Annotated in this window: 103 protein-coding genes and 3 pseudogenes (2 of these 106 only partly in view); 49 read left to right on the plus strand and 57 right to left on the minus strand. The window is 69.5% G+C overall.

Going from position 1 to position 113,500, the window contains the following annotated elements; translation table 11 throughout:
• Positions 1-481 carry the 3' portion of a VOC family protein gene (locus tag AMK34_RS01690; RefSeq protein ID WP_073842439.1) on the plus strand. The gene continues 122 nt to the left of window position 1, outside the view, so the window shows 481 of its 603 coding nt (coding positions 123-603); the start codon falls outside the window, past its left edge; its stop codon occupies positions 479-481.
• Between the two features lie 22 nt (positions 482-503).
• Here AMK34_RS01690 and AMK34_RS43890 read toward each other — a convergent pair whose 3' ends face one another.
• The 3 genes and pseudogenes from AMK34_RS43890 to AMK34_RS01705 all read right to left on the minus strand — a co-directional run bounded on the left by AMK34_RS43890 (position 504) and on the right by AMK34_RS01705 (position 1,729).
• Positions 504-740, minus strand: coding sequence for a hypothetical protein (locus AMK34_RS43890; protein ID WP_073842440.1), 237 nt, complete (start codon positions 738-740; stop codon positions 504-506).
• A gap of 1 nt (position 741) precedes the next feature.
• A pseudogene (locus AMK34_RS01700) lies at positions 742-915 on the minus strand (FAD-dependent oxidoreductase); the annotation flags it as partial.
• Positions 916-919: 4 nt separating this feature from the next.
• Positions 920-1,729: an alpha/beta fold hydrolase gene (locus AMK34_RS01705; RefSeq protein ID WP_073842442.1), complete on the minus strand. Its 810-nt coding sequence runs from the start codon at positions 1,727-1,729 to the stop codon at positions 920-922.
• Positions 1,730-1,806: 77 nt separating this feature from the next.
• On the opposite strand from AMK34_RS01705, the gene AMK34_RS01710 reads away from it, so the two are divergent.
• Positions 1,807-2,673 (plus strand): AraC family transcriptional regulator, encoded by an 867-nt coding sequence (locus AMK34_RS01710; protein ID WP_073842443.1) that lies wholly within the window; start codon positions 1,807-1,809, stop codon positions 2,671-2,673.
• A 27-nt stretch (positions 2,674-2,700) separates the two neighbouring features.
• Here the strand turns inward: AMK34_RS01710 and AMK34_RS01715 are convergent, their stop codons facing one another.
• Positions 2,701-3,696, minus strand: a complete 996-nt coding sequence (locus AMK34_RS01715; protein WP_073842444.1) for a hypothetical protein — start codon at positions 3,694-3,696, stop codon at positions 2,701-2,703.
• Between the two features lie 103 nt (positions 3,697-3,799).
• Positions 3,800-4,357 carry a CGNR zinc finger domain-containing protein gene (locus tag AMK34_RS01720; RefSeq protein WP_073842445.1) on the minus strand — a complete coding sequence of 186 codons (558 nt, stop codon included), beginning with the start codon at positions 4,355-4,357 and terminating at the stop codon, positions 3,800-3,802.
• 64 nt (positions 4,358-4,421) lie between these two features.
• On the opposite strand from AMK34_RS01720, the gene AMK34_RS01725 reads away from it, so the two are divergent.
• From AMK34_RS01725 to AMK34_RS01750, 6 genes are all read left to right on the plus strand, one after another.
• Complete coding sequence (locus AMK34_RS01725; protein ID WP_073842446.1) at positions 4,422-5,060, plus strand: haloacid dehalogenase type II; 639 nt, start codon at positions 4,422-4,424, stop codon at positions 5,058-5,060.
• Between the two features lie 72 nt (positions 5,061-5,132).
• The gene (locus AMK34_RS01730; RefSeq protein WP_073842447.1) at positions 5,133-5,630 is read left to right on the plus strand and encodes a hypothetical protein; all 498 of its coding nucleotides are present in this window, start codon (positions 5,133-5,135) and stop codon (positions 5,628-5,630) included.
• Positions 5,630-7,003 carry a hypothetical protein gene (locus AMK34_RS01735; protein ID WP_241832661.1) on the plus strand — a complete coding sequence of 458 codons (1,374 nt, stop codon included), beginning with the start codon at positions 5,630-5,632 and terminating at the stop codon, positions 7,001-7,003. The genes AMK34_RS01730 and AMK34_RS01735 overlap by 1 nt, the downstream gene beginning before the upstream one ends.
• A complete protein-coding gene (locus AMK34_RS01740; protein ID WP_073842449.1) occupies positions 7,000-8,370 on the plus strand; it encodes a VWA domain-containing protein in 1,371 nt (456 codons plus the stop codon). Before AMK34_RS01735 ends, AMK34_RS01740 begins: the two co-directional genes overlap by 4 nt.
• A gap of 19 nt (positions 8,371-8,389) precedes the next feature.
• Positions 8,390-9,502: an ATP-binding protein gene (locus tag AMK34_RS01745; RefSeq protein WP_038514683.1), complete on the plus strand. Its 1,113-nt coding sequence runs from the start codon at positions 8,390-8,392 to the stop codon at positions 9,500-9,502.
• Entirely contained in the window at positions 9,499-12,270 is a 2,772-nt protein-coding gene (locus AMK34_RS01750; RefSeq protein WP_073842450.1) for a DUF5682 family protein, read from the plus strand. Before AMK34_RS01745 ends, AMK34_RS01750 begins: the two co-directional genes overlap by 4 nt.
• Positions 12,271-12,312: 42 nt before the next feature.
• On the opposite strand, the gene AMK34_RS01755 is transcribed toward AMK34_RS01750, so the two are convergent.
• Positions 12,313-13,779, minus strand: a complete 1,467-nt coding sequence (locus tag AMK34_RS01755; protein WP_073842451.1) for a carotenoid oxygenase family protein — start codon at positions 13,777-13,779, stop codon at positions 12,313-12,315.
• Positions 13,780-13,862: 83 nt separating this feature from the next.
• Between AMK34_RS01755 and AMK34_RS01760 the strand changes: the two genes are divergently transcribed.
• A complete protein-coding gene (locus tag AMK34_RS01760; protein ID WP_073842452.1) occupies positions 13,863-14,582 on the plus strand; it encodes a TetR/AcrR family transcriptional regulator in 720 nt (239 codons plus the stop codon).
• On the opposite strand, the gene AMK34_RS01765 is transcribed toward AMK34_RS01760, so the two are convergent.
• On the minus strand, positions 14,566-15,171 hold the full coding sequence (locus AMK34_RS01765) for a TetR/AcrR family transcriptional regulator (protein WP_073842453.1): 606 nt from the start codon (positions 15,169-15,171) through the stop codon (positions 14,566-14,568). The genes AMK34_RS01760 and AMK34_RS01765 overlap by 17 nt on opposite strands.
• Before the next feature lie 90 nt (positions 15,172-15,261).
• Here AMK34_RS01765 and AMK34_RS01770 point away from each other — a divergent pair, with 90 nt between their 5' ends.
• Positions 15,262-16,143, plus strand: a complete 882-nt coding sequence (locus AMK34_RS01770; RefSeq protein ID WP_073842454.1) for an alpha/beta fold hydrolase — start codon at positions 15,262-15,264, stop codon at positions 16,141-16,143.
• Here AMK34_RS01770 and AMK34_RS42165 read toward each other — a convergent pair.
• The gene (locus AMK34_RS42165) at positions 16,088-17,242 is read right to left on the minus strand and encodes a hypothetical protein (protein WP_198941619.1); all 1,155 of its coding nucleotides are present in this window, start codon (positions 17,240-17,242) and stop codon (positions 16,088-16,090) included. The two genes, AMK34_RS01770 and AMK34_RS42165, sit on opposite strands and share 56 nt — an antisense overlap.
• A gap of 85 nt (positions 17,243-17,327) precedes the next feature.
• Positions 17,328-17,960 carry a TIGR03086 family metal-binding protein gene (locus AMK34_RS01785; protein ID WP_073844503.1) on the minus strand — a complete coding sequence of 211 codons (633 nt, stop codon included), beginning with the start codon at positions 17,958-17,960 and terminating at the stop codon, positions 17,328-17,330.
• 70 nt (positions 17,961-18,030) lie between these two features.
• Between AMK34_RS01785 and AMK34_RS01790 the strand changes: the two genes are divergently transcribed.
• On the plus strand, positions 18,031-18,459 hold the full coding sequence (locus AMK34_RS01790) for a MarR family winged helix-turn-helix transcriptional regulator (RefSeq protein WP_073842457.1): 429 nt from the start codon (positions 18,031-18,033) through the stop codon (positions 18,457-18,459).
• A gap of 1 nt (position 18,460) precedes the next feature.
• Here AMK34_RS01790 and AMK34_RS01795 read toward each other — a convergent pair whose 3' ends face one another.
• Together AMK34_RS01795 and AMK34_RS01800 are read right to left on the minus strand one after the other, a co-directional pair.
• Entirely contained in the window at positions 18,461-18,970 is a 510-nt protein-coding gene (locus AMK34_RS01795) for a hypothetical protein (protein ID WP_198941620.1), read from the minus strand.
• Positions 18,971-19,121: 151 nt separating this feature from the next.
• On the minus strand, positions 19,122-19,739 hold the full coding sequence (locus AMK34_RS01800; protein WP_073842458.1) for a hypothetical protein: 618 nt from the start codon (positions 19,737-19,739) through the stop codon (positions 19,122-19,124).
• 86 nt (positions 19,740-19,825) lie between these two features.
• Between AMK34_RS01800 and AMK34_RS01805 the strand changes: the two genes are divergently transcribed.
• Positions 19,826-22,822 (plus strand): DEAD/DEAH box helicase, encoded by a 2,997-nt coding sequence (locus AMK34_RS01805; RefSeq protein ID WP_073842459.1) that lies wholly within the window; start codon positions 19,826-19,828, stop codon positions 22,820-22,822.
• Positions 22,815-23,519, plus strand: coding sequence for an SWIM zinc finger family protein (locus AMK34_RS01810; protein WP_038514656.1), 705 nt, complete (start codon positions 22,815-22,817; stop codon positions 23,517-23,519). The genes AMK34_RS01805 and AMK34_RS01810 overlap by 8 nt, the downstream gene beginning before the upstream one ends.
• On the opposite strand, the gene AMK34_RS01815 is transcribed toward AMK34_RS01810, so the two are convergent.
• On the minus strand, positions 23,507-24,505 hold the full coding sequence (locus AMK34_RS01815; protein WP_073842461.1) for an enoyl-CoA hydratase/isomerase family protein: 999 nt from the start codon (positions 24,503-24,505) through the stop codon (positions 23,507-23,509). The genes AMK34_RS01810 and AMK34_RS01815 overlap by 13 nt on opposite strands.
• An 84-nt stretch (positions 24,506-24,589) precedes the next feature.
• Here AMK34_RS01815 and AMK34_RS01820 point away from each other — a divergent pair, with 84 nt between their 5' ends.
• A complete protein-coding gene (locus AMK34_RS01820) occupies positions 24,590-26,245 on the plus strand; it encodes a DUF885 domain-containing protein (protein ID WP_073842463.1) in 1,656 nt (551 codons plus the stop codon).
• 21 nt (positions 26,246-26,266) lie between these two features.
• Here the strand turns inward: AMK34_RS01820 and AMK34_RS01825 are convergent, their stop codons facing one another.
• From AMK34_RS01825 to AMK34_RS01835, 3 genes are all read right to left on the minus strand, one after another.
• Positions 26,267-28,720, minus strand: coding sequence for a LamG-like jellyroll fold domain-containing protein (locus AMK34_RS01825; RefSeq protein ID WP_073842465.1), 2,454 nt, complete (start codon positions 28,718-28,720; stop codon positions 26,267-26,269).
• A 275-nt stretch (positions 28,721-28,995) separates the two neighbouring features.
• Entirely contained in the window at positions 28,996-29,517 is a 522-nt protein-coding gene (locus tag AMK34_RS01830) for an HAD domain-containing protein (protein WP_073842466.1), read from the minus strand.
• Positions 29,518-29,528: 11 nt separating this feature from the next.
• On the minus strand, positions 29,529-30,602 hold the full coding sequence (locus tag AMK34_RS01835; protein WP_073842469.1) for a DUF6670 family protein: 1,074 nt from the start codon (positions 30,600-30,602) through the stop codon (positions 29,529-29,531).
• Between the two features lie 63 nt (positions 30,603-30,665).
• Between AMK34_RS01835 and AMK34_RS01840 the strand changes: the two genes are divergently transcribed.
• A complete protein-coding gene (locus AMK34_RS01840) occupies positions 30,666-32,249 on the plus strand; it encodes an FAD-binding oxidoreductase (RefSeq protein WP_073842471.1) in 1,584 nt (527 codons plus the stop codon).
• Here AMK34_RS01840 and AMK34_RS01845 read toward each other — a convergent pair.
• A complete protein-coding gene (locus AMK34_RS01845; RefSeq protein ID WP_073842473.1) occupies positions 32,224-33,147 on the minus strand; it encodes a LysR family transcriptional regulator in 924 nt (307 codons plus the stop codon). The genes AMK34_RS01840 and AMK34_RS01845 overlap by 26 nt on opposite strands.
• Before the next feature lie 121 nt (positions 33,148-33,268).
• On the opposite strand from AMK34_RS01845, the gene AMK34_RS01850 reads away from it, so the two are divergent.
• Together AMK34_RS01850 and AMK34_RS01855 are read left to right on the plus strand one after the other, a co-directional pair.
• Positions 33,269-34,651 (plus strand): M20 family metallopeptidase, encoded by a 1,383-nt coding sequence (locus AMK34_RS01850; protein WP_073842475.1) that lies wholly within the window; start codon positions 33,269-33,271, stop codon positions 34,649-34,651.
• Positions 34,648-35,925 (plus strand): MFS transporter, encoded by a 1,278-nt coding sequence (locus AMK34_RS01855; RefSeq protein WP_073842477.1) that lies wholly within the window; start codon positions 34,648-34,650, stop codon positions 35,923-35,925. Before AMK34_RS01850 ends, AMK34_RS01855 begins: the two co-directional genes overlap by 4 nt.
• A gap of 134 nt (positions 35,926-36,059) precedes the next feature.
• Here the strand turns inward: AMK34_RS01855 and AMK34_RS01860 are convergent, their stop codons facing one another.
• The 4 genes from AMK34_RS01860 to AMK34_RS01875 form a co-directional block, all read right to left on the minus strand.
• Positions 36,060-37,304 (minus strand): HNH endonuclease signature motif containing protein, encoded by a 1,245-nt coding sequence (locus tag AMK34_RS01860; protein ID WP_073842479.1) that lies wholly within the window; start codon positions 37,302-37,304, stop codon positions 36,060-36,062.
• 515 nt (positions 37,305-37,819) lie between these two features.
• Positions 37,820-38,551 carry a tyrosine-protein phosphatase gene (locus AMK34_RS01865; protein WP_073844507.1) on the minus strand — a complete coding sequence of 244 codons (732 nt, stop codon included), beginning with the start codon at positions 38,549-38,551 and terminating at the stop codon, positions 37,820-37,822.
• A 14-nt stretch (positions 38,552-38,565) separates the two neighbouring features.
• On the minus strand, positions 38,566-40,149 hold the full coding sequence (locus tag AMK34_RS01870; RefSeq protein WP_073842481.1) for an AMP-binding protein: 1,584 nt from the start codon (positions 40,147-40,149) through the stop codon (positions 38,566-38,568).
• Positions 40,150-40,229: 80 nt separating this feature from the next.
• Positions 40,230-40,790, minus strand: coding sequence for a TetR/AcrR family transcriptional regulator (locus AMK34_RS01875; RefSeq protein WP_073842483.1), 561 nt, complete (start codon positions 40,788-40,790; stop codon positions 40,230-40,232).
• A gap of 126 nt (positions 40,791-40,916) precedes the next feature.
• On the opposite strand from AMK34_RS01875, the gene AMK34_RS01880 reads away from it, so the two are divergent.
• The 3 genes from AMK34_RS01880 (at position 40,917) to AMK34_RS01890 (ending at position 43,396) form a co-directional block, all read left to right on the plus strand.
• Positions 40,917-41,621, plus strand: a complete 705-nt coding sequence (locus tag AMK34_RS01880; protein WP_073842485.1) for an alpha/beta fold hydrolase — start codon at positions 40,917-40,919, stop codon at positions 41,619-41,621.
• Positions 41,622-41,698: 77 nt separating this feature from the next.
• Positions 41,699-42,343 (plus strand): flavodoxin family protein, encoded by a 645-nt coding sequence (locus AMK34_RS01885; protein ID WP_073842487.1) that lies wholly within the window; start codon positions 41,699-41,701, stop codon positions 42,341-42,343.
• Positions 42,344-43,396, plus strand: coding sequence for a LacI family DNA-binding transcriptional regulator (locus tag AMK34_RS01890; protein WP_073842489.1), 1,053 nt, complete (start codon positions 42,344-42,346; stop codon positions 43,394-43,396).
• Here AMK34_RS01890 and AMK34_RS01895 read toward each other — a convergent pair.
• From AMK34_RS01895 to AMK34_RS01940, 10 genes and pseudogenes are all read right to left on the minus strand, one after another.
• The gene (locus AMK34_RS01895) at positions 43,363-44,601 is read right to left on the minus strand and encodes a cytochrome P450 (RefSeq protein WP_073842491.1); all 1,239 of its coding nucleotides are present in this window, start codon (positions 44,599-44,601) and stop codon (positions 43,363-43,365) included. The genes AMK34_RS01890 and AMK34_RS01895 overlap by 34 nt on opposite strands.
• A gap of 59 nt (positions 44,602-44,660) precedes the next feature.
• Positions 44,661-45,962: a protein kinase domain-containing protein gene (locus tag AMK34_RS01900; protein WP_073842493.1), complete on the minus strand. Its 1,302-nt coding sequence runs from the start codon at positions 45,960-45,962 to the stop codon at positions 44,661-44,663.
• 17 nt (positions 45,963-45,979) lie between these two features.
• Positions 45,980-46,612, minus strand: a complete 633-nt coding sequence (locus tag AMK34_RS01905) for an SGNH/GDSL hydrolase family protein (RefSeq protein ID WP_073842495.1) — start codon at positions 46,610-46,612, stop codon at positions 45,980-45,982.
• The gene (locus AMK34_RS01910; RefSeq protein WP_174492035.1) at positions 46,609-47,370 is read right to left on the minus strand and encodes a sugar phosphate isomerase/epimerase family protein; all 762 of its coding nucleotides are present in this window, start codon (positions 47,368-47,370) and stop codon (positions 46,609-46,611) included. Before AMK34_RS01910 ends, AMK34_RS01905 begins: the two co-directional genes overlap by 4 nt.
• Positions 47,367-48,404 (minus strand): LacI family DNA-binding transcriptional regulator, encoded by a 1,038-nt coding sequence (locus AMK34_RS01915; RefSeq protein WP_038514604.1) that lies wholly within the window; start codon positions 48,402-48,404, stop codon positions 47,367-47,369. Before AMK34_RS01915 ends, AMK34_RS01910 begins: the two co-directional genes overlap by 4 nt.
• An 83-nt stretch (positions 48,405-48,487) precedes the next feature.
• Positions 48,488-49,930 carry a polysaccharide lyase 6 family protein gene (locus tag AMK34_RS01920; RefSeq protein WP_073842497.1) on the minus strand — a complete coding sequence of 481 codons (1,443 nt, stop codon included), beginning with the start codon at positions 49,928-49,930 and terminating at the stop codon, positions 48,488-48,490.
• Between the two features lie 13 nt (positions 49,931-49,943).
• A pseudogene (locus tag AMK34_RS01925) lies at positions 49,944-51,248 on the minus strand (alpha-L-fucosidase); the annotation flags it as partial.
• A 25-nt stretch (positions 51,249-51,273) separates the two neighbouring features.
• Positions 51,274-52,140: a carbohydrate ABC transporter permease gene (locus AMK34_RS01930; protein WP_037336802.1), complete on the minus strand. Its 867-nt coding sequence runs from the start codon at positions 52,138-52,140 to the stop codon at positions 51,274-51,276.
• Positions 52,137-53,093: a carbohydrate ABC transporter permease gene (locus AMK34_RS01935; protein WP_037336805.1), complete on the minus strand. Its 957-nt coding sequence runs from the start codon at positions 53,091-53,093 to the stop codon at positions 52,137-52,139. Before AMK34_RS01935 ends, AMK34_RS01930 begins: the two co-directional genes overlap by 4 nt.
• Positions 53,090-54,418, minus strand: a complete 1,329-nt coding sequence (locus AMK34_RS01940; RefSeq protein ID WP_073842501.1) for a sugar ABC transporter substrate-binding protein — start codon at positions 54,416-54,418, stop codon at positions 53,090-53,092. Before AMK34_RS01940 ends, AMK34_RS01935 begins: the two co-directional genes overlap by 4 nt.
• Before the next feature lie 182 nt (positions 54,419-54,600).
• Between AMK34_RS01940 and AMK34_RS01945 the strand changes: the two genes are divergently transcribed.
• Genes AMK34_RS01945 through AMK34_RS01955 form a run of 3 tightly spaced genes read left to right on the plus strand, consistent with a single transcriptional unit; the run spans position 54,601 to position 57,299 of the window.
• Positions 54,601-55,608 (plus strand): hydroxyacid dehydrogenase, encoded by a 1,008-nt coding sequence (locus AMK34_RS01945; protein WP_073842503.1) that lies wholly within the window; start codon positions 54,601-54,603, stop codon positions 55,606-55,608.
• On the plus strand, positions 55,608-56,252 hold the full coding sequence (locus AMK34_RS01950) for an alpha/beta fold hydrolase (protein WP_073842505.1): 645 nt from the start codon (positions 55,608-55,610) through the stop codon (positions 56,250-56,252). Before AMK34_RS01945 ends, AMK34_RS01950 begins: the two co-directional genes overlap by 1 nt.
• A gap of 27 nt (positions 56,253-56,279) precedes the next feature.
• Complete coding sequence (locus AMK34_RS01955; RefSeq protein ID WP_073842507.1) at positions 56,280-57,299, plus strand: hypothetical protein; 1,020 nt, start codon at positions 56,280-56,282, stop codon at positions 57,297-57,299.
• A gap of 4 nt (positions 57,300-57,303) precedes the next feature.
• On the opposite strand, the gene AMK34_RS01960 is transcribed toward AMK34_RS01955, so the two are convergent.
• On the minus strand, positions 57,304-58,443 hold the full coding sequence (locus AMK34_RS01960; protein ID WP_073842509.1) for an epoxide hydrolase family protein: 1,140 nt from the start codon (positions 58,441-58,443) through the stop codon (positions 57,304-57,306).
• A gap of 77 nt (positions 58,444-58,520) precedes the next feature.
• On the opposite strand from AMK34_RS01960, the gene AMK34_RS01965 reads away from it, so the two are divergent.
• Positions 58,521-59,084, plus strand: a complete 564-nt coding sequence (locus AMK34_RS01965) for a CGNR zinc finger domain-containing protein (protein WP_038514582.1) — start codon at positions 58,521-58,523, stop codon at positions 59,082-59,084.
• 550 nt (positions 59,085-59,634) lie between these two features.
• Here the strand turns inward: AMK34_RS01965 and AMK34_RS01970 are convergent.
• Positions 59,635-60,726 carry an aldo/keto reductase gene (locus AMK34_RS01970; RefSeq protein ID WP_073842511.1) on the minus strand — a complete coding sequence of 364 codons (1,092 nt, stop codon included), beginning with the start codon at positions 60,724-60,726 and terminating at the stop codon, positions 59,635-59,637.
• 41 nt (positions 60,727-60,767) lie between these two features.
• Positions 60,768-61,232 (minus strand): DUF6130 family protein, encoded by a 465-nt coding sequence (locus tag AMK34_RS01975; protein ID WP_228694538.1) that lies wholly within the window; start codon positions 61,230-61,232, stop codon positions 60,768-60,770.
• A gap of 157 nt (positions 61,233-61,389) precedes the next feature.
• Between AMK34_RS01975 and AMK34_RS01980 the strand changes: the two genes are divergently transcribed.
• Positions 61,390-61,635 (plus strand): hypothetical protein, encoded by a 246-nt coding sequence (locus AMK34_RS01980; protein WP_073842513.1) that lies wholly within the window; start codon positions 61,390-61,392, stop codon positions 61,633-61,635.
• Between the two features lie 83 nt (positions 61,636-61,718).
• On the opposite strand, the gene AMK34_RS01985 is transcribed toward AMK34_RS01980, so the two are convergent.
• Positions 61,719-62,483: a S1 family peptidase gene (locus AMK34_RS01985; RefSeq protein ID WP_073842515.1), complete on the minus strand. Its 765-nt coding sequence runs from the start codon at positions 62,481-62,483 to the stop codon at positions 61,719-61,721.
• A 95-nt stretch (positions 62,484-62,578) separates the two neighbouring features.
• Here AMK34_RS01985 and AMK34_RS01990 point away from each other — a divergent pair, with 95 nt between their 5' ends.
• Complete coding sequence (locus tag AMK34_RS01990; RefSeq protein WP_143202319.1) at positions 62,579-63,685, plus strand: LysR family transcriptional regulator; 1,107 nt, start codon at positions 62,579-62,581, stop codon at positions 63,683-63,685.
• On the opposite strand, the gene AMK34_RS01995 is transcribed toward AMK34_RS01990, so the two are convergent.
• The 4 genes from AMK34_RS01995 to AMK34_RS02010 all read right to left on the minus strand — a co-directional run bounded on the left by AMK34_RS01995 (position 63,566) and on the right by AMK34_RS02010 (position 68,439).
• On the minus strand, positions 63,566-64,522 hold the full coding sequence (locus tag AMK34_RS01995; protein WP_241832662.1) for a LysR family transcriptional regulator: 957 nt from the start codon (positions 64,520-64,522) through the stop codon (positions 63,566-63,568). The two genes, AMK34_RS01990 and AMK34_RS01995, sit on opposite strands and share 120 nt — an antisense overlap.
• 41 nt (positions 64,523-64,563) lie before the next feature.
• The gene (locus AMK34_RS02000; RefSeq protein WP_228694536.1) at positions 64,564-65,205 is read right to left on the minus strand and encodes a sigma-70 family RNA polymerase sigma factor; all 642 of its coding nucleotides are present in this window, start codon (positions 65,203-65,205) and stop codon (positions 64,564-64,566) included.
• Complete coding sequence (locus tag AMK34_RS02005) at positions 65,190-66,527, minus strand: alpha-lytic protease prodomain-containing protein (RefSeq protein ID WP_073842518.1); 1,338 nt, start codon at positions 66,525-66,527, stop codon at positions 65,190-65,192. Before AMK34_RS02005 ends, AMK34_RS02000 begins: the two co-directional genes overlap by 16 nt.
• A gap of 340 nt (positions 66,528-66,867) precedes the next feature.
• A complete protein-coding gene (locus AMK34_RS02010; protein ID WP_073842519.1) occupies positions 66,868-68,439 on the minus strand; it encodes a tannase/feruloyl esterase family alpha/beta hydrolase in 1,572 nt (523 codons plus the stop codon).
• Between the two features lie 131 nt (positions 68,440-68,570).
• On the opposite strand from AMK34_RS02010, the gene AMK34_RS02015 reads away from it, so the two are divergent.
• On the plus strand, positions 68,571-71,261 hold the full coding sequence (locus AMK34_RS02015; protein ID WP_073842521.1) for a helix-turn-helix transcriptional regulator: 2,691 nt from the start codon (positions 68,571-68,573) through the stop codon (positions 71,259-71,261).
• A gap of 62 nt (positions 71,262-71,323) precedes the next feature.
• Here the strand turns inward: AMK34_RS02015 and AMK34_RS02020 are convergent, their stop codons facing one another.
• Positions 71,324-71,755 (minus strand): organic hydroperoxide resistance protein, encoded by a 432-nt coding sequence (locus AMK34_RS02020; RefSeq protein WP_037336829.1) that lies wholly within the window; start codon positions 71,753-71,755, stop codon positions 71,324-71,326.
• Positions 71,756-71,893: 138 nt separating this feature from the next.
• On the opposite strand from AMK34_RS02020, the gene AMK34_RS02025 reads away from it, so the two are divergent.
• A complete protein-coding gene (locus tag AMK34_RS02025; RefSeq protein WP_073842522.1) occupies positions 71,894-73,444 on the plus strand; it encodes a BTAD domain-containing putative transcriptional regulator in 1,551 nt (516 codons plus the stop codon).
• Here AMK34_RS02025 and AMK34_RS02030 read toward each other — a convergent pair whose 3' ends face one another.
• The 6 genes from AMK34_RS02030 to AMK34_RS02060 form a co-directional block, all read right to left on the minus strand.
• Positions 73,445-75,043: a glycoside hydrolase family 13 protein gene (locus tag AMK34_RS02030; protein ID WP_073842524.1), complete on the minus strand. Its 1,599-nt coding sequence runs from the start codon at positions 75,041-75,043 to the stop codon at positions 73,445-73,447.
• 45 nt (positions 75,044-75,088) lie between these two features.
• On the minus strand, positions 75,089-75,958 hold the full coding sequence (locus AMK34_RS02035) for a carbohydrate ABC transporter permease (protein WP_037336837.1): 870 nt from the start codon (positions 75,956-75,958) through the stop codon (positions 75,089-75,091).
• Positions 75,955-76,929, minus strand: coding sequence for a carbohydrate ABC transporter permease (locus AMK34_RS02040; protein WP_073842526.1), 975 nt, complete (start codon positions 76,927-76,929; stop codon positions 75,955-75,957). Before AMK34_RS02040 ends, AMK34_RS02035 begins: the two co-directional genes overlap by 4 nt.
• Complete coding sequence (locus AMK34_RS02045) at positions 76,907-78,280, minus strand: ABC transporter substrate-binding protein (protein WP_073842528.1); 1,374 nt, start codon at positions 78,278-78,280, stop codon at positions 76,907-76,909. The genes AMK34_RS02040 and AMK34_RS02045 overlap by 23 nt, the downstream gene beginning before the upstream one ends.
• Positions 78,281-78,682: 402 nt before the next feature.
• A complete protein-coding gene (locus AMK34_RS02055) occupies positions 78,683-79,687 on the minus strand; it encodes a LacI family DNA-binding transcriptional regulator (protein WP_038514546.1) in 1,005 nt (334 codons plus the stop codon).
• Positions 79,688-79,719: 32 nt separating this feature from the next.
• Positions 79,720-80,916 (minus strand): MFS transporter, encoded by a 1,197-nt coding sequence (locus AMK34_RS02060; RefSeq protein WP_083649716.1) that lies wholly within the window; start codon positions 80,914-80,916, stop codon positions 79,720-79,722.
• A 106-nt stretch (positions 80,917-81,022) separates the two neighbouring features.
• Here AMK34_RS02060 and AMK34_RS02065 point away from each other — a divergent pair, with 106 nt between their 5' ends.
• On the plus strand, positions 81,023-81,514 hold the full coding sequence (locus AMK34_RS02065) for a hypothetical protein (RefSeq protein ID WP_073842534.1): 492 nt from the start codon (positions 81,023-81,025) through the stop codon (positions 81,512-81,514).
• A gap of 289 nt (positions 81,515-81,803) precedes the next feature.
• Positions 81,804-83,192, plus strand: a complete 1,389-nt coding sequence (locus AMK34_RS02070) for a PepSY-associated TM helix domain-containing protein (RefSeq protein ID WP_073842536.1) — start codon at positions 81,804-81,806, stop codon at positions 83,190-83,192.
• On the opposite strand, the gene AMK34_RS02075 is transcribed toward AMK34_RS02070, so the two are convergent.
• Entirely contained in the window at positions 83,182-84,078 is an 897-nt protein-coding gene (locus tag AMK34_RS02075) for an SDR family NAD(P)-dependent oxidoreductase (protein WP_073842538.1), read from the minus strand. The two genes, AMK34_RS02070 and AMK34_RS02075, sit on opposite strands and share 11 nt — an antisense overlap.
• Before the next feature lie 78 nt (positions 84,079-84,156).
• On the opposite strand from AMK34_RS02075, the gene AMK34_RS02080 reads away from it, so the two are divergent.
• Positions 84,157-84,732 (plus strand): TetR/AcrR family transcriptional regulator, encoded by a 576-nt coding sequence (locus AMK34_RS02080; protein WP_073842540.1) that lies wholly within the window; start codon positions 84,157-84,159, stop codon positions 84,730-84,732.
• On the opposite strand, the gene AMK34_RS02085 is transcribed toward AMK34_RS02080, so the two are convergent.
• Both AMK34_RS02085 and AMK34_RS02090 read right to left on the minus strand, forming a co-directional pair.
• Entirely contained in the window at positions 84,630-85,994 is a 1,365-nt protein-coding gene (locus AMK34_RS02085) for an MFS transporter (protein WP_073842542.1), read from the minus strand. The two genes, AMK34_RS02080 and AMK34_RS02085, sit on opposite strands and share 103 nt — an antisense overlap.
• Before the next feature lie 122 nt (positions 85,995-86,116).
• Positions 86,117-86,758 (minus strand): TetR/AcrR family transcriptional regulator, encoded by a 642-nt coding sequence (locus AMK34_RS02090; protein WP_016333863.1) that lies wholly within the window; start codon positions 86,756-86,758, stop codon positions 86,117-86,119.
• A gap of 112 nt (positions 86,759-86,870) precedes the next feature.
• Here AMK34_RS02090 and AMK34_RS02095 point away from each other — a divergent pair, with 112 nt between their 5' ends.
• Genes AMK34_RS02095 through AMK34_RS02110 form a run of 4 tightly spaced genes read left to right on the plus strand, consistent with a single transcriptional unit; the run spans position 86,871 to position 91,296 of the window.
• Complete coding sequence (locus AMK34_RS02095; protein WP_038514527.1) at positions 86,871-87,719, plus strand: shikimate dehydrogenase; 849 nt, start codon at positions 86,871-86,873, stop codon at positions 87,717-87,719.
• On the plus strand, positions 87,709-89,478 hold the full coding sequence (locus AMK34_RS02100) for a bifunctional sugar phosphate isomerase/epimerase/4-hydroxyphenylpyruvate dioxygenase family protein (protein ID WP_073842544.1): 1,770 nt from the start codon (positions 87,709-87,711) through the stop codon (positions 89,476-89,478). Before AMK34_RS02095 ends, AMK34_RS02100 begins: the two co-directional genes overlap by 11 nt.
• A gap of 4 nt (positions 89,479-89,482) precedes the next feature.
• Complete coding sequence (locus AMK34_RS02105) at positions 89,483-90,133, plus strand: helix-turn-helix domain-containing protein (RefSeq protein ID WP_073842546.1); 651 nt, start codon at positions 89,483-89,485, stop codon at positions 90,131-90,133.
• 14 nt (positions 90,134-90,147) lie between these two features.
• Positions 90,148-91,296 carry a cytochrome P450 gene (locus AMK34_RS02110; RefSeq protein ID WP_073842549.1) on the plus strand — a complete coding sequence of 383 codons (1,149 nt, stop codon included), beginning with the start codon at positions 90,148-90,150 and terminating at the stop codon, positions 91,294-91,296.
• Here AMK34_RS02110 and AMK34_RS02115 read toward each other — a convergent pair.
• A complete protein-coding gene (locus AMK34_RS02115) occupies positions 91,219-91,728 on the minus strand; it encodes a hypothetical protein (protein WP_038514518.1) in 510 nt (169 codons plus the stop codon). The two genes, AMK34_RS02110 and AMK34_RS02115, sit on opposite strands and share 78 nt — an antisense overlap.
• 104 nt (positions 91,729-91,832) lie before the next feature.
• Between AMK34_RS02115 and AMK34_RS02120 the strand changes: the two genes are divergently transcribed.
• The gene (locus AMK34_RS02120; RefSeq protein WP_073842551.1) at positions 91,833-92,408 is read left to right on the plus strand and encodes a TetR/AcrR family transcriptional regulator; all 576 of its coding nucleotides are present in this window, start codon (positions 91,833-91,835) and stop codon (positions 92,406-92,408) included.
• A 305-nt stretch (positions 92,409-92,713) separates the two neighbouring features.
• Here AMK34_RS02120 and AMK34_RS02125 read toward each other — a convergent pair whose 3' ends face one another.
• From AMK34_RS02125 to AMK34_RS02140, 4 genes are all read right to left on the minus strand, one after another.
• Positions 92,714-93,160 carry a hypothetical protein gene (locus tag AMK34_RS02125; RefSeq protein ID WP_073842553.1) on the minus strand — a complete coding sequence of 149 codons (447 nt, stop codon included), beginning with the start codon at positions 93,158-93,160 and terminating at the stop codon, positions 92,714-92,716.
• 84 nt (positions 93,161-93,244) lie between these two features.
• Positions 93,245-94,420, minus strand: coding sequence for a 4-hydroxybenzoate 3-monooxygenase (locus AMK34_RS02130; RefSeq protein ID WP_038514510.1), 1,176 nt, complete (start codon positions 94,418-94,420; stop codon positions 93,245-93,247).
• Positions 94,421-94,452: 32 nt separating this feature from the next.
• The gene (locus AMK34_RS02135; RefSeq protein WP_073842555.1) at positions 94,453-95,223 is read right to left on the minus strand and encodes an IclR family transcriptional regulator; all 771 of its coding nucleotides are present in this window, start codon (positions 95,221-95,223) and stop codon (positions 94,453-94,455) included.
• A 12-nt stretch (positions 95,224-95,235) separates the two neighbouring features.
• Positions 95,236-96,474, minus strand: coding sequence for an ArsB/NhaD family transporter (locus AMK34_RS02140; RefSeq protein WP_083649717.1), 1,239 nt, complete (start codon positions 96,472-96,474; stop codon positions 95,236-95,238).
• Positions 96,475-96,545: 71 nt separating this feature from the next.
• Between AMK34_RS02140 and AMK34_RS02145 the strand changes: the two genes are divergently transcribed.
• Complete coding sequence (locus AMK34_RS02145) at positions 96,546-97,769, plus strand: FAD-binding protein (RefSeq protein WP_073842559.1); 1,224 nt, start codon at positions 96,546-96,548, stop codon at positions 97,767-97,769.
• Here AMK34_RS02145 and AMK34_RS02150 read toward each other — a convergent pair.
• The gene (locus tag AMK34_RS02150) at positions 97,766-98,116 is read right to left on the minus strand and encodes a hypothetical protein (RefSeq protein ID WP_073844509.1); all 351 of its coding nucleotides are present in this window, start codon (positions 98,114-98,116) and stop codon (positions 97,766-97,768) included. The two genes, AMK34_RS02145 and AMK34_RS02150, sit on opposite strands and share 4 nt — an antisense overlap.
• A 111-nt stretch (positions 98,117-98,227) precedes the next feature.
• Here AMK34_RS02150 and AMK34_RS02155 point away from each other — a divergent pair, with 111 nt between their 5' ends.
• Positions 98,228-99,406, plus strand: a complete 1,179-nt coding sequence (locus AMK34_RS02155) for an aminotransferase-like domain-containing protein (protein ID WP_241832663.1) — start codon at positions 98,228-98,230, stop codon at positions 99,404-99,406.
• A gap of 216 nt (positions 99,407-99,622) precedes the next feature.
• On the opposite strand, the gene AMK34_RS02160 is transcribed toward AMK34_RS02155, so the two are convergent.
• On the minus strand, positions 99,623-100,327 hold the full coding sequence (locus AMK34_RS02160; protein WP_073842563.1) for a FadR/GntR family transcriptional regulator: 705 nt from the start codon (positions 100,325-100,327) through the stop codon (positions 99,623-99,625).
• Positions 100,328-100,472: 145 nt separating this feature from the next.
• Between AMK34_RS02160 and AMK34_RS02165 the strand changes: the two genes are divergently transcribed.
• The 4 genes and pseudogenes from AMK34_RS02165 (at position 100,473) to AMK34_RS02180 (ending at position 105,259) form a co-directional block, all read left to right on the plus strand.
• Positions 100,473-101,750: an SLC13 family permease gene (locus AMK34_RS02165; RefSeq protein WP_073842565.1), complete on the plus strand. Its 1,278-nt coding sequence runs from the start codon at positions 100,473-100,475 to the stop codon at positions 101,748-101,750.
• Between the two features lie 11 nt (positions 101,751-101,761).
• Positions 101,762-103,177: an acyl-CoA synthetase gene (locus AMK34_RS02170; protein WP_073842567.1), complete on the plus strand. Its 1,416-nt coding sequence runs from the start codon at positions 101,762-101,764 to the stop codon at positions 103,175-103,177.
• Positions 103,170-104,427, plus strand: a pseudogene (locus tag AMK34_RS43895) (carboxyl transferase domain-containing protein). The gene AMK34_RS02170 and the pseudogene AMK34_RS43895 overlap by 8 nt, the downstream one beginning before the upstream one ends.
• 10 nt (positions 104,428-104,437) lie before the next feature.
• Positions 104,438-105,259: an SGNH/GDSL hydrolase family protein gene (locus AMK34_RS02180; protein ID WP_073842569.1), complete on the plus strand. Its 822-nt coding sequence runs from the start codon at positions 104,438-104,440 to the stop codon at positions 105,257-105,259.
• Here the strand turns inward: AMK34_RS02180 and AMK34_RS02185 are convergent.
• The gene (locus tag AMK34_RS02185; protein ID WP_073844511.1) at positions 105,240-106,172 is read right to left on the minus strand and encodes a helix-turn-helix domain-containing protein; all 933 of its coding nucleotides are present in this window, start codon (positions 106,170-106,172) and stop codon (positions 105,240-105,242) included. The two genes, AMK34_RS02180 and AMK34_RS02185, sit on opposite strands and share 20 nt — an antisense overlap.
• 99 nt (positions 106,173-106,271) lie before the next feature.
• Between AMK34_RS02185 and AMK34_RS02190 the strand changes: the two genes are divergently transcribed.
• Positions 106,272-107,273, plus strand: a complete 1,002-nt coding sequence (locus AMK34_RS02190) for a saccharopine dehydrogenase family protein (RefSeq protein ID WP_073842571.1) — start codon at positions 106,272-106,274, stop codon at positions 107,271-107,273.
• On the opposite strand, the gene AMK34_RS02195 is transcribed toward AMK34_RS02190, so the two are convergent.
• Positions 107,263-107,763 (minus strand): D-alanyl-D-alanine carboxypeptidase, encoded by a 501-nt coding sequence (locus tag AMK34_RS02195; protein WP_073844513.1) that lies wholly within the window; start codon positions 107,761-107,763, stop codon positions 107,263-107,265. The genes AMK34_RS02190 and AMK34_RS02195 overlap by 11 nt on opposite strands.
• Before the next feature lie 154 nt (positions 107,764-107,917).
• On the opposite strand from AMK34_RS02195, the gene AMK34_RS02200 reads away from it, so the two are divergent.
• From AMK34_RS02200 to AMK34_RS02225, 6 genes are all read left to right on the plus strand, one after another.
• On the plus strand, positions 107,918-108,652 hold the full coding sequence (locus AMK34_RS02200; protein WP_038514478.1) for a response regulator transcription factor: 735 nt from the start codon (positions 107,918-107,920) through the stop codon (positions 108,650-108,652).
• On the plus strand, positions 108,649-110,055 hold the full coding sequence (locus AMK34_RS02205; RefSeq protein ID WP_073842573.1) for an ATP-binding protein: 1,407 nt from the start codon (positions 108,649-108,651) through the stop codon (positions 110,053-110,055). Before AMK34_RS02200 ends, AMK34_RS02205 begins: the two co-directional genes overlap by 4 nt.
• Positions 110,052-110,513, plus strand: a complete 462-nt coding sequence (locus tag AMK34_RS02210) for a GerMN domain-containing protein (RefSeq protein ID WP_038514473.1) — start codon at positions 110,052-110,054, stop codon at positions 110,511-110,513. The genes AMK34_RS02205 and AMK34_RS02210 overlap by 4 nt, the downstream gene beginning before the upstream one ends.
• 228 nt (positions 110,514-110,741) lie before the next feature.
• The gene (dhbA, locus tag AMK34_RS02215; RefSeq protein ID WP_073842575.1) at positions 110,742-111,491 is read left to right on the plus strand and encodes a 2,3-dihydro-2,3-dihydroxybenzoate dehydrogenase; all 750 of its coding nucleotides are present in this window, start codon (positions 110,742-110,744) and stop codon (positions 111,489-111,491) included.
• 130 nt (positions 111,492-111,621) lie between these two features.
• Positions 111,622-112,815, plus strand: coding sequence for an isochorismate synthase (locus tag AMK34_RS02220; RefSeq protein WP_073842577.1), 1,194 nt, complete (start codon positions 111,622-111,624; stop codon positions 112,813-112,815).
• A protein-coding gene (locus AMK34_RS02225; RefSeq protein ID WP_073842579.1) for a (2,3-dihydroxybenzoyl)adenylate synthase crosses the window boundary here: on the plus strand, positions 112,812-113,500 show its 5' end (the start). Its footprint extends 934 nt past the window's final position; the window shows 689 of its 1,623 coding nt (coding positions 1-689); the start codon lies at positions 112,812-112,814; its stop codon lies beyond the right edge, outside the window. Before AMK34_RS02220 ends, AMK34_RS02225 begins: the two co-directional genes overlap by 4 nt.

Genomic DNA, 113,500 nt, shown 5'->3' on the forward strand with positions numbered 1-113,500 from the left:
CGCGATTGTTCCTCTCGCACCGCCGGTGTATCTGGAGCTCGTCACCGTGACGGATGCCGATGCGAGTAAGGCCGCGGCGCGTTTGGCGGCCGTCACCGCGGCAGGAGACCGCCTGTTCACCTGGGCGGTCGAGCCGGACGATCTCGATGCCCGTGCAGCAGGTTTGGAGGTCGAGCCGGTGAGCGGCGGTGGAGACACCGGGCGGTGGCGTTTGCTTGGCGAGGTGGAACAGAGTCGGCCGTTCTTCATCGAATACGACGTCACGCGCGCCGGGCGCGTGGCGGGATGGCAACGCGCTTATGCGGAGGCGGCGCATGACTGTGCGCCCGGCCGAGTGACGTACCTCGAAGTCGGCGGCGATGAGTCCGATGCGCGCGGGTGGGTGGGCGAGGTCGATGTGCCGCTGCACCTGGTCGGCGGTGAGCCACGCCTTGCGGCCGTGGGGATCGCCACCGCCCGAGGGGAGATTGTGGTGTGCTGACGCGGCTGCTTCCGGTCATCTGTCATGGTGCTCTATGGCTCGTGGCACGAAGATCCAGCAGATAGGCGTCCTGCCGTTCACCGTATGGCAGAGACGCCACCTGTGAAATCCCGGCCATGTTGGCGATGCGGACCGGATCTACCGGATTTCGCTCGTTGTGGCGACGCATCCAGACGATGACGCCAAGGAGTTCCCTGGTTCGCCAGAACGACCTGGCACCGGCCAGCAACGCTCGAGGGTCACCGATTCCGGTTCGCACGTACGCCCATCTTCTCCGAGATGTTCATCGCGGGCCGGTACAGATCGACCGCGTGCCCGCCGGTCTTGCGCAGAGCCGGCGCGCGCTCGACGACGGTGACGGAGAAGCCGTGCCGGGTGAGCCAGTACGCCAGCACCGGGCCGGCGGCGCTGGCGCCGGAGATGAGAATCCGCATGCACTTAACCGGCCCGCGGGGCGTGGTTCGCCGTGAAGGCCAAGAGGGGCCTGGCGGTACGCGGCGGATCCTCGAGGTTGGGCGAATGGCCGACACCGGGCAGCATCTCGACTGTCGCGCCGGGAACAGCGCGGTAGTCGCCGGCGGATGACGGGCGCCACCTGCGGTCCTCCTCGCCGAAGAGCACCAGCAGCGGTTTGCCGAGCGGCGCCAGCCGTTCCGGGAGCGACCGCTCGTCCAGGTACGCGCGGATCGCCTGCGATATCGCGCCGAACACGGCGAAGTCGATGTCGCGGAACTGGTCCACATAAGATCGGGGGATCTCGAAGCCGGGGCGGAATCCGTCGCTCATGGCCTTGCGGATCTGATCGTCGGTCAGATCCGCCCACGACGCCGCCCGGATGGGGACCTCCTTCGCGATATAGGCGGCCATGCCGGGGCCGGTGTTGATGAACACCAGCGCGGTCACCAGATCGGGCCGTTGCTCGGCGAGGGCGGTGGCGACCGCCCCACCACTGGAGTGGCCGACGACGACCACCTGTTCGACGCCGAGCCCGTCCAGTACCGCGCCGACCCGGCGTGCCTGGTCCGGGACCGCATAGCTCTCACCGTCCGGTTTGGCCGACTGGCCGCACCCGAGCAGATCGATCCGGATGACGTGATGGGATCCGGTCAACAGTGGAACCATCGGCTCCCACGAGCGGGCCGACGCGGCGGTCCCGTGGATGAGCAGGAGCGCTGGGGCGCCACGCGGGCCGTCCTGGCACACGTGGATCTCGCCGCCGTCCAGGGCCTTGCCGTTGGAAACAGTCATGCATGCACTGTCACCGCCGGTGCGCGCCGCAGGCTTGGACAAATGTTCCGCGCGGCCGGTGTGCGTAGCATGGCGGAATGGGGTCCGGCCTGTCCGAACGGGACGACGCGGTGTTGTGGGACATCACCTGCCCGAACCGGCCCAGCAGTGTGCCCGGGGTCGCCATGGCCGGGTTCGGTGACCGCGGCATCACCCCGCCCGGCCTCCGGTTGATTCCGCACCCGACCGTCACCCTGGTTCTGGTGTTCGGCGGCACGATCGCCGTGGAGGATGCCGCCGGGCGTCGGCAGCAGGGCAGTTTCGCCACCGGGCTCGGGTTCGGCGACGCCCTCCGCGGACTGCAGGCGGATGCCTTCGAAGCCCTGCAGGTGCGCCTGTCACCGGTGGTCGCACACGCGGTTCTGGGTACCACCGACCTGGGCGATGCCGTGGTGACTCTCGACGACCTGTTCGGCCGGGAGGCAGCACGGATCAGCGACCGACTGGGCGAACTTTCCTCGTGGGAGGACCGCTTCACGTTGACCGACGCGTGGCTCGCCCGTCGCTGTGCGGCGACGCCGCGGGTCGACCCGGAGGTGGCCTGGGCCTGGCGTCGAATCGGCGCCGGCCGTGGCACCGTCCGGATCGAACGCCTGGCGACCGAACTCGGCTGGAGCCGCAAACGTCTATGGTCCCGGTTCCAGTCACAGATCGGCTTGCCGCCCAAGCGTGCCGCGAAGCTTGTCCGCTTCGACCACGCTGTCCATCGCCTGGTCGCGGGGCAGGGTGCGGCCGGAGTCGCGGCTGACGGCGGCTACACCGACCAGTCCCACCTGCACCGGGACGTCGTGGCATTCACCGGTCTGACCCCCGCCACAGTGGTCGACGAACCCTTTCTCGCAGTCGACGACATCGCATGGGGCTGGCCACGACCGCGGAACTTTCGCGGCCGGCGAGGCCCATGACGGGTGGCGCCACGTGGGGAGTCCGAATCATGCGGGACAGCTGTGGTGGAAGGTCATAAGCGTGGAGCCGATGGACGCGATGACGCCGTCGTCGGTGATCACCGGCCTGCCGAAGCCACCGGAGTCCCCACTGGTGACGAGGGTGTGCGTGAGGACTCCGCTTTCCCAGACTCCGAGCGCGTAACCGTTGTCGGCGGTCCGGTAGGTTCCGGTCGTCCGGGTCCCGGAATCGATGGCGGGTTCGGCGGCCCAAGTGTCAAGCCGGCGGACGACCGTGCCGGTCAAGTCCCATTCGGTGGTCACGAATTGCTCATTCTCGTACGTCTCGCCCGCGATTCGGCCGTTGCGGAACGCGGTGACGTATTCGGTGCCCAAGGCGAGCTTGGTCATCGTCCCGTCCGGATAGCGCACGAAGAAGTCGGTCTCGGAGGCGCTCGCGCGGATCAGGATGCGGCCCTGCTCGTCGATCTCGACCGGGCTGACGTAGCCGTAGACACTGGGATCGGGATTGATCGTCAGCACCGTGCCAGGCGAGGCGGCCGGCCAGATCGTCAGGTCGAAGGTGTCACCGAGGCCGAGCGCGGTCCCGACGACGTCACCGGCGTCGTTGACGGCGAGTGCTCGTGCCGTCCGGTGGCCGGGCGGTATCGGAAGAGCGGTGAACCGGCCGTTCCGATAGACCACCGCGTCGGCTTCGCGGCTGTTGGCATAGGTCATTCCGACCACGGTGCCCGTGGAGTTGATGTCGGTCGGTTCGGTTTTCCTGCCGAACGCCCGGCCAAGGTCTTCGGCCACACCGTCGTGCCAGCGGATCGTGCCGCCGAAGGAACTGCTGCCTGCGAACCATCCGCCATTCGCGGCGGTGGAGACGTATGCCTGGGAGTGTCCTGCGGGTAGCGGAAGCGTGGCCTGTGTCCACGTGCAGTCACCGGCCTCGTACGCCCCGGCGGTGCCCGACGCGACCGTGAACATCGGAGCCAAAGCCACTATGGCGGCCAGGAAAGCCTTCTGGATGCGGTTCATGGTTTCCCCTCGTTCAGTCTCACCTGGAGCACGCTCGCGAGGTTCTTCAGGTTGCCTGCCGACAGCCGCACCCAGCGCGATCTCGCTGCCTTTGTCGTACGGCTCAAGCGTCGTGAACGGACGCCTTACGCGCCCGGTGATTCGCCACGTTGACGCGGTTCCCGCAGAGTCCTGGCATGCAATAGCGCCGCCGTCCGGGACGCGTCGTGTCGATGAAGACACCTTGGCAAGTCGGCGCGCCACAGGCGCGGAACCGTGCCACGTCGAGGGACTGGACGACGCCGAGTATCCCGACACCGCAGATCAAGGAAAGCGCGTCGGCGACGGTCGCGCCCTGCCGGAGCGAAACGGTCCATCGAGCGCGTCCTGAGGTGGCATCGAGGGAGACCTCACCGATCGACGAGGTGAGCGCGGTAGCGCCGGTGACGAGGCGGTCCCGGGTCGGATGGTCGATCAGATCGCGCACTGTGGCGCGCAGCCGGTGAACGGTGCGCAGGTCACTGGGCCGCGTGTTCACGGGGATCGAGTGCAGCTCAGCGAAGGCGGCAAGAGAGTCCAGGTCGGGCAGCTTGTCTTCGCCGTGCCACACCTCAGGCGCCGTGTTGACCAGATCGGTCGCGACGCCCGCCGCCCGGACGTAATCGTCTAACGCTACTTGCATCCCTTACCGACCTCTCGTACGTTCGCGGTTAACCGACACTTTAACCCTTACCGGGAGGTTCACTGTGGAGATCGACGCGTTGGTGTTCGACATCCTCGGCACGCTCGTCGACGAGCCGGCCGGGATCCGTGCGGCCGTCCGGGACGCCGCGCCGGATGCCGACGCCGACGAGCTGGTCAGGCTGTGGCAGAGCCACGTCGAGACCGAGCAGCGGCGCATCGTGGCGGGGGAGCGGCCGTACGCCCCGAGCGACGTTCTCGACCGCGAAGCAGCTCAGGCCGCCACGAAGACGGACGTGGTGCCGAAGCTGTCGCCGTGGCCCGACTCCGTCGAAGGACTGGCGAAGCTCGCTGAGCATCACACGCTGATCGGACTCTCGAACGCCAGCCGGACGAGCCTCCTCCGGATCAACGCCCACGCCGGCCTCCGGTGGCATCAAGCGCTCTCCGCCGAGGACGCGCAGACCTACAAGCCCGACCCGGCGGTCTACGAACTGGCCGTCGACCTGGCCGAAACGAAGCCGGAGCGGCTGCTGATGGTCGCCACCCACGCGTGGGACCTGAGGGGAGCGCAGAGCATCGGTCTCCGGACCGCCTACGTCGCCAGGCCCGTCGGTGACCCGCCGTCCGAGACGGACCGGTTCGACTTCCATGCCGACGGCCTCGCCGATCTGGCCGCTCAGCTCGCAAAACTCCGGATGTGATCAAAACTGTCGGTGCCTCCCGCTAGGTTCATCCCAGTCCCCACCGAGGCACCCCCGCAAGGAGAAGATGCGTTGTCAGACTGGGAAAGAGCGAGCACGGCCCGGGTGTTGCCACCCGCCCGCCCGCGCAAACTCGCGAAGGTCCCGTTCGTCGAACTGGCCGACGGACGGGTGCAGGGCGTGGTGTCCAGCGGATCGGACATCGGGCGTGTGTACGTGTCGTCGGTCTCGGCGAGCACGTACGAATTCTCCTGTAGTACCAACAACAACCGGCCGTGTGGTGGGGCGCGGGGGATGTTCTGCAACCACATTCTCGCCCTGGTCAACGAATCCACCCTTCAATACGGAGCCGAGCGGGTGGCGCGATACCTGCGCGTCGAGGTTCCCGAGCCGACGGCGCAGGCCATTTCGCAGACCATGAGCGCGACACGGCCGTCGCAAGGTGACAGCACCGCCGCGGCTTCGGTGTTCAGCCAATTCTTGCGGCACTTGGCATACCTCGAATTCGAAGTGTCCACGGCTCCGGTGCCGGAGCTTCAGTGGTTCCCGTCGACCAGGGCGGTGGTCTGATGCGCGTCGATCTGCTCACCGATCCCATCGCCGGCCTCGACGAGGCATTGGCGGTCGTCGACGCTTTCGACGATGTGCTCGTCGCCGGGTTGCTTCGTCCTCAGAAAGTCGCCGGTCTGACCGAGCTCGCCGATGCCGTCGCCGGGTCGCCGTTGGCGGCGCGCGTCGCGGAGGCCGCCGAGAAGACCGCGGCCGGTGCGGCAGGGGAGGAACACTTCGTTTCCCTTGCGGCGGCGAGGATCGCGGTGTTCGGCTCCGTGCACGACGCGGTCTTCTCGCGCCTTGTCGAAGCGACTGGCCGACCGCAGGACGAGGACCCGACCCGGCAGGTTTCCGAGACGGAGTCGCCGAATCTCCTCGCGGCCGCTCGGTCCTGGCTCGCCGATCTGGCCCGAGCGGGCTGGCAGGGTATCGACCACGACCTCATCTCGGGCTCGGCGCAGGTGATTTCGGCGCTGCTCGCCGAACCGAGCCTGCGACGGCTGGCCGTCCTGCTCGACGGTTTCGCGGCCGAGCTCGCGGCGTCGTGCCCTGGTGCGGCGTTGGATCGTGTCCCCGTCCGGCGCTGGGGCGACCTGTGGTCGCGCGCGATGGTTCTGACCTTGCCCGGGGCGGCGCCGGAGGTCGGCACGGTCACCGGCCGCTTGCTGCCGCTCGGCGTCGACCTGCTGGAACACTCGACGGCCGCGCAGGCCCAGGTCCACGCCGTGGTCGAACCCGAAGACGGCACGGCTCCCCGTCTCGTGCGCGCGAACGTGACAGTGCCCAAGCCGGACACGATCATCGGCGCCGGGATCTGGCAGTTGCTGCGCCCGCATCTCTCCCTGCTCACGGCGATCAGCGAGGGCCGCTCCATGGACCTCACCGGCATGCCGGTCACCGCCGAGGGCGACCTGCTCTGGCAGGACGAGCACGCCCGCCTCGGTGAGCCCGCGGACGCGTTTTCGACGGCGCGCGTCGTTCTACCGAAGGCCGTCACGCCGATGGTCGCGCCCTTGGACCGGCATCCGGTGCGGATCGCCGTCCCTGTGTTCCTCGAGGGTTACGACGTCGAGGGCGACGAGGACGACGTGACGTTCACCTTCGCCGGGAATCGGCTCTTCGTCGAGACGGACCGCATCCCAGCGGCCGGTCCGCTGACGCCGAAGGCGGTCGCGAGTTCCAGCGCGTGCCTCGGCCTGATCCGGTGGGACGGCGGATTCCGCCTCCAGCCGCTCGCCGTCGAGACCACCGTGCGCAAGAAGACCACCGCCGTGCACGCCGGAGCCTGGGCCGGCGGCACCACGGACAAGGCCGGGGTGAAAGCCGAGAAGGGGGCCACCGACGCCGCGGCCGTGCTGCGCGAGCGTGCCGGAAGGCTGTTGCGGAAATGACCGAACCCGAGGACAACCGCCGCCAGGTTCTGTATTGGCGGCTACTCGCCCGGCTCTTCGACACCGAGGAGCAGGCCGCGCTCGAATCGGCGAGCGTGGCCGTCGTCGAGGACATCGGCTTGCCGTCGGCGCTGCTGGATCCGAACGTCGCGGTCGACTCGGTCGTCCAGCGTCATCCGGAGCTGACCGCCGAGTTCGACGGGCTGATGGTCCCCGAAGCCGAGGACAGCCGGGACAAGGCGGCCGAGGTGCGGCGCGCGGCGCTCGTGTCGAAGGTGCTGCTCAACGTCTTCGCTCAGCCGCCGCACACGGTGACCGCCAGCCGACTGTCCTGCTGGCAGTCCGACGCGGGCTGGCTCGAGCGCGCGCTGGGCTGCCGTCCGGGCGAACTGCGCGGCGGTCGTCCCGGTGGCGCCCCGACCGGGCTCGGCGGCACCGGAGGGGGCGGCACACCCGATCTGAGCACCCTGCTCCCGGCGATCGGCCCGGACCTCGGCGACATCGAGGCGGACCTCGTCAAACGGATGCATCTGCGCGAGGTCCTCGCCGATCCCGCGCTCGCGGCGAAGCTGAGCCCGAGTATGTCCCTCATCGAACAGTTGTTGCGGGACAAGGACAATCTGTCGGGAGTGGCGTTGGCCAACGCCAAGTCGCTCATCCGGCGTTACGTCGACGAGATCGCGGAGGTCCTGCGGACCCAGGTCGAGAAGGCCTCGACGGGCAAGGTGGATCGGTCGGTCCCGCCGAAGCGCGTGTTCCGCAACCTCGACCTCGATCGCACCATCTGGAAGAACCTCACCAACTGGAGCCCGGAAGAGGAACGGCTCTACGTCGATCGCCTGTACTACAAGCAGACCGCGAAGAAGACCACGCCACAGCGGCTCATCGCGGTCGTCGACCAGTCCGGTTCCATGGTGGACTCGATGGTCAACTGCGCCGTGCTGGCCTCGATCTTCGCCGGATTGCCCAAAGTGGACGTTCACCTGATCGCCTACGACACACAGGCGCTCGACCTCACCCCGTGGGTCCACGATCCCTTCGAAACGCTGCTGCGCACGAATCTGGGCGGCGGCAACGACGGCATGGTCGCGATGGGGCTGACCCAGCCGAAGATCGCCGAGCCCGCGAACACCGTGGTGGTGTGGATCTCCGACTTCTACGAGACCCGCGTCGAGCAGCTCTTCGAGAGCATGGCCGCGATCCACCGGTCCGGAGCGAAGTTCATCCCGGTCGGTTCGGTCACCAGCGCCGGACGGGGCAGCGTCAATCCCTGGTTCCGCGAGCGCTTCAAGGATCTCGGCACGCCCGTGATCTCCGGCCACATCACCAAACTCGTTCACGAACTCAAGACTTTCCTCACCTCCTGAACTCCCCGAAAGGCAAGACATGTCCGACCTGTTGCGCGCCCCCGCCGAGATCAAGTACGCCGAAGAGCTGGACTGGCTGGAATCCGTCGACGACAACCCCAAACCGTTCGCCTGGCGTCTGTCCCCGAAGATGCTGCGCCTGTTCATCCTGGGTTCCGAGCGGGCCGACGGCCTCGACCGTGAGATCTCGCAGAAATGGTTCGGCGACCGGAGCATCGTGGAGCGGGCCATCGTCACGCTCGCCTCGGACCGCGGGCTCCTGCTGATCGGGGACCCGGGCACCGGCAAGAGCTGGCTCGCCGAGCTGCTGGCCGCCGCGATCTCCCGCAACTCCACCCTCGTCGTGCAGGGGACCGCCGGCACCACCGAGGACCACATCAAGTACTCGTGGAACGTCTCGATGGTCATCGCGAAGGGCCAGTCCCGCGAGTCGATGATCCCGTCGCCGATCATGACGGCGATGGAGGCGGGCTCGATCGGCCGGTTCGAGGAGCTGACCCGGTCCACCAGCGACGTGCAGGACGCGCTGATCTCGATCCTGTCGGAGAAGTACATCTCGGTGCCGGAGCTGGACAGCGACGGCATCGTCTTCGCCAAACCCGGCTTCTCCGTGATCGCCACCGCCAACAGCCGCGACCGCGGCGTCAACGACCTGTCGTCCGCGCTCAAGCGCCGCTTCAACTTCGTCCGCATTCCCGTGGTGACGAACAAGAAGAGCGAGGCGGAGATCGTCCGCTTCCGCACCGAGGAACTGCTGCGCCGCCACCAGATCGAGCTGGACGTGCCGCCGACGCTGCTCGACGTGCTGCTCCGCAGCTTCGGCGACCTTCGCGCCGCGGCGGCGTCGGCGGGCAGCGACGACGAGAAGCTGGAGTCGGCGTTGTCCACGGCCGAGCAGATCGGCGTGCTCGAAGACGCGGTGCTGCACAGCAACTTCTTCGGCGAACGCGAGCTGACCGCCCGCACACTGGCCTCCTCGCTGGTCGGTTCGCTCGCCCGTCGTGAACCGGAGGATCTGGCGATCCTCAACAAGTACCTGCACGGTGTCGTCGAGCCGCGCAGCAAGGACGAGGGCGGGGACTGGCCGGAGTTCCTCGACGGCGGCCGCGACGCGATCGCCACCCTCTCGTGAGCGGCGCCTTCGAGGCGTTGCGCGGCCAGTTGCAGGAGGCCGCGGCCGCCTTCGCCGACGGGCCCGGCGCACTGGAGGGCATCCTGCTCGGGCTCGTCGACGACGTCGACCGCGCGGTGCGGGAGCCGCTGGAGATCTTCCCGGTCTGCCACCATTCCCCGGCTTCGGCCGTCGCGATGGCACGGCGGTTGCGGGAGAAGCAGCCGAAGGTCGTCTACCTCGAACTGTGCGAGGACATGGCGCCGTTGCTGACCGAGCTGCGCAACTGCCGTCTTCCCGTAGCGGTGCAGGCGTTCGCGACGGAGGTCAAGGGATTCCCCGCGGAGTGGGCACCCTTGTCCGTGGTCGCGCCGATCACCGAGGCTTCGGCGGAATACCAGGCGATCGCGTACGCCCTCGACACCCCGGGCGTCGAACTCGTCCTCGTCGACCGGTCAGCGGACCATGTCTTCCAATGGAACGAACGTGAGCCTGAGCCGTCCGCCGACCCGGACGCGCCGCCCGTCGAGGAGGAGGCCGCGCTGCACGGTGACGCGGTCGGCGTCGAGATCGGTGACCTGCGGCCGCGGTTCGCCGAACTCGAGGAACACCTGCTGCGGCACGGGCGGGTGCGGCACTGGTCGGAGTGGTGGCATCAGTACGTCGAGCTGCCGCTCGGTGACAGCGACCACGACACCTATCGCCAGGTCATGTTCCTGATCGGCAGCCTGTTCCGTCGTCTCGCGCCGGGGGACACCCGGCACGTTCGGGTCGACGAAGACCGCGAGCGCTACATGTGGACCCGTATGCGCGAGCACCTCGCCGCGTCGGGGGCAGACCCGGCGGAGTGCCTCTACATCTGCGGCGCCTTCCACGCGGCCAGCCGGGTCGCGGAGTTCGGCGTCGAAGGTACGGACGGGTTCGTGATCAGCCCGCGCAGCGAGAGCACCTGGCAGTACGGGCTGATCCCGTCGAGCCACGCCTCGATCGAGGCGCAGTTCGGGCTGGCCGGGGGATCGGTGTCGATCGCCGCGACCGAGTGGGCCAAGAACCTCAAGCGCACCAAGGTGAAGCAGTTCCAGCTGGAAGGGCAGGTGGGCGGGCCGAAGCGGAAGAAAGCCGCGGAGCTGCCCGCGCCGACGCCGGACCCGGTGGCAGTGGACCCATCGGACCAGCTTTCCGGCTTCCTGCAACGACCTCCGGTACTCGACCGGCTGGATGAGGCGGAGCTGCTGGGCTGGTCGGTCGAGATCGTGCGGGCCGCGCGCCGGAACGGATACCTGGCCTCGACGGCCGATGCCATCGCGGTCTTCGAGACCTCGATCCTGCTGGCGGGCGTGCGTGACCGGGCCAAACCGACACCGTACGACTTCCAGGACGCGGCGGTCACCTGTATCGAGAAGGACGTCGTGCCCGGCAGGCGCGACGTGCGCCGCCTCGTCGAGATCATGATGGGCGGCGACCGGATCGGCCAGGTCGGGTACGACGCGTTGCCACCCTTGGCGCGCGACGTGCACGACAGGCTGGAGCCGCTGGACCTCAAGCTGCAGCAACGAGGTGTGCAGCGGGCGCTGCTCGACATCGCGTCGAGGCCGGAGCTGGAACCCTGCTCCGATCTGCTGTGGATGCTGCGCTACCTGATGCCGCGCGGTGCGGCGAGGCCGATCATGGGCGAGCGGCGGCTCGGCGAGCGGCCGATCCAGGAATCGTGGGATCTGGCGCTGGGCACCCACCAGCGGGCCCTCATCGAGCTGGGCTACGAGGGGGTCAGTGTCGAGCAGGTGCTGGAGCAACGGCTTCGGCGTGCTGCCTACCACCCGCAGGCCACCGCCGCGAAGGTGCTCGGAGCGGTCGAAGACGCGACGCTCTACCTGCGTAGTGCCCGGCTCGCAGGAGAGCTGGGGACGCGTGCTCTGGAGGTGCTGGCCACCGAACGCACCGTCGACGGCGCTCCGGAAGTGTTGCGGCGGGTGCGGAGGCTGCTCGCGCACTACCGGACCAGCGAGCCGGTGCTGCCTCGGTGGATCGAGGAGTTCGTCAGGACGGGGTACGCGCACTACTGCACCCTGCTCCCGGCGGCCTTCGCCGACGAGGAAGCCGGTGTAGAGCAGGTCGCCGCGATGCTGGGCTTCCTGTTCAGCATGGAGTCGCTCGCCTTGTCGCTGGGGTGCGACCGCACGCAGCTGGAGCTGGCGATCGTCGGATCGCATCCGCAGGAGCCGTCGAAGGTGGCGTTGCTGTGGGCCGCGCAGGTGCAGCTCGGTCGACTCTCCCGCGCGGAGCTGCGGGAGCGGTGCGCCGAGCTGCTGGCGAACCCGATGGTGCTGCCCGCTTATCCGCGCTACCTGAGCGGGTTCGTGCACGCGTTGGAGCCGGCGCCCGGGCTGGCCGACTTCGTCGTCGAGGCGGTGTCGAACGCCTTCGCCGAGCTTCCGGACCGGTTGCTGTTGCCATGGTTGCCGACGTTGATCACCACCCTGCGGTCCAGGGGCGCCGAGCTGGTGCCGCTGCTCGTGAGGGAAGCCAGCCGCATCTTCCCGGGACGGCTCACGGCGCTCGATGAATGGGTTCCGCCCTGGAAGGACCAGCCGGAACCCGTCGCGGTGGCCAGGAAGGCCAAGAGTGGCGGCCTCGCGCTGCTGGCGGCGCATCCGGCGGCGTGTGACGCGGTGGCGGGTCTGCTGGGCTGCGACGAGCCGTGGGGGAGCACCGCACCCACCGGTTTGGCGTTGCTCGAGCGGTATCCGGACTCCGCCGCCGCGTTGGAGGAGGTGCTCACAGGAGTGTGAACAGAGGGGCTGTCGCCGGGTTCCCGGCGACAGCCCGATCGATCAGTCGGCGACCCAGCTTCCGTGGAAGCCCAGCGGTACCGGCCTGGGCAGATGGATACGTGCCAAGGGCTTCGCGGTGAAGTCCTGCGCCGCGAGGATCACCAGGTCCGACGCGTTGCGGTCGGGATTGTTGACGTAGGCGAGGGCATAGCCGTCGTCCTCGGCCTTGCCGCGGGAGGACGGCACGAACACCGCTTCGCTCGCGTCGGCACCCCGGCCGAAACGGTGCACCTCAGAGCGCCCGTTCCGCAGGTCGTGCTTGATCAGCGCGTTGCCGAAGGAGCCGGACGGCTTGTCCAGGTAGACGTCGAACAATTCGCCGGGGGAGGCCGAGTAGCCATACCGGTGCCGTCGCGACACCAGGCTTTCGTTGACCCGCGGGAACTCCTGCGGCCGGTCGTCGAGAACGCGGCGCCGGACCCGCCCCTGCGCGAGATCGATCGTCCAGCGTTCCAGCACCGGCGGGCCCGACGCCGACGGACCACCGAAGCCCTGCTTGCCTGCCACCTCGAACGGAGCGGGCATCGTGGTCAGGTCGACCACCACCGTGGAGCCCTGCTCGTAGGCGTTGAGCGTATGGGAGTAGAACACCGGATCCACCCCGAACCAGCGGACCGGGCCACCGTCGCGTTTCATCACCCCGACCCGGGCCGGGTGATCCGTGTTCCACTTGTAGGGCACGACCTTGCCCGGCTGCGGATCGAAGGTGACCGGTACGTCGAAGACGACCACGTAGTTCTCGGTGAGCCCGAAGTCGTGCATCATCGGGCTGTCGGTGACCGGGATGCGGGTGGTCCGCACCACGCGGCCGGTCCGGTCGACCATGAGATGCCGCACGTGGTCCCAGGTCGGGTGATAGGTCACCGCGTGCAGCTCGTCGGCACGGGCGTCGAACTTGGTGTGCGCGGTGTAGGAGCCCTCCAGTGAACCGCTGAAATCGAACGGCCCCAACGTGTTCAGCTCGCCGTCGAGTTCGTACGGCGGGGCGCCCGACTCCTGGAGGGCGAGGATGCGGCCGTGATGGGCCATCACGTGCGTATTCGGCGCGAAGTCCTCGGCGGGGACCGGCCACGGGTACCGCTCGCCGAGCTTCGCCGCGACCCCGGACGAACGGACCCAGCGGTTGCGGTACCACTCGGCCTTGCCGTCGCGCAGCCGGACGCCGTGCACCATGCCCTCACCCAGCATCCAGTGGTGCGCGCGCGGATCCTCGAGACCGAGAACGTTCGGCCCGGTGCGCAGGTATCGCCCGCAAAGATCGCTCGGAATGCGGCCGGTGACCGGCAGGCCGAACGCGGTCACCTCCTCCGTGACCGGCGCGAACGCGCCTTCGAGGAACGGGTAGCGCGGTTTCGCCGGAGCTTGCGCGGCGAAAGCGGATCCGCTGCTCCCGAAGCTCGCGGCGGCTCCACCGATGGCGAGCGCGGCCGCGCCGCGGAGCACGTTCCGCCTGGTCGGTTCGGTCATGGTCGATCCCCCGGTTCGTGACGTAACTGTGTATGCCATGAACAGTGTATGCCTTTACCGGTTTTGAGTGCAACAATGCCCCGATGGACGACGTCAAGATCGAGTTGCTGCCGCCGGGTACGGCGCTGGCCTGGGGACATGCCCCGGCGCCCCGGCGCGGGCCGAAACCGGGATACAGCCTCGAGCAGATCGTCGACGCGGCCATCGCGCAGGCCGACGCGGAGGGCTATGCGGCGCTGTCCATGCCTTCGATCGCCAAACGGCTCGGCGTCACCGCGAACGCGCTTTACCGGTATCTGAGCTCCAAAGAGGAACTGCTCGTCCTCGTGGCCGAAGCGGCCTGGGGGCCGCCGCCGGAACCGTCGTCCGGCGATTGGCGCGTCGCGGTCACCGCCTGGGCCCGCGCGCTCCTCGAACGTTGCCGGCGTCATCCGTGGCTGATCGACCTGCCGGTGCGGAGTGCGCCCAGTACGCCGAATCTCCTGGGGTGGCTGGAAAACTTCCTTGAGGGGATGGCGGATTCAGGGCTGAACGCCCAGGATGTCACGGGCTGCGCGGTATTGGTCGACGGATGGGTTCGCAGCACCGCGTCGTTGCTTCGGGACGTGAACGCGAGCCCGCCTGATCAGGTCCGGGCTCTGGGCTCGTTTCTGGGGCCGCGGCTCGAAGCGCGGGGCTATCTGCGCGTCGCCGCCGTGATTTCCGGTGAGGCGTACGGCGAAGAAGGCATCGAGGAAGCGGACATCGAGTTCGGTCTCAGCCGCATCCTGGACGGTATCGAGGCGCTCATCGAGCGCCGCTGAACACCCCGTCCAGCCGGTAGTCGACGATCTCCGACGCGCGCTCGGCCGTGTAGGCGTCGACCATGATCGCCGTGACGAGGCCGGCGGACATCGTCGCGAGGGAGTCCGCCTCGAGCCGGGGATCGAGGCGCGCGGAAACGTCGCCTTTCTCCTGGGCCGCCCGGAGCAGTTCGGTGATCGCGTGGACCAGGTGGGGCAGAAGCGGTTCCTGGTCGGGATCCTGGCTGCCGCGCGTGACGTCGACGGCGAAATACGCGATCTGGACGGCGGAAAGCATGCGGGCGCGGTCGCCGTCCGGCAGCACCGCGGTCAGGTAGGCGCGCACGATGGTGCGCTCGTCGCCGGTCTTCATCGCCTCGCCGATGGTCTTCCCGGCGTGCTCCGCGGTCAGCTCGACGATCCGCTGCCAGGAGAAGCGCAGCATCTCCTCCTTGGTCGGGAAGTAGTACTGGACCAGGTTCATCGAGATGCCCGCCTCCGCGGCCACCGCACGCAGCGTGACCGCCTGCAGGCCTTGGGCGGCGGCGATCCGGAAGAGCGCCTCCGCGATCTCGCGCCTGCGCTCTTGGTGGTCCACACGTTTCGGCACGCGGTCACTCTGCCATGCCGGTGAGGGTTGGCCGGAATGGCCACCCGCTGTTATGGTGCAAGTGCACCATAAAAACTCGGAGGAGGTCCGATGCTGGGGGAGTTCACCGACAAGAAGGCCGAAGAGCGCTTCTTCGCCGTCTACGACGAAATTCTGCGGAAGTGGCCGGTTCCCGCCGTGGAACTGGACATCGAAACGAGATTCGGCCCGACGCGGGTCCGTGGTTGCGGGCCGGCGGACGGCCCGCCGATCGTGCTGCTTTCCGGCGGGATGGGCACGTCGCTGTCCTGGTATCCGCATATCGCCGAACTCGCCGTCCGGCACCGGGTCTACGCCGTCGACTCCCTCGGCGAGCCCGGGCGGTCGATCCAGACCGCGCCGATCGAGTCCACGGAAGACTGCGCGGACTGGCTCACCGAGGTCGTCGAAGGCGTTCTCGCGGAAACGGCCCACGAAAAGGTCTATCTCGTCGGTGTTTCGCGAGGCGGCTGGCTGGCGCTGAACCTCGCGACGCGGTCCACCGCCCGGATCGCGGGTGTCGTCGCCATCGAAGCGGCTGGGTTCGGCGTGATCGGCCGGAGCTTCATCTGGTGGAGCCTGCGCGAGATCTTCCGCTGGTTCCTGCCCAGGTGGCTCCTGCGGCTGGTGGCGTCGGGTGATCCGGACGTGCGGCACACCGTGCGGCCCCTGCTCTTCGCCGCGCTCAAGTACAAGCAGCAGCTCCCTGAAATGCACCTGTTCAGCGACGCCGAGCTGGCGGCGATCGACGTGCCCACCCGGATCGTCGTCGGCGAACGCAGCGTCATCCACGACGCTCGCGCGGTGGCGGTCCGGCTCGCCTCACTGAACCCGCATATCGAGGTCGAGGTCGTGCCCAAGACCACTCATGGGTTGTCGCTGGAGAAGCCCGACCTCGTCACCGCCCGGATCCTCGAGGCGGCGCGGGAGCCTCACGTCGATGTGAGGGAGTGACCCGAGGTCCGTGTTCTGCGGGCTGGCCTGGGATTCGGTCGCGATACGGCAGCGGATCCTCGGTGATCGCGTTCCAGGTGCGGAGATTGGCGGGCTTCCGCCAGCGGTCAGCGGTCTCGGCCACCTGATCGTGGATGTAGAGGGCATGGCTGCACGTTTCGTGCCAAGCGCTGACGAGTTGATCGCGAGTTCTCAGGCCGCGGAAGAGCTCCGCGTGGAGTTCGAGGACGCAGTAGAGCGAATGACGGGCGGCTGCCACGCCTGGGTTGTCAGTCGCGCCGAGCCGGTCTGGTGGCACTCCTCCACAGACTGGGCAATCGCAGGTCCAGAGATGGGCGATGTCGGGTGTGTCGGCGAAGATCTCCTCGCAGGTCTCGAGTCGGTGGTAGCTGAGAAGGCGCGTCACGAACGCTGACAATCCGATCGGACGTCGCGGGCCGCGGGCTGTGACGGGATAGAGATGGCGAAGCGCGCCGATCGTGCCGACTGCCGCGGCGTGGGCGCCGTGGCAGAGTGCGCCGATCGCGGAGACGTCGGATCGCAACAAGAGGACGGGCGCTGTCGAAGCGGCCAAAAGCTGGAGCAGCCCCTTGAGGAGGTACTGGCGTCCGAATGGATCGGCTTCGTGTTCGAGTACGAGTGCGACTGGCACGCCGTAACGGTTGATCTCCCGTGATAGCGCCGCGCAGATCGCTGCTGTGGCGAACCATCGTGTGGACATGGGGAGTACCGCGACGGTGGGTGTGGGCTCCCTGCTCGCCGCTTGGAGGATCGCCTTCAGTCCCGTCCAATTACGAGGCGCCAGGTAGCCGGAGTCGGTCAGGGGAATCAAACCGAGGTCGCGTTGGCGGCGGATCCAGGCGGGGTGGGTGCCCCGGCCCGCACTGATCCTGCGCCTGCCCGAATACCGGTCGGCGTCGCAGAGGATCGGGCCGTTGAACCCCCGGTCCCGGAGTCGCCGGACGGTGTTCTCGGGCGAGGCACCGGTCAGGACGAGACCCGCGCCGGTCTGCTCGGCGATGTCGAGGATCGACACCACTGCGGCCGACCGGCATTGGATCAACAGCCGGCCACGGAACGCGTCCAGCGAATGGTCCATCCTCTGACGGTGAACCACGTCCCGTCGCGTGTCACCGGCAGTCACACCGATGCCGGTCGACATCGAGCTGTCGGAGCAGCGAGGTTCACGCAGAGCGCGGCGTGAGGTTCCTGTGGGGGACCACCTCGTCCGGCCAACATGGGGAACGGCCGAGCAGGGCGACGATCGTGTCCAGATCGGACTGCCCCGTCGCCTCGACGGCCGGTGCGAACGCCGCGCCCGGCATGGTCCGGCTCTTCCCGTTCGGGATCGCCTCGGCGAACCGCAGCCCGGCGTCGAGGACCTCTCGCTGGAACGTGATCGGCAGGCCGAGGGTCTTGGCCACGTCCCACGAATGCACCAGGTAGTCCACGAAATGGAAGCCGAGGGCCTGCTCCGCGGTGAAGGTGACTTCGGTGGAGAACTCGGGAAGGGCGAATTTCCGCTCGGCGAGATCGTGGGGGACGAAGGCGTTCAGTACGCGGTTCACCGACGCGCGGTAGGTGCCGACGGGGTCGTCGCCCAGCGGGAGCAGCCGCCAATGGTCGAGGTGGCTCTCGCCTTCGGCCGCGGCGGCGAAGCCGTGGTGCTGGGTGGCCATATGCGCCAGCAGGCCGTGCAGGGTCCAGGCATTGCACGGGGTCGGTTTGGCCAGGTCCGCCGGGGTGATCTTGGTGACGAGGTCGAGGCTGGCCCGGGTCACGACGGCGTCGAGCATGCGCAATTCATCGATAGGCATGTGCATATCATCTACATATGCATACGAGTTCGTCAACCGGTTCCCGAACTTCGGTCGGTATGGTCTGCGCATGGCGGAGCAGGGGAGGCCGGATCTCGCGGCGATGCTCGGCGGGCTGATGCGACGGCTGATGAACGCCGAGACGCCGGTGCTGGCCGAGCACGGGTTGACCATGTGGGGCTACGTGGTGCTGAGCGCCCTCGACGACGGGCCCGTCCGCACGCAGGCCGCGCTCGCCAAGGCGATCGGCGCGGATAAGACCCGGATCATCGGCACCCTCGACGCCCTCCAGGAGGACGGGCTGATCACCCGCGAGCCGGATCCGAAGGACCGCCGGGTCCGGCTGCTCGGGATCACCGAGGCGGGCCGCGCGTCGCGGCGGTCGGCCCAAGCCCGGATTCAGGAGCAGGAGGAACGGTTGCTCGGCCAGCTGTCGGCTGCCGACCGCAAGGCGTTCCTCAAGGCCGCGCGCGTGCTTTCCGAGGCGCAGTGGCCGTGAGTCAGCCGTCGGCCAGTGCCCGGAACGACTCGAGAAACGCCGGATCGTAGTCCTCGTCGACGTGGTTCACGTTCCACAAGCCCGAGTCGCGGACCTTGTCGCTGAGTGCGTGGTGGCCGAGCCAAGCAGAGCTCGGCCGGTCCGGGCCTCCACGAAGGTTCGAGAGCAGCGCGATGCTGTTCCGTTCGATGGCGCCACGCAGGCTGGTGCCGTCGGGGCCGGTGGGCACCGCCAGCCAGCGGAACGGCATCCGGCCGATGTGGTCGCTGACCTCGCGTTCGATCGCGGACTCGGCGGCAGCCCATTCCGGGAGCCGTCGCGCTCCGGTCCACGCGTCCAGCAAGGGCCCGGGCGGATGGTCGCGCCTGATCAGCGCCGTCCCGACATGACGGCGGAAGATCGACGCGCGGTGGTTCCCGCCGCCCTTGAGGGTGCCGCGATGTTGCGCCAGGCGCTGCCACAACCTCGTCCTGCTGGTGACGGCGAGTCCGTGGGTGCCGACCCGAACCACCCTCGGAGCGCCGTCGGCGCGCAGTTCGCCGTCCTCGAAGAAGAAGTAGACGCCATGAGTCGGCCAGCCGTCCCGGCCGGTCGCCCCGAACAGCCGACGTGGGGAACCAGCCGTCCGAGCAGCCGGTAGAACTCGGCGAGATCCCCTTCCCTCATCCGAGTTCCTCCACGACCATGCCCGCCGGATAGTCCGACGGCGACCGGCGCCACCACGCGCTGAAAGCCTGCGCCAGCCGCCGTGGCACCTCGACCTGCGCCCCGCCACCGTGGAACTCGATCGTGACCAGCAAGGCCTCGATGTCCCAAGGGATCCGCCGGGCCAGTTTCGCGTAATCGGCGCTGGCGGAGACGAAAGTGACCGCTTTCGTCGCGCCGATCCGGCGCGCTTCCCCCAGAACGGCGTCTTCGAGCACACCCGGCGGCCAGTCGCTGAGCCGCAGCTTCCGGTCGTAGTAGGAGATCGGCTCGTCGGCGCGCAGGATCCCGTAGCCGCCGCTGAGGATCAGCGTCCGCCCGTTCTCGGCGGCCTCGCCCAGCGCGGCGCCGACGTTCCGGTAGAAGTTCCCGCTGTAGCGCAGCCACGCGGGCCGCAAACCTCCGCCTTCGACCTTGGACCTCGCCAAGATCTCGGCTCGTGCGCGAAGCATCGGGTCCGGCCAGGCCGTCCCGGTTGCGTCGGCTTGCCCGCCTCGGTTCTTGGCCTTGGAAGGGCCGAGAACGGTCAGTGCCTCGCGCGGGTCGATCGCGTCGAGAACGTCGGCTGCCTCCATCGAAGGGATCCTATCGGCGACTCGCTGACCGGCCGCTGATCGGTGCCGGGCATGCTGGAGGGACCAGAGGCGCGGAGAGGGGGAACATGTCGCCATTCGTCGTGCACGGCCTGTGGTCCCGTGGCCGCGGGATCGTGCTGTGGGGTGAGCACGGCGATCGCCCGGCCACGACGTCGATGCGGCCGTCGAGCGTGGCCCGGCCGCATCCGTTCGCCGCCTCGGTCGCGGATCTGACCGCCCTGCATCCCGGCAAGCCGGCGACGGCCGTGCTGCTGTTGCCCTCGCGGCGCGGCGGCCCGATCGCGTCGCCCGAGCTGGGCGCGCGGGGCCGCCCGCAGCCGGAACCGACGCTGGAACCCTGGTCGGTGCCGGCACTCCTGATCGACCCCTCGGAGCTGGAGGACCTGGCCGAGACGGTCGGTTACGGCACGTCGGTCCGTCATCTCCGTGCCGTCGTCCGGCTGGCGGACGACCTGGTCCGCCGCGGCCGGGTGCTGCCGACGCTCGTGCGGAACGAGATCGTGGCGCGGGCGCGCTGGCGGCCGGTGGCCCGGGGCGGGGACGCGGTCGCGGTCCGCGCGCTGATCGCGGCCACCCCTCCGGTCGGCCGGGCCGAACATCCCGGGCCGGATCCGGCGGCGCTCGTCACCGACGCGCTGCACACCCTGGTCGACGCGGCGGTCCGCGACCGTCTCGCGGCCGCCGGGCATGCCACGGAAAGCGATGGGCGCGAAGGCCCGTTCGGGTCGTGGCTCCACGCGCTGAAGAGTGCCGACGACCGGGTCGGCCAGTCGCCGGGGCGCATGGGGATCGTCGCCGAGGGCATCGCCGCCTGGGACGCGATCGGCGACACGGACCTCACCGAGGGCACCGTCTGCGTCCGGCTCGACGAGGTTCCGACGCTGCACGGTCCTGCCGACGATCCGGACGACCAGACCGGCGACGGGACCAAGTGGCAGCTGCGCTTCCTCCTGCGTTCCGCGGCCGACCCCAGTCTCCTGCTCCCCGCCGAGGACGTCTGGTCCGGCAAGGCCGGCGCGAAGTTCACCGACCCCGAAGGTCTCTTCACCGCCGAGCTGGAGCGCGCCGCCGGGGTCCTGCCGCTGCTCGGGCCCGCGGTCGAGGCCGAGAAGCCGGGCGTCTACGACCTCACCGTCGCCGAAACCGTGGAGTTCCTCGACGGCGGCGCGGAACAGCTGGTCGCGGCCGGCTTCGACGTCCAGCTCCCGGCGAGCTGGGGTGGCAGGCGGAAGCTCGCGCTCAAGCTGTCCGTCCGCGGCGCGCCCGTCGACCAGGCCGCCGTGCACCGGCTCGGGCGGCATCAGCTCGCCTCCTACCGCTGGGCGCTCGCCGTCGGGGAGGATGCGCTGACCGACGAGGAACTCGCCGGGCTCGCCGCCGCGAAGTCGTCGTTGGTGCGGCTGCGCGGCCGGTGGGTGAGCGTGGACCCCGAACTGCTGCGCGCGGGCCTCGAGTACCTCCGCCGCGATCCGGACCGCGAGAAGCCGCCGCTGCCCACCCCGGCGGACCTCCTCGCCCTGCTCCACGGCGGTTTCGAAGCGCCGCTGCCGGTCACCGAAGTCAGTACCGACGGCTGGATCGACGATTTCCTCGCCGGCCGGGTCCAGCGCACCGTCGAACCGGTCGAGCCGCCGCCGACCTTCGTGGCGACGCTGCGGCCCTATCAGAGCCGCGGTGTCGCCTGGCTTTCGTTCATGACGTCGATCGGGCTCGGGGCCTGCCTCGCCGACGACATGGGGCTGGGCAAGACCGTCCAGCTGCTCGCTCTCGAAGCGATCGAGAGAGCGCAAGGCGACACACGGCCGACACTGCTGGTCTGTCCGATGTCGCTGCTCGGGACGTGGCAACGGGAAGCCGCCAAGTTCGCCCCGGAGTTGCGGGTCCACCTCCATCACGGCGCCGACCGTGGCCGCGTGCGGACCGAGGGCGTGGATCTCGTCGTCACCACCTACTCGACCGCCGCCCGCGACGCCGACGAACTCGCGGCCACCCGCTGGCACCGGCTCGTGCTCGACGAGGCGCAGGCGGTCAAGAACCAGAACACCGGACCCGCGCAGGCCTTGCGCCGGATCCCCGCCGGGCATCGGGTCGCCCTGACCGGGACGCCGGTGGAGAACCGGCTCGCCGACCTGTGGTCGCTTTCGGATCTGCTCAACCCGGGCGTCCTCGGTGGCAGGCAAGAGTTCCGTGAGCGGTTCGAGGTGCCGATCGAGCGACGGGGAGACCTCGCGGCCGCCACCGAGCTGCGCCGCCTGACCCGGCCGTTCTTGTTGCGGCGCCTCAAAACCGACCCCACCGTCCTCGCGGACCTGCCCGAGAAGATCGAGATCCTGCAGGAATACCGCCTCACCCGCGAACAGGTGACGTTGTACCGCGCGACCGTGGACGAGATGATGACGAAGATCGCCGACAGCGCCGGGGTCAAACGGCGCGGCAACATCCTCGCCGCGATCACCAAGCTCAAGCAGATCTGCAACCATCCCGCGCATCTGCTGCACGACGGTTCGCCGATCGGGCACCGCTCCGGCAAGGTCAACCGGCTCGAAGAACTCCTGGCGGAGATCCTGGATTCGGGCGACCGCGCGCTGTGCTTCACCCAGTTCGCCGAGTTCGGACACCTGCTCGTCCCGCATCTGTCGCACCGGCTGAACGTGAAGATCGCCTTCCTGCACGGCGGGCTGTCCCAGCGGCGCCGCGATTCGATCGTCGAGCACTTCCAGTCGGGCGAGGGTCCGTCGATCCTGCTCGCGTCGCTGAAGACCGGGGGAGCGGGACTGACCCTCACCGCCGCCACCCACGTCCTGCATCTCGACCGGTGGTGGAATCCGGCGGTCGAAGAGCAGGCCACCGACCGCGCCTTCCGCATCGGCCAGCGGCGCAGCGTCCAGGTGCGGAAGTTCGTCTGCCCCGGGACCATCGAGGAACGGATAGACGACGTCATCACCAAGAAGGAGGCGCTGGCCGATCTCGTCGTCACCGACGGGGAGGACTGGCTCACCGAGCTGTCCACCGATTCGCTGCGCGAGGTCTTCACGCTCGGCCGGGAGGCGGCCGATGACTGACGGATTCCGCCGGGCGCTCGACGAGCTGGGTGTCCACAAAGGACTGGTGCCGCCCTGCACGGTCGACACGCTCACGCTGGGGCCGGGGGCCGCAGTCGCCAGGGTGCGGGTGACCAGGCAACGGTTCTACGAGGTCCGTATCGGCCTGCCGGCGTTCGGCAAACAGGTGTGGACGGCGGTCGTCGCCGCCGTCGTCGCGGACGAGCCCACGAGGACCGCCCTGCTCGACGGACGGGTCCCGGACGGCATCGATCGCTTCTTCGCCGCCGAGCAGGTGCCGCTGTTCCCCGAGGCGGCGTGGGAACTGTCGCTGGACTGCACGTGTCCCGGCACCCGTGTCCCGTGCGATCACCTCGTCGCGGGCCTGATCGCCCTCGAAGCGGACGCGGACCCGTTCGCGATCTTCACGCTTCGAGGGCGCGATCGCGCGACACTGCTCGAAGAGATCGGACGGCAGGCGGGCGCGCGCGTGACGGGCCCGGCCGCGGATGACGGGACACCCGGGCTCGACGAGGTGATGGACGACTTCTTCGGCTGGGGCCCGGCCGGGGACGTCACGAACCGGCGACGGCCGCCTGCCGGGGATCCCCTGGGACTGCTCGACGAGGTCCCGCCGCTCAAGGCCACAGTGGACGGAACCTCGGTCACCGCCCTGCTGCGGCCGCTCTACCGGGCGATCACCGGTCAGGAGAAGTAGGCGTCGACGATCCTGTCGTCCACTTCGGACAGAGTGGCGGGGGACCACTTCGGAGCGCGGTCCTTGTCGATGATCTGCGCTCGGATGCCTTCGGCGAATTCGGCGGTTGAGAGTGCGTGGGCCGAGATCCGGTATTCCTGTGCCAGCACGGTTTCCAGATCGGGCATCGCCGCCGCCGACCGGAGTGCCCGCAGGGTCACCTTCAGGGCGGTCGGTGACTTCGCCTCGATCTCCTTGGCGGCGGTGGCCGCCGCGTCACCCGCGGTGTGGAGCCGGGCCAGGATCTCTTCGACGGTGTCCGCCGCGTAGCAGTGGTCGATCCAGGCGGCGTCCCCGGCCAGCGCGCTCGGCGGCGCCGGTTCGGCGATCAGTGCCAGCGCGTCGTCCGTGGGACGCGACGTGAGCGCGTCGAGCAGGTCCGGGATCCGTTCGCTGGACACGAAATGGTCGGCGAGTCCACAGTGGATCGCGTCGGGCCCGGAGATCGCCCCGGCGGTGAGCGCGATGTGCGTCCCGAGCTCGCCGGGAGTCCGCGACAACAGATACGTGCCGCCGACGTCCGGGACGAAACCGATACCGGTCTCGGGCATGCCGACGCGCGAGCGCTCGGTGACGATCCGGTGGCTGCCGTGCGCGGAGACGCCGACTCCGCCGCCCATCACCAGCCCGTCCATGAGGGCGAGATACGGCTTGGGGTAGCGCGAGATCAGGAGGTTGAGGCGGTATTCGTCGGCCCAGAACGGCAACGACGCGGTGCCGCCGGCGCGCGCGTCCTCGTAGATGGCGCGGATGTCGCCGCCGGCGCAGAGCCCGCGATCGCCCGCGCCGTCGATCAGCACGGCACGGACACCCGGATCGGCACGCCACGTTTCGAGGTGGTCGAGCATGGCCAGGACCATGCCGTGGTTCAGCGAGTTCAGCGCACGCGGCCGGTTCAGCGTGATCCGGCCGATTCCGCTCTCGACGAGGAACTGGACGTCATTCACCAAGCCACCCTAAAAGTAGGAAGTCCTACTATGTGGAGGTTGTGGTGTACGCCTCAGCGCACGCGATTCTGGTAGTCATCGGTCATGAGCGATGAGCCCACCGCGGCGGAATTGGCGGACGAACTCCTCGACGTCCTCGCGACCGAGCTTCCCTTGATGGCGACGTTCGACAACGTCCCCGGGCACGACCACGAATTGCGGGACGTTTCGAAGGCGGGGGACGATCGGCTGCGGGAGCGGGCCGTCCGGATCGCCGGGCTCGCCGCCCGGTCCACCGATCCGGATCGGATCACCCTCGGAGTCATCGCCCATCACACGGAATCGCTCCTGACCAGGCTGGATTCGCGGCTGACGGAATTCGTCCTCGCCGATCCGATGGCGGCCGAGGGGATCGGGGTGCTGGCGTGGCTTCCGCAGCTGGAGCCGTCGGGGGAGCAGGCGGAGGAGGACTATCTGGCCAGGCTGGCGGTGTTCCCGGAGTTCTTCGCGGCACTGGCCGAACGCCATCGTGCCGGGATCGCGGCCGGCCGGACCCCGGTGGAACGCGCGGTACGCAACGCCGTCGACTACCTCGACCGGGTCCTGGCCGCCGAACGCCACCCGTTGCTCGTCCCGCCGCTGACCGGCGACCGCGTCGCGCGACGGGAGCGGCTGTTCGCCGAGCGGGTGCGGCCGGCGCTCGTCGCCTACCGCGAGATGCTCGCCCGGGAGATCGCCGGACACGGCCGCCCCGACGACCGGCCGGGTCTCTGCTGGCTGGATGGCGGCAAGGAGAGCTACGCCGGCCTGGTCAAGACGCACACCACCACCGGGATCTCACCGGAGGAACTGCACGAGACCGGTCTCGAACTCGGCCGGGCGCTGGACGAGGAGTACCGGCGGCTCGGCGCGGCCGTCTTCGGCGAGGACGATCCCGTCGCGGTCCGGCGGCGGATGCGCACCGATCCGTCGCTGCGCTGGCGGGACGCGGACGAGATGATCACGACCGCGACGGAAGCGGTCGCGCGGGCCGCGGCCGCCGCGCCCGGCTGGTTCCGGCGGATTCCGTCGGCGGAATGCGTCGTGCGTGCCGTGCCGGAAGCCGACGGGCCCTCCGCCACGCAGGCGTACTACATGCCGCCGTCGGCGGACGGCAGCCGTCCCGGCGTCTACTCCACCAACACCTACCGGGTGACCGAACGGTTCCGGTTCATCGCCGAGTCGGTCGCCTTCCACGAAGCCGTTCCAGGGCACCATTTCCAGGCCGGTGTGTCCTACGAACTCGAGGAAGTGCCTCGGCTGCGCAGGCTCGTCCCGCTCTCGGCGTTCGACGAGGGCTGGGCGCTCTACACCGAACGGCTCGCCGACGAGATGGGGCTGTACTCCGACGACGTGATGCGGCTCGGCATGGTGGCCGAGGATTCCTTGCGCGCCGCGCGGCTCGTCGTCGACACCGGACTGCACGCGCTGGGCTGGAGCAGGCAGCGATGCGTGGATTACCTCGCCGAACACTGCGTGCTCAGCGATGTCGAGGTGCAATCGGAGACCGACCGCTATATCGAATGGCCCGGTCAGGCGCTGTCGTACATGACGGGCAGGCTGGAGATCCAGCGGATGCGCGCCTTCGCCGAGGAACAACTTGGCGAGACGTTCGACATCCGCGACTTCCACGACGTCGTCCTGAAGAACGGGCAAGTGCCGTTGCCCGTGCTCGGCGACATCGTGCGGGAATGGGTGACGGACACGCGGCGCCGGGAGTGACCCGGCGCCGCGTGTTCGGGCTCAGTCGCGCTTCGCGAGCGTCGCGACCTCGGCGTCGGACAGCGGCCGGTCGTAGAGCCGGACGTCGTCCACCGCGCCGCGCAGGAAGTCGACCTGCTGACCGCCGTACTGGCCGCGGCCGATCACCGTGTGCCCGGTGCTCGGGGCGGCCGAGCAGGCGTTCTGCGAGGCGACCTTCGTGCCGTCGACGTACAGCGACAACGTGCCCGCCTTGGCGTCGCGAACGCCAGTCAGGTGGTACCAGCGGCCGACTTCCGGCTTCTCCGGCGACAGGGCGCGGAGGCCGACGAAGCTCATCGCCCACCGCTGGTCCTGCCCGGAATACTGCAGGAAGAAGGCGCTGTCGCGGCCGGTGTCCTGGCTGACGACGGTCTGGAACGCGCCACTCGCCTCATCCAGCTTCGCCCACGCCGAAACCGAGTAGCTGCCCGCCGTATTGACGAGGTTCGCCCCGGTGTCGGCCTGCCCGTTGCCGGCGAAGGCCAGCGCGCCGCCTTCGACGCCGCCCGCCCACTGCGCGTTGGTCAGCGTGGCGTGCGCGGTGCCGACGGAGTCCTTGGCGCTGGAACCGGTGCCCTCGTCGAACTTGTAGGCGTGCACGCCGTCGATCCCCGGAGTGCCGGGGCCGGGGTCGGGAGCGCCTGAGCCGCTGCCGTCGGCGTTGCGGATGATCGCCTGGTTGACCGCGCGCACCTGCGCGAAGTCCATCTTCTTCACCTGCCTGTCGTAGGTGAAGAAGCCGTTGACCTCGTGCTCGACGTCGGTGATCTGCGTGTAGATCGAGCCGCTGATGCCGCAGCTCTGCGCGGACGCGAGCACGTCGCGCTGGTTCTGGACGTAGCGGCTGTTCAGGGTCGCCTGGTCCTTCACCATTTCGTAGGCGTGGCCTTCGCCGAACCACATGTGGTCCTGGACTTCGAGGCCGTAGCCGCCGTGCTCGCCGTCGATCGAGATCCGCTTGGCGTCGGGCATCGGCTTCGCGGGGCCAGGGTAGGAATGCCAGTCGAGGACGTCGCCCTTGCCCGAGTCGCCGAGCGAATCGCAGCAGTTGACCCCGCTGTGCGCGTTGACCAGCCGCGTCGGGTCCTGGGCCTTGACGCTCTCGGCGACCTGCCCGGTCTCCTCGCGCGACCACTCCGCCCAGCCCTCGTTGAACGGCACGTAGCCGACGATCGAGGTCCAGTTCTTCTTCTGGTCGACCAGTTCCTTCAGTTCTGCCTTGAACTGCCGTTGAGCGTCGACGGGCGGGCGGCCGCCGGTGCGCATCGACGGCATGTCCTGCCAGACGAGCAGACCGAGCTTGTCGGCGTGGTGGTACCAGCGGTCGGGTTCGGTCTTGATGTGCTTGCGGACCGTGTTGAAGCCGAGGACCTTGTGCTGTTCGAGGTCGAAGCGCAGCGCCTGGTCGGTCGGCGCGGTGTAGATGCCGTCCGGCCAGTAACCCTGGTCCAAAGTGGACTGCAGGAAGAGGATCTTGCCGTTGAGGGTGAACCGGAGTTTGCCGTCGGCGCCCTTCGCGGTGCCGAATTCCCGCATGCCGAAGTAGGACGACACCTTGTCCACGGTGCGGCGGCCGTCCTTCAGTTCGACGTCGAGGTCGTAGAGGAACGGCGAATCCGGCGACCAGAGTTTCGCCTGGGGCACCGGCAGCGAGATCGTGCCGGCCGCGGACGCCTTGCTGCGGCTGACCACCTTCCGGCCGTCGCGGACCACGGCCTCGACCGTCAGCCCGGAGTTCCCGCCGGTGTCGACGGTGAGCTTGAGCGTGGAGGATTTGAGATCGGGGACCATGCCGAGCGTGCCGACGTGCTTGGCCGCGACCGGTTCCATCCACACCGTCTGCCAGATGCCCGACGCGCCTTCGTAGAAGATCCCGCGGTCGGGGACCCGGCGTTGTTTGCCGACGGGCTGCCAGGTGGCGTCGGTACGATCCTCGACGCCGACGATGATCTCCTGCTCTCCCTTGGGTTTCAGCGCCGAGGTGACGTCCGCGGAGAACGCGCCGTAACCGCCCTGGTGCGCGGCGACCTCCTTGCCGTTGACGTAGACCTTCGCCTTGTAATCGACCGCGCCGAAGTTGATCCGGAGAGTGTTGTCCTTGCCGACGTTCCAGTTCCGGGGCACGGTGAACGTGCGCCGGTACCACATGAAGTCCTCGTGCCGCTGGATCCCGGACAGTGCCGATTCGGTGGGGTAGGGGACCAGGATCTTCTCGGCGAGCTTCTCGCCGAAGGGCGGGACCTCGCCGGGTGCGGCGCCGGCGAACTCCCAGACCCCGTTCAGGTTCTGCCAGTTCTCGCGCACCAGTTGCGGCCGCGGGTACTCGGGCAACGCGTTGGTGGGCGAAACCTGGTTCGTCCACGGGGTGGTCAGGCGTGGCTTGCCCATCTTCCAGCCGCTCTCCGCGGCCGTCGCGGCCCCCGGCGTCGACGCCAGGGCGGTGAGGGCGACCACCGCGGCGGTCAGGGATTTCCGGAAGCGTCTCCGGGGGCGTTGTGGTGACAACGTTGGCAACATCTGCTCGACACCCTTCTCCGGGGGCGGCCGCCTCGGCGGAGGTACGCCTCCCGCTGGACCTGTGCAGGCGTGAAACCACGACCCCGTGGCCGGTGGGAACCGGTGTGAGCCGGGCCACGGCTGGCCGTCAGGATGTTTTTACATCGTTGATACAACGTTGTAAAGCGTCGAAGGCGTCGAATCGGTCGTGGGCGGAGGAGCTGTCCGGTGTGTCAGGAGCGACGGGATTCCCGCAGCCACGCGTCGAGTTCGCGGTAGTCGTCGCCGGTCAGGCCGCGCTGAGGATCCACGCGGTGAAGCAGTGCCCGACCGGCGTGCAGGCCGGACACCCGGTCGCGATCGACGTCGGAAATCTCGTCGTCGATCCAGGCGAACGGGCGGCCCCGGGCATGGTCCAGGAGCGGGCGGGTCTTCCAGTGCAGGCCGATACGGGCGTCGAACTCGTCGCTGTCGGAGGGTTCCGGCCAGTCCACGACCGGCAGGCGGGGCAGGCCGAGCCGGGGAGAGAGCGAGTCGTTGGCGTCCTGCAGCCAGGTCGTGGCCCAGACGAGTTCGCCGGGAAGGGCTCGCAGCTTCGACCCGTGCGAAGGGTCGAGCCGGCCGAGGAGCGGGTTCTCGTCATGCCTCGGCGACGGTGCGAACGACCGGTAGTGGGACGGCTCGAGACCGAACGGGATGAGCGGGCCATCGACGTCGAGGTAGATCAGGGGGAGTGTCTTGGGAGCGGCCGTCACGAGGACGCACGTTAGCGGTCTTCGCAGTCCACCCACTCGAAATACCCGGTCCCCGAAACCGCCCGCCTCCTGAACGCGCCCTCGAACGAGTACGCGCCCACGTAACCGCGCCCATGCCCGTAGCGCAGCGGCGTGTCCACGGTCCCGTCGAGCACGGCGACCTCCTCGTCGCCGTCCCGCACGGTCCAGCGGAATGCTCGCGGAACACGCATCGCGCGTCCCTGCGGGTCGATCTCGGGCTCCTCGCGGGGAGTCACTTCGACCGAGACGTCCTGGAACACCGTCGCCGAACCGCCCAGAGTGCGCAGGTGCGCCAGCCGGCAGGCGGTCGCGCCCGCCGCGCGGACGTCGGTGAGCAGCAGCTGGGTGCGCTCGTCGAGGTTGATCACGTGGTAGGTGAAGAAATCGACCGGCAGCTTCCAGCGTGGCGACACCGGGTTGCGGAAGAGTGCTTGCGGCGTAACGCATCGCGCGTATTCGACGGTGCAGAGACCATCGACTTCGACACGCCCGGCTCCGTCGGTGACGGTCCCGCGATAGGTCGCCAGCAGGCTGAGATGGTCGTAGATCGGCGTCCGCACGAAGTACGAGACCTGCGGCGTCGTGGTGATCGCGAGATCCGCGCCGAAGCCGCCGTAATCCGCGCGCAGGCGGTACTCCGGATGGTCCGCCTCGATGACCAGATCCTCGCCCCAGGCAAGACGTGACCCGTCGGCGGCGAACCGGCAATCCGTCCGGGTGTCGTAGGCGCGGTAATGATGGTGTCCCGGCGCGGCGGTCGAGGACAGGACCGTGGCGGTGCGGCGGGCGTCCGGCCGGGCGAGGTAGTCGTTGTCGAAGCACACCGTGCCGGTGGCGCCGATGAAGGTCATGGTGTTGAGGTAGCGCAACGGCGCTGGCAGCCGCGGCACGAAGACGCCGTAGTGCGTCCACGCCCAGGTCCGTGAATCCACGTGCGGCCGCAGGAGTCCGGGGCGGCTGAACGGGCGCCGTGATCCCTCGATGCGGTGATCCAGCCGGGGCAGGATCCGGTCGACCAGAACGGGGGCGGCTTTCCGCAGCAGCCCGGCGGTGCGGTGCTCCATGCGTTGACACGGTAACTGACCGATGAGTAACTTACTAGAGAGTCAGATCGAACGGAGGCGACGATGCCGGCCGAGGAGCGTTCGTGGTGGGGCTGGGGCACCACCGACGGCGAACTGTCCAAGGAAGAGTCCGACGCGCTGGTCGCCCGCACCTCGGGTGTGCTGCCCGGCCACGACTTCACCGACCACGCGCCGCCGGACCCCGCGGATCTCGACCTCCCGGCGCCGAGGATCCGGCCGCCCGCGACGCTCGCCGCGTTGTGCAATGACGGAGCGGTCGACCGGTTGTCCCACGCACGCGGCAAGGCGTTCCGCGACGTCGTCCGCAATCTGCTCGGGCGGCTCGACCACGTCCCGGATCTGGTCGCCCGCCCGCGTACGGAACAGGACGTCGTCGACCTCCTGGACTGGTGCACGGCCTCCGGGATCCCGCTGATTCCTTACGGTGGCGGCAGTTCCGTGGTCGGCGGGGTCGAACCGCGGTTCGACGGCCCCGCGGTCTCGATGGATCTGGCCGGTCTCGGCGAGGTGCTCGAAGTGGACACGGTCAGCCGCGCGGCGCGGATCCAGGCCGGGATCTTCGGACCGGCGCTGGAAGACCGGCTTCGCCCGTTGGGGCTGACCCTGCGGCATTTCCCGCAGTCGTTCGCCCATTCCACGCTCGGCGGCTGGCTCGCCACCCGCGCGGGCGGGCATTTCGCCACCCTCGCCACGCATATCGACGATCTCACCGAATCGCTGCGCGTCGTCACACCCGCCGGGATCAGCGAATCGCGGCGCCTGCCCGGATCGGGCGCCGGCCCCTCGCCGGACCGGATGTTCCTCGGCTCCGAGGGGACGCTCGGCGTGATCACCGAAGCCTGGATGCGCCTGCAGGACCGTCCGGTCTGGCAGGTGACCGCGTCCGTCACCTTCGAACGGCAAGAAGACGCCGTCGCCGCCACCCGCGCGATCGCGCAGTCCGGGTTGTACCCGTCGAACTGCCGTCTGCTCGACCCGGCGGAGGCGTTCATCAACGCGGGCGCGAGTGTGGGCGGCGGCCTCCTGCTGGTCGCGTTCGAATCCGCCGATCACCCGGTCGACACCTGGCTCGACCGTGCGCTCGAACTGACCGCGGGTCACGGCGGTGTCGTGAAAGCCCGGCGCAGCAAGGATTCCGCCGGGCAGGACAGCGCATCGGCCTGGCGGTCCTCTTTCTTGCGGATGCCCTATCAACGCGACGCGCTGGCCCGCCGCTCGCTGATCGTGGAGACCTTCGAAACCGCGTGCACGTGGGACGGCTTCCCGGAGTTCCACGACGTGATCACCTCGGCGGCCCGCGCCGCGATCGACGAGGTGTGCGGCGGCGCGGGTGTCGTCACGTGCCGATTCAGCCACGTGTACCCCGACGGCCCAGCGCCTTACTACGGGATCTACGCCGCCGGGCGCTGGGGGAGCACGGTCGCCCAGTGGGACGAGATCAAGACCGCCGTCTCCGAGGCGATCGCGAGCCACGGCGGCACGATCACCCATCACCACGCCGTCGGCCGCGATCACCGGCCCTGGTACGACCGGCAGCGTCCCGACCCCTTCGCCGCCGCGATCACCGCCGCCAAGACGGCGCTCGACCCGGCGGGAATCCTCAATCCGGGAGTGCTGATCGGCTGACCGGAGGGCGGACGAACGACGTCAGCAGCGTGGTGAACCGCATGGCGGCCAAGGACAACGTCCGCCCCGCCATGGTTTGCACCTGGGCTTCGCGTTTGCGGAACACGGCGTTGTCGAGCAGCACGTAGGCGACCCCTTCGGTGGCCGCGTCCTGCTCGATGTCACCCAGCCCGCCGACCAGGGCGATCCCGCCGCCGCAGCGGACGAACTCGTACTTCGGGCTCAGTTCGTTGCACTCCAGCACCGGATGCGCCGTGAGATCCTCGATCCGCGCGGCGATGTCGAACAGGTCGCGCAGGCTCTGCCCCGGCGCCGGCAGCGCGAGCGGATGCTCGCACAGTTCGGCGAGCCCGACGGCGTCACGGCTGGTCAGCGGATGATCGAGCGGGACGATCGCGTAGACCGGGACCACGACGGCACTCTCGACGCGCACGCCGTGCTGAGGCCCGGTCGCGAACGTGACGGCGACGTCGGCCGCGCCTTCGAGGACGCGGCGCGTCGCCTCGTCCCTGGTCACCACGTCGATGTGGAACGAGACGGCGTGATCGCGCCGGAACGCGGCGATGGCCTGCGGGACCACGCGGCGTGCGAACCCCTCGGAACAGGCGACCGTCAGGGACCGGGCGTGCAGCCCGCGGCCGGTGCGGAGCTCGTCGACGAGAACGGCGGATTCGGCCTCGCTGCGCCGGACGTGGTCCAGCAGCCGGGTCCCGGCCTCGGTCGGCACCATGCCCCGCGGATGCCGGACGAAAAGCGGAACCCCGATGCCCGCTTCGAGTTTGGCGATCTGACGGCTGATGGCCGAGGGGGCCACCGTCAGTTCCGTCGCCGCCTCGGATACCGAACCGGTGCGGGCGACTTCGAGGAAGTACGTCAGCGCGATCGGCAGTAGTCGCATCAGGGGCTCCACAGGTTTGCCGCAATGAGAACGCGGAGCACGGTAAACGGCAATGGTCAGGGTACGCAAACCGACTTACGCTCCTCTGCGACACTCGACGAGCGAATCGGGAGACAACGCGGTGATCCCAGCGGAACTGGTCACGAAGGCCCACGAGCACGTCGACTCCGGCGCGTTCTTCGACGAGCTCGCCGAGCTCGTCCGATATCCGACGGTGAGCGACCATCCGAGCGGCCGCGTTGCCATCAAGGCATACCTGGACGAGGTGCTGACCCCGGCGCTGACCGCGCTCGGCTGCTCCGTGGAGACTTACCCGAACCCCGACCCGGACGGCGGCCCGTTCCTGATCGGCACCCGTATCGAGCGCCCGGAGCTGCCGACCCTCTTGTGCTACGGCCACGCCGACGTCGTCGACGGGCACGAAGGCCGGTGGAGCGAGGGCCGGGACCCGTGGACGCTGACCGCCGACGGCGAGCGCTGGTACGGCCGCGGCTCGGCGGACAACAAGGGACAGCACCTGGTCAACCTGACGGCGCTCAGGCTCCTCCTTGCCGAAACGGGCTCGCTCGGTTTCAACCTCAAGTTCCTGTTCGAGACCGGGGAGGAGATCGGCTCGCCCGGGCTCGACGAGTTCGTCGAGGCGAACCGGGAGGCGCTGAGCGCCGACGTCCTCATCGCGTCCGACGGTCCGCGCCTGGACGCGGCGACGCCGACGCTGTTCCTCGGTGCGCGGGGCAGCGTCCGGATCGCGCTCGACGTCGATCTCCGGCCTGACGCCTACCATTCGGGGAACTGGGGTGGTGTCCTGCGTAATCCGGCCACCACCCTCGCCGGGGCGATCGCCTCTCTCGTCGACGGGCACGGCCGCGTCCAAGTGCCGGAACTCCTGCCGCCCGAGCTCCCGGACAGCGTCCGTGCGGCGCTCGCCGGCCTCGAGATCGGGAACAAGCCGGGCGATCCGGCGCTGGACGACGGCTGGGGCGACACCGGCCTGACCGCGGCCGAGCGGCTGTACGGCTGGAACACGCTCGAAGTCCTTTCGCTCGGTGCGGCCGACATCGACCGCCCGGTCAACGCGATCCCTGGCCGCGCCCGGGCGATGCTGCAACTGCGCTACGTCGCGGGGACCGACGTCGACGGCGTGGGCGAGGCGATCACGAAACATCTTGCCGCGAACGGGTTTTCGATGGTCGACGTGACCGCGGAGGGCAGCTTCGTCGCCAGCCGCACGCCTGTCGACGACCCGTGGGTCGGCTGGGCGAAGAGCGTGCTCGACGAGGTTTCCGAGCAGCGGACGGCGATCCTGCCGAGCTTCGGCGGGGGATTGCCGAACCATGTGTTCACCGACCTGCTCGGCCTCCCGACGTTGTGGCTGCCGCACTCCTATCCCGGGTGCCTGCAGCACGCGCCCGACGAACACCTGCTCGCGCCGATCGCCCGGGAAGGGCTCGTCCTCGCCACGGCGCTGTTCCACGTGCTCGGACGGCGCGGGGAGGAGGCATGACGACCGACCAGACGGTGGCCAAGCCCCGTACGCCGTCGTCGACGCGGCGTGCGATCGCCGCGGCGACCATCGGCAACGCGCTCGAATGGTTCGACCTCGGCGTGTACGCGCTGATGGCGGCCTACATCGGCAAGACCTTCTTCCCCGGCGGGAACGCCGCCGTGCAGCTCGTCCAGGCGTACGCCGTCTTCGGCATCACGTTCCTCGTGCGCCCGCTCGGCGGCCTGGTGCTCGGCGCCTACGCCGACCGGTTCGGCCGCAAGAAGGCACTGGTACTGACCATCTGGCTGATGGTCATCGGGACGTTCCTGCTCGCGGTGATGCCGGGGTACGCGACGATCGGTTTCCTCGCGCCGGTCGGCGTGATCGTCGCGCGGCTGATCCAGGGATTCGCCGCGGGCGGGGAATTCGGGGCGGCCACGTCGTTCCTGATCGAACAGGACGATCGCCGCAAGGGTTTCCTCGGTAGCTTCCAGTTCGCCAGCCAGGGTTTCGCGACGCTGATGTCCGCCGGGTTCGCCGCCGGGCTGACCGCTTCGCTCAGCGCCGACGCGATGACGTCGTGGGGCTGGCGGATCCCGTTCGTCTTCGGGCTGCTCGTCGGCCCGGTCGGCTACTACATCCGGCGTCACGTCGACGAACCCGAAGCCGCTCAAGGGAAACAGCCGACGTCGACGCCGGTCCGGACGCTGTTCCGGTTCCAGTGGGGCGGTCTGCTGATCGCCGGGGGAGCGCTGGTCGTCTCGACCTCGCTGAACTTCATCCTGCAGTCGCTGCCGACGTTCGCGATCAAGAACCTCGGCCTGGACGACTCGCTGTCGTTCGTCGCTCTGATGATCACCGCGGCCATCCTGACCGTCGTGACGCCGATCGTCGGACTGCTCACCGACCGGCACGGCCGCATCCGGATCATGATCGGGGCGGCGGCGGTGATCGGGGCCGGCGTCGTGCCGCTGTACCTGTGGGTCACCACCTCGCCGTCGTTCCTGACCCTCACGGTGACGATGACGATCCTGGGACTGTTGAAGGCGACCTACTTCGGCGCACTTCCTTCGGTGATGGCCGACGTCTTCCCGGCCCACACCAGGGCGACAGGGCTTTCGTTCGCCTACAACGCCACCGTCGGGATCTTCGGCGGATTCACGCCGACCATCGCGACCGCGATGATCGCGGCCACCGGATCGCCGGTTTCGCCCGGTTATTACCTTTTGGCGACCGCGTCGCTCAGTATTGTCGCGCTGGTCGCGGCGAATCGACGGCGCGGGATCCGGTGAATTCCGGCGCGTGCTGGGGTCCTGTCGGGGTGGGCGCCTTTCCTCTCGGCGTGACAGAACGAGGCTATGGCTTCGCGCGGTGTCCGGGCATGCCGAGGGGCCCGTCGCCTGGTGGTCGGCGGGCTTCCTCGGGTTCAGCGGTGGTTGTGGCGGGGTGTTTGGAGCGGGTCGAGGTATTGCGGTGGGATGAATTCGGGTCGTCCGTTGGTGATGTGGACTGTCCAGCCGGATTGGCCGTGGATGACCATGTGGTGGTAGCGGCAGAGCAGGCAGAGGTTGTTGAGGTCGGTGTCGCCGAGCTGTCCCCACGGGAGGATGTGGTGGGCTTCGCAGTGTTTGGGTCTTCGTCGGCAGCCGGGGAATGCGCATCCGTGGTCGCGCAGGTTCAAGGCGCGTCGTTGGGCGGGGGTGACGCTGCGGGCGGCGCGGCCGATGTCGAGGGGTTCGCTTTCGGTGCCGAGGAGGGCGGGGATGATTTTGGCGTCGCAGGCCAGCATGCGGGCGTGCCGGGCGGTGATCTGCGCGACCCCGTCCACGCAGGCCGCCCCCAGCCCCGAGGTCAGTGTGTCCAGCGGGATGGTGACCACGACGGTGGTGCGGTCTCCGGAGAGGGTGGGGGCTTTGTCGTTGGTCATCGCGTAATGGATCGCGTCGAACAGTGCGTCCCCGTTGCGCTCGCCCGGGGTGCGCGGATCACGGTTGCCGTCTTCGTCGACGGGTCTTCGCTGTCCCCAGGTTTCGAACAGGGCGTTGGCGCGGGCCCCGAACTCGGGGTCGAGGAGGCCGTTGAGCCGCCACCACCCGTCGTCACGCTTGTGCAGATGCACCTCGCGCGACGGGGGTTTCAGGTCTTCGTCTTTGGGTTCGTTGCCGTCGGGGTCGAGATGGGCCAAGAGGTCGGCGCCGACGTTGGTGATCTCCTGCGGCCCGGCGTGGCGGGCCAGGGTGACCAGGATCTGCTCGGCGCCGGTCCGGTCATCGGCCGAGGCGTCGGCCGGGATCTTCTTCAGCACCGCGAGGATCGGATCCAGCTGCTGATGCCCCAGGTCGCCCTCCGCCGCCGCGGCTCCGGCGATCGGCGCGAAAGCAGGGGCGGGGGTGCCGTCGAGGTTCCGGCTCTCGTTCACCGCCAACGCCCGGGCCACGGTGTCACGGGCCTCGTTCGGGCTGACCCGCGCGGTCTCAGCGAACCAACCCGCGGTCGAGCCGTGGCCGAACAGTTCCATCGGGCCGCGGGATTCGATCTCGACCAGGAACTGCCCGACCTCCGCCAACGCCTGCCGTGCCACCGACAACCGCTCCACCACACCGTGCGCGAGCTCCCGCGCACCGGCACGCCACAACTCCTGCGGCGGTTCGAGGATTCGTTGTCCGGACACCCCACAAGAATATCGCACATCGAACAAGTGTGCGAATGTGAAATAGATTCTCTAAAATCGTTCTAATTTGTGGATTATAGTTGGCATCTGCGGGAGATAATCTTTGCAGCCGCCGCGGAATCTTGACCGTCTGCTCGTCCGAGAAGGCTGTCGTGATCGACCAATCCAGGCCAGATCCGAACACCTCGCTGGCGTCCAATGCCGCCCGAAGCCGACGCCCGTCTTCCAATAGATCCGCCACACTCCTGAAGCCCATCGCCACTGCGAGCTCTTCAGTGCAGCTCGCGGGCCGCCCCACTCGGCCATTCCCCGACGCAGCACTTCGCGCTCGTCGTCGGGCAACTCGACTTACACCAACTCTTCACTGGCCACCGACGAATCATGGCCCGTGCGGTCAAGAACCGACCGTCGAGGGCCTGTGACGGGGCTGCGCCCCGCCGACAGGTAGCGACATGCACCGCAAGATGTGGCCCCAGCGGCCATAGACGATGTCCACCTGGCGCCTGTTGTCACAATTAGTCGTAGCGTGATTCCAGAAGTCTCTTGCGAATGCCGTCGAGGTCGGTATTGCTGACACCGCCGGCGAGGAGATATCGCTCGACGTCGAGGCCCTCGAGGGTGCTCAGGACGGCGGCTTGAGTCGTCGTGCCGCGGTCGGCGAGGGCGGACTGGATGATCGGTCCTTGGTCCTCGGCGCCCATCAGGGTGAACAAGGGTTTCAGGGCCTCGGTGGACAGGTCGTAATCCGCTGCGATGGCCTCCGGGCGGACGTCGGCCAGCGCCAGCAGCAGGAGGGTGATCAGGCCGGTGCGGTCTCGGCCCGCGCCACAGTGGAACAGGACACCGCCGGGTCCGCACTGGGCGAGCGCGGTGATGACGGCCGCGCATCGGCTGGCTTTCCGTTCGAGGAAGGGACGGTAGTAGAGCGGGCTTCCGTTGAGTCGTTCCTTGTCGATGTGGTGCCAGAACTCGGTGTCCTCGATGTCGTCGAGGGGTACTTCGATGCGGTCGAAGCCGTTCGGGGACTTTGTCGTCGCCGGCCGGATCTCGTCGGCGTTGCGCAGATCGACAATGGTCCGGAGACCGGATTGTCGTGCCTGGGACCAACCTTCGTCGGTGACGAAACGAAGATCGGCCGCCCTGAAGAAGGCGCCGTAGCGAGTCGCACGGCCCGACCTGGTCGGCAAGCCGCCAAGATCTCTGGTGTTGTAGAAGCCTTCCCAGGTCACTGCTCTGCTCGTGTTCATGGCGTGAGCGTGGATCACAATTCCCGCAACAGATACCGCTGAAGCTTCCCGCTCGCATTACGCGGCAACTCCTCGATGAACCGCACGCGCCGCGGGTACTTGTACGGCGCCGCGGTCGCCTTCGCATGGTCTTGCAGGGCCCGGACCAGATCGGCACCCGGCTCGATACCGGGCCGCGGGACGACGAACGCCGTGACGACCGAACCGCGATCCGGGTCCGGTGTGCCGATCACGGCGCATTCGTCCACGTCCGGATGGGTCAGCAGGACCTCTTCGACCTCCGGGGCGGCGATGTTGTAGCCCGACGAGATGATCATGTCGTCGCTGCGCGCGACGAACCTGAAGTAGCCGTCGGCGTCGCGCACGTAAGTGTCGCCGGTGAAGTTCCAGCCGTCACGGACGTAGTCCCGCTGGCGCGGGTCTTCGAGGTAGCGGCAGCCGGTGGGGCCGCGTACCGCCAGGAACCCGGGTGTGCCGTCCGGTACGGGCGAACCGTCGATGTCGAGAACGGCCGCCTGGTAGCCGGGTACGACCTTGCCGGTCGCGCCTGGGCGCGCGTCGTCGTCGGCGGCGGAGATGAACACGTGCAGCATTTCCGTGCTGCCGAGCCCGTCGATGAGCGGCCGCCCGACGATCTCCCGGTACTGCTCGGCCACGGGAGCGGGAAGGGATTCGCCCGCGGAGACGGCTCGCCGCACTCCGGCCAGCAGCCGGCCGTCGCCGGCGTTCAGGATCGCGCGGTACGCGGTCGGAGCGGTGAAGAGGACCGTGACCCTCTTCTCGGCGACGATGGCGGCGAGTTCCGCCGGAGTGGCGCGTTCGACGAGCAACGTCGCCGCCCCGGCGCGCAAGGGAAAGACCAGCAGGCCGCCGAGGCCGAAGGTGAACGCCAGCGGTGGTGTGCCACAGAAGAGATCGTCGGACGTCGGGCGCACGACATGCTGCGAGAACGTGTCGGCGATCGCGAGCAGATCGCGATGGAAATGCATCGTCGCCTTCGGGGAGCCCGTCGTGCCGGACGTGAACGCCAGCAGGGCGACGTCGTCGGCCGCGGTCGGGACGTCGGCGAACGTCGCCGGATGCGGTTCCGCACGGGCGGCGAGTTCCGTCCCGTACGCCACGACGGGCAGATCGGGCGGGAGTTCGTCCAAGAGGCGCTCGTCGCAGACGGCGAGCGCGGGCTTCGCGCGGGCGACGATCTTGTCGAGTTCGGTCCGCCGCAGCATCGGCATGGTCGTGACGGCCACCGCGCCCGCCTTGAGCACGGCGAGCCACACCGTCGCGAGCCACGGCGTGTTGGTACCCCGCAGCAGTACGCGATCGCCGGGGACCACACCGAATTCGGTGACCAGGACGTGGGCGACACGGTTGGCGCGGGCCAGGACTTCGCCGTATGTCCACGTTTCCGTGGGGGAGAGCAGACAGGGCCGGCCCGGGCCGAACCGTGCGACGGTGTCGTCGAGCAGTGCGGTCGCGGCGTTCAGCCGGTCGGGATAACGGAGTTCCGGCAGGGCGAAGACGAACTCCGGCCACTGATCGGCGGGAGGCAGCCGGTCGCGGCAGAACGGGTCGACATGCGCGCTGGGAGAAAGCCTCATCGTCGCCGCTCCTCGGTCCGGCCGTGCCCCCTCCCGCGAAGGTAGCACTTGTTACGACCGTCGAGAAGACGCGATGAAGCTCAGTCCACGACGTCGGCCACGGCCCGCGCCAGGGTGGCCCGCACGGTCTCGGGGTCGTCGAGGTTCCCGCCGTGCAGCGCGCCGTCGCGGAGGAGGACGAGGGTGCGGGCGGCGTGGTCGGGGTCGGCATGACCCTCCTCGCGCGCCAGGCCGCGGAGCACGCCGAAGAACCAGTTCCGGTGGTCGTCGATGACCTGCCGCACCTGATGTGCGGGATCGGGGTATTCGGCGGCGGCGTTGAGGAACTGGCAACCGCGGAAGTCGTCGTCGAGCGTCCGGTCGCCGATGATGCCCAGTGCGGCGAGCAGTGCTTCGCGGGCGGGCTTCCCTTGCGTCGCCGCGCCGACACCCGCGCGGATCCGTTCGCTGGTGGTGCTCAGGTAGGCGGCGACGAGGTCGTCCTTGGTGGGGTAGTGGCGGTAGAACGTCGCCCTGGTCACGGCCGCTTCGGAGACCAGGCGCTCCACGCCGACGGCATGGATGCCCTCGGCGTAGAAGAGCCGCGACGCTGTCTCGAGCAGCCGGATCTTCGGGTGTACGTCCCGGTCGACAGTCGGCATCTTTCAACTCTAGAGAAAGAACGGTCATTCCACCAGGTCGCCTTCGTCACGTTGCGGAAGGCATCCGGGGGCAGCATGGTTGAGGCAGAAAGACCGATCATTCTCCCTGGCTCTGAAGGAGCAGCAATGAGCAACCAGAAGCCCACCATCGTCCTGGTCCACGGTGCTTTCGCCGACTCGTCCAGCTGGAACGGCGTCGTCCCGAAGCTGCGTGAGCAGGGCTATCGAGTGCTGGCGGCGTCGAACCCGCTGCGCGGGATCGAGTCCGACGGGGACTACGTCGCCGACGTCGTCAACGGTGTGGACGGCCCCGTGGTGCTGGCCGGGCACTCCTACGGCGGCGTCGTGATCAGCCGCGCGGCCACCACCGCGCCGAACGTCAAGGCGCTCGTCTACATCGCCGCCTTCCAGCCGGAGGCGGGGGAGAGCGTGTTCGAGCTGTCCGGCCGGTTCGAGGGCGGCAAGCTCGGCCCGGACACCACGAACGTCCTGGCTTCCCAGGGTGAGTTGTCGATCAAGCCCGAGAACTTCTCGGACGTGTTCGCGGCCGACGTCCCCACGGAGATCGCCGACGTCATGGCGGTCACCCAGCGCCCGGTCACCGAGCGCGCGCTCGGCACCCCGTTCGACGGCGAGCCGGCGTGGAAGAACCTGCCGTCGTGGGCGCTGATCGCCGAGCAGGACCACGCGATCCCCGCCGCCGCGCAGGCGTTCATGTCCGACCGTGCCGGTTCGGAGGTCACCAGGGTCGACGCTTCGCACGCCGTCTCGGTCTCGCGGCCGGACGTCGTCGCGGAGGTCATCCTCGCGGCGGCCGCCAAGGTCGCCTGACCTCGGTCGCTTGACAGGTGAAACCCTCCCCGGAGAGACTGCAAAAGCGTTTTTGCAGTCTCTCCGGGGAGAACCACGTGAAGGTCTTGGTGCTCGATTCGAGCCCGCGTCGTGAAGGCAACTCCTGGGCTCTCGCGCAGGCTTTGGGCAAAGGAGCGGAGGAAGCCGGGCACACGGTCGACTTCGCCCGGCTCTCCGATTCCGTCGAGTCGCCGCTGGGGGACTGCCGCGACTGCCGGCTGAGCGACCGGTCCTGCGGCATCGGGGACGGTTACGAGCGCCTGCTGTTCGATCGTGTGCTCCCGGCGGACGCGATCGTGTACGCGACACCGCTGCATTGGTACGGCATGACCGGACGACTCAAATCCTTCTTCGACCGGCTTTTCTGTTACACCTCGGGCAGTTCGCCGCATACCGCCGACGTCGTGCCGGGGTTGATGGGCAAACGTGCCGCGGTACTGATCTCCTGCGAGGAGAGCTATCGCGGCGCGACACTCGGCCTCGAGGCCCAGTTCCAGGAACTCACCCGGTACCTGCGCCAGGACCTCGCCGGGATCGTGGTCGGCGTCGGCAACAGCCGGGGTGAGGTGGAGCGCGATCCCGCCCGGCCGTTGGCGGCGGCGGAGGACCTCGGTCGTAGGCTGGGCGACGCCCACGTCACCGACTATCGGCTGGACACCGACCGGCCGAACCGCGTCTGGGGACCGCCCGTGGAGGCCTGAGTGTCGCCGACCATCCGTGACGTCGCCGCCGCCGCGGGGGTCTCGATCACCACTGTGTCCCACGTGCTCAGCGGGCAGGGACGGATCTCCGAGCAGACCCGGCAGCGCGTCGCGCGGGCGGCGGCCGACCTCGGCTATCAGGCGAGTGTGCACGCGCAGCAGCTGGTCACCCGGCGCAGCCGCACCCTGGCGATCCAGCTCGCGAACTCGGTCGACGCGAGCAGTGCCTGCGCGCTCGTGCCCAATTCGGATTACTTCCTCGAAGTGCTCAACGGGGCGGCCGAAGCCGCGTCGAAACGGTCGTACGGCTTGCTTTTGGCTCCGACGGACGCCGACCTCGACCGGCTGAACGCCTTCGCCGTCGACGGCGCGATCCTGGTGGATCCCCGCGGGGACGAGCCCTTCTTCGCGTCCGGCTGGTGCCGTGACCGCCCACTGGTGACCGTCGGACGGCCGATGGCGGCGCCGTGCCCGGTGCCGGTCGTCGTCGACAACGACCTGGTCGCGGCCGCCCGGAAGATGCTGGATCACTTGGCGGACAACGGTTACGAGCGGCCGGCGATGATCACCACCGACACCCGCCGGTCGTACGCGGCGGATCTGGTGGCGGGCTACACCGGCTGGATGCGGGACCGGGGGCGGGAGCCGGTGGTGGCCGAGATCGACGAGCCGCCGACCACCGAAGGAACGGCGGAGGCGTTGGGCAGGCTGCTCGACCGGCGGATCGGTCCGGACGCCGTCTTCACGACGTCGGAGAACCTCGCCCTCGGGGTGCTGCACGAGGCCCGCCGCCGACGGCTCGCGATCCCCGGCGAGCTCGGGATCTGCAGCGCGGTCGACAGTGGTTCGCTCCGGCTCGTTTCGCCGCAGGTGACCGGGATGTTCGTGCATCCGCGTGAGGTGGGTGGCCGCGCGGCCACGGCGTTGATGGACCTCGTCGAGGGAACGGGGCCCGGCGGCGAGCCGCGCCGGATCGAAGTTCCGGTGCGGCTCAACGCGCGGGCATCGACCGACCGGGCTCACCAGGTGACGGGCAGCTCCCGCACGGTGTAGAAGACCGCGTTCTCGTCGAACTTCAGCTCTTCCAACGGGATGGCTGATTTCAGCGTCGGGATGCGGCGGAAGAGAGTGCCGTAGACGACCTGGAGTTCCACCCTGGCCAGTGGCGCGCCGAGGCACACATGCCTGCCGTGGCCGAAGGCGACGTGATGGCGGGCCTCGCGCCGCACGTCGACGGAATCCGGATCCGGGAAGGCGGCCGGGTCCCGGTTGGCCGTGCTCTTCACCGCGACGATGCCCTCGCCCGCGCGGACGAGCCTGCCGCCGATCTCCAGATCCTCCCGCGCGACGCGACGCGCTTCGGTGTGGGTGATGGAGAGGTAGCGCAGGAGTTCCTCCACCGCGCCGGCCACCCGCGCGGGATCGCCGTCCCGGACGAGGTCGAGCTGATCCGGGTTCGCCAGGAGTGCGGCCGTGCCCAAGGCGATCATGCTCGCGGTGGTGTCGTGTCCGGCCACCAGGAGGAGCTGGCCCAAGGTGGCGATCTCGCGCGGGGTCATCGCGCCGGTCCTGAACTGCTCGACGGCCAGCGTGCTGAGCAGGTCCTCGCCGGGCTCGGCGTTCTTGCGGACCACCAGCTGTTCCAGGTAGCCGTTCAGATCCTCACTGGCGGCCACGGCCTTCCCTGGATCGGGCTCATCCATGACGAGCGTGTGCGCCACGCCCTGGAAGAAACCGCGGTCGGCGTAGGGCACGCCGAGCAGCTCGCAGATCACCTGAGTGGGGACCGGCAACGCGAACGCCGCCACCAGATCCACCGGCTGGGGACCGTCGAGCATCCCGTCGATGAGGTCGTCGACGATCCGCTGGATCCGGGGCCGCAGGGCCGCCATCTTCTCGATCGTGAATTCCGGGCTCAGCAGCCGTCGTTGGACGGTGTGTTCCGGTGCGTCCATCTGCATCAACGTCTTCATCGTCGTGTCGCGTGCCTTGCTCACCGCGTTGGTGTGCGGGAAGGCGGGACAGGTGGCGTCGACACTGACCCGAGGATCGGCCAAGACCGTCCGCACGTCCTCGTATCGGGTGATCAGCCACGGTGTGCCGCCATCCCAGAGCTTGACGCGCGACACCGGGTCTTCTTCGGCCCGTCGCGTCAGTTCCGGTGCCGGGTCGAAGGGGCGGTCTTCCGCGCGCGCCATGGGAAATCGCCGGTATTCCACGGGTTCTCCTTGCTGTCGAGTACTTCGCGCTCGCAGCATGCCGGTGCGGGAGACCCCGGTAATCGGACAAATCAGACGTGAAGTGCGTCACATTTCGGTCAGGAACTCCGGCACACCGCGACCGGCGCGTCCCCGCCGTCGTCCTCGGTGGTCGCGATGAAGCCGAACGTGGTCGTCCCGCCGGCGGGAAGCACCGCGTTCCAGTCCACTTCGGACACTCGCACCCGGTCGCCGTCCTGCGCCAGGGAACCGTTCCACAGATTGGCGATGCGGGTTCCGGGTGGCAGCGTCCAGCTGACCTCCCAGCCGGTGAGCCGGGTGTCCTGGGAGTTGCGCACCGACACGCGGATCTCCGAGCCGCCGGGCCAGCGGTTGGCGATCTCGTAACGCGCTTCGCACACCGGTTTCGCGGCCGGCGGGGACGGCGCCGCCACCGGGGCGACGGCGTCGGGTGGGTCACCGTCGAACAGCAGGATCCCCGCCAGGACACCACCCGCCACCACGACACCGCCCGCGACGGCGAGCGGCAAACGCGACCGGCGGGCGGGCGCGGGAAGCCGTTTGGTGCCTGCCAGGATCGCCGGACGGCCGTCGGCGACGGCCGTGAGCATCCGTTCGGCCTCGGCCATGTCGGGCCGCTCCGCGGGATCGCGCCGGAGCATGCGCAGCAGGACGTCCGTGAGCGGGCCGGTGGTGCGCGGAGCGACGATCTCACCGCGGGCGACCCGTTTGAGGAGCGCGATCTGGTTGGCATCGGTGCCGAACGGCGGCGCGCCCTCCAGCACGGTGTAGAGCGTCGAGCCGAGTGAGAACACGTCCGACGGATAGCCGGGCTCTTCACCGTCGGCGACTTCGGGCGAGAGGTACGCGGGAGTGCCGACGACGAGCCCGCCGCCGGTCATGGTCCCTTCGCCGGTGGCGTGGGACAGGCCGAAATCGGCGATCTTCGCGTTCCCGTCGCCGGTGATCAGGATGTTGTTGGGCGTGACGTCGCGGTGCAGGATCCCGTCCTCGTGCGCGGCGGCCAGCGCCGAGGCGATCCGCGCGCCGAGTTCCGCCACCCGGCCGGCGGGGAGCGGACCGTCGTCCGCGAGGAGGTCCGTCAGTGGCCGCGACGGCAGGTATTCCATGACCAGGAACGGGGTTCCGTCCTGTTCCACGACGTCGTACACGGTGACGGCGTGCGGATGCTTGAGCCGTGCGGCGACCCTGGCCTCCCGCATCGCGCGCACGATCGACCGGAACGGCGCACCGTCCGGCGAGGAGTCCGGCAGCATCTGCTTGAGCGCCACCGTGCGGTCGAGCCGCTCGTCCCGCGCCCGCCACACCACGCCCATCGAGCCCCGGCCGACCTCGCGTTCCAGCCGGTAACGTCCGGCAATGACGGCATCCCGGTTCACGGACGCAACTGTATCCGCTAGGGGAGCCGTGCCTCCTGGACCGGCGCCCCGGCGGCCGCGAGCCAGGCTTCGGCGAGCAGGCGATGTCCCAGCGGGCTGGGGTGGACGCCGTCCGGGGCCAGCGTCGCCGCCCCGTGCTCGGCGGCCGCGCGCGGCATGAACAGATCCGCACGGATCAGCCGCGCGCCGAACTCGGTCGCCACGTCGATCGCGGTTTCGATGCGGGGCGCGAGATCAGCGACCCACTCCTGCTGCTCAGGCTCCACCGGCAGCAGGAACGGTGTGATCACGTACAACTCGGCCGGGAGATGCTGCCGCGCGCCGGCCAGGAGCCGGGAGTAGGCGGCGCGGAACTTCTCGATCGGGCTCGGCAGGCCGCGGTCGAACGTCCGCCAGGTGTCGTTGATGCCGATCTTCACCGTCAGCACCGTGGGACGCGCGGCGAGGACGTCGGCGGTCCACCGGGCTTCGAGATCGTAGATCCGGTTGCCGTTGATCCCGCGGTTGAGCACCTCCGGCCCGTCGCCGAGGAGGTCCGCGATCTGCCGGACGTAGCCCTTTCCGAGCGACGCGGGATCGGTGCGGTCGCGGCTGGAATCGGTGATGGAGTCGCCGGCGAACAGCAGGCGGTCGGCCTCGGTGAACCTCACGCGCCCGCCTCGATCAGCTTCCGCAGCGAGTCGGCCTCGCCGGGGATCAGGTCCGGGTCGTTGTCCGGGACGAATTCCAGCAACGCGTCGAGCGGTCGCCCCGCCTTGGCGAGCAGGCCGAAGGCCCGTGTCCAGAGCTCCGTCCGGAAGGTCAGCGGATGCCGCTCGTTGCTGGGCCACCACGAGAACACGTGCACCGCGCGTACCTGGTCGAGTACCAGTTCCAGCCCCGCCAGCGCCTGCTCGTCCGGTAGATCCTGCGGCGGTTGCCAGTAGGTGCCGAGATTGTCGCGACCCACCTCTTCGAGCAGCCGCACGGTCGATTCGGCGGTGTCGGTCAGCGTCCCGCCGTGGAACTCCAGCGCGACTTCGAGACCGTGTTCGTTCGCGACGTCGGCGGCCTCGCGGAGCCCGGCGACGATCTGCTCGCGCTCGTAGGAGTCGACGTCCTCGGAGCCCGCTTTCCCCGCCCACACCCGGATCCGCGAGGCACCGAGCCGGACCGCGGTGGCGGCGATCTCGCCGAACTTCCCGGCCTCCATCGGGGTCGCGCGGAAGTAGGAACCGTAGGAGTCGCAGGTCAGCCCGTGCCGTGCCATGGCCTCGAACGCGCGCTCGGCCGCCCAGTCGTCACCGGGGCGCACATGGACGTCGGCGCCCCATTCGATCACCTGCAGTCCCGCCTTCTCGGCGCGACAGGCGACCTCGTCGGCGTCCAGCCGTCGCAGCGTCACCGAACACAGTCCCGGGCGGATCATTTTCCCTCCAACGGTTGAGTGCTTTCCCGCAGCACGACCTCGCCGGTGATCGGCTTGACACGGGGACCGTCCGCGCGGTGGTCGAGGATGAAGTCGAGGGCCTGTTCGCCCATGCGCTCGATCGGCACGCGCACAGTGGACAGCGACGGCCTTATGTCCCGCAACGTAATAATGTCGTCGAATCCGGCGATCGCGATCTGCGCGGGCACCTGCAGTCCGCGGTCGCGGCAGGCGGCCATCGCGCCGACGGCCATCACGTCGTTGACCGCGAACACGCAGCCGCGGAAGCCGTTCTCGATCGCCCGCACCATCGCCGCGTAGCCGCCGTCGCGGGTGAAGTCCGCGCGCAGCACGTGGTTCTCGGGCAAGGGGACGCCTTGCCGGGCGAGGCCGTCACGGAAACCCAGCACCCGGTCCCGGGAGGTCAGCAGGCCGGACGGCCCGGCGAGGACGAGGAAGTCGCGGTGCCCGAGCAGGGCGAGTCGTTCGGCCAGGTCCGCCGCTCCCGCGCGGTTCTCCAGCATGACCGTGTCGAAGGGGAGCTTCCGCTGCCCGATCACCACGACCTGGCCGTCGGCGGCCTCGAACGCCTTGAGCTCCTTGGTCAGATTCCGTTGCAGGGCACTGTCTTCGTTGCGCGACCCGGCGAGGATGACCGCTCGCGCCCGCTGCCCGCGCAGCGTCGTGACGTACTCGAGTTCCTTCTCCGGATGGTTCTCGGTGCTCGCGATGGTGACCGTCAGCCCGTGCCGGGCGGCCACGCGCATCACGCCGGACGCGATCGAGGAGAAGTACGGGTCGACGATGTCGTGCACCAGCAGCCCGACGACGTTGCCGCGACCGCGGGCCATCGCCTGCGCGGGCACGTTCGCCGTGTACTGCAGGCGTTCCGCGGCCCGCAGCACCGATTCGCGCAGGGTGCCGCTGACCTGTCTGGTCCCGCCGTTGAGCGCCCTCGACGCCGTCGCGAGCGACACTCCGGCCTCGCGGGCGACGTCGGCCAGGGTGGCCGAACCCGCGGCACGCTGCGCCATGGTTCCTCCTCGGTGGTGCGGTGGGGCTCACGCCGGCGTGGGCTGACGCCGGCGTGAGCCCGGCTCTGATGTCGACCGCCTCGCTACGGAGCGGCGGGGCCGACGTCCGCGGTGGTGAGCGGCCGGTTGGCGATGGCGGCCGTCGAGTACTCGTCGGCGCCGACGTCACGCAGGCTGCCGCGGGCCTGACCGTCGATGTCCAGCGTGACCGGCGCGGTCGAGAGGGTCGCCGCGTCGATCGCCGGGCTGCCCGCGGCGAGCCGCGAGACGCCGTCGGTGCCCTGCACGAGCTTCGGGTCGACCCGGCGGAAGGTGCCCGCCGGGATGTTGCCGTCCCCGCCCGAACCCCACAGGATGTTGCCGGACCAGGTGAAGTTGCCCGTGGTGCTCATCGCGACCAGGTCGCCGCTGCCGCTGACGAAGAGGTTGTCGGAGATCGTGCAGTCGCGCGGTTCGATCGTCCGTTTGGTCTCGCCGGCGAGTGTGCCGCCGTTGTTCAGCAGCGTGTTGTGCGCGATGAGCACGCGGTCCGCCGCGTCGTTGCCACGCCGTGATTCCTTCGATTCACCCGGGAAGTGGTCACGGACGGAGCCACTGCCGACGACCAGTGCGGTGCTGGACACCCCGGCGACGTAGTTGTTGAGGATCTTGTGGTCGTTGCCGTAGATCCGGATGCCTTCCTTGCCGCCGAGGATGAAGTTGGATTCGACGACGGTCTTGTTGCCGTGGCGCAGCACGATGCCGCCGAGGCTGTTCCGGATGGTGTTGTTGCGGATGAAGTTGCCCGACGACTTGACCGAGATCGCCTCCGGGTCGCCGTTCGCGCGTTCGAACAGGTTGTACTCCACCGTGGCACCGGCCGTGCTCAGCGCGCGCGGGCTGACGCCGAGCCGGATCGGCTCGCCGCCGTTGTCGCCGGAGAAGGTGTGGTCGGAGAAGTAGTTCCGCACGACGTGGACGCCGGTCGCCATCTTGTCGTCGTCCGCGCCCTCGATGCAGAGCATGACACCGAGCGTCGTCTTGTGGTGGAAGTGGTTGCGGTCGATCTTGCTGTAGTCGGCGCGGACCATCACCCAGTGCAGGTCCGGGAGGTCGGCGAACTGGAGATCGTTGCGGGTCAGGCGGATCCGGGAGCAGTTCGCCGGGATCTCCAGCGTGGTGCTCTGCCGGAAATTGAACCCGCTGAGCGTGACGCCGGTGGAGTCGTCGAAGACGAAGCTCTGCTCGCCGTTGAACGTCACCCCGCCGCGGGTCTGGGCGACGATGGTGATCGGCTGGTCCTTCGTGCCGCGCCTGCCCTTGATGCTGATCGGTTTGCCCGTCGGCACGGTGTACGCGCCGTCGTTCACCGTGATGACGGTGCCGGGGACCGCCTGGTTGATCGCGTTCTGCAGTTCGGTCAGCGAACCGACGTTCAGGGCGCAGAGCCGCTTCGGCTTGGCCGACGCCGTGCCCGCGGTGACCCAGGGGACGGTGATCAGCGCGGCGCCGAGGGTGGCGCCGCTGAGGAACCTTCTGCGATCCATGATGCCTCCGTGCTCAATCGGTGGGGCGGGTTTCGGCGGCGGGGCTTTCCGTGCTCAGGAACAGTTCGATCACCGGGACCGGGGTGTCCGGTTTCCGGATGGGGAGTTTCAGGGTGAGCGTGCCTTCCGGCTGCCCGCCCATCTGGGTGTTCTGCGCGGTCTGCCCGGGATCCGTGTGCACCTGCCGGATTTCCGAGGCGTCGTCGAGCAATTGGGCGTAACGCACCCGCCCGGCGAGCCCGGGCAGGTGGACGTGGTTCATCGGCCAGCTGAACAGGTGCAGGTACAGCCGGTTCCCGCGCTGGGTGTAGCGGCCGTCGGCGGGCGCGGTGAACTCCGAGGGACCGCAGCCGCGGATGGAGCGTTCGTGCCGGTCCATCCAGCGGCCGAGCTCGGCGAGCACCTCGTGCGCGCGGGGGTCGATCTCGCCCCGGCCGTTCGGGCCGACGTTGAGCAGCAGGTTGCCGTCCTTGGACACGCCGTCGACCAGCATCCGGATGAGCAGCTCGGGGCTCTTGTAGTCGAGGTTGTCGCGGTCGTAACCCCAGCTGCCGTTCAGCGTCTGGCACGCCTCCCACACCACGGGGACACCGTCGCGGGTCATCGGGCCGGACGGCTGGTACTGCTCCGGGGTGATGAAGTCGCCGGGGATCCCGGTGCGGTCGTTGACCAGGATGCCGGGCTGCAGTTCGCGGACCAGCGCGAGCAGGCCGGGGGAGTCCCAGTCGTCAGGCCCCTTGCCGCCCCACCATTCCTTGCGGCCCTTGTAGGAGAAATCGAAGAACAGGTAGTCGATCGTGCCGAAGCGGGTGAGCAGTTCGCGCACCTGACCGTGGAGATAGAGCCGGTACTCGGCGATGTCGGCGTACTGGTGCGCCGCGATGTACTCCGCGTCGTCACGGCGGGGATGGGTGCCGTCGACGGGGAAAGCCGGGTGGTGCCAGTCGATCAGCGAGTGATAGAAGCCGACCTTCAGGCCTTCCTCACGGCACGCGTCGACGAACGGGCCGAGCAGATCCTTGCCGTACGGCGTGTTCGTCACCTTGAAGTCGGTGAGGTCGCTGTCCCACAGGCAGAAACCGTCGTGGTGCTTGGTGGTCAGCACGACGTAGGTCATGCCCGCGGCCTTCGCGGCCCGCGCCCAGGACCGCGGGTCGTACTTGTCCGGCTCGAAGTGGTCGAAGTAGACCCGGTACTGCTCGTCGGTCAGCTTCTCGTGGTTCTGCACCCATTCGTGCCGGGCGGCCAGCGAATACAGTCCCCAGTGGACGAACATCCCGAACCGGTCGTGGGTGAACCAGGCGGTGGAACTCACTTCAGGATCGCTCCTTGCAGATGGTGGGTCAGCCCTTGAGCGCGCCCGAGGCGAGGCCGCGGACGAACGAACGCTGGAAGAACAGGAACGCGGCGACCGAGGGGAGCAGCGCCAGCAGCGACGCCGCCATGATCACGCCGGGGGTGACGGTCGGGTCGATCCGCAGTGTCCGCAGGGCCAGCGGCAGGGTGTAGGTCGAAGCGTCGGTCGACACCAGCAACGGCAGCAGGTACTGGTCCCAGATCATGGTGAAGCCGAAGACGCCGATCACGCCGAGCGCGGGCTTGCACATCGGAAGGATGATCTGCGCGAAGATCCGCAGATCACCGGCGCCGTCGATCCGCGCGGCCTCTTCGAGTTCGCGGGGGACGTCCTTCATGAACTCGGTCATCACCAGGATCGAGAACGCCCACGCGCCCAGCGGCACGATCATCCCGGCGAGGCTGCCGATCAGATTGAGGTGCACCACGGGCAGATCCGAGAGGATCAGCGAGAGCGGGATCGCGAGGATCTCCTCCGGCAGCATCAGCGTCGCCAGGATCGCGACCAGCACGAAGGTCATGAACCGGAACTTCTTGCGCGCCAACGCGTAACCGGCCAGGACCGAGATGACGACCTGCAGCAGGAGACCGAAGCCGACCACCAGGAACGAGTTGAGCAGGTACATCCCGACGCCCTGGTCGAACGCGATGCCGAAGTTCTCCAGGGTGGGGCTCGACGGGATGACGCTCAGCGCCGTCGGGTCGGAGACGTCGTTGAACGCGCTGACCAGCAGCGCCAGCAGCGGCCCGGCGAACACCAGGAGCAGCAGGGCGTACAGGACGAACTTCAGGATCCGTCCGCCCGGCGATTTGACGGCGTCGAGGCCGAGCGCCGAATCGTTGGCCGCGGTCATGCGTCTCGCCTCCGTCGGAGCACCTGGACGAACAGGGTGAGCACGAGCGTCGCGAGGAACAGCAGGACCGCGCCCGCCGCACCGACGCCCAGCCGGTTCTGTTCCAGGCCGAGTTTGTAGATCAGGGTCATCGCCACCTCGGTCGAGCCGTTCGGCCCGCCGTTGGTCAGCAGGAACACCTCGGTGAACACCCGCAGGCCGCGGATCGCCGCGAGGACGAACAGGATCGAGAACACCGACCGCAGGCCCGGCAGCGTCACGTGGACGATCTTGCGCCAGCGCGAGGCGCCGTCCACAGTGGCCGCTTCGTAGAGGCCGCGGTCGATACCCGCCAAACCGGCGAGGAAGATCATCATGTCGTACGGAGCGCCGCGCCAGATCCCGGTGATGATCACCGAGATCATCGACGAATCGGGATCGTTGATGAATCCCGACGGGCCAAGGCCGACCAGGCCGAGGATGGAGTTCAGCATCCCGTCCTCGGTCGGGTGGTACATGATCCGCCAGAGCTCGGCGACCACCGCGATCGGCACGACCACCGGGAGGAAGGCCGCCGACCGCAGGAACTTCAGCCGCTTGCTCTGGCCCTCCATCAGCAGGGCGAGCGCGAGACCGATGATCATCGACCCCGCGGTCTGCCCGACCGCGATCACGACGGTGTGCCAGATCGCGGAGTGGAACGCCTCGTCACCGAGGACGGTGCTGTAGTTCTGCCCGCCGACCCACTGGTTGCCCAGATACGGCTGGACGTCCTGGAAGGACATCGTCACCGCGGTGATCATCGGGATGAACTTGAAGTACACGAACAGGATGAGGGCGGGGGCCAGGAACAGCCACGGCGTCCACCACTTCCCGTCGCGGTCGCTGCGCCTGCGGGCCTTCGGCGCGGGCGTCCGCTTCACGGCGGGACGGTCCGCGCCGACGGCCGCCGGCTTGGCGTGATCTACGGTCATGAGGCGCTGATCCCCTGTTGCTGCAAGGTCGCGGTGAGCTTGGTGTCGAGTTTGGACAGTTCCGCCTTGAGATCGAGCTTGCAGTCGGCGACGAGCGCGCTGATCGTGTCGGCGGTGTCCTGGCGGACCGGCGTCCAGTTCGGGATGGACGGCGCGTAGTGGCCGGACTTCGCGTAGATCTCGGCGTAGGTCTTCCACCGCGGGTCGGAGCGGACCTGGGTGATGTCGACGTTCTTGTTCACCGGGAGCTGCACGATGAAGGCCGACTCGCCTTCCATGCCGATCTTCTGGCCGTCGGCCGAGATCGCGAAGTCACCGAACGCGTCCTGGCCGGCCTGGTTCGGCGAACCGGCCATCATGAAGATCGACAGGCCCTCGGCGAGGACGTCGGCGTTCTTGGCGCCCTTCGGCATCGGGACGACCTCGTACTTGTCCTTGCCGAGCGACTTGTCGAAGCGCGGCAGCAGGTACGGGCCGACGACGTACATCCCGGCCTTGCCCGCTTCGAAGGTCTCGTTGGTCGCCGGGGTCGGCATGGTGACCGAACCGGGCTGGATCACGTTGTCCTTGCAGCCGAGGTCGCGGAACCACTGCACCGCGGCCACGGATTCGGGGGTGCTCATCGCCGGCTTGTACTTGCCGCCACCGGTTTCGGTGATGAAGTCGCCGCCCGCGGCCCACAGGAAGTTCGAGAAGTACCAGGAGGCGTAACCCCGCTTGGTCGACAGCGTCGCGTTCAGGCCCGCGGTGTCGTTCTTCCCGTTGCCGTCGGGGTCGCCGGTGGTGAAGGCCTTGGCGAGGTCCGCCAGTTCGGCCCAGCTCTGCGGGACGCCCTTGCCGAGCTTCTCGCGCCAGTCCTTGCGGATCAGCAGTGCCGAAGCCTGCGCGCTGTAGGGCAGGCCGTACAGCTTGCCGTCCGGGGTCTGGTTGGACTTCAGCGCCTGCTCGGTGAGCTCCGACGCGTGCTTGATCTTGCCCTGTTCGATCTCACGCACGAGACCCTGGCTCTTCAGTGTGCCGACCTGGGTGACGTCGTTCATCACGATGTCCGGCAGGTCGCGCTGGGCGGCGCGCTGGGCGAGCTTCGTCTCGAAGTCGTCGAAGATCGCGGTGACCTGCACCTTGAATCCCGTGGCCTTCTCGAAGGCTTCCGCGAGCCGCTTGGTGGCCTGTTCGCCGGCGCCGCCGGGGGTCGTCCGGGTCCACAGTTCCAACGGCGCCTTGGTGTCCTGCGCGACGTTCGTTCCGGCGGGGCCTGCCGAGCAGCCCGAAAGGACCAGCGCTGAGACAGTGAGTCCCACGCCGATCCACCGCGATTTCCGCATCGCTTCTCCTGTTCACTGTGGACCACGCTGTCTACCTCGGAGGGGACGGTAAGCGCTTTCCCGGTCTCCGGTCAATGGTCCGATCATTACGAATTTCAATCGCCCGTGTTTGCCTCTGCGCGGGACTCGCCGTGCGTGGACCGGCTCAAGCATCCGATGTATGGTCGCCGCCGGAGGTAGGGATGACCGAGCAGCAACACCGGCCGACGGCACTTCTCGTGATGGAGGAACGCCGCCGCGGCGACGTATACCCCGAGGCCGTGGTGAAGGAGATCGAAACGCTGGTGGACCTGCGTGAGCCGCTCACCCGAGAGCGGCTGGCGGAGGACCCGTCGGCACTGGAAGGCGTCGAGATCCTGCTGTCCGGCTGGGGTGCCCCGGTGCTGGACTCCGTCCTTTTGGGACACGCGCGGGACCTGCGGGCCGTGCTCGTCGCGGCCGGCTCGGTCCGGCCGCTGACCACGCCCGAGTTCTGGGCGCGCGAGCTGCCGATCGTGTCCGCCGCGGCCGCGAACGCCGTCCCGGTCGCCGAGTTCACCCTGGCCCAGGTCCTCTTAGGACTCAAGCAGGTGCACCGCATCTCCCGCGAGATCCGGGAGCGGCGCGCCTATCCGCCGGATCCGCGGGTCGCGGGCGCCTACCGATCCCGCGTCGGCCTGCTGGGCCTCGGCGAGATCGGTGCTCTCGTCGCGTCGCATTTGCGCGGTTTCGACGTGGAAGTGCTCGCGAGCGACCCCGTCGTCGACCCGGCGACCGCCGAAGGCCTCGGCGTGCGGCTGGTGGGCCTGGAAGAACTGTTCGCCACGTGTCCCGTGGTGAGCCTGCACGCGCCGCTGCTCCCGGAGACCGAAGGCCTGGTCGACGGTGAGCTGGTCGCCAGGATGGGTATCGGCGCGACCCTGATCAACACCGCCCGCGGCGCCGTCGTCAACGAGCCGTCGGTCGTCCCTGTGCTGGCCGAACGTCCCGATCTCACCGCGATCCTCGACGTCACCTGGCCCGAACCGCCGGAGCCGGACTCGCCGCTGTACACGTTGCCGAACGTGGTGCTCACCCCGCATCTGGCAGGCGCGCTGGGCGCCGAGCGTGCCCGGATGGGCGAACTCGTGGCCGGTGAGCTGCGGCGGTTCGTCCTCGGGGAGCCGCTGCGGCATGCCGTCGCGCCGGACCGGGCGCATCTGCGCGCCTGATGCTCGCCTTCCGGGAGACCGGCCCGTCCGGTGGGGTGCCCGTCGTCTTGCTGCATGCCCTTGGCAGCAATACGGGCACTTGGGACGATTTCGCCGGTCGCCTGGCTCGTCGTGTCGTGGCCGTCGACCTGCTGGGGCACGGCGACAGCGCCCACGTCGAGAACTACTCGCTCGACGCGATGGCCGACGGCGTCGCCGAGCTCCTCGGGGACGAAGCGGACCTGGTCGGCCATTCGATGGGCGGCCGGGTCGCCGTGCTGCTCGCCCAGAGGCTGCCCGGGCGCGTGCGGCGGCTGGTCGTCGAGGACACCCCGCCGCCTCCGCTGGAGGCTCTGGAGCCGTTGGCTCCCGCACAGGAGCCGTTCGAGCCGTTGCCGTTCGATTGGCGGCTGATCGATCCGATCATGGCCGAACTCCGCAGGCCCGACCCCGCGTGGTGGGAGCGGCTCGGCGCGATCACGGCGCCGACCCTGCTGATCAGCGGCGGGCCGTCCAGCCATGTCGGCCGTGAGCCGCTGGAACGGATGTGCGGGCTGATCCCGGACTGCCGCCTGGCGATCATCGAGGACGCGGGGCATCGGGTGCACGGCAGCAGGCCGGAGGAGTTCGCGGCGGTGGCGGGGGAGTTCCTCGGCCCGGCGTAATCTGGACATCTGCCTGGGGAGGGTGCGGTGGTCGTGTTCAGTTGTGCGGGCTGCGCCGCCGAACTGACCGTGCCGGTCTCGCCGGTCGCTCTCCCGGTGCACGCGCACAACCGTTACGGGCACGCCCTTCTGCCGCCGCTCATGCGGGCGGGGAGCTACGCCGTCGACCCCGAGCCGTTCGGTCCGCCGTGGCGACCGTGGAACGAGGCCGAAGCCGAAGCTCGAAGTCTGTTCGCGCCCGTCGGCCTGCTTTCGCACGGGCCCGCCGGATCGATCGTGGTCGCGCCGGGGGACACTCGCGGGACCGTGCTGATCCCGGAACGATGCGACGGCTACTGCTACGGCGTGGACGGGCGGGACGGCCCCAATCTCGCTTGCGCCCGGTGCGGGCTGGAAGTGGGGAGCCGGATCGACGACTGCTCGCGCTGGCAGGAGGTGCGGCTCCTCCCGTACTCCGTGCGGTTCGAACCGGCGGGAGAACCTCCTGCCGACGACTGGACCGTCGAAGGAGTACCGCCGGTCGAACCCTCAGGGGCGTGGAACCCGTATTGGGAGGCGGCCGTCGGTGACGCGCTGGCCCGTCTGTTCGCGGTTTCCGGCGGCGGGACGATCGCAGTGCAGGACGGCCTGGTCGCCGACGTCTTCGGCCCGGCTCTCGCCCTGCCTTCGTCCAGCTCACCGCATCGGGCTCTGGCGCTCGCGGGCCCTGGAGAGCCGGATGCCGACGACATCGCGCTCGTGCCGCGGCACCCGGTGACCGGACGGCCGTGGGCGCATTCGGGCGCCACCGACGTCGTCCCGCTGGCGGCCGAGGTGTGGACGTGGCTGGCTTTCGGTCAGGACCCGGTGACCGCCCCGGCTTCCGGAGTCATGCCGGTGGGTGTTCTCCGGGACGACCCGCTGCCGAAGCATCCGAGCGGGCCCTTCTCGCCCGCACGGGACGTCTTCCTGCACACGCTGGCGCGGCTTCCAGCCGTTCGGCAGCCGTGGCTGAGGGCGATCTACGACCGGGTGATGGCGGGCGGCCCCGTCTCGAGGGTCGTATAACGACCTATACCGCTTGCCGTACGGCCGCGAGGCCCTCCTGCAGATCCTTGACGAAATACCCGGGGACCTCCAGCGAAGGGAAATGCCCGCCTGCTTCGGGCGACCTCCAGCTGACGATCCGCCGGTACCGCTCCTGCGCCCAGGGGCGCGGATACTTCTCGATGTCGCGGGGATAGACGGTGATCGCCGCCGGGACGTCGACGCGGAGTTCGGGATCGAGGGAGTTGTGGCTTTCGTAGTAGATGCGGGCCGATGACGCGCCGGTCCGGGTCAGCCAGTACAGGGTGACGTCGTCGAGGATGCGGTCCCGGGAGATCGTCTCGAACGGGCTGTCCTCGGTGTCCGACCATTCCGCGAACTTGTCGAGGATCCAGGCGAGCAGGCCCACCGGTGAGTCGACGAGCGAGTAGCCGATGGTCTGCGGGCGGGTCGCCTGCTGCTTGGCATAGGCGGCGCGGTGATGCCAGAAGTCGTGGGTTTCCTCGGTCCACTCGCGCTCGGCCGGGGTCAGCCCCTCCGTCGTCAGCCCGGGCGGTCCCTCCGCGAACGTCGTGTGGATGCCGAGAACGTGTTCCGGGAACCTGCCGCCGAGGACCGTGGTGATGTTGCCGCCCCAGTCGCCGCCGTGGGCCGCGAACCTGTCGTAGCCGAGCCTGCCCATCAGTTCGACCCAGGCGGCTGCGATCTTTTCGGTTCCCCAGCCGGTGGTGGCCGGTTTGTCGCTGTAGCCGAAGCCCGGCAGCGACGGGACCACGACGTGGAACGCCGGTGTGTCCGGGTCCGCCGGTTCGGCCAGTTCGTCCACCACATCGACGAACTCGGCGATGCTGCCCGGCCAGCCGTGCGTCAGGACCAGGGGAGTGGCGTCCGCGCGGGTGGACCGGCGGTGCAGGAAGTGGATCCCCAGGCCGTCGATGGTCGTGCGGAACTGGCCGATCCGGTCGAGGCGCTTTTCGAACCGCCGCCAGTCGTATCCGGTGCGCCAGTAGTCCACGACCTCGATCAGATCGGCGAGCGGAACGCCCTGGCCCCAGCGGGGGACCGTCTCGGCTTCCGGTAGCCGCGCCGCGGCCAGTCGCGCACGCAGATCGTCGAGGTCGGCGTCGGTCGCGTGGGCTTCGAAGGCTTGCACTTCGCTGGTCATGGGACCTCCTCTTCGGAACCGGCTAAGACGGTTCTAACAGTTCGCCCCGGCCGGGCGCAACCGGCTAAGGTGGTTCCATGCGTTCCGGCTTTCCCGACTTCCGCCTCGGCAGCGTGCTGGCGACCAGCTTCACGGCGACTCTGACGGAGCGTCGTGGTGAGGCCGTGGAGCGCATTCCCACACCGCAGCGGCTCGTGGACTGGCTGGCCGTGAGCGGCCTGGCCGTGGAGTCCTGCACCGCGGCCCAGCTCGACCTCGCCCGGGAGCTGAGGGAAGCGATCCACGCCGCCGCGACGGCGACCGCGACTCGGGAAGCCCTGCCTGCCGGCGCCGTCCAGGTCATCAACGACCGCAGTGTCCAGGGGCGGGCCGCGGCCGTCCTGACGCCCGACGGGGAACGGCGATGGCGGGTCGCCGACGTGGAAGACGCCCTGAGTGTGATCGCCGCCGACGCGATCAGCATCATCTCGGGCGAACGGGACGGGAAGATGGCCTTGTGCGCGTCGCCTACGTGTATGGCTGCCTTCTTCGACACCAGTCAGAGCCGCACGCGTAGGTGGTGCGACATGAACACGTGCGGGAATCGGCAGAAGAAGGCGCGGTTTCAGGCGAATCAGCGGAAGAACTCTGGGGGTTCTTGAGCGGGTTTGGGGGCGCGTTGCCGGGAAATGGCGACGGGCTCACTTGGGCGGCGGCGTTGTTGGGGCAGCCCGTGACATAGCCGGCCGGTGCGTTGCCGGGACACGGCGACCGTTGGACGGCAGCGGTGGCGTGGGCCGGTTGCGTGGCTTGCCTGGCTGGTCTGTTGCCGGAAAACGGCGACAGACCAGCCAGGCGGCAGTCCTGTTGGGCGGCCCGCGACGCGCTGCCCTGAAACGGTAATCGTTCTTACCCTGGCGATGGTGTGGAGTTGCCTGTGAGGCTAGCCCCGCCCAGTCTGTTGCCGGTAAACGGCGACGGACTCGCGTGCCCGGGACTTCGCTACGTGCTGCTTTGGGCAGTTGCCGGAAAACGGCAACCGGTCGGACGGCTGCGGTCGTACATGGCTGGCCCCGCCCAGCCCGTTGCCGAGAAACGGCGACACCCTCACGCGAGGTCGGCTCGCGACCCGGGCCGTCCCGGCGCGTCGCCAGAAAACGGCGACGGGCTGATCACATGACGCTGAGTCCATAGCCGCAAACCGGCAACAGCTCACCAGTTCCGCACCCCAGGCGCATACCCCGCAGGCTTGTCCCCGACCTTCACCCCAGGCGACACCACCCAATTCTGATACTCGGCCGTGAACATCCGATACACCGACTCCGGCGGGACAGCGCTCGCCGCGTCGAGGAGCGCCCGCAAATCCGGCGGCAGTTCGAAGTCCAGCGCCGCCATGCTCTTGCCCAGCTGCTCCGCACTGCTCGCCCCGACGATCGCGGCCGCGACACCCGGCTGCGTCGCGACCCAGTTGATCGCGACCTGCGCCATCGTGACACCGAGTTCGTCAGCGACCTTCTTCAGCGGCTTCAGCAACGCCCAGTCCCGGTCCGTCCACGACTTCCCGGGGTTCCCCGGATCGCTCAGCCTGCCTTCGCCGGTCGGCGTCTCGCCGGTCGGCCGGTACTTGCCGGTGAGGAATCCGCCTGCCAACGGGCTCCACGCGGTGACGCCGAGACCGAGATGTTGCCCCATCGGCACGTGTTCCGTCTCGATGGTCCGCTCGACGAGCGAGTAGGGCAGCTGAAGGTTGACGACCGGGGTCAGCGCGTTCGCCTCGGCGAAACTCTGCGCTCGGGCGGCGTACCAAGCGGGCACGTCGGAAAGCCCGGCATAGCGGATCTTTCCCGCGCGCACCAGGTCGTCGAACGTGCGCATCACCTCTTCGACCGGGGTGACGCGGTCCCAGGTGTGCAGCAGGAACAGGTCGACGTGGTCGGTGCCCAGCCGTCGCAACGACGCTTCGAGTGCCCTGATCAGATGTTTGCGGCCGTTGCCGCCGGCGTTCGGGTCGCCGGGGTCGACACTGTTGGTGTACTTGGTGGTGAGCACGACCCGGTCGCGCACCTTCGCCTCGGCGATGAGGCGGCCGAGGATGGTCTCGCTTTCGCCCGCGGTGTAGAAGTCCGCGGTGTCGACGAAGTTCCCGCCCGCGTCGAGATACTCGCGGAAGATCGGGCGGACCTCGTCCTCGGTTTTTCCGTATGCGGCATGGAAACCGCCGGTGCCGAAGTTCATCGTGCCGAGCGCGATCCGGCTGACGCGCAGTCCGGAGCGGCCGAGCAGGTAGTACTGATCGAGTGCCATGGGGAACTCCAGGGTTTCAGGGGCGCTTGAAGACAGGCGTCTCAGTGGTGTCCACTGTGGACGGGAACGACGAAGTTCACCGTCTTCTCGTCGAGGATCTTGTGCGTCGGATCGGCGAGACCGATCCACACCTTGTGCGGCCCCGCCGGCAGTGACTGGATGATCAGCGGTTCGCCGCTGCCGTCCGCCCAGTGCCAAGCGGCGTCGTCGACGGTCACGTGGATGTGGCCGATCCGCGGCGAAACGTCCAGCGCGGCCGGGCCGTAGACCGGCACGATCCGGAGGTTTTCCGCCCGGTACCGCAGCACGACCAGCCCCATCGCCAGCTGTTCGGGCAAGGGCGCGTCCACGACCAGCGAAGGCGGCGGTTGCGAAGGCAGCGGCACGACGGGAGCGGGCGACCAGCCGGCGGCCGCGCCAGGAGGTGCGGGCGCAGCCGGGGGAGCGCCGCACGCGGCGGTGAGCAGAACGGCGGTGGCGAGGGCGAGTTTCCCCAAGACGGGCATGAACTCAAGCTAGGACCGGCCTGCGGACCGCGGCGCCCGTCGGACGACGTCATCGGTGTACGTCACCGTGACACTTTCCGGTGATCGGCAAGTGAACCGGCCGGATCCGGGGAATACGCGGGACATCGACCCGCCAGGGGAAGAAAAGGAGAGAACGATGAAGTCTCGAATCGCCGCTGCGGCGGCCGCTGTCACGTTCTTGGTCTCCGCGGGCGCCGTCACCGCCTCGCCCGCCGCCGCGGACCCGGTGCCCGGCAGCCCGAATCAGTTCTACGCGTCGTGCGCGGTCGACCTCCTGGGCGTCCCGGTGGGTTGCCTGGAAACCGACGAGGTGCACGCGACGCATATCTGTCAGTACGTCGTCACGGCGTTCGGCCTGGGTCTCGACTGCATCCAGCGCTGAACGGGAACCGGGCGGGCGTCCCTGCGACGCGCCCGCCCGGCTCCCCTTCCCGGTGCGGTTCACCGGTCACCGCACCGCGAAGGTCACACCCCGGTGACGGAGGCGATCCATTGCCGATGAGCGACGACATCGGTGTAGATCGTGTCGCCGGTACCGCACGACGGGCTGTTGTGCCCCGCGCGGCTCGTCGCGCCGGCCAGTGCGCCCTGGACGACCAGTGGTCCGCCGGAGTCGCCGTAGCAGGCGGTTTGGTAGTTCGTGCTGTAGACGCACAGTTCCGAGGACCCCTGGATGCCCTGGCAGCGGCTGTCCGGATCGATGCGGGTGTTCAGCTGCTTCAGGTTCGCGGGCGGCCTAGGTTCGCAGCCACGCTGTGGGCAGGTCTGGCCCCAGCCGTACAACGTGACCCCGGTCCCGGCCTCCGGCGAGCTGTCGGCGATCCGGATCGGCGCGTTCTGCACCGGCTGCGAGAGCCGAACCAGCGCGATGTCGTACGGTCCGGCCTGCCCGCTGTAGTACGGATGCTTGATCATGCGCGACGCCGAGGTCAGGACACCGCCGTACTGCCAGGTCTTCGAGCCGATGCGCAGCTGGAGCGTCTGCTGCGGGATGCAGTGCGCCGCCGTCACGACCCACTGCGACGCGATCAGCGAACCACCGCAGCCGTGACTGCCGTTGACCTGGAGCGACGCGATCCACGGGAAGTCGCCGGACGCCTGTCCGCCGCCGACGATGGCCGGGCCGATCTCCGCCGGTTCCCGGGCTGCCACCGGCGACGACACGGCCAGTGCCGCCATGCCCGCGACCAGCGGGATCAGTGCGGCGCGCAGCAGGGTACGCAGTCTCATAAGGAGTCCTCCTCGACGTTGAAGGGGATGTGCGGGAATCACCTTCGCCGTGCCGGGGCTTCCCGAGAACTCCCGGCTTTGTATAGCGTTCGTCTATGGAACTCGGGTTCCGGCAGATGCGGGTGGTCCGCGCCATCGCCGAAACGGGGACGCTGTCCGCCGCGGCGGCCGCCCTCGGCCTGACCCAGCCCACCGTCACCGACAGCCTGCGCCGGGCGGAGCGGGTCGCGGACGGTCCGCTCTTCCACCGGGACCGGCGCGGCGCACGGATCACCCCGCTCGGCGAACTGGTCCTCGCGCACGCCCGCACCGTGCTCGACGAGCTCGACCGGCTCGAATCCGCTTTGGACAGAAAGCGGTACGGCACGTTGCCCGATCCGGTCCGGATCTGCGGGATTCCCGGGCAGCTGGTGGGGAATCTGGCGGTGGCGGTGCCGCGTGTGCTGTCCACCGGAGCGGAGGTGCGCGGCGCGCTGAGCGTGACGGCGGCGCTGGACCTGCTCGCCGACCACCGGCTCGAACTGCTCGTCGTCGTCGACTTCCCCGGCCATGTCCATGATCCGCCACCGGAGGTCGCGCGGGCGACGGTCGCGGTGGAGCCGTTGTTCGTGGCCGTCGCCGAACATCACCCGCTGGCGGGCAGTGCCGAGATCGCGCTGGGGGAGCTGGCCGGCGAACGCTGGTTGAGCGTCGCCGACACCGCGGACCTCTCCGACACGGAATTCACCGGATACCTGGGCGACGTGTGCCGGGCCGCGGGGTTCACCCCGGAGATCCGGACGTTGCCGCCGAGTGTCTGCGCGCAGTTGTGCGAACTGGGTGAAGCGGTCCTGCCCATGGTGCCCGCCGCCCGCCGCAGGAGCGGGATCGAGGTCGTCCCGTTGCGCGGGAACCCGTTGCGCATGACCACCCGGTTGTACTGGAACGAGCGAGGGCCGTTGGTCGGGGACGCCGTCCGTGCGCTGTGGGAAGAACTCGTGCGGGCGCAGCGCACCGTCATGGAGGCCCCGGAACGATACCGGACCTGGCTCGCCGACAATCCACAGTGGACGACCACTGTGGATTCCTTCGAGGAAGCACGCTCAGGTGCCGAGCCAGCCGGGATTGGCCGCCGCCCACTCGGGAAGGCGGTGCCGGATCGCGGCCAGCTCGGTGACCGCGTGCACCAATCCACTTCGGACGGCCTGGACGTCGACCGGTGAACCTTCACGCCACAGCAGAAGATGCCGCGTCCTCAGCGGAACACCCCGCAGGGCCAGCACGGAGCCGGGCATCGTGGAACCGGAGTCGAGGGACTGGGCCAGCGCCACCGCGCGAGGATCACGCCGGACGGTCTGCCGCAGCACCATCGGTTCCAGCTCCTGCACGGTGATCGCGCCGAGCCCCGCCCGGGCGCACTGATCGGTCAGGTGATCGTGGAACTCGTCGTCCCCGCCCGCGACCGCGAGCCAGGTCGAGCCGTCGAGTTCCGCCAACGACACCTCACCGCGTCCGGCGACGGGATGGTCCGGGGACACGATCACGAACACCGGCTCCGTCCCGACGGGAAGCATGTGGACACCGCCGGGCGGGACGATCTCCTGCCCTGGATGGTCCACGTACAGCGCCAGTTCCACCGTGCCGTCGAGAAGTGCGGAGAACAATGCCTTCCGGCTGGTCACCGCCAGCAGTTCGACCGGGCGGCCGGGCGCGGCCGCGGCGACCACGCCGCTCAACGTCTCGGCGAAGACCGTCGGGAGCGCCCCGATCCGGAGCAGCCCTTCCGACGGCGCGGTGTGGAACCGGCGGATCGCCAGTTCGAGGTCGTCCGCCGCGGCCAGCACGCGCCGCGCGTGGTTCAGCAGCACCTCACCCAGCGCGGTGGGCCGCACGCCGTGCCGGTCGCGTTCGAAGACCGTCCGTTCCAGCGCCCTCTCGACCCGATGCAACTGCGCGCTCAGCGCGGGCTGGGAAAGCCCGAGCGAGGTGGCGGCCTTCGCGATGCTGCCGGCCGACGCGATCGCGTCGAGGAGGCGCAGATGTCGGACATCGATTTCCACCGGCCAAGTATGGCCGTCCCCGGGACCGATGAGGGGGCTGATCACAGGTCGTCCTCGCTGATGATCGTGCGGAGTTTGTGCAGGGCGCGATGCTGGTTGACCCGGACCAGACCGGGGCTCACCCGAAGCACCGCCCCCGTTTCGGGCGACGTCATCCCGACCGTGATCCGCAACCGGAGGATCTCCTGCTGGATACCGGGAAGGGTGCTCATCAGCCGCCTCAACCGGTCGTGGCCGTCGGCGGCGATGGCCAGCCGCTCGGGTTCGTCGGTCTCGGGTGTCGCGCGTTCGGGCGGATCGGGGGTGGGTTCCGATCGGTCCCGGGCGCGCCGCCGGAAGGCAGCGGCGACCTTCCGGGCGGCGATCCCGAGGACGGCGGCGAGGAAGGAGCCGCCGGTCGTCTTCGCGGTGGGCAGCGCGGTGAGCACGGCGAGGCAGGTCTCCTGCGCGACGTCCTCGGCGGCGATCTCCCGCGCGTCCGTCCCGTCCATCCTGTTCCGGCAGTAGTCCGCGACCACCGGCTGGACGATGCTCATGAGCTCGTTCGTCGCCGCGGGGTCACCGCGGCGGGCGCGAGGGACGAGGGATTCGAGATCCGCCGCCCGCGCGTCGTCGTCAAGGGGAGGAGCCGCCCCCGGCGAGGTCGGGTCGCCGGGGGCGGTCCAGGTCAGGCGAGTTCCCAAAGCGCGGGCACGTTCGGCGGTTCCCAGCCGGGCAAGGAGGTGTGCGGCTGGATGACCCGGTAGTTGCTGCCGCCGTAGCTGGCGGTCGCGCCGGAGCCGTAGTACGTGTACGGCGCCCAGGTGCCGCCCGGCGGGTTCGACGTCGTCGGGCTGGTCGGGGTGGTGGGCGTGGTGGTGGTGCTGGACGGCGGGTTGCCGGTGACCATCAGCCGCAGGTTGTAGACGCTCAGGATCTCCGAGATCGGCTGGAAGTAGATGGTGCCGCCGGAGGTGCAGTTGCCGGAGCCACCGGAGGTGACGCCCTGCGCCTGGTCGCCGGTGATCCACGAACCGCCGGAGTCGCCGGGCTCGGCGCAGACGTTGGTCCGGGTCAGGCCGGTGATGGTGCCCTCGGGGTAGGTGACCGAGGTGTTCTTCTGCAGGATGGTGCCGCAGTGCCAGCCCGTGGTGGAGCCGGAACGGCAGACCGAGGAGTTGACCGCGGCCTCGGTCGAACCCGCCACCGGCACGGTGCCCGGGTAGCGGTTCACCAGCGCGCGCGGGGTGTTGCCGGCGTCGGCGCGGACCCAGGCGTAGTCGTTGCCGGGGAAGCTGGAGCCGGCGACGGTCCCGCTCGGGTTCGAGGTGCGGGTGCCGGTGGTGCCGCAGTGTCCGGCGGTGACGAAGCCGCCCTCGACCGGGAAGCCGATGGAGCAGCGGCCCGAGCCGAAGGTGTAGGCGTTGCCGCCGATGATGTCGATCAGTGCCCGCGGCTTCTCGGCGCTGGCCTCGATCCGGACCACATCGGACGGAACACCGGACTCGGCGGCCCACGACTTCGCGGCGGCCTCGCCACCGGCGTTGGCGAGCACGACGATCGAGTTGGTGGTGACGTCGGTGTACCAGCCGGGCACGGTCTTCGGTGCCTTGGTGGACTTCGCGTCCAGCCGCAGTTTCGCGGCGTCGAGGTCGGAGGCGCTGCGAGCGACCGTCTTCGGCGTCGCGCCCGCGGCACGCACCAGGTCGGCCTGGGCGGCGTCGGTGACGGCCACGGTGAGCGTGGTCCCGGTGGAGTCCAGCCACGATCCGGCGTACGACGTGCCGAGCTGCTTCTTCAGCGTGTTGTCGGCGACCGCGGCACGCTGCTCGCTCGCGAGCCGGAGTTTGGCCTGTTCGGGGCTGATCTTCAGGTCGCGGGACATCGCGGCCAGCATTTCGGACTGGGCCTGGTCGCCGGCGGTGGCTTGTTGACCGGCGCTCGCGCTGGGGGTCAGGGCGATGGCGGTGACCAAGCCTGCCCCGGTTATGGCCGCTGCGGTCGCGGCTAAGATCTTTCTGTTCATTTCAACGCTTTCCTCGAAACGGCGGGGGAGGGGGATTCGTCCCCGACCGTACGAGGCGTATCACTCGACTGGTACATACCATTTGGGTCATATCGCCCGGCTGTGGCGCGGGGCGATATGGCGAGGTTCCGTGCTGATCCGGCCGCCGATTCCGTTGCGGTACAACGGTTTCGCCGTCTTCGGAAGAAGTGGTGCGCAGCCGCGCGAGATGCGCCGTCGCGGTGTCCACTGTCGTCAATACCGTACTTTTGAGGGGTAAGGCAAAGAGTTCTCACAGAGTGAGGAAGTGCCCGTCGTGCCGGAGGGGGCGCCGGCACGACGGGCACGGGTCTGGCGGACCTCAGCGGACGGTGCAGCGGTAGCTCGACGCCATCGCGGGATCACCGTGGCCGCGGTACCGCGAAACCTGCGGATACGGGCAAAGATCGCGGGTCTTGCCGCCGTTCGCCGCGGGCAGGGTCGCCGGTGCCTTGCCGTGTTCGACCCAGTCGACGAGCGCGCCCAGCGCGTTCGTCGGCGTTGCGCCCGCGCCGCCGCCGCAATGCGCGACACCCGGCGCGAGGAACAGCCGGTAGAAGTCGTTGACGCGCTTCGAACCGCCCAGTTCGCGCTCCACCTCGTGGCGATACCGCAGCGTGCCGCCCGGCGGGATGAGCTGGTCGTCGGTGCCGACGAAGGTGATCAGCTTGCCGCCCGCCCGGCGGAAGTCCGACAGGTCCGGGTCGGAGGTCCCGATGACGTCGTCGTATTCCCGCACCGACTGGCGGAGCAAATCGGCGAACTGGCGATAGGTGAGCTTCTCGGTGTCGAACCCGGGCTGCTTCTTCAGGAACGTCTGCACCCAGCCCACCGCGACCGGGAAGCCCGGAGCCGTCGTCACCGGGCCGAAATCCGCTCCCTTGGGCAGACCCGCCCAGAGCCGTCGTCCGTGCTCGTCGGTCGGCCCGGCCCAGATCTTGCGTACGACTTCGGCGTCCGCCGCGGTGACGGTGACCTCCTTGTCGCCGCAGAGCACCTTCGTGCCGATGAGGGACCGTGGATCGTAACCGCATTCGTCCGGCCGGTCGACTATGCCGTTCGTGACCCCGTCGCTGCCGTCGCAGGCCTTGATCGCGGCCTGCTGGAAGGCGGTGAAGACGCAGGTCGCCGGGTAGGTCTTCTCCTGGTTGAGCACGACTCGCGGCCAGAGCGTCGCGACCGCGAACTCGGCCCAGTGCACGGCGGGCGCGTTCGCCAGGACACCGTCGAAGTCGTCCGGATACCGCTGCGCTTCGGAGTAGCCCTGACGACCGCCCGTCGAGCAGCCGTTCCAGTACGAGTAGGCGACTTCCCGCTGGTAGAACTTCTGCGTCACGTCCTTCCCGACGAGGGCGGCCTCGTGCACGGACCGGGTCGCGAAGTTCGTCACGAGAGGCCTGTTGATCTCGCCGCGGGAGGTGAGCGCCCAGGACGTGTCGAGGAAGGTCAGGGGGACGCCGGCGTCAGTGGTCACGCCGCTGAAGCCGTCCTTGACCGCTTGGACGAGCGGGGCGCCGAAGTCACCGGCGGTGTACGCGCTGCCGCCGACCGCCTGAAGCCTGCCGGTCCACCCGGTCTGCGGCAGGGTGACGGCGACCTTGACGTGGTCACCCGCCGTGCCGTGGGTCAGGGTGACGGTGATTTCGCAGTACGCGGGCACGTCGGTGATCGTGGCGGGGGCCGTGAACGGGGTGGGCGGGAACGTGACGGTCCCGCCGGGCTTCTGCGCCGCCTGGACGGACTCGATCCGCGCCCCGTCCGGCGCCGCGACGGGGACCGCCGCGCACGACGCCGCCGCCGCTTGGGCGGGCGCCGTCTGGGTGACCGAGGTCAGCACCAGCGGCAGCAGGGCGGCCAGCGGTGCCGCCGCCAGGAACAACTTCTTGCGTCTCATCACTTTCCCGAAGCTAGGCCGATCGTGTTGACACGCCGTCTACATCCTGTGGACGCCGCCGGTCCTAACCGGACCGTTTGGGTATCGTCGGACGGGCGGCCGCCCATGGCCGACGGGAGGAATGCCGCACCATGCCGCTTTTCGGACGGGAAGCCGAGCTGAAGGACCTGACCGAACTCGTCGACGGTCCTGCCGCGGGCTGCTGCGGCGTGCTCATCGAGGGCGAACCGGGCGTCGGGAAGTCCGCGCTCGTCGCGGAGGCCGTGGCCGCGGCGACGCTCGGGGGCCTGCGGGTTCTGCGCGCGACCGGCGTCGAGGCCGAACGGAACTTCGCGTACGCCGCGCTGCATCAGCTTCTCCATCCGGTCCGGGCGGGCGCCGACCTGCTGCCCGCGCCGCAGCGTTCCGCGCTGTGGGCGGCGCTCGGGCTGGCCGAAGGGGCGGAGCCGAACGCGTACCTGGTCGGGCTCGCCGCGCTGACGCTGCTTTCGGAGGAGGCGGCGGCCAAACCGTTGCTGATCGTCGCCGAAGACATCCAGTGGATGGACCGCGAGAGCGCCGACGTGCTCGCGTTCGTGGCCAGGCGGATCGAGACAGAACCGATCGTCCTGATCGCGACCGTCCGGGATGGGGAGCCGTCGCCGCTGCGCGACGCGGGACTGTCCTCAATGGACCTGGACCGCCTTCCCGAAGAGGTGGCCGCCGAGCTGCTCGACTCCGTCGCCCCCGGGATCACCTCGACGGTCCGTTCCCGGATCCTCGCCGAAGCCGGCGGCAATCCGCTGGCCCTGACCGAGTTGCCGTCGGCCGTCACCGACACCTCGGATCCCGTGCTGCCCCTGACCGAGCGGCTCGAGCGCACGTTCGGGGCCCGGTTCACCGCCCTGCCGGAACCGGCCCGCACGACCTTGCTGGTCGCCGCGCTCAACGAAACCGGCTCGCTCACCGACACCCTCGCGGCGGCGTCGACGCTGCTGGGTGAGGACGTCGAGCCGTCGGGGCTGGAAGCGGCCGCCGAAGCCCGGCTGATCGACCTCGAAGCCAGGACGGTGTCGTTCCGGCATCCGTTGATGCGTTCGGCCATTCCCGCTTCGGTGCCGACCGAGGAACGCCGACGCGCGCACTTGAGCCTCGCCGAGATCTTCCGCGGACAGCCGGATCGCGCCGCCTGGCATTGGGCGGCGGCCGCGACCGGCGCCGACGAGAACGTGGCACGGGAACTGGAGAACGCCGCCGACCGCGCCCGGCATCGCGGTGGTGTGACGGCCGCCGTCGCCGCGTTGGAGCAGGCGGCGTCGCTGAGCCTCGGTCCGGAGCGCCGGGCGGACCGGTTGCTGCGCGCGGCCGAACTGGCCGTCGAATCGGGCGGTCGTGAGACGGCGGAACGGCTCGTCCGCGACGCACGCGCGGGAGAGCTCACGTCACGGCAACGGGCGACGGCGAGCTGGCTGCTCAGCGGGTTCGAGGACGGCGCTCGCGAGGACCTTTCACGGATCGCGGAACTGGCGCGGCTGGCCGAGTCGATCGCCGAGGACGGGTACCCGGATCCGGCGATGCGCGTTCTGTGGGGTGCCGCCATGCGGTGTTTCTGGGCCGAACCCGGTGCGGACACGCGGCGGGCGCTGCTGGCCGTCGCGGACCGGCTCCCGGTGGAGAACTCGGATCCGCGGCTGGTCGCCGTCGCCGCGTACGTGGCGCCGTTCGACCGGGCCGAAGCCGTGCTCGGCGAGCTGCGCGGACTCGCCGCCGCCACCGGTGCCGATCCCGAGGTCGACCGCTTTCTCGGCAGCGCGTCACTGCAGGTCGGCGCGGTCGATCTGGCCGCGCGGTTCTCCGCGGCGGCGGCTCCGGGGCTGCGGGCGCAAGGCAGGCTCGGGCTGTTGCCTCGTGCCTTGGCGGTCCAGGCATGGAGCCGGGTCCGGCTCGGTGACCTCGCCGGAGCGGTGCCTGCCGCGGCGGAGGCGGCCAAATTCGCCAAGGAGACCGGGCAGCCGTTCATGTACGGGCTCGCCACCGCGGTCCAGGCCGAGATCGCCGCGCTGCGGGGTGAGCACAAACAGGCCAAGACGCTGGCCGACGAGGCCGAACGGACCGCGCTCGCCGCCGGTGCCCGGCCGGTACTGGCGACCGTGCGACTCGCCAGGGGGATCGCCGCGTCGAGCGAAGGCCGCTTCGACGACGCGTTCACCGATCTGCGGCGTCTCTTCGACCCCGCCGATCCCGCCTTCCAGCTGGCGCTGCGCGTCTACTTCGTCGCGGAACTCACCGAGGTCGCGGTCCGGGCGGGACAGGTCGAGGCGCTGCGCGAGATCGTCGCGGAGATGGAGCGGCTCGCCGTGACGACTCCCGCGCCCGCTTTGCACATCGGCCTGCGGTACGCCCGCGCCGTGCTCGAACCGAGCGACGAACTGTTCGAGACCGCGCTGGGGGCGGAGCTCGACGGCTGGCCGGCCGAACGCGGGCGGCTGCACTTGGCGTACGGCGAATGGCTGCGGCGGCAACGGCGCGCGGTGGACTCGCGGGCGCATCTGCGCACCGCGCGGGAGACGTTCGACGCGCTCGGCATGACCGCGTGGGCCGAGCGGGCGCGCCGTGAGCTGCGGAGCGCGGGGGAGTCGAGCCCCAATCGCGGCCCCGACGCGCGGGAGAAGCTGACCCCGCACGAGCTGAGCATCGTGCAACTGGCCGCCGAAGGCCTGACGAACCGGGAGATCGGGCAGCGGCTCTACCTCTCGCACCGGACGGTCGGCACGCATCTGCACCGGATCTTCCCGAAGCTGGGGGTGACTTCGCGGGCGGAGCTCAAGGGCGTCGTGTCATGAAAGGGCCGTTCAGGACGAAAAACGTCCTGAACGACCCTTTCATGACATCCGGGGACCGCGGCTCACGCGACGGTGGCGTCCAGCGTGACCTCGACGTTCCCACGCGTCGCCTTGGAGTACGGGCACACCTGGTGCGCGCCCTGGACCAGTTCGTCGGCGGTGGCCTGGTCGATGCCGGTGGCCTCCAGATGCAGCGCGGCGCTCAGGTGGAACTCGCCCGCGTCGGTGTCGTGGTGCAGCGTCACCTCGGCGACGACCGCGAGGTCTTCCAGCTTCACCTTCTTGACGCCCGCGACGCGGCGGACGGCGCCGACGAAGCAGGACGCCCAGCCCGCGGCGAACAACTGCTCGGGGTTCGTGCCGTCGCCGGAGCCGCCGAAGGCCTTCGGGACGGCGAGGCCGACGTCGAGCACGCCGTCGTCGGAGGTCGCGCGGCCGCCGTTGCGGCCTTCCGCGGTCGAAGTGGCGACGGCGGTGTACGTGGTTTCAGACATGCCGCAACCGTAGGAATCCGGCCCTGACCTCGGCGACCGTCGGATGACGTCATTCCTGTACGTCATGGTGGACGACGTACGCCGACGACGTCGTCCGACGGTTGCCGCCGCGACCAGGACCCGCCTACCTTTCCGCTCATGCCCCCTCTGCCACAGGAAGTCCGGTACCGCTTCACCGTGCTCGGCCCGCCGGGATTCACCAGTGGCGGCACCCGGCTGGACCTCGGCTCGCCCCAGCAGCAGGCGGTGCTGACGCTGCTGCTGGCCAACGCGGGCAGTTTCGTCCGGACCGGCGAGCTGATCGACGGCCTCTGGGGCGAGCGGGCGCCCGCGACCGGCGAGGCCGTCATCCGGACCTACATCTCCCGCCTCCGGCGGCTGCTCTCCTTGCAGGGACTGGGCTCGGCGATCGTCTCGCGCTCCGGCGGCTACCGGCTGGATCCGGATCGCTTCGAGGTGGACGCGGTCGAGTTCGCCGGGCTGATCGAAAGCGCGCGTCAAGCGCACACCGCGGAGACGGCGGCGAAACTGCTGGAGCGGGCGCTCGGGCTGTGGACCGGAACCGCGCTGGCCGGCGTCCCAGGCGAAGCGGCCGAACACGAGCGTGCGCGTCTGGAACGGCTGAAACTGACCGCAACCCAGGAACTGCTCAGGCTGCGCCTCGAACTCGGGGAGCACGACGAGGTGGTGGCCGAAGTGCCGGCGCTGATCGAGCGCAATCGGCTCGAAGAACCGCTGTACGAGATCTATCTCCTGGCCCTCCATCGGGGCGGGCGCCGCGCCGAGGCGCTGGAGCTCTATCGGGCGATCCACGACCTGTTCGACGCGGAACTCGGGGTCCGTCCGGGCCCGAAACTGCGGGCACTGCACGAGAAGGTGCTTCGTGCCGAGGACGAGCAGACACCCTCATTCCGCGAACCGGACCCGCTGTTCGTCGGACGTGCACGCGAACGTGCGGAATTCCGGCGGCTGCTCGCACGAGGCGGAGTGCTGTTCCTCACCGGCGCCCCCGGAATCGGGAAGTCGACCCTGCTCCGGAAATTCGCCGACGACGCGGCGGCCATGGGCAGACCCGTGCGGCTCTTCGACGGCCTCGACGATCCGGCGGCGGTCCTGCGACGCCTGCCCGGAGACGTCACGGTCGTGATCGCGGGCCGGACCGGCCCGGACGCCACCCTGCTGGTCGATCCGGCGTGGTCGGGCCGGATCACGATCCGGAAGCTCGAACCCTTGAGTGACAACGAGTCCGCTGCGCTGCTCGAAGCGCGCGGCGTCGAACCGAATCTTCGGCAGTCCATTGTGGACTTCGCCGCGGGTAACCCGTTCGCGCTCTCCCTGGCCGCCGAAGTCAGCAGGTCACCGCGATCGGACGCGGCACGCTACGTGGTGGACACCGTCTACGCCCAGCTGGCCGGGGATCCGCCGACGGAGGCGCATCGCTGGGCGTTGTACGTGTGCGCGCAAGCGGAGCACACCACCGAAGACCTCCTCCGGTCCGTGCTGCCGGGAGGACGGTCTTCGGAGCTGTTCGACTGGCTCCGCGACCACCCCTGTGTCGAGGCCGCCACCCACGGCCTCGTCCTCGGCGGTGTGCTCCGCGAGGTGCTCGACAGGCACCTCCGGTGGCGTGACCCGGCGGGCCGCGCACGGATACGCGGCCGGATCAGCCGGGTCACGACCGGCCGGTGATCAGGTGCGCAGCCACACCGCCGTGTCCGTCGGGAGCTCTCCGTCGACCGGGCCGCTGACCAGGAGCACCTCGCGATGCGGCGGCAGCGGCACGGGCTTGTCCGAGAAGTTCAGCACGAAGGTGAAGCCCGGTTCCCGGGTGAACGCGAGCACGCCGTCGCCCAGCTCCAGCCATTCCAGCTGACCGGGGCCGAGCGCGGGAAGTTCGTCCCGCAGGCGCAACCCGGAGCGGTAGAGCCGGAGCATCGACGCAGGTTCGGCTGCCTGCGCCTCCGCCGTGTGGGAATGCCATTCCTCAGGCTGGGGCAGCCACGTCCCGCCCGTGCCGAAACCGAACGGCGGCGTGTCACCGGACCAGGGGAGCGGGACGCGGCAACCGTCACGGCCGGGGTCGGCGCCGTTCGTCCGGGCCCACACCGGATCCTGCCGGAGTTCGCCCGGGATGTCCTCGATCTCCCACAGGCCGAGCTCTTCCCCTTGGTAGACATAGAGACCACCGGGCAGCGCCATGGTCAGCAACGCCGCCGCCCGTGCCCGGCGGGTCCCGAGTTCGCGATCCACGGGGGTGCCGTGCAGCCGGTCCGCGAACGCGAAACCGGTGTCGCCCTCGCGGCCGTACCGCGTCACGTGCCGGGTGACGTCGTGGTTCGACAGCACCCACGCCGCGGGCGCGCCGACCTCCTCGTGCGCCGCCAGTGTCCGCCCGATGACATCTCTGAACCGGGCGAAATCCCAGGGGCACACCAGGAAATCGAAGTTGAACGCCGCGTGCAGTTCGTCGCGGCGCAGGTATCGCGCGGCGCGGGACATGTCCGGCAGCCACATCTCGCCGACCAGCACCCGGTCACCCGGGTAGCTGTCGGCGATCTTGCGCCACGACCGGTAGATCTCGTGCAGCCCTTCCTGATCGGAGAACGGCGTCTCGTCGCCCGGATCGACGTCGGGCAGCCGCGGGTCCTTCACCAGCCCGTCGGCGACGTCGATGCGGAACCCGTCGACCCCGCGGTCGAACCAGAACCGCAGCACGTCCTCGAAATCAGCGCGGATCTCCTGGTTGTCCCAGTTGAAATCGGGCTGGCGCGAGCTGTACAGATGCAGGTACCACTCGCCGTCCGGGACCCGCGTCCAGGCGGAGCCGCCGAAACGCGACTTCCAGTTGTTCGGCGGCTCCGAGCCGTCCGGCCCGCGGCCCGGCCGGAACCAGAACCGTTGCCGCTCCGACGATCCCGGCTCGGCGGCGAGTGCTTCGGCGAACCAGCGGTGCTCGTCGGAGCAGTGGTTCGGCACGATGTCGATGATCACGCGGATCCCCCTGGCATGGGCCGCGGCGATGAGTTCCTCCGCTTCGGCGAGGGTGCCGAAAAGCGGGTCGATCTCCCGGAAGTCGGCGACGTCGTAGCCGCCGTCGTCCATCGGCGACGGATACCACGGGGTGAACCAGATCGCGTCGATCCCCAGTTCGGCGAGGTAGTCCAGGCGCGCGCGGACACCGGCGAGATCGCCGACGCCGTCACCGTTCCCGTCCGCGAAACTGCGGAGGTAGACCTGGTAGATCGCCGCGCTCCGCCACCATCCGGCGGACTGCCCTGATGCGGTCACGAAATACCCTCCCAATCGTTGTGGAAACCCCGAATGCGGCGAGAGTCAGCCTTTGAGACTGCCGGCGGTGAGCCCGGCGAGGATATGCCGCTGGAACGCCAGGAACAGCGCCACCATCGGCAGGCTGGCCAGGACCATGCCCGCGACGAGCACGTTCAGCGGCATGTCGATGGCCACGCGCTGCAGCATCACCGACAGCGTCTGCTTTTCGGTGTCCGGGAACACCAGCAGCGGCCAGATGAAATCCTTCCACGCGGCCACCACCGCGAGGATCGAGACCACGGCCAGGATCGGCCGGGAGATCGGCAGGATGATGCGCCACAGCGTGCGCACCGGTCCGGCGCCGTCGAGGCGCGCGGCCTCGATCAGCTCGTCGGGGATCTGGTCGAAGAACCGTTTCAGCAGATAGATGTTGAACGCGTTCGCGGCGGCGGGGAGCCAGACCGCCGCCGGCGAGTTGATCAGGTTGAGGTCCAGCAGCGGCAGGTCGGTGATCGTCACGTAGGTCGGCACGAGCAGGGCCGCGGCGGGGAGCATCAACGTCGCGAGCATCAGCCCGAGCACGACGTTGCCGAATTTCGGCCGCAGCTTCGACAACGCGAACGCCGCGGGAACGTCGATGGCCAGCTGGGCCAGCCAGGCGCCCCCGGCGACGATCACGGTGTTGAGGAAGTACTTGCCGAGGCTCAGCTGGTCCCACGCGTCGGCGAAGGTCTCCGGATGCCACTCGTTCGGGATGAACGTCGCCGGCGTCTGCGCCAGCTCCTGGGGTGACTTCATCGCGCCGGTCACGGCCCAGTACAGCGGGAACAGGAACGCGATGACGAACAGGAGCAGCGTGCAGGCGAAGATCACGGCGTACCCGATCTTGCCGCCGGGGCTGCGAAGCGTGCTGGGGGAGACGAGCGTCCTCATGACTCATCCGCCTTCCGGGTCAGGCGCACGTACAACGCGGAGAACACACCGAGCGCGACGAACAACAGCAGGCTCAACGCGCTGGCCGAGCCGAAGTCGTTGTAGACGAAGGCATAGCGGTACAGCAGCAGGAGGACGGTGACGGTGGAGTCGTCGGGCCCGCCGCCGGTCATCACGTACGGCTCGGTGAACACCTGCATGGTCGCGACCACCTGCAGCAGCAGGAGCACCAGCAAGACGAACCTCGTCTGCGGCAGGGTGACGTGGATCAGGCGCTTCCACAGTCCCGCGCCGTCCAGCTCAGCGGCTTCGTAGAGTTCACCGGGGATGGTGCCGAGCGCGGCGAGATAGATCAGCGTGGTGCTGCCCATGTTCGCCCACGTCGACACGAACACCAGCGACAGCATCGACGTGTCGCTCGAGTCCAGCCATTGGCCGCCGGGCAGGCCGACGGCGCCGAGCGCGGAGTTGAACAGGCCGGCGCCCGGGTCGTAGAACCACTTCCACATCAGGGCGGTGACCACCGGCGGCAGCATCACCGGCAGGTACACCGCGAGCCGGAAGAACGCCTTGGCGTGCCGCAGTTCGTTGAGCAGGACGGCGGTCAGGAACGGCACCACGAACCCGAAGACCAGCGCGAGCCCGGTGAACAACAGGGTGTTGCGCCAGGCGATGCCGAACAGCGGGTCTTCGAACAGGCGGGTGAAGTTGTCGAAGCCGACCCACGTCGGCGGGTTGACGAAGTCGACCTGCTGGAAGCTGAGCAGCACCCCGCGCACGATCGGATACCACGAGAACAGGGCGAACACCACGAGCGCGGCGCACAGCAGGCCGTACGCGGTGACGTTCTCCTTGAGCTTGCGGCGTATCCGGTTCCGGCGGCGTTCGGCCGCCGAGGCGACCGGCCGACCGGCCCGCGACGACGTTGTCGCGGGCCAGTCGAGGACGCTACTTGACCTGGGCGAGGACACTGTTGACCTTCGACTCCGCGGACGACAGCTGCTGAGCGATATCCGCGTTCCGATCGGTGAGCACCGCCTGCATCACACTGTCGAGGATGGCGTAGACCTGCTGCGCGTTCGGCGGTTCGATGCTGCCCTTGATCCGCGAACTCGCGTCCACATAGGACTGGTAGTTTTCGGCGGGAACGTTGGCGTGCTTGGCCTTCACCGCGAGCTGCTGATCACGCACGGCGCCCTGCCAGACGTCCGGGGTCGGCTCGGCGGGCAGCCCGACCGGCTGCTTGCCGTCGACGTACTGCTGGACGTGCTTCTCGAAACGTTCCGGGTTGAGGTATTTCCAGCGGACCCATTCCAGGCCCGCCTTGATCTTCTCCGGCGAGGCCTTGGGGTTGATCATGTAGCCCTCGCCGCCGAGCAGCGTGCCCTGCCCGCCCGGCATGCCCGCGACGCCGTAGTCCTCGTACTTGCCGTTGAACTGCTTGACCAGCACCGGGACGTTGTCCGGGGCGGCCATGTACATGCCGAGCTGGCCGGCGCCCATCATGCGCTGGACGTCCTGCGCTTCGAGCAACTGCTTGCTGCCCATGGTGTCGTCTTCCCACCGCATGGCGCGCAACTGGTTCAGGGCGGCCTTGGCCTTGTCGTTGTTGAAGGCGGCGACCCATTTCTCGCCGTCCTTGCGGGCGACCTCGCTGCCCATGGAGTAGAGCCAGCCGGTCAGATGCCAGCCGCCCTGGTTGTTCTTGCTGTAGTCGGCGTATCCGACGGTGCCGTTGCCCAGCGCGGCGATCTTCTTCGCGGCCGCGCGGACCTCGTCCCAGGTCTGCGGCGGTTTATTCGGGTCGAGCCCGGCCTTCTGGAACAGCGGGCGGCTGTAGAGCAGGCCCATGCTGTAGTTCATCGTCGGGAGGCCGTAGAGCTTGCCGTCGGCATCCCGGAAGTTGTCCAGTAATTCCGGTTTGATGTCGCTGAAGTTCTTCAAGCCCTTGGCCGCTTCGGTGATGTCGGCGGCCTGGCGGCGCGCGATGATCTGCGCCGGGTCGGTGAAGTAGACGTAGTAGACGTCTTCGAGCTGCCCACCGGCGAGTTTGGCGGAGAACGTCTTCGGGTCCATGAACCCTTCGTGCGGCTCGATGTCGATGTCCGGGTGGCTCTCCTCGAACTCCTTGACGTCGGCGTCGAACACGCCGCGCTCGAACGGCTGGCTGGTCGGGGGCTGCCCGGTCACGGTGATCTTGACCTTGCCCCCGGTGCTTTCACCGGAGCCGGAACCGCAGGCGGCCGCGCCCAGGGTGAGTCCGCCCGCAAGGAACAGGCAGAACATCCGGCGGCGCACGGCAGGGGACCAAGTGCTGCTCATCTTCAAGCCTCATCTCGGGATCGCGACGGCTGTCACGTGATTGCGGTCACTCTAAAGTGAAGCCCCGGATTAACGCAATAACTGGATGAGAACTTGCAACTTTGCGACAGACGCAGTCGCGGGGTGCCCCAAGTACATGAAGGCCCCCTTCCTTGCGCTAGGCGCAAGGAAGGGGGCCTTCATGTACTTCATCGAACTCGCGTGCTTGAAGCCGTAACTCGCGTGCTTGGAGGCGTAACACTCAGATCCGTCCCGAAGCACGCGTGATACGGCTCCAGGCACGCGTGATACGGCTTCCGGCACACGGGGTCCGGCCTGGGGCGAAGGACGCTTTCCCCACATCGCACGAGCGGAAAGCGTCCTTCGCCCCGTGTCAGTCTCGGGTGGCCTTCGTCGGGGTGGCTAAACGCGGCGCGCGGTGGAGCCCCGGACGACGAGTTCGGGCGCGAACAGCAGTTCCTCGGCCGCGACCTCGCCGCCGTTTATGCGCTTGACCAGCAGTTCCACCACGGCGCGGCCCATCGCCTCGATCGGCTGCCGGGTGGTGGTGAGCGGCGGATCGGTGCAGTTCATCAGGGCGGAATCGTCGTAGCCGACCACCGAGACGTCTTCGGGGACGGAGAGCCCTTGCCGCCGGGCCGCGCGGATCGCGCCCAGTGCCAGGAGGTCGCTCGCGCACAGGACGGCGGTCGCGCCGCGCGGGTACAGCCGGGCCGCGGCCGCGTGCCCGCCTTCGATGGAGAACATGCCGTGTTCGACGAGTTCGTCCAGCACCGGAAGACCGAGTTTCGCCGCGTAGGCGCGGAAGGCCTCGAGTTTGCGCTGGGACGGGACGTGGTCGGTCGGGCCGAGGACGAGGCCGATCTTCTCGTGGCCGAGCGAGCTCAGATGCCCGACGACCTGTTCGACGGCGACCGCGTCGTCGCACGAGATCTGCGGCAGCCCGAGGTGGTCGACGGCGGCGTTGATCAGCACCGTCGGCAGGCGGCGCTCGGCGAGATGGTGGTAGTGGGAATGCACCGCGTCGGCCTGGGCGTAGAGCCCGCCGGCGAACACGACCCCGGAGACCTGCTGCTGCAACAGCAGTTCGACGTACTCCGCTTCGGAGACGCCGCCCGCGGTGCGAGTGCACAGCACGGGGGTGAAACCCTGCTGGGCCAGCGCGTTGCCCATGATCTCGGCGAGCGCGGGGAAGATGGGGTTCTGCAGTTCGGGAAGGACCAGCCCGACCAGGCGGGCGCGATCCCCGCGCAGCTGGGTCGGCCGTTCGTAGCCCATCACGTCCAGCGCGGTGAGGACGGCGGCCCGGGTGCTCGCGGAGACCCCTGATCGGCCGTTGAGCACCCGGCTGACCGTGGCTTCACTGACCCCGACCTTGCGGGCGACTTCGGCAAGACGACGCGTCATGGCTGAAACATTACCGCAAGCGAGCGCAAGAACTAGACACTCTTGATCGGTGCGGTTGCCCGGAAGTCACGCGAGGAAGCAACGAGGGCGGCGGCCGCCGGAGCGGCGAAGCAGACGACCGCGCACGCCGCCAGCACCGGCGCCGCCCCGAACCGGTCGATCGCGGGCGCGATGAACGCGAGCCCGGCGGGCGCGAGGCCGTAGGAGAACAGGAAGTCCAAAGAGGACACCCGGGCGAGCTTCCCCGGTTCGACCTCCCGCTGGGTCGCGGTGAACCAGGGGACGTTGAACAGTTCGATGCCCAGCCCGGCGACGGCGTAGGCGGCGATGACGAAGGCCGGGTGCACCGGGAACAGCAGGCTCAGTGGCGCGAAGCCGTAGCAGCCGAGCCCCGCCAGCGCCGTCCAGCCTTGCCGCTTCGGGCGCCAGCGCGCGATGACGACCGCGCCCGCGAGCGCGCCGAGGGTGTACGCGGTGAGTCCGGCGGCCAAGACCGTTTCGCTGTCATAGCGGTCACGGCTGACCAGCGGCAGCACCACACCCGTGGCGGAATAGCCGGTCGCGACGACGGCGGTCAGCGCGCCGAGCCCGGCGAGGAACCACGGGTGGCGGCGGGCTTCACGGAGTCCATCGGCGAACTCGCCGAAGAAGCGGGTCCCGGCGGCGGCCGGGGCGGGCGTGAAGGTGCCTCGCGGCGGGATCAGCGCCGCGCCGAGCCACAGCACTCCGGTCCCGATCACCAGGGCCGACGTCGAGGCGAACTGGGAGAGCAGGGCGGTGAGCCCCGGCGCGACCAAGGTCGTGACCCGGACGGCGAGGGTCATCGCGGCGTTGGCCTGCTGACGCCGGTCTTCGGCGATCACCTCGGCCGTGAGCGCCTGGAACGCCGGACGGCACGCGCCCTGCCCGACGCCGACGACGGCCGCCGCGGTGGCCATCAGCAGGACCGACCGGCCCATCCCGGTGGCGATCAGCGGAGTGGCGAGACCGGCGATCAGGCCCGCCCAGAGCACGACCCCGCGACGGGAATGCCGGTCGGCCAAGACACCCGCCACCGGGACCGCCACGAGGAATCCCGCCGTCCGAGCGGCGAGCACGATGCCGAGGTCCACAGCCGAAAGCGATCGTTCCAGCACCGCGAGTCCGAGGATGAACGGCAGGGCCCAGGTCGCCAGCCCGGAGGCGGTGTTCCCGGTCCAGAGCCGGAGGAACGACAGGCTGCGAAGCACCGGGCCGACGATATCAAGGAGAGACAACGGGCCCGTTCGCGCTCTACTCTGCCTCCCGTGCGCACGCCGACCCCGAGGCCCGGCCAGGCGCCTCCGCGGCGGGGCCGTGGGGGTCCTGACCGGCACTTTGGCGACCGGTGCCCACGTCGGGACCAGCGGCCGCGTCCCGGATCTCGGTGTCGTGGTGCTGCTCGTCGCCCTGCTGAGCTGGGTGGCGTACGCGTTCGCTGGACGCCGCCGCGGCCCGCTGGCCATCCTCGGCCTGGTGGCGGGCGGGCAGGTGGCGATGCACGCCTGCTTGACCTTCCTGACCTGGCAGTCGCACGCCCACCACGCCGAAGCCCCGGGCAACGGCCTGTCCATGGCGGCCGGGCACGCCGCCGCGACCCTCGTGGTGGCGATGGTGCTCGCGGGCGCCGAGCACGTCATGTACGCGCTCACGACGCTCATCGCCTCGGTTCTTCCCCGGCGGTTGACCCCGCGGCCGGCGACGGCGCCGCTGCGGATCCACGTCCCGCTCGCGGTGGAGTTCCCCGCGACCGAGGCGCTCCTGCGAGACGTGCTTTCGCGGCGCGGCCCGCCGGTGACGTCCGCCTGATCCCCGAAACCCTGCCGAGACCCGTGTCGCGGCAGGGCTGAGGGTCTGTTGGTGAACCCGCGCCCGCGATCGACGTCGGCAGGGCGCCGCCTGGTCATCCACCTCACGGACGTGGACAAGGCGCCCTGCCACCGCGATAGCGGGGCCTTCGGCCGGGCGGGTTCACGCGTCTGGTCACTTTTCCGGATGAATCTCAGCTCCGCCAACAGGCTCTCAGCACGCGTGCCGTGAGCATCCCGGCGCGCGGCGCAGGCGCACGCCTCCCCATCGACGCCTCAGGAGTTCCCCCATGGCAACGCGAATCGAATCGACAACGAGCCCGCCGCGCGCGACCGGCTGGCGCGGGCTGTTCCTCCGCTTCCACTTCTACGCCGGCGTTCTCGCCGGACCGTTCATCCTCATCGCCGCGCTCAGCGGCGTTCTCTACGCGGCGACGCCGCAGATGGAGTCCTGGATCTACTCCGACCAGCTCCGCGCTCCCGTCGGGCTGAGCCAGGCTTCACTCGCCGACCAGGTCAAGGCGGCGCAGGCGGCGCACCCCGGTGGCGACCTGGTCGCCGTCCGGCCCGCTCCCGAGCCGGGCGACACGACTCGGGTCCTGTTCGCCGAGGAAGGACTCGGCGAATCCGAACGGCGGGCGGTGTTCGTCGATCCGGCCACCGCGCAGGTACGCGGGGACCTCGTCGCGTACGGCTCGAGCGGCGCCTTGCCTTTCCGGACCACGCTCGACCAGTTGCACCGCAACCTGCTCCTCGGCGAGCCGGGACGGCTCTACAGCGAACTCGCCGCGTCCTGGCTGTGGGCGGTCGCGCTCGGCGGCCTCGTGCTGTGGATGAGCCGCCGTCGTGCCCGCCGGGCCGAGAAGGCCGAATCCGCGCGAGGGAAGTCGGTGCGCCGTCACGGATCCGTCGGCCTGTGGGTGCTGCTCGGCGCGTTGTTCCTCTCCGCGACAGGGCTGACGTGGTCGGCGTACGCGGGGGAGAACGTCTCCGCGTTGCGTGAATCCCTCGGCTGGGCCACCCCGGCGTTGAAGGTGACCGGCGGCGACGAACACGCCGGGCACGCCGGGCATGGCGAAGCCCCCGCCGCACCGGCACCCGCGAAACCCGAGAGCGTGGACGCGATGCTGGCCTCCGCCCGCGCCGCCGGGATCGACGCCGCCTCGGTGGAGATCGGGCTGCCCACGAAACCCGGCGCTCCTTGGCAGGTGGCGGAAATCGAGCGCGGCTGGCCGACGCAGGTCGACGCCGTCGCGGTCGACGGGACCACCGGGCAGATCCTGGGTGAGGTGCGCTTCGCCGACTACCCCCTGATGGCGAAGCTCGCCCGCTGGGGGATCGACGCGCATATGGGCGTCCTGTTCGGCTGGCCCAACCAGATCGTGCTGCTCCTGCTCGGCGCCGGTCTGGTCACGCTGGTCGTGCTCGGCTACCGGATGTGGTGGCAGCGCAGGCCGACCCGGGCCACCGGGCTGACCTTCGGACGGCCCATCCCGCGCGGTCAATGGCGCAAGGCGCCGCCGTGGCTGCCGGTGGGTCTTCTCGTCCTGGCCGCCGCGATCGGCTGGTTCGTGCCGCTGCTCGGGATCAGCCTGCTCGCGTTCCTGGTGGTAGACCTGCTGCTGGGCCTGCGATCCCGCGGCAAGTCCACCCCGGACTCGACCGACGTCACGGTGTGAGTTCCGCGCTCGCCGCCCACAACCGGGCGGCGAGCGCGGTGTCGGCGAGCTTCCCGCGGACCGGCTCCCGCCTCGGCTCACCACGCAGACCGAACACGCGGGGGCCGAACATCTCACCGCCACGCACGGCGGGATCGAGTACTGCCCGTACCGCGGGCCAAGCGCCGGCTTCCTTGCCCTGCAACAGAAGCCCGGCCGGGAACTTCCGCCCATCGGCCTCGGGGTGCACCGGCCTCGGCGGCGTGAGGGAATCAAGCGCACCGCCGGGATGGTCGACGAGGCTCAGGACCGTGCTCCCGGCCGCGCGCAGCCGTCTGTCGAGCTCGAAGGCGAACAGCATCTGCGCCAGCTTCGAGCGCGCATAAGTGCGTTTGGGCTGGTAGTCCCGCTTGCTCTGGAGGTCGTCCAGGTCGAGTTCCGCGGACTTGCCCACGAAGCTGCCCGTGGTGACGACGCGGCCTGCCTCCGCCGCTTCGAGCAGGGGCATCAACCGGTGTACCAGCACGAAATGCCCGAGATGGTTGGTGGCGAAGGTCAGTTCGAGCCCATCGGACGTCTCCCGCCTCGGCTGGTTCTCCAGGAGTACGCCCGCGTTGCAGACGACGGCGTCGAGCCGGTCGATCCCCAGAGTGTCCACTGAGGACTTGAGGGACGGAAGGTCGGAGAGATCCAGCCGCAGGTGCCCGAGATTCGCGTCCGGCACGAGGGAACGGATCGACGCCATCGCCGTCTCCGCCTTGGCGGTGTCCCGGCTGCCGAGGAGCACGGTGGCGCCGGTGCCGGCGAGCTGTTCGGCGACGAAATAGCCGATCCCCGCGTTGCCACCGGTGACCAGGAAGGTCTTGCCGTCGGCACGCGGCAGGTGGTGGACGTCCCAATGGCTCACGGCGCTCTCCTAAAGTCGAAGTCACTCCGAACATACACTCGCTTCGAATTCGGAGTGACTTCGATGTAAGCTGGGTCTATGGGAGCGACCGAGCCGGGCAGGCGTGAACGCAAGAAGGCGGCGACACGCCAGGCCTTGTCGGGGGCTGCGCGAGACCTGTTCCTGGAACGGGGTTTCGACAACGTCACCGTCGCGGAGATCGCCGACGCCGCGGACACGGCGGTGTCCACGCTGTTCGCGCACTTCCCGGGCGGCAAGGAGGCGCTGGTCCTCGGCCACGGCCACGAACGCGAAGCGGCCTTGGCCGCCGCGGTGCGTGACCGGGCCGAGGGCACGTCGATCCTTCAGGCGCTGCAGGCCTTCCTCGCGACGCGTGGCCCGTTCGATCCGGATCCCGATCCGCTGGCGCGGCGGGTCGCGGATCTGGTGGTGGCGACCCCGGCGTTGCGCGCCTACGCCAGGACGCTGTGGACGGGCTGCGAGGACGCACTCACGAAGGTCATCGCCGAAGCGTCGGGACAGGACGATTTCTCCGTGCGGCTGCTGGCGCGCTATGTCCTGGAGGTCCCGGACCTGGCCGGGGTCGAGGCGGATCCCGCCGCCGCGCTGGACGCCGCGTTCGTGTTCTTGCGGCGGGGCTGGCCGGGGTTCTGACCGTCCGTGCCGAGGTCCTCTGTCGGCACGTCGTGCGTTTCACGTGCGGTGAGCGCGGCCGCGGCGCTGAGAAGGCATACGGCGGCGGTGAAGACGGCGACGCCGAGCCAGTCGTCCTTCCCCGAGCCGATCGCGGCCACCACGCTCGGGGCGAACCCGGCGATGGCGAACCCGATCTGTGTGCCGATCGCCATCCCCGAAAGCCGGACCTTGGCGCTGAACATCTCACCGTAGAACGACGGCCACACCCCGTTGACGGCACTGTAGGCGACGCCGAAAAGCAGGATCCCGACGGTGAAGATCAGCGGATACGAACCGTCCGAAATGGACCACAGGTACGGGAAGATCAGTACAGCGCAGGCGAGGCAGCCCGCGATGAACACCGGCTTGCGGCCGACCCGGTCGGAAAGCCCTGCCAGGAACGGGATCGCGAGCAGCGCGACGACGTTTGCCAGTACTCCGACCCACAAAATCGGTCCGCGGTCCAGCCCGATCGTGTTGACCGCGTAGCTCAGCGCGTACACGGTGAAGATCGTGCTGACCGAGGCGATGGTGGCCGCGACGACGACGCGGAGCACATCCTTCCAGTGCGTCCGGAACAGCACGGCGACCGGCAGTTTGGCGACTTCGGACCGGTTCCGTTCGAACACCGGGGTTTCGTCGATCTTGCGGCGGATCACGAAACCGACGACCACGACGGCGGCGCTGCACCAGAACGGGATCCGCCAGCCCCAGGTGAGCAACTGGTCCTGCGGGAGCGCGGCGATCGGCAGGAAGACCGCGGTGGCGAGGATCTGCCCGGCCTGGGTGCCGCTGAGGGTGAAGCTCGTGTAGTAGCCGCGCCGGTGGGACGGCGCGTGTTCCAGTGACATCGAGTTGGCGCCCGCCTGTTCGCCGGCGGCCGAAAGTCCTTGCAGCAGACGGAGGATCACCAGCAGGACCGGCGCGAGCACACCGACTGAGGCGTACGTCGGCAGGCAGCCGACCAGGAACGTCGTGGCGCCCATCAGCACCAGCGTGAACACCAGGACCTTCTTGCGGCCAAGCCGGTCGCCGACGTGCCCGAGCACGAACGCGCCGACCGGGCGGGCGAGATAGCCGACGCCGAAGGTCGCCAGCGCGAGCAGCGTGCCGGTGGCGGGGGAGGAGGCGGGGAAGAAGACCTTGTTGAACACCAGTGCGGCGGCGGTTCCGTAGATGAAGAAGTCGTAATACTCCAAGGCGCTGCCGATCCAGGCGGCCGATGCGGCCTTGCGGGGCATGCCTTGCGTGACAGGGGAGGGAGAGGCCACGTCGACGCTCCAAGGGGCGATATCAGCAATGTACGATCTAGTTAGTTAATACAGCCTGCGAGACGGTGCCCCGGTTGTCAAGAGCCGGGATTTCAGGCGGTCAGGTACTCGATCACCAGGTCGCCCAGCATCAGTCGATAGTGGGCGCGGCGGGCCGGGTCGAGCATGTCCCGCCCGAAGATCGCGGAGAAGGTGTGCCGGTTCGCGAGGCGGAACACGCAGAACGAGCTGATCACCATGTGCACGTCGAGCGCGTCGACGTCCTCGCGGAACCGGCCGGCCTCGCGGCCGCGGTCGAGGATGCGGGAGAGCACGTCGAGGGCCGGGTTCGCCATGCCGGACAAGGCTTCCGAGCGCGCGATGTGCTCGCCGTGGTGGATGTTCTCGATGCTCACGAGGCGGATGAAGTCCGGGTTCGCCTCGTGGTGGTCGAAGGTGAGCTCGGCGAGCTGGCGGATCGCGTCCTCGGGTTCGAGGTGGTCGACGTCCAGATCCTGTTCGAGCGCGCGGATGGTCGCGTACGCCCGCTCGAGCGCGGCGACGTAGAGCTGCTCCTTGCCGCCGAAGTAGTAGTAGATCATCCGCTTCGTGGTGCTCGTGCGGGCGGCGATCTCGTCCACTCTCGCGCCGGCGTAGCCCTTGTCGGCGAACTCCCTGGTGGCCACCGCGAGGATTTCGGCGCGGGTGCGTTCCTTGTCGCGCTGGCGCTCGACCTCGGACGACGGTGCGGCCACCTGACTCCCTCCGAACCGCTGGTGGAAGGCCTCACTCTAGCGCAGCCCTTCTCGTGCCGACCGGTCCGCGCTACAGTGAACTCACTAGTTCGTACATTAACGGAGGATCTTGGTGAGCGGCTACCTCATCGGCCTGGTCGGCACCGGTATCGGGCCGTCGCTGAGCCCGGCGCTGCACGAACGGGAAGCCGACGAACTCGGGTTGCGCTATCTCTACCGGCGCCTCGACCTCGACGTGCTGAGGCTCCCGATCGGTGAGGTGCTGGCAGCGGCCCGGACCGCGGGCTTCGACGGTCTCAACATCACGCATCCGGTGAAACAACAGGTGTTGCCGTATCTCGACGACGTGGCGCCCGACGCCGCGGCGCTCGGCGCGGTGAACACGGTGGTGTTCCGCGAAGGGCTCGCGACCGGGCACAACACGGACGCGACCGGTTTCGCCCGCAACCTCACCCGAGGGCTGCCGGACGCCGACATGGACACCGTCGTCCTCCTCGGCGCGGGCGGGGCGGGCGCGGCGGTGGCGCATGCACTGCTCTCCCTGGGAACCGGACGGCTGATCGTGCACGACGTCGACGCCACGCGGGCCGGAACGCTGGTCTCCGCGCTGCGACGGCGTTTCGGTGACGACAGGGCCCTTTCCGGTTCCCTCGACGACGTCCGGGGTGCCGACGGCCTCGTCCACGCCACGCCGACCGGGATGGCCGCGTACCCGGGCTCGCCGGTTCCCGCCGAGTCGCTGCGCGAGGGGATGTGGGTGGCCGACATCGTGTACCGGCCGCTGGAGACCACGCTGCTCAAGCAGGCGCGCGAACGGGGCTGCCGAACGCTGCACGGCGGCGGGATGGTGGTGTTCCAGGCGGCGGACTCGTTCCGCCTGTTCACCGGCGCGGAGCCGGACGCCGACCGGATGCTCCGGCATTTCGAAGCACTGGAAGGAAAACCCGCCCATGCCCGGTGACACCGCCATCGCGACCGTCTGCCTTTCCGGCACGCTCGAGGACAAACTCGCCGCGGCCGCCGCGGCGGGTTTCCACGGTGTCGAGATCTTCGAGAACGACCTGATCGCGTCGAGGAGGTCGCCGTCGGAGATCCGGCGGCTCTGCGCGGATCTCGGGCTGACGATCGACCTCTACCAGCCGTTCCGCGATTTCGAGGCGGTGCCGCCGGACCTGCTCCGGGCGAACCTCCGCCGGGCGCGACGGAAGTTCGACCTCATGGCCGAACTCGGGGCGGACACCGTCCTGGTCTGCTCGTCGGTCTCGCCGGACGCCGTCGACGACGACGAGCTCGCCGCCGCGCAGCTTCGGGAACTGGCCGAACTGGCGGGGGAACGCGGGATCCGTGTCGCCTACGAAGCACTCGCGTGGGGCCGGTTCGTGAACACCTACGAGCACGCGTGGCGCATCGTGCGGCGGGCCGATCACCCGGCCTTGGGAGTGTGTCTCGACAGCTTCCACATCCTGTCGCGGCGGAGCGATCCCCGCGCGATCCGGACGATCCCGGGGGAGAAGATCTTCTTCCTGCAACTGGCCGACGCGCCATTGCTGGACATGGACGTGCTGCACTGGAGCAGGCATCACCGGCTCTTCCCGGGGCAGGGCGCGTTCGATCTGACCGCGTTCACCGGGCACGTGCTGGCGGCCGGTTATCGAGGGCCGCTTTCACTGGAGGTCTTCAACGACGTCTTCCGGCAGGCGGACCCGCGGCCCGCGGCCGTCGACGCCATGCGATCGCTGGTGGCGTTACGTGAATCCGTCGGCGTTCTTGAGCTTCCCGAGGCTCCTCGGCTGGACGGCCACGCCTTCGCGGAACTCGCCGTGCCGGGAACCGTGCTCGCGGACCTCGGCTTCGCCCACGTCGGAACGCATCGCTCGAAGCCGGTTCAGCTGTGGCAACAGGGGTCGGCCCGGTTGCTGGTGAACGAAGCCGTCGCGGACGGCACGATCAGCGCCCTCGGCCTGATCAGCGCGAATCCGGCCGGATCGGCGCGGCGCGCGGAGACCTTGCTCGCTCCCGTGCTGCCCCGCGAGCACGGCCCCGGCGAGGCGGATCTGTCCGCCGTCGCCGCGCCGGACGGCACCGAGATCTTCTTCTGCGGCGGCGATGGATGGCTTCAGGACTTCGTTCCGACCAGGGCGGTGCCGTCCGGGGCGGGGATCACCGGCATCGACCACGTCGCCTTGACCCAGCCTTTCGACCATTTCGACGAGGCGACGCTGTTCTATCGTTCGGTGCTGGGCCTGCGGCCCGACCCGGTGTCCGAGTTCGCGGCGCCGTTCGGGCTCGTGCGCAGCCGGGCGGTCGGCGATCGGGACGTCCGCTTGACGCTCGACAGCGCCTTGGTGAGGCGAGGGGAGTGGGCGCCGGGAGTGCCGTCGCCGCAACACATCGCGCTCGCTTGCGATGACGCTCTTGCGGTCGCGCGTGCCCTGCGGGAGGCCGGTGCGCCGCTGCTGGAAATCCCCGGGAACTACTACGACGACCTCGAAGCGCGATTCGATCTGCCCTTCGCCGCGCGGCTGCGGGAGAACTCGGTGCTGTACGACCGTGACGAGGACGGCGAATTCCTGCACTTCTGCACCGAGCTGGTCGGCTCCCGGGTCTTTTTCGAGGTGGTGCAACGGATCGGCGGCTACCGCGGCTACGGGGTCGTCAACACGCCGGTGTACATGACCGCCCATCGGGAGCGACGGCTCAGCCTGGCCGGTGTTGAATGAGGCGGTGACCAGCGATTTCGCCCCGCCCGCCGACCTGGCCGACCGCGTCGGCCGGATGTGGCGGCGCAGCGGGGAACTGCCGCCCGCGCTGCCGCAGCCGTATGTGGACCTGTTGGTGTTCGCGGACGGTTCCCTGTGGTTGACCGGCCCGGAAACGGAAGCCAGGACCGGGAAGCTGGCCGAGCCGTTGACGGGCTTGCGGTTGCGGCCGGGGACGTGTGCCTCGGTGCTGGGGATCGCCGCGGACGAGGTGCCCTTGGCCGGGATGCCGCTCCCCGGTTCCGGTCTCGACGCCGCGTTCCGGGCCTTGCGGGCACCGGCCCGCCCGGCTGACCCGGCGGTCGCTCAGGTGCTCCAGGCCGTACGCGAGACGCCCGGGGCGCCGGTGTCCGATCACGCGGCCGCGGCCGGGCTGTCCGAGCGACAGCTGCGGCGACGGTTTTCGGTGGCCGTCGGGCTGAGCCCCAAGGCGTACGCACGGGTGGTGCGGTTGCACCGCGCGATGGCGCTGGCGCGGTCGTCTCCGGCGCCGGACTGGGCGGAGATCGCCATCCGCAGCGGGTTCTACGACCAGCCGCATATGCTCGCGGAGTTCCGGCGCGCGGTCGGGTCGTCGTGTGTCCGTTTCTTCCAAGCGGCGTCAGCGGACGGATAGCACCCTCTGGGGGTATGTCCGTCGAGCAGATCTTCGCTTTCCACGCCCAGGAAGTGGGTCCGGTGCGGTACGCCGAGTCGTTCGGCGCCTGGGTGGTGACCCGGTATTCCGAAGTGGACAGAGTGCTCACCGACCACACGGTGTTCTCGTCCGACGAGCTGCGCCACAGCATCGGGCCGGTGCCGCACGGCTCGAATCCGTTGGTGCGCGGCCTTCAGGCGATGGATCCGCCCCGCCATCACGCGCTGCGCCGGATCGTCAGCCAGGTCTTCACGCCCCGGGCCGTGGCGTCACTGGAACCGGGGATCACGGCGCGGGTCGACGCGCTGCTCGCCTCGGCCGGGGCGGATTTCGACCTGATCGGGGAGCTGGCCTACCCGTTGTCGGTGCACACGATCGCGGGCCTGCTCGGCGTGCGACCGTCGCGGTGGCCGGATTTCGTCCGCTGGACCGAGGCGATCACGTCGTTCTTCGGCACCTTCACCGCGGACGAGTCGCGTCAGGCCGCCTTCCACGAGGCGATCTCCGAACTGGGCGACTACTTCCGCGAAGAGTTCGCGCGCCCGACCGGCATCATCGCGACCCTCCTGGCGTCGGACCTCACCGAGGACGAGCTGATCGATTTCTGTGCGTTGCTGCTGATCAACGGCCACGAAACGACCAAGACCCTGCTCGTGAACGCCGTTCTTTGCCTCGCGTCCCGGCCGAAGCCCGCCGACCTGCGGCCCGCCGTCGAGGAGGTCCTGCGCTACCTGCCGCCCACGGGCGGGACGGACCGGTTCGTCACCCGGCCGACCGTCCTCGGCGGCCGGGAACTCCGTCCGGGCCAGAGGGTCGTCGCGATGATCTCGGCGGCGAACCGTGATCCCGCGGTCTTCGCGGACCCGCATACCTTCGACCCGGGCCGGATGCCCAACCCTCACCTGTCCTTCGGCCACGGCGTCCACTTCTGCCTGGGTGCCCATCTCGCCAGGATGGAGGTCCGGATCGCCCTCGCGGCCCTGCTGGACCGTTCCTGGTCGATCACGGACCTGGACACCCGTCGCACCCCGGTCGGCATCGACGTCCTGGAGGTCTCTCTGGCGTCAGCGGCCGAGGCGGATCGCCGAGACCAGGAAGAAGATCCCGCCGAGTACGGCGTATCCGGCCAGATTGACCAGTGAGGCGTCCGGCTGCGCGGCTTGCAGGACGAAGGCGGTGCCGGCGAGGGTGGAGATGGCGCCGCTGGCGATCATCGCCCACTGGCCGCCCAGTTTGCGGCGGCCGAGGCCGACGGCGAGCTGGACGAGGCCCGACACGATCGCCCAGGCACCCCAGACGCGCAGCACCGCCGGGATACCGGACGCGGCGGCGAACGCGAGACCGATCCCGGCGAGCGCGCTGATCGCGATGTTCACATACAGCCCCGGCGCGTCCTTTGACGAGCGAAGGTCGATGACGGCGGCAGCGACGTCGAACAGCGGGTACAGCACGAGCAGTGCGACGCTGACCGGCCCGAGCTTCGACGCACTCGTGAACAGCAGGCCCGCCCACACGAGGGCGAAGCCGAAACGAACGAAGTACAAGCGCCGGAGGCTGGCGGTTTGGCTGCTCACAGGAGCTCCTAGATGAGGTGAGGAGAACGTTCGGTCTACCGCGACTCTGGCAGTGATGTACGGCGCGGTCAAGACCGAACGTTCTATCCCGTAAGATGACCGTAATGGTTAAAGGTCAAGCGTCCGAAGCGCGCACAAGGCTGCTCACCACGGCGACCAGGCTCTTCTACACGGAGGGCATCCACTCCGTGGGCATCGACCGGATCGTGGCCGAAGCGAGGGTGACCCGTGCGACCCTGTACCGGCATTTCCCGGGCAAGGACGATCTGATCGTCTACTACCTGCAGGAAGCCGACCAGGCGATCCGTGGGCAGATCGAGGCCATCGTCGCCCGGGGGGCGGCGGCGCCGGACACGCTGCGAGCGATCGCCGCTGACATCACGGAGGGCATCCGGTCACCCGGCTTCCGCGGCTGCGCCTTCCTCAACGCCGCGTCGGAGTATCCGGACCCGGCCCATCCCGTGCACAAAGCCGTCCTCGCCCACCGGCACTGGTTCGCGGGCGTGATCACCGGCGTGCTGGCCCACTTGGGGAGCGCGCGGGCCGAGGTCGCGGCCCGGCGCTTCGTCCTGCTGCGGGACGGCGCGATGGCCACCGGCTGTCTGACCGACCCCGCGCCGATCTGCGAAACCTTCCTTGAGGGAGTCGACGACCTGTTGCGGCTTCATGTCACGTCGTGAGTGGCAAGGACGGTTAGAACCGTCCTTGCCACTCACGAGACTGGTGGTTCAATCCCAGTCAGGTCCGTGAAGGCCTCCTTGAGGGACCCAGGGTCCCTCAAGGAGGCCTTCACGGACTCGATGGTCGCCACATGCGCCGCACCTGCAGCAGGAGTCACAACAGGCGCGCGTGAAGGACCCCTTCGCTCGGCTCAGCCGAGGAAACTCGACCTTCACAACTTCGTGAGTACATGAAGGGGTCCTTCATGTACTCGCGCGGGCCCAAATGGCACCCAGCGGTGAAGCCTGCGAGGCAGCGGATGACGTTAGCTCGGCGGCTGCTGTGCTTGAGGGTTGGGCTGCGGCTGAACCTGCGGGGCATAGCCCGGCTGAGGCGCCATCGGGTAGTTGACAGGCGGCGCGAAGCCCTGCTGCGGCCGGGAAGGACGGCCGCTCTTGACGACCGCGATCGCGACCAGCAGCCAGGAGAGCAGTGAGGCGGTGTCGAACACGATGGCGACCGCCAGGTAGATCGTGCGGATGCCGTCGACGGACAGGCCGCCGGACTCGACCCAGTCCGACACGCTCAACGACAGGAACTGCCACACGATGGCCAACACCGTCGTGACGAGCATGACCGCGAAAGCGGCCACCATCAGACCGGAGACTCCCCGGGCGCGTCCCTTGACCGAGACGATCAGGCCGAGTAGGCCGACCGCGAGTTGCAGTACCAGGGGGATGGTCTCGATACTCGCGAACGTTAAGGGTGACATGCCTGCCTTCCACAGCTCTCCGCCGGAGATCGGGACGTCCGGCCACGCGGGGGCGATCCTATGCGGTGGCAACGCCTCGTGTGGTCAGAATCCGATGGGCAGCCCCGCGTAGTTCTCCGCGAGCCCGGCGCGGCCCGCTTCGCTCCGTGCCAGCCACTGCAGCTGCGAAAGCTGCAACTGCCGGTCGAACGGATCGTCCGAACGGTGCAGCATCGTCGTCATCCACCACGAGAAATGCGTACACCGCCAGACCCGGCGCAGCGCGGTGTCGGAGTAGGCGTCAGCGAGGGTGAAGTCCTTGTCCCGCACCAAAGCGGCGAGCGCGGGGGCGAGGAGGGCGACGTCGGCGACGGCGAGGTTGAGCCCCTTGGCGCCGGTGGGCGGCACGATGTGGGCGGCGTCGCCGGCGAGGAAGAGACGGCCGTGCCGCATGGGCTGCTGCACGAAACTGCGCATCGGCAGCACACTCTTGTCGGTGATCGGTCCCGGCGTGAGCGTCCAGCCGTCCTGGCCGTGGCCGAGCCGGGTCGCGAGTGCCTCCCAGATCCGCTCGTCGGACCAGTCGCCGATGTCGGTGCCGTTGGGCACCTGCAGGTACAGCCTGCTGACGGTGGCCGAGCGCATCGAGTGCATGGCGAAACCGTCGGGATGCCAGGCGTAGATGAGCTCGTCGGTCGACGGGGCGACGTCAGCGAGGACGCCGAGCCACGAGTAGGGATAGGTGCGCTCCCAAGTCTGCTTCGCGGCGTCGGGGATCGCGGTGCGGCAAGGCCCGAACGAGCCGTCGCAGCCGACGACGACGTCGGCGTCGAGCCGCTGCTGTACGCCGTCCGCGTCGGTGAACGTGACGTACGGCCGGTCGGTTTCGATGTCGTGCACGGCGGTGCCGGTGACCTCGTAGTGGATCTGTTGCCCGGCCGCCTCACGCGCCTTGCCGAGGTCCTTCGTCACTTCGGTCTGGCCGTACACGGTGACGCTTCGCCCGACCAGGTCCACGAAGTCGAGATGGTGCCGTTCCTCCGGCCACTGCAGGTAGATCCCACGGTGCTCGTCGCCCTCCCGGTCCAGCCGGTCGCCGAGACCGGTCTCGCGAAGGAGGTCCACTGTGGACTGTTCGAGGATGCCCGCCCGGATCCGCGCCTCGACGTACTCGCGCGAGCGGGTCTCCACGAGCACCGATTCGACCCCCGCCAGATCGAGCAGATGCGACAGGAGGAGTCCGGCCGGGCCGGCGCCGACGATGGCGACTGGGGTACGCATGACCGGAGTCTGGTCGCGTGGCGGCCGAAGGCCTAGTGTTCGCTTCCACTCAGTGAAACCCGCAGGCTTCGGCCGATCCCGGCGGCCGCGACCTGGAGCGCGGCGATCAACCTTGCCCGGCCGCGGCTCAGATCCGGGACGACCAGGCCGAGCGCGGCGACGACGTCGCCACCGGACGGCCGGATCGGGACGGCGACCGAGCAGGCGCCCCGGCTCATCTCCTCGACGGTCTGCGCGTAACCCTCCCGGCGGACGCGTCGCAATTGTTCGCGCAGGCGGCCTGGTTGAGTGACGGTGTACGGCGTGACGCGGGTCAGCGAGGCGAGCACCTGACGCTGGACGTCCTCCGGCGCCCAGGCCAGCAGGACCTTCCCGACCCCGGTGGCGTGCAGCGGCAGCCGTCCGCCGATCCGGCTGACGACCGGTACGGACGCGTTCCCGGACAGCCGGTCGAGGTAGAGCACCTGGTCGCCGTCCCGCTCGCCGAGGTGCACGGTGGCACCGGTCGCGCCGTAGAGATCCTGGAGGAACGGAGCGGCGACCTGCCGCAGTTCGAACTGCACGGGCGCGAGCAGCCCGAGGTCCCACAGCCGCCTGCCGACGGCGTACCGATCTTCGCGCCGCTCCAGTGCGCCCAGGCCCACGAGATCGCGCGCGAGCCGGTGCGCGGTGGGCAGCGGCAGGCCGGCGCGGTTCGCGAGTTCGGTCAGCGACAGCTCGCGATGGTCGACGTCGAAGGCGCCGAGCAGCGCGAACGCCCGCGAGACGACACCGGCGCCGGGCGTGGACAGATTGCCGGGCATGCGCTCATGCTCTCACTGAGTGGAAGTCAAGGCGAGGCCGAGCCACAGGCCGGCGACGGCGAGCACGATGGACGCCGGAACGGTCAGCAGCCCGAGCCGCGTGAACTCGCCGAGATCGGGCCGGGTGTCGTGCCGGTGCAGGATCCTCCGCCACAACAACGTCGCCAGCGAGCCGACGTAGGTGAGGTTCGGCCCGAGGTTGACGCCGATCAGCACGGCCAGCACCACCGGTGTCCCGCCCGCGGTGGCCAGTGGCAGCAGCACGAGCACCGCGGGAAGGTTGTTGATCAGGTTGGCGAGGACGGCCGCCACCGCGGCGGCACCGAGCAGGGCGAGGAACGAAGTCGACGTCGGCACCAGGTGGCCGAGTGCCTCGTCCAGTCCGTTGTCGACCACGGCGCGGACCACGATCGCCAGCGCCAGTACGAAAGCGACGAAGGGAATGCTCGCCGAGCGGACGATCGCGGCGGGGGAGGTCCGCCGCTGCGCGAGCGCGCGGCAGGCCAGGACGGCGGCTCCGGCGAACGCGGCCCACGCGGGGCTGACGTCCATCAGCGACGTGACGACGAAACCCGCCAGCGTCAGCCCGAGCACGACCAGGACGAACGTCGGGACCTTCCCGGCCGCGACCACCTTCCCGCCGCGGGGCCGGGCCGCCAGGTCGGCGGCGAAGAACCGGCGGAACACCAGGTATTCGGTGAGGACCGCCGCGAGCCAGGGCAAGGTCATCAGCGCGGTGAACCGCAGGAACGAGATCCCGGTCGCGGCGACGGCGAGCAGGTTGGTCAGGTTGGACACCGGCAGCAGCAACGAGGCCGAGTTCGCCAGATGCGTGCAGGCGTAGGCGTGCGGTTTGGCCCGCGCGCCCATCCGCGCGGCGGTGGCGAACACGACGGGGGTCAGCAGGACGACGGTGGCGTCCAGGCTGAGCACCACGGTGACCGCCGCCGCGACCGCGAACACCGCGGGCAGCAGCCGTCGAGGCTTCCCCCGGCTGAACCGCGCCATGAGCGTTCCCGCCGCTTGGAACAGCCCTTCGTCGTCGCACAGTTTGGCCAGGACGAGCACCGCGGCGAGGAAGCCGACGACCGGGGCGAGCCTGGTGACCTCGTCGAGCGCGTCGGGGAACGAGATCGCACCCGCCACCAGCACGATCCCGGCGGCGGGGACGGCGGCGACCGCCTCCGGGAGGCCGCGTGGCCGGATCACCGCGAAAGCCAGGACGATCAGCAGGAGCGCGATGGACACCACCTCGCCGGGAATGCCGGTCAGCGTGAACCTCCTCGGTGTCGAGCCGCCCTCGGCAATCTAGGCTGGGCCTGGTGGGCGAGACGAACTGGGCGGGCAATCAGACCTTCACCGCGGAGCGGATCGTTCGCCCCCGCGATCTCGACGAGGTCCGGGAAACGGTCGCCCGGGCGGTCGCGGTCAAGGCTCTCGGCAGCAGGCACTGCTTCAACGACATCGCGGATTGTCCGGGTGGTGTCCTGCTCGACCTGTCCGCGCTCGGCACGGAGGTCGTCCTCGACCCGGAGTCGGCGACGGTCACGGTGCCCGCGGCGGCCCGCTACGGCGACGTCGCCGTCCAAGTGCACGCGGCCGGTTTCGCGCTGGCCAACCTCGCTTCGCTGCCGCATTGCACCGTGGCGGGCACTGTCGCGACGGCGACCCACGGTTCCGGGCGGCGTAACCAGAGCCTCGCGTCCGCCGTGTCCGGTTTGGAGCTCGTCACCGCCGATGGCGAGGTGAGGACGTACTCCCGGCACGACGGGGTCGTGGTCGGACTCGGTGCGCTGGGGGTGGTGACGCGGCTGACCCTCGATCTGGTGCCGTCCTTCGATCTCCGCCAGGACGTCTTCGACGGCCTGCCCTGGGAGTCGGTGTACGAGCACTTCGACGAGATCCAGGACGCGGGTTACAGCGTCAGCCTGTTCACGAACTGGGCCCGCGACGAGGTCGACCAGGTCTGGGTCAAGGGGCCCGGGCGGCCGGGCGCGGACTTCTTCGGCGCGAAGGCGGCGGACGGGCCGCGGCATCCGGCCCACGCGGCGGGCATCCCGGCGGACAACTGCACGCGGCAGCTCGGGGTACCGGGTCCGTGGCACGAACGGATCCCGCATTTCCGCCTGGATTTCACGCCCAGTATCGGGAACGAACTCCAGACCGAGTACTTCGTGCCCGTCCGGCACGCCGTCGCGGCGATGGAGGCGCTGCGCGCCATCGGCGACCGCCTGGCACCCGTCCTGCTCACCTCGGAGATCCGCACGGTCGCGGGAGACGAGCTGTGGCTCAGCCCGTTCCACGGCGGCGACCGGGTGGCGCTGCATTTCACCTGGCTGCCGGACGAGGACGCGGTCCGGGCGCTGTTGCCCGTCATGGAGGACCGGCTGGCGCCGTTCGACGTCCGGCCGCATTGGGGGAAGCTGTTCCACCGCGCGGCCGATTACCCGAAGCTGGGCGATTTCCGGGCGCTGGCCACCGAACTGGACCCGGACGGCAAGTTCCGGAGCCCGTTCGTCCGGCGGCACGTGTTCGGGGAGGGCTAGTCCGACTGCGACCAGGCCGCGACGGGCAGCGCGAGATACACACCGACGTCGTCGATGCCGGTCGCGGACTCGATGCTCGTGCGCAGCAGGTCCACCCGCTCCTGACGGTTGTCCGCCCGGCTCGGGAACCACTTCGAGCGGACCTCGACGAGGAGGTCGAGTCCGAAGCGGTCGAACGGTCCGGGGGTGCGGAAGCGCAGTTCGACGTCGCCCGGCTGGAGGTCGCCGTCGTAGGGCTCCTCGGGGCATTCCACCGCGACGGACACGAGATGCGGCAGGACCGAGCCGAGTTCGCGCAGTTTGGCTTCGGGAAGGTGGGGCGCGTAGGTGATTTCCACGAGTGGCACGAACAACAGCCTAGGGCAGGCGAAACTGCTATCGTGGCGGTAGTTGCCTGCTCGCACGGGAAGATCCCCGGCTGCTGCACTGGGGTCGCACGTTTCTCCCGAGGAGCTTCCATGTCTCTTCCCCTCGCCCGTCGTATGGACGGCGTCACCAGTTCTCCCGTGCGCGACCTGCTCGCGCTCACCGCCCGTCCGGGCGTGATCTCGTTCGCCGGCGGCGTGCCCGCGCCGGAACTGTTCGATGTGGACGGCCTCCGTACCGCCTTCGACCGGGCGCTCGCGGACGGGCCCGCCCAGCGCGCCCTGCAGTATTCGCCCACCGAAGGGAATCCGCGGCTGCGTGAGCTGCTCGCGGAGCGGCTGTCCGGTCGCGGAGTCCCGACCACTGTGGACGATCTCCTGATCACCACGGGTTCGCAGCAGGGCCTGCAACTGCTGAGCACCGCGTTGCTCGACCCCGGCGCCACCGTGCTGGTGGAAGAGCCGGTGTACCTCTCGGCGCTGCAATGCTTCCAGCTCGCCGAGGCGCGGATCGTGCCCGTCCCCGGTGACGAGGAAGGGATCGACCCGGTCGCACTGGACGAGATCGCCGCCAGGGAACGGCCTTCGCTGCTGTATCTCGTCCCGACGTTCTCGAATCCGTCCGGGCGCACGGTCAGCCCGGAGCGGCGGCGTGCGCTCGCGGAAGTGATCGCGCGCCACGGGTTCTGGCTCGTCGAGGACGACCCGTATCACGAACTCAGGTATCGCGGCGAACGCGAGGAACCGCTGTCGGCCCGCCCGGAGCTCGCCGGGCGCACGATCTACCTCGGCACCTTCTCGAAGGTGATCTCCCCGGGGATGCGGCTGGGCTGGTTCCGGGCACCGAATGAGCTCCTGCGGCGCGTCACGATCCTCAAGCAGGCGACCGATCTGCACACGTCGACCATCGATCAGGCGGCCGCGGCCGAGTATCTGGCCGCCGCGGACCTCGACGCGCACGTGCGGCGGTTGTGCGCGACCTACCGCGTGCGCCGGGACGCGATGATGGCCGAACTGCCCGCGATCACGCCGCCCGGAACGACCTGGACCGACCCGGACGGCGGGATGTTCGTCTGGGTCACCCTTCCCAGTGGTGCGGACACGGACCGGCTGCTGCCCGAGGCGCTGCGTCACGACGTCGCTTACGTGCCGGGCTCGGCGTTCCAGGTGGGGGAGCCGGACCGGTCGGCGCTGCGGCTGTCGTTCGCCTCGCACGGGCCGGAGATGATCGCCGAAGGGTTGCGGCGGTTGGGCAAGGTCTTGTCGCCCTGATCGCCGGGTCCCGGTTTTCGGCACCTTCCGCAGTGCGCGGATGGACGACACGCGTGATCAGCGGGACGACACGCGTGTCCAGAGGGACGCCTCGCCGTGTCGTCCAACCAATCACGCGAGTCGTCCATCGGCTCACGCGCGTCGTCCATCGGCTCACGCGTGTCGTCCGTCCAGTCACGCGAAACGGCCAACCCTGCACAGGGGTGTCCTCGTGCGTTAGTCGGCCTGCGGATCCCAGGTCAGCAGGCGGACCTTGCTGACGGTCTGGACGTGCTGCCGCATCGCGTTCGCGGCCGCCTTCGGGGCGCCCGCCCGGATCGCCTCGGCGATCTTCTGGTGCTGGCTCAGCGAACGCCACGGCCTGCCGGGCTGCCGCAGCGACTCGTTCCGGCTTTCCGCGATCTGCGTGTCGATCGAGCGCATGAACTCGGCGAGGAGGGCGTTGTTCGCGGCCGCGGTGATCGCTTCGTGGAACCGTCGGTCGCCTTCGGCGCCGTGCCCGCCGTCCTCGATCTCGGATTTCATGAACTTCAGCGCCGCGTCGATGGCGGCGAGATCCTCGTCCGATCGCCGCAGCGCGGCCAGTTCCGCCAGTTTGGTCTCCATCGCTTCCCGGGCTTCGAGCACTTCCGGAAGCCGGCTGCGACGGGCGACGAGTTCGTCGACCGGCTCGACGTCGAGGTGATCGTTGCGCAGGTACGTGCCCCCGCCATGGCGTGACTCCAGCAGCCCCTGCACTTCGAGCACGACGATCGCCTGCTTGATCGACGCACGGCTGACCCCGAGCCGCTCGGCGAGATCGCGTTCGCTGGGGAGCTTGTCTCCCGCGTGCAGGCCGGACTCCTCGACGTGCGCCTTGATCCGCTCGACGACCTGCTCGTAGAGCTTCGCCCGGTTCAACCGGCTCAACGCCTCCGGCACTCGGTCCCCTCCCTTGACTGGACAAGTGGCTCAGCCAATTTACCACTCATCCCTTGACAGGGTGAGCCACTCACAGGGAAAGTGGCTCAGCCACTAGTCCACTCGGCCACTCGCCAGGGGGCTCCCGCCGTCAAGGAGGACGGTCATGTCCGCCCAGCTGATCTCGATCCTCGTCCTCGTGGTGATCTTCGCGCTCGCCACGACCCGCTCGATCAACATGGGGGCGCTGGCCTTCGCCGGCGCGTTCCTCGTCGGCACCCTCGCCGGTGGACTGGATACCGACGGCATCTTCGCCGGTTTCCCCGGCGACATCTTCGTGGTGCTGGTGGGGGTCACCTACCTGTTCGCCATCGCCAGGGCCAACGGCACCACCGACTGGCTGGTGGCCGCGGCCGTCCGGCTGGTCGGCGGCCGGATCGCGCTCATCCCGTGGGTGATGTTCGTGGTCACCGGCGCGCTGACCGCGATCGGCGCGGTGAGCCCGGCGGCCTGCGCGATCGTCGCGCCGATCGCGCTCGGTTTCGCCGCCCGCTACAAGATCAGCCCGCTGCTCATGGGTGCCATGGTGGTGCACGGCGCGCAGGGCGGCGGATTCTCGCCGATCAGCGTCTACGGCTCGATCGTCAACGGGATCGTCGAACGCAACCACATCGCCGGCAGCCCCGTCGTGCTGTTCTTCGCCAGCCTGGGCATGAACCTCGCCATCGCGGGCGTCCTCTTCGTCGTCCTCGGCGGGACCAAACTGCGGCGCCGCCAGCTCGTCACGGCGGGCGCGGGCGGAGCCGGGACCGACGAGGAGCCGCTGCCGCACGAACAGCGCATTCCCTTGGACGGCCCCAAGATCGTGACGCTGACCGGGTTGATCGCGCTCGTGGTCGGCACCCTGGTGCTCGACCTCGACCCCGGGCTGACCGCGATCACCGTCGCCGTCCTGCTCAGTGTCGCGTGGCCCAAGACCAGCCGTTCCGCGGTCTCCGAGATCACCTGGCCGACCGTGCTGCTGATCTGCGGAGTGCTGACCTACGTGGCGGTGCTGAAGGAGATCGGCACCATCGACTACGTCGGCAACGCGGTCACCACCGTCGGGATCCCGCTGCTCGCGGCGCTCCTCCTGTGCTACATCGGCGGTGTCGTCTCGGCCTTCGCGTCTTCGGTCGGGCTGATGGGCGCGCTGATCCCGCTCGCCGTCCCGTTCCTGGCGCAGGGCACGATCGGGCCGGTCGGCATGATCGCCGCCCTCGCGGTCTCGGCGACGATGGTGGACGTCAGTCCCTTCTCCACCAACGGCGCGCTCGTCCTCGCCAACGCGAAGGACGTCGACCGCGACAAGTTCTTCAAACAACTTCTGGTCTACGGGGCGCTCGTGGTGGCCGTCGTGCCCCTGATCGCCTGGCTCGTGTTCGTCGTGCCCAACTGGGGCTGAGGAGGAAATCCATGCTGTCCGGACTGACCGCCGGGAACGACCGCGTCGCCCTGCGCTTCGGTGACGAATCCCTGACCTACGGCGAACTCGCGTCCGTCGCGGGCCCGATCGCCGCGGGGCTGGCCGGTCGCACGCGGGTCGCGGTGTGGGCGACACCGACGCTGCGGACCTGTGTCGCGATCGTCGCCGCGCTGACCGCCGGAGTCCCGGTGGTGCCGATCAACCCGAAGGCAGGGTCACGCGAACTGGCGCACATCATCGCCGACAGCGCGCCGGATCTGGTGCTGGCCGAGCCGGGGGTCGCGCTTCCGCCGGAACTCGGTGCGCTGCAACGTGTTCCGGTCGAGCTCGACGTCGCGGGCACGCCGTGGCGAGGCGACGAACCGGATCCGGAGGCTCCGGCGTTCGTCATCTACACGTCGGGCACCACCGGCCCGCCGAAGGGCGTCCTGCTCCCGCGTCGCGCGGTGGCGTCGAATCTCGACGCGCTCGCCGAGATCTGGGACTGGACCGAAGCTGACGTCCTCGTGCACGCCCTCCCGCTCTTCCACGTGCACGGCCTGATCCTGGGCGTGGTCGGTCCGCTGCGGCGGGGCGGCTCGCTGCACCACCTCGGGCGGTTCTCGAGTGAAGCCGCCGCGAAGGAACTCGCCGGGGAAGGCACGGTGCTCTTCGGTGTCCCGACGATGTATCACCGGCTGGCGGCCGACTGCGAGGCCGACCCCGCGCTGGCCGCCGGGGTGGGCTCGGCGCGGCTGCTCGTGTCGGGTTCGGCGGCCCTGCCCGCGACCGACCACGAGCGGATCACCGCCGCGACCGGGCAGCGCGTCGTCGAACGCTATGGCATGACCGAGACACTCATGAACTGCGGTGTCCGCGCCACGGGGGACCGGCGGCCCGGTGCGGTCGGCCCGCCGGTGCCCGGCGTCGAACTGAGGCTGGTCGACGACGCCGGTGAACCGCTCGACGGCGAGACGGTCGGCGAGATCGAGGTCCGCGGACCGAACCTGTTCCTCGGCTACCTGAACCGGCCTGACGCCACGGAAGCCGCGCTGCACGACGGCTGGTTCAAGACCGGAGACATGGCGATCCGTGATCCGGACGGGTACGTGCGCATCGTCGGCCGCCGGGCCACCGACCTGATCAAGAGCGGCGGCTACAAGATCGGCGCGGGAGAGATCGAAAACGCGCTTCTGGAGCATCCGGGGGTCGCCGAAGCGGCCGTCACCGGGGAGCCGGACGACGACCTCGGCGAGCGCATCGTGGCCTGGATCGTCCCCGCCGCGGACAAACCGACGGCGGCCGAACTCGCCGACCACGTCGCCGGACTGCTGTCACCGCACAAGCGGCCGCGGGTGGTGCGCTACCTGGAAGCGTTGCCCCGCAACGAGATGGGCAAGGTCCTCAAGCGGGCGCTCCATGACTGACCCGCTGGGCTGGGACGGTTACGCCGATTCCCTGGCCCGCGCCAGGGAACGCACGGGCACGGACGAGTCGGTCGTCTGGGAGCGGGCGAAATTCGGCGGCCACGACGTCGTGACGATCCGCTTCGAGTTCGGCTTCCTCGGCGGCTCGGTCGGCACCGGCACCGGCGCGCTGCTCGAAGAGGCGCTCGATCAGGCCTGCGCACATCGGCTGCCCGTCGTTTCGCTGCTGTCCACGGGCGGCACGCGGATGCAGGAAGGCGTTCCCGCGCTGCGGCAACTGCAGCGGATCGCCCGCGGTCTCGCGCGGTTGCGGCAAGAAAGCCTGCCGCACATCACCGTCGCGCGACACCCCACCACCGGCGGCGTGTGGGCGTCCCTCGGCGCCGACGCCGATGTCGTGCTCGCCGTGCCCGGCGCCCAGGTGGGCTTCGCCGGACGCCGGGTCCGGCCACCGCGGTACGCGGACGATCCCGCCTATACGGCGGAAAGCCAGTACGCGGCCGGCTATGTCGACGAACTGGTGACCGAGGACGCGATCGCCGACCGGCTGGAGGTCTGGCTCGGCCTGCTGACCGGCCGTTCCCGCAACCGTCCGGCGGAGCTGCCCCGCGCGCTCGGCGCCCTGGATCCCGCGCCGGACGGCTGGCAGGCAGTCCAGCGCGCCCGGTCGGCGGACCGGCCCCGGGCGGCCGCTTACCTCGACGACTATTTCGACACCCGCGTCACCCTCCGGGGCGGCGTCGACGACGGCGCCCTCTGCGGGATCGGCGGCCGGGGCGGACGGGCGATCGCGTTCGCGGCGCAGACCGGGACGCCGACCACTCCGGGCGGTTTCCGGTCGGCGACCCGGCTGATCCGCCTCGCCGACCGGCTGGGATTACCGGTGCTGACGCTCGTCGACACCCCGGGCGCCGCCGCCGATCCGGCCGCGGAGACCGGCGGCGCCGGGGAACGCGATCGCCGAGCTGTTCGGCACGATCGCGGCGGCCGAGGTGCCGATCACCACCCTGGTGATCGGCGAGGGAGGATCGGGCGGCGCGCTCGCCTTCTGTTCGGCGGACCGGATCTGGCTCACCCCGGACGCCTGTTTCTCCGTCATCGCCCCGGAACTGGCGGCCGGGATCCTCAAGCGGGGCCACGAAGACGTCCCCGCCCTCGCCGACGCGCTGAAGCCACGCCCCGAAGATCTGCTCGCCCTCGGTGCCATCGACGGCATCGCGGGATCGGAACCGGTCACCTTTACGAGATAAGGGGTTCGACATGTTCAAGCGGATATCCGCCGCGGTGCTCGCCGCGGCCTCGGTCGCACTTCTGGCCACCCCGCCCGCGCAGGCGGACGCGCCTGCCCGCTACGTCGCCATGGGCAGCTCCTTCGCGGCGGGGCCGGGAATCCCACCGCAGCAACCAGGAACCCCGGCGGCGTGCGGACGTTCGACGAAGAACTACGCGAGTCTCGTCGCCGGGCAACGCGGTCTGGCCCTCACCGATGTCACCTGCAGCGGCGCGACGACGGCGAACATCCTCACCGCCGGACAGGCCGGGCAGCCGCCGCAGATCGAGGCCGTCACCCGGGACACCCGGCTCGTGACGATCACCATCGGCGGCAACGACGTCGGCTACGTCGGGAGCCTGTTCACCTACGGCTGCCAGAACACCGGCGGCGCGAACTGCGGCCAGGTCGACCGGAACGCCGTCCGCACGGCGCTCACCACGGTGCACGAGAAGATCGGCGCCGTCGTCGCGGCGGTCCATCGGCGCGCGCCGCGGGCACGGGTGCTGGTCGTCGACTACCTGACGATCGTTCCGGGCGACAGGCCCGCCTGCGACGGCGTTCCGCTCACGCCGGAGCAACTCGCCTTCGAACGCGAGGTGGCGGACCGGCTGGCGGCGGCGACCCGGCGGGCGGCGCGCGACGAGCGGGCCACCCTGATCCCGGCGGCCGCGGCCAGCGCCGACCACGACGCCTGCGCCGCCGTTCCGTGGATGGAGCGCTACACGACCGCGCAAGGCCGCGTGCCGTACCACCCGAACGAGGCAGGGATGGCGGCCGTCGCGGACCTGATCACGGCACGGCTGCGCTAGCCGCGCGGAAGGTGCGGCGGTAGCTGTCCGGCGGCACACCGACCGTCCGGTTGAAGTGCCGCCGCAAAGTGGCGGCAGTGCCCATCCCGGTGGCCTCCGCGATCAGGTCGACGCTGTCGTCGGTCCGCTCCAGGAGTTCCTGCGCGCGGCGGATGCGCTGGGTCAGCAGCCAGCGGAGCGGCGTCGTGCCGGTCGCCGACCGGAAATGCCGGGCCAGGTTGCGGGAACTCATGCTGGCCTGCCGTGCGAGGTCCTCGACGGTCAGCGGCCGGTCCAGCCGCTCGGTGATCCAGGGGAGCAGCCCGCCGAGCGGATGGTCGTCCTGGTCGGGAACCGGGGTGGTGACGAACTGGGCCTGCCCGCCCGCGCGGTGCGGCGGGACGACCAGACGGCGGGCGACGGTGTTCGCGACCGCCGAACCGTGGTCGCGACGGACCAGGTGCAGGCACAGGTCCATCGCGGCGGCCTTGCCCGCCGAAGTCAGCACGCTGCCGTTGTCGACGTAGAGGACGTCGGGATCGACCTCGACCGAGGGATACCGGGCGGCGAGGACGTCGGTGTGCGCCCAATGCGTGGTCGCACGGCGGCCGTTGAGCAGGCCGGCGGCCGCCAGGACGAACGCGCCCGTGCACAGGGAGGCGACCCGCGCGCCCGCCTCGTGGGCGGCACGGACGGCCTCGACCAGGTCCGCGGGCGGATCGACGTCGATGTCGGCCCAGCCGGGGACGATGACGGTGCCGGCGCGCGCGAGGCGATCGAGCCCGTGATCCGGTTCGAGCAGGAAACGCCCGACCTTCACCGGCTCCGCGCCGTAGACCCCGAATTCGTACAGGCCCGTGTCGAAGACCTCGTGGGCGATGGACAGCTCGAACTGCAGCATGCCGTCCGTGGCGGCGAGGGCGACCGTACTCATGTCCGAAAGTGTACGCATGATGGCGTTCCGGACACTGTCGATCGGCGGGCTCCGCCGACAGGATGGTCCACAGTGGATCAACCGAGGGCAGGAGAAACCATGGGTACGTACGACGTCGCGGTGTTCGGGGCCTACGGGCACACCGGGCGGTTCGTGGTGGCGGAATTGCGCGAGCGGGGCTTCGGCGTGCTCGCGGTGGGGCGCGACGAGGCCAAACTGCGCGGCCTGCCCTGGTCCGACGTCGAGATCCGCCAGGCTTCGGTCGACGACCCGGCTTCGCTCGACCGCGCGTTCGCGGGCGCGGACGCGGTGATCAACGCGGCCGGGCCGTTCGCCGACACCGCAGCACCGGTGATCGAAGCGGCGCTGCGGGCCGGCGTCCCGTACCTGGACGTGGCCGCGGAACTCGAAGCGAACATGGACACCTTCGAGGACTTCGGCGACCGTGCCGGGGGAGCGACGGTGATCCCGGCGATGGCGTTCTTCGGCGGGCTCGGCGACCTGATGGTCACCGCCGCGATGGGTGAGTGGACTTCCGCGGACGAAGCGCATATCGCGTACGCGCTGAGCAGCTGGCATCCGACGGAGGGCACCCGCGCGGCGGGCAAGGTTTCGCGGGAACGGCGTGACGGCAAGCGGATCCGGTTCTCCGGCGGCCGGATCGAACGCCGCGAGGACGCGCTGCCGGAGCTGGACTGGGACTTCCCCGCGCCGTTCGGGACCCGCGCCGTGCTCGGCGAGTTCACGATGGCCGACGTCGTCACCGTCCCGAGTCACCTCGACATCCCCGAAGTGACCACGTACATGACCGTGAACGCGGCCCGCGAGGTGGTGACGCCCGAGACGCCGACACGTGCCGCGGACGGCCCGTCCGCCGAGGAGTTCGTGGTCGACGTCGTCGTGCGGTCCGGCGGTGAGGAACGGCGGATCGTCGCGCGGGGCCAGGACATCTACGCGATCACGGCGCCGCTGGTGGTGGAGGCCGTGCAGCGCGTGCTCGACGGGCGGGTCAAGGCCACCGGGGTCGTGTCGGCGGGCGAGATCTTCGACGCGCCAGGCTTCCTGGCGGCGCTGGCGCCGCGGATCACCGTCACCGGCTGACACCGGCCTGCCAGCCCGGATGCGGCAACCGTGCGGGCGGAGCCTCGTCGGGCCGGTACTCGAAATGCCACCATTCGTTGTCGTAGATCCGGTAGAGGGCGAAGCGGGCGCCGTGGTCTTCCAGCCACTGCGCGCCCTCGCGCGGCCGGACGTCCAGCGCGGTGCCTCGGACGTGCGCGGAATCCTTCGGCGGCAAGACCCGCTTCCGCCCGGCCTCGGCGAGGAACAGCCGATGCTGCTCGGCGGCGTCGCGATGTCCCGAGGTGACGCCGAGGAGCGTGCGATGCCGCCAGAACGCCTCGGTCCTGGCGTCGGTGAACGCGGCGAGCGTTCCGGGGGTGAGCCCGGCGAGGTTCTCGGCGGGGAAGCGCAGCGACAACGCCCATCCGCAGGCGAGACGGCGGGCCTGGCCGGGGGAGGCCAGCCACGCCGGGATCAGCAGCAGTACCGCGAGGACGCGGGTGATCGCCGCGAGCACGAGTTCTTTCATGCCGTCAACGGTCGCCGCCGCCTGTCCGAACCCGATCGCGGCGAAGTGCGCGGACGCCGACGAAAATGTCACCGTTCGGCACGGTTCACGTCGTGACGCAACGATGACATTCCGTGGACGTTCCGCGGAAACAGGGCGGGCACCATGGCGTGTCATGGACGAGCGGATTCCGTCCGGCGCTGCGATAGTCGTCGGCATGCCCAGGGTGCTGCTCATCGAGGACGACCAAGCCGTGCGTGACGGGCTCAGCATGGCGCTGGGCGGACGCGGCCACGCGGTCGACGCGGTGGCCACCGGCGAGGAGGGCCTCGCCCGGCTCGCGTCACGGCCGCCGGACATCGTCGTGCTGGACCTCATGCTGCCCGGACTCGACGGCTTCGAGGTCTGCCGCCGCATCCGCGCGGCGGGCGATCTGCCGATCATCATGCTCACCGCGCGCAACGAGGACATCGACGTGGTGGCCGGGCTCGCCGCCGGCGCGGACGATTACGTGGTCAAACCCGCCAGGGCCCAGGTGCTGGAGGCCAGGATCCGCGCGGTGCTGCGCCGCACCGGGCAACCGGCGCCCGCGGTGCCCGCGCCCGTCGAGATCGAGCGTCACGGCGATCTCGGCATCGACCGTGCCGGGCTGACGGTGACCAAGGCGGACAAGCCGCTCGCCCTCGCCCCGACCGAACTGCGGCTGCTGCTCGAACTCACCCAGGTCCCCGGACGGGTGCTCAGCCGCCAGTACCTGCTGGAAAGCGTGTGGGAGCACGGCTACTTCGGCGATTCCCGCGTCGTCGACGCCTGTGTGCAGCGGCTGCGCGCGAAGATCGAGGACGACTCGTCCGCGCCGGTGTACGTGCAGACGGTCCGCGGGTTCGGCTACCGGTTCGGGCCGCTGTGAAGCTTGGGGGTCTGCGCACCCGGCTGCTCCTGGCGTTCAGCCTGCTGGTCGTGATCACCGCGGCGACGGTCGCCGGAGGCGGCTACGTCCAGTCCCGGACCCTGATCCTTCAGCAGGCTCAGGACGCCACCGCCCGCGTGCTGGTCGACAAGGCCACCGCGCTGTTCCCGCTCGGCCCGCTGCCGCCGGGTGACGGGACGCTGAGCCGGATCAGCGGCGAGCTGTCCGATCGTCAGCTGAGCTCGCTGGTCCTGTTCGAGGACAGGGCCAGCGGGAACCAGCAGATGCGGTCGCTGATCTCGCCGGAGCTTCGCGAGCGGGTCCGGGCCGGAAACGTCGCCTGGCAACGGGTCGACGCCGGCGGCACGCCGATGCTGGTGGTGGGCACGAGATTCACGGTGTTGCTTCCCGGTGGGCAGCAACGGGATTCGGGTATCGAGGCCTATATCGCGCGCAGCATGGTGCCGGAGGCGACGAGTATCGACGAACTCGCCACGCGCGCCTGGCTGATCGGCGGCGTGGCGCTCGTTTTCGCCATCGGGCTGGCGCTGCTGGCCGCCCGCGGTGTCCTGCGGCCGGTGCGGGAACTGGGTGACGCGGCGCGGCGGCTGGGCGAGGGCGACCTGCAGGCGCGGGTCGGCGTCCGCGGCTCGGACGAACTGGCCGGGGTGGCGCGGACGTTCAACGAGACGGCCGAATCGCTGGAACGCCACGTCGGGGAGCTGGAACGGATGGAAGCCGACGCGCGGCGGTTCGTCGCCGACGTCTCGCACGAACTGCGCACCCCGCTGGCCGCGATGACCGCGGTCGCGGACGTGCTGGAGCAGGAGGCGTCGAGTCTGCCGGGGGACGCCGGGCGCGCGGCGAAGATGAGCATCGAGGAGACGCACAACCTGACGCGGCTGGTGAACGACCTCATCGAGGTCTCCCGCTTCGACGCCGGGGCCGCCGCGCTGGCACGGGAAGAGGTCGACGTCGCCGAGGTGATCACGGCGAGCCTGCGCATCCGGGGCTGGACGGGCGAGGTGGAGGGAGATCTGCCCTCCGGGATCTTCGCCGAGTGGGATCCCCGGCGGGTGGACGTCATCGTGGCGAATCTGGTCGGGAACGCGTTGCGGCACGGGGAAAAGCCGGTCTCGCTCCGGCTTTCCGAAGCGGGGGAGCAGATCACGGTGGAGGTCTCGGATCGTGGTCCCGGACTGGCGCCCGAGGTCCTGCCGCACGTGTTCGACCGGTTCTACAAGGCGGATTCGGCGAGGGCGCGGTCCGGCGGCAGTGGACTCGGGCTGGCGATCGCCTGGGAGAACGCCCGTCTGCACGGCGGGATGTTGAGCGCGGCCAACGGTACCGACGGTGGCGCGGTGTTCACCCTGCGCTTGCCACGGCGGGGAGGGACAGCATGAGGAAGACCTGGCTCGCGGCACTTCTGCTCGTCTCGACGGTCGCGGGTTGCGGCGTCCGGCCCAGTGCCGTGATCGCCGGCGCGCCCGCACCGGTGGGGCCCGCCAACGCCGCGGTGCTCTACTTCCTGTCCGGTGGGCAACCGGTCCGGGTGCTGCGCCCGCTCGCCGAGGAGTTGCCCCCGGCGAGCCCCGTCGACCTGCTCGCCGCCGGACCGGACGAGAGCGAGCGGGAACGGCAATACACCACGGAAGTCCCGACCGGCACGGCGGTGCTGGACCAGACGCCCGCGCCGAACGGGGTCACGGTGACGCTGTCGGTCGGCGTCGCCGGGTTGTCGTCGAAGGCGGTCGATCAGATCGTGTGCACCGCCAGGGATTCCTTCGGTGGAAGCGCGCAGATCACGTTGCAGGGCGGGGGATCCGTGCGCGGCCCGCTGTCTTGTCCCTTGCCTGGCTAGCGTGCGTGACGACTGTCCGTGAAGGCCTCCTTGAGGGACCCAGAGTCCCTCAAGGAGGCCTTCACGGACCGCGGCCATGCACACACGGACCGCATGCACGACGGCAATTTTGCCGTCCAGGCTTGAAGAAGGAGTGGCCCGAATCACCGGTGTCGGTCCCTCGCTTTGTCCGGTTCGGCCCGCTAGCTTAGGCAAGGCTAAGCAAACGGGACGTGGGGTGGTTGTGGCGTGGAAGGGATCGAGGGCAAGGTCGCGCTCGTCACCGGAGGCGCGCGCGGGATCGGGGCGGCCGTCGCGGACGGGCTCGCCGAGGCCGGTGCGATCGTGGCAGCGGTGGATCTGGTCGAAAGCGCTTCCCGGGACGGGGTGACCTCGTTCGTCGCGGACGTCGGGGATCCCGCCGCCGTCGCGCGGGTGGTCGGCGAGGTCGAAAGCGAACTCGGGCCGATCGGGATCGGGGCGTCCGTCGCGGGTGTGCTGAAGCCCGGGTCCGTTTGCGACACGAGCGACGAGGACTGGGCGGCGACCTTTGCGGTCAACTCCACCGGCGTCTTCACCGTGCTCCGCGAGATTTCCCGCCGGATGCTGCCGCGCCGGAGCGGTGTGCTGGTGACGGTCGGGTCGAACGCGGCGGGAGTCCCACGCAGCGGGATGGCCGCGTACGCCGCTTCGAAGGCCGCGGCGACCATGCTGACCCGCTGTCTCGGGCTCGAACTCGCCGGTTCCGGCATCCGCTGCAACATCGTCTCGCCCGGCTCGACCGACACCGACATGCAGCGTCTACTGTGGACGGACGAGAACGGCGCGGACCGTGTCATCGCGGGAAATCCGGAGCAATACCGTGTCGGCATACCACTGGGCCGGATAGCCGAACCCGCCGATATCGCCGACGCCGTCCTGTTTTTGGCTTCCGATCGCGCTCGGCACATCACGATGCAGAACCTCTACGTCGACGGTGGCGCGACGCTCCGCGCGTGATCTCGATGACGCAACGAAGACTTTTCGGGTCCGTACGATTAGGTTAGGCTAACCGAAAAGTCGGCGCTTTCGTGTTGGGGTATCACGGGCGCCTGTTCGGTCAGTAGTATTCGCGAAAGGGAATCCAGTCGTGTCCTCACCTGCACCGGCCCGACCAAGGCCGGTCCATCAGGCGGCCGATCTGCTGGCGGCGTACCTGCCCGGATCGTTCTACTACTCGTCCGCTCGAGGATCGCTGCTCGCCGACGGCGTGTACGCGCCGGTCCACGCGGCGCCGGGCCGGCGTGCCCGTGCGGCCGCCGAAGTCCTCGACGCCGCTCTCGTGGCGGGAGTGACCGAACCCGTCGTCGCCGGCGCGATCGGATTCCGGCCCGACGCGCCGAGCAGCCTGGTGGTTCCCGCCCTGGTACGCAAGGCAGGACCACCGAAGGCGAGTGGTCCGGTCGCCCCACTCGGCGGGAGCTGGACGGTGTCGCCGCGGCCCGCGCCGGAGGTCTACACCACTGCCGTGGCGAGGGCGCTGGACGAGATCCGCGACGGTGACCTTCGCAAGATCGTGCTGGCCCGCTGTCTCGACGTCACCGGCGGTGACCCCGTCGCCGTGCCGCGGCTGCTGGCGCGTCTCGTCCACGCGGACCCGGCCGCCCACGCTTTCGCCGTCGACGTCAGCGCACCGGGGGATCCCGCGCCGCGCACCCTGATCGGCGCGAGCCCGGAGCTCCTGGTCTCCCGCCGCGGTCGCGTCGTCACGGCCAATCCGCTCGCGGGATCACGGCCGCGGGTGGCCGACGACGTCGAAAACGCCCGCCGCGTCGATGATCTGCTGGCGTCCGAAAAGGACCGTGCCGAACACGCGCACGTCGCCGCCCAGGTGGCCGAAGTGCTGAGCCGGTTCTGTGTCGACCTCGACGTTCCCGCCGAACCCGAAGTGATCGGCACGCCCACGATGTGGCACCTCTCGACCAAGATCAGCGGACGGCTCGCCGACGTGACCGACGCAGGTTCGTCCGCGCTCGGGCTGGCCGAGGCCTTGCATCCGACACCGGCTGTCTGCGGAGTCCCGACCGGACTCGCCCGCGATACCATCGCCGCGCTCGAACCCGAGGATCGCGGCTATTACGCGGGTCTCGTCGGCTGGACCGACCAGGACGGTGACGGCGAATGGGTCGTCACCATCCGCTGCGCCGAAGTCCGCGACCGGACCGTCCGGCTGTTCGCCGGAGCGGGCGTGGTGGCGGGTTCCGATCCTGCGGCCGAACTCGCCGAGACCGGGGCGAAATTCGGCACCATGCTGCGGGCCCTCGGTCTGGAGGGAGTGGAATGACCGCCGACCACGTGCCCTGGCCGCCGGAAACCGCGGCGCGCTACCGGGCTTCGGGATACTGGCGCGGCCAGACCTTCGGCAAGCTGCTGACCGGCCTCGCCGAGGCCTACGCCGAGCGTCTCGCCGTGATCGGCGAGAACGCCCGCTGGACGTTCGCCGAACTCGACGAGCGGGCGCACCGGCTCGCCGCGGGATTCACCGGAGCCGGGATCCGGGCCGGTGACCGGGTCGTCGTCCAATTGCCGAACGTGCCGGAGTTCGCGTCCGTCGTGTTCGGACTGTGGCGGGCAGGCGCGCTGCCGGTGTTCGCGCTGCCCGCGCATCGCGCGAGCGAACTACGGCATTTCGCCGAGCAGAGCGAGGCCGCGGCGATCCTGACCGTCGGCGAACACGAACGGTTCGACCACGCGGCCATGGCCCGCGCGGTCGCCGCCGAGATCTCCTCGGTGCGCAACGTCTTCGTCGTCGGCACGGAGGAATTCGCCGTGCTCGAAGCGGCGACTCCGCGCGCCCTTCCGGATCCCGATCCGGCAGGCGTCGCGTTCCTCCAGCTGTCGGGCGGGAGCACCGGCCTGCCCAAGCTGATCCCGCGCACGCACGACGACTACCTCTACAGCGTCCGGGAAAGCGCCCGGATCTGCGGGCTGCGCCCGGAAAGCGTGTACCTGGCCGCGTTGCCGGTCGC

Origin of the sequence: Amycolatopsis sp. CB00013 (genome assembly GCF_001905755.1) — a bacterium.
In the GTDB taxonomy this organism is placed as follows: Bacteria; Actinomycetota; Actinomycetes; order Mycobacteriales; family Pseudonocardiaceae; genus Amycolatopsis; species Amycolatopsis japonica.

Coding starts and splice junctions, on each gene's coding strand:
- AMK34_RS01705 (WP_073842442.1), bottom strand. CDS start 1,729: ATGACTGTTTCCAACGGCAAGGCCCTGGACGGCGGCGAGATCCACGTG.
- AMK34_RS01710 (WP_073842443.1), top strand. CDS start 1,807: ATGGGGTCCGGCCTGTCCGAACGGGACGACGCGGTGTTGTGGGACATC.
- AMK34_RS01715 (WP_073842444.1), bottom strand. CDS start 3,696: ATGAACCGCATCCAGAAGGCTTTCCTGGCCGCCATAGTGGCTTTGGCT.
- AMK34_RS01720 (WP_073842445.1), bottom strand. CDS start 4,357: ATGCAAGTAGCGTTAGACGATTACGTCCGGGCGGCGGGCGTCGCGACC.
- AMK34_RS01735 (WP_241832661.1), top strand. CDS start 5,630: ATGCGCGTCGATCTGCTCACCGATCCCATCGCCGGCCTCGACGAGGCA.
- AMK34_RS01740 (WP_073842449.1), top strand. CDS start 7,000: ATGACCGAACCCGAGGACAACCGCCGCCAGGTTCTGTATTGGCGGCTA.
- AMK34_RS01745 (WP_038514683.1), top strand. CDS start 8,390: ATGTCCGACCTGTTGCGCGCCCCCGCCGAGATCAAGTACGCCGAAGAG.
- AMK34_RS01755 (WP_073842451.1), bottom strand. CDS start 13,779: ATGACCGAACCGACCAGGCGGAACGTGCTCCGCGGCGCGGCCGCGCTC.
- AMK34_RS01760 (WP_073842452.1), top strand. CDS start 13,863: ATGGACGACGTCAAGATCGAGTTGCTGCCGCCGGGTACGGCGCTGGCC.
- AMK34_RS01770 (WP_073842454.1), top strand. CDS start 15,262: ATGCTGGGGGAGTTCACCGACAAGAAGGCCGAAGAGCGCTTCTTCGCC.
- AMK34_RS42165 (WP_198941619.1), bottom strand. CDS start 17,242: ATGGACCATTCGCTGGACGCGTTCCGTGGCCGGCTGTTGATCCAATGC.
- AMK34_RS01785 (WP_073844503.1), bottom strand. CDS start 17,960: ATGCCTATCGATGAATTGCGCATGCTCGACGCCGTCGTGACCCGGGCC.
- AMK34_RS01790 (WP_073842457.1), top strand. CDS start 18,031: ATGGCGGAGCAGGGGAGGCCGGATCTCGCGGCGATGCTCGGCGGGCTG.
- AMK34_RS01800 (WP_073842458.1), bottom strand. CDS start 19,739: ATGGAGGCAGCCGACGTTCTCGACGCGATCGACCCGCGCGAGGCACTG.
- AMK34_RS01805 (WP_073842459.1), top strand. CDS start 19,826: ATGTCGCCATTCGTCGTGCACGGCCTGTGGTCCCGTGGCCGCGGGATC.
- AMK34_RS01810 (WP_038514656.1), top strand. CDS start 22,815: ATGACTGACGGATTCCGCCGGGCGCTCGACGAGCTGGGTGTCCACAAA.
- AMK34_RS01820 (WP_073842463.1), top strand. CDS start 24,590: ATGAGCGATGAGCCCACCGCGGCGGAATTGGCGGACGAACTCCTCGAC.
- AMK34_RS01835 (WP_073842469.1), bottom strand. CDS start 30,602: ATGGAGCACCGCACCGCCGGGCTGCTGCGGAAAGCCGCCCCCGTTCTG.
- AMK34_RS01840 (WP_073842471.1), top strand. CDS start 30,666: ATGCCGGCCGAGGAGCGTTCGTGGTGGGGCTGGGGCACCACCGACGGC.
- AMK34_RS01845 (WP_073842473.1), bottom strand. CDS start 33,147: ATGCGACTACTGCCGATCGCGCTGACGTACTTCCTCGAAGTCGCCCGC.
- AMK34_RS01855 (WP_073842477.1), top strand. CDS start 34,648: ATGACGACCGACCAGACGGTGGCCAAGCCCCGTACGCCGTCGTCGACG.
- AMK34_RS01865 (WP_073844507.1), bottom strand. CDS start 38,551: ATGAACACGAGCAGAGCAGTGACCTGGGAAGGCTTCTACAACACCAGA.
- AMK34_RS01870 (WP_073842481.1), bottom strand. CDS start 40,149: ATGAGGCTTTCTCCCAGCGCGCATGTCGACCCGTTCTGCCGCGACCGG.
- AMK34_RS01875 (WP_073842483.1), bottom strand. CDS start 40,790: ATGCCGACTGTCGACCGGGACGTACACCCGAAGATCCGGCTGCTCGAG.
- AMK34_RS01880 (WP_073842485.1), top strand. CDS start 40,917: ATGAGCAACCAGAAGCCCACCATCGTCCTGGTCCACGGTGCTTTCGCC.
- AMK34_RS01895 (WP_073842491.1), bottom strand. CDS start 44,601: ATGCTGCGAGCGCGAAGTACTCGACAGCAAGGAGAACCCGTGGAATAC.
- AMK34_RS01910 (WP_174492035.1), bottom strand. CDS start 47,370: ATGATCCGCCCGGGACTGTGTTCGGTGACGCTGCGACGGCTGGACGCC.
- AMK34_RS01915 (WP_038514604.1), bottom strand. CDS start 48,404: ATGGCGCAGCGTGCCGCGGGTTCGGCCACCCTGGCCGACGTCGCCCGC.
- AMK34_RS01920 (WP_073842497.1), bottom strand. CDS start 49,930: ATGGATCGCAGAAGGTTCCTCAGCGGCGCCACCCTCGGCGCCGCGCTG.
- AMK34_RS01930 (WP_037336802.1), bottom strand. CDS start 52,140: ATGACCGCGGCCAACGATTCGGCGCTCGGCCTCGACGCCGTCAAATCG.
- AMK34_RS01935 (WP_037336805.1), bottom strand. CDS start 53,093: ATGACCGTAGATCACGCCAAGCCGGCGGCCGTCGGCGCGGACCGTCCC.
- AMK34_RS01940 (WP_073842501.1), bottom strand. CDS start 54,418: ATGCGGAAATCGCGGTGGATCGGCGTGGGACTCACTGTCTCAGCGCTG.
- AMK34_RS01945 (WP_073842503.1), top strand. CDS start 54,601: ATGACCGAGCAGCAACACCGGCCGACGGCACTTCTCGTGATGGAGGAA.
- AMK34_RS01950 (WP_073842505.1), top strand. CDS start 55,608: ATGCTCGCCTTCCGGGAGACCGGCCCGTCCGGTGGGGTGCCCGTCGTC.
- AMK34_RS01960 (WP_073842509.1), bottom strand. CDS start 58,443: ATGACCAGCGAAGTGCAAGCCTTCGAAGCCCACGCGACCGACGCCGAC.
- AMK34_RS01965 (WP_038514582.1), top strand. CDS start 58,521: ATGCGTTCCGGCTTTCCCGACTTCCGCCTCGGCAGCGTGCTGGCGACC.
- AMK34_RS01970 (WP_073842511.1), bottom strand. CDS start 60,726: ATGGCACTCGATCAGTACTACCTGCTCGGCCGCTCCGGACTGCGCGTC.
- AMK34_RS01975 (WP_228694538.1), bottom strand. CDS start 61,232: ATGCCCGTCTTGGGGAAACTCGCCCTCGCCACCGCCGTTCTGCTCACC.
- AMK34_RS01980 (WP_073842513.1), top strand. CDS start 61,390: ATGAAGTCTCGAATCGCCGCTGCGGCGGCCGCTGTCACGTTCTTGGTC.
- AMK34_RS01985 (WP_073842515.1), bottom strand. CDS start 62,483: ATGAGACTGCGTACCCTGCTGCGCGCCGCACTGATCCCGCTGGTCGCG.
- AMK34_RS01990 (WP_143202319.1), top strand. CDS start 62,579: ATGGAACTCGGGTTCCGGCAGATGCGGGTGGTCCGCGCCATCGCCGAA.
- AMK34_RS02005 (WP_073842518.1), bottom strand. CDS start 66,527: ATGAACAGAAAGATCTTAGCCGCGACCGCAGCGGCCATAACCGGGGCA.
- AMK34_RS02010 (WP_073842519.1), bottom strand. CDS start 68,439: ATGAGACGCAAGAAGTTGTTCCTGGCGGCGGCACCGCTGGCCGCCCTG.
- AMK34_RS02015 (WP_073842521.1), top strand. CDS start 68,571: ATGCCGCTTTTCGGACGGGAAGCCGAGCTGAAGGACCTGACCGAACTC.
- AMK34_RS02020 (WP_037336829.1), bottom strand. CDS start 71,755: ATGTCTGAAACCACGTACACCGCCGTCGCCACTTCGACCGCGGAAGGC.
- AMK34_RS02025 (WP_073842522.1), top strand. CDS start 71,894: ATGCCCCCTCTGCCACAGGAAGTCCGGTACCGCTTCACCGTGCTCGGC.
- AMK34_RS02035 (WP_037336837.1), bottom strand. CDS start 75,958: ATGAGGACGCTCGTCTCCCCCAGCACGCTTCGCAGCCCCGGCGGCAAG.
- AMK34_RS02045 (WP_073842528.1), bottom strand. CDS start 78,280: ATGAGCAGCACTTGGTCCCCTGCCGTGCGCCGCCGGATGTTCTGCCTG.
- AMK34_RS02055 (WP_038514546.1), bottom strand. CDS start 79,687: ATGACGCGTCGTCTTGCCGAAGTCGCCCGCAAGGTCGGGGTCAGTGAA.
- AMK34_RS02070 (WP_073842536.1), top strand. CDS start 81,804: ATGGCAACGCGAATCGAATCGACAACGAGCCCGCCGCGCGCGACCGGC.
- AMK34_RS02080 (WP_073842540.1), top strand. CDS start 84,157: ATGGGAGCGACCGAGCCGGGCAGGCGTGAACGCAAGAAGGCGGCGACA.
- AMK34_RS02085 (WP_073842542.1), bottom strand. CDS start 85,994: ATGCCCCGCAAGGCCGCATCGGCCGCCTGGATCGGCAGCGCCTTGGAG.
- AMK34_RS02100 (WP_073842544.1), top strand. CDS start 87,709: ATGCCCGGTGACACCGCCATCGCGACCGTCTGCCTTTCCGGCACGCTC.
- AMK34_RS02110 (WP_073842549.1), top strand. CDS start 90,148: ATGTCCGTCGAGCAGATCTTCGCTTTCCACGCCCAGGAAGTGGGTCCG.
- AMK34_RS02120 (WP_073842551.1), top strand. CDS start 91,833: ATGGTTAAAGGTCAAGCGTCCGAAGCGCGCACAAGGCTGCTCACCACG.
- AMK34_RS02125 (WP_073842553.1), bottom strand. CDS start 93,160: ATGTCACCCTTAACGTTCGCGAGTATCGAGACCATCCCCCTGGTACTG.
- AMK34_RS02130 (WP_038514510.1), bottom strand. CDS start 94,420: ATGCGTACCCCAGTCGCCATCGTCGGCGCCGGCCCGGCCGGACTCCTC.
- AMK34_RS02135 (WP_073842555.1), bottom strand. CDS start 95,223: ATGCCCGGCAATCTGTCCACGCCCGGCGCCGGTGTCGTCTCGCGGGCG.
- AMK34_RS02155 (WP_241832663.1), top strand. CDS start 98,228: ATGTCTCTTCCCCTCGCCCGTCGTATGGACGGCGTCACCAGTTCTCCC.
- AMK34_RS02165 (WP_073842565.1), top strand. CDS start 100,473: ATGTCCGCCCAGCTGATCTCGATCCTCGTCCTCGTGGTGATCTTCGCG.
- AMK34_RS02170 (WP_073842567.1), top strand. CDS start 101,762: ATGCTGTCCGGACTGACCGCCGGGAACGACCGCGTCGCCCTGCGCTTC.
- AMK34_RS02180 (WP_073842569.1), top strand. CDS start 104,438: ATGTTCAAGCGGATATCCGCCGCGGTGCTCGCCGCGGCCTCGGTCGCA.
- AMK34_RS02185 (WP_073844511.1), bottom strand. CDS start 106,172: ATGAGTACGGTCGCCCTCGCCGCCACGGACGGCATGCTGCAGTTCGAG.
- AMK34_RS02190 (WP_073842571.1), top strand. CDS start 106,272: ATGGGTACGTACGACGTCGCGGTGTTCGGGGCCTACGGGCACACCGGG.
- AMK34_RS02195 (WP_073844513.1), bottom strand. CDS start 107,763: ATGAAAGAACTCGTGCTCGCGGCGATCACCCGCGTCCTCGCGGTACTG.
- AMK34_RS02200 (WP_038514478.1), top strand. CDS start 107,918: ATGGACGAGCGGATTCCGTCCGGCGCTGCGATAGTCGTCGGCATGCCC.
- AMK34_RS02210 (WP_038514473.1), top strand. CDS start 110,052: ATGAGGAAGACCTGGCTCGCGGCACTTCTGCTCGTCTCGACGGTCGCG.